The 99,425-nt window shown below is 72.1% G+C and carries 88 protein-coding genes, 1 tRNA gene, 1 other RNA gene, 3 pseudogenes and 2 riboswitches; of the genes and pseudogenes, 29 read left to right on the top strand and 64 right to left on the bottom strand.

Annotated elements, in window-relative coordinates; translation table 11 throughout:
* Positions 1 to 35 precede the first annotated feature (35 nt).
* The 6 genes from alc to ACWD12_RS22395 form a co-directional block, all read right to left on the bottom strand.
* A complete protein-coding gene (alc, locus tag ACWD12_RS22420) occupies positions 36 to 1,118 on the bottom strand; it encodes an allantoicase (protein WP_450100996.1) in 1,083 nt (360 codons plus the stop codon).
* Positions 1,119 to 1,215: 97 nt separating this feature from the next.
* Entirely contained in the window at positions 1,216 to 2,568 is a 1,353-nt protein-coding gene (allB, locus tag ACWD12_RS22415) for an allantoinase AllB (RefSeq protein WP_450100995.1), read from the bottom strand.
* On the bottom strand, positions 2,565 to 3,812 hold the full coding sequence (locus ACWD12_RS22410; RefSeq protein WP_450100994.1) for a glycerate kinase: 1,248 nt from the start codon (positions 3,810 to 3,812) through the stop codon (positions 2,565 to 2,567). The genes allB and ACWD12_RS22410 overlap by 4 nt, the downstream gene beginning before the upstream one ends.
* A gap of 383 nt (positions 3,813 to 4,195) precedes the next feature.
* Entirely contained in the window at positions 4,196 to 5,917 is a 1,722-nt protein-coding gene (gcl, locus tag ACWD12_RS22405; RefSeq protein WP_450100993.1) for a glyoxylate carboligase, read from the bottom strand.
* Positions 5,917 to 6,846, bottom strand: coding sequence for a 2-hydroxy-3-oxopropionate reductase (locus ACWD12_RS22400; RefSeq protein ID WP_450100992.1), 930 nt, complete (start codon positions 6,844 to 6,846; stop codon positions 5,917 to 5,919). The genes gcl and ACWD12_RS22400 overlap by 1 nt, the downstream gene beginning before the upstream one ends.
* Positions 6,843 to 7,685: a hydroxypyruvate isomerase family protein gene (locus ACWD12_RS22395; RefSeq protein ID WP_450100991.1), complete on the bottom strand. Its 843-nt coding sequence runs from the start codon at positions 7,683 to 7,685 to the stop codon at positions 6,843 to 6,845. The genes ACWD12_RS22400 and ACWD12_RS22395 overlap by 4 nt, the downstream gene beginning before the upstream one ends.
* Before the next feature lie 156 nt (positions 7,686 to 7,841).
* On the opposite strand from ACWD12_RS22395, the gene ACWD12_RS22390 reads away from it, so the two are divergent.
* The 7 genes from ACWD12_RS22390 to ACWD12_RS22360 all read left to right on the top strand — a co-directional run bounded on the left by ACWD12_RS22390 (position 7,842) and on the right by ACWD12_RS22360 (position 12,635).
* Positions 7,842 to 8,111 carry a thiamine-binding protein gene (locus ACWD12_RS22390; protein ID WP_450100990.1) on the top strand — a complete coding sequence of 90 codons (270 nt, stop codon included), beginning with the start codon at positions 7,842 to 7,844 and terminating at the stop codon, positions 8,109 to 8,111.
* Positions 8,108 to 8,473: a helix-turn-helix domain-containing protein gene (locus ACWD12_RS22385; RefSeq protein ID WP_358363524.1), complete on the top strand. Its 366-nt coding sequence runs from the start codon at positions 8,108 to 8,110 to the stop codon at positions 8,471 to 8,473. The genes ACWD12_RS22390 and ACWD12_RS22385 overlap by 4 nt, the downstream gene beginning before the upstream one ends.
* Positions 8,474 to 8,664: 191 nt before the next feature.
* Positions 8,665 to 9,204: a 2-oxo-4-hydroxy-4-carboxy-5-ureidoimidazoline decarboxylase gene (gene uraD / locus ACWD12_RS22380; RefSeq protein WP_450100989.1), complete on the top strand. Its 540-nt coding sequence runs from the start codon at positions 8,665 to 8,667 to the stop codon at positions 9,202 to 9,204.
* Positions 9,201 to 9,551: a hydroxyisourate hydrolase gene (gene uraH, locus ACWD12_RS22375; protein WP_358363527.1), complete on the top strand. Its 351-nt coding sequence runs from the start codon at positions 9,201 to 9,203 to the stop codon at positions 9,549 to 9,551. The genes uraD and uraH overlap by 4 nt, the downstream gene beginning before the upstream one ends.
* A 4-nt stretch (positions 9,552 to 9,555) precedes the next feature.
* Entirely contained in the window at positions 9,556 to 10,467 is a 912-nt protein-coding gene (gene pucL / locus ACWD12_RS22370) for a factor-independent urate hydroxylase (protein ID WP_358363528.1), read from the top strand.
* A gap of 14 nt (positions 10,468 to 10,481) precedes the next feature.
* Complete coding sequence (locus ACWD12_RS22365; RefSeq protein ID WP_450100988.1) at positions 10,482 to 11,861, top strand: 8-oxoguanine deaminase; 1,380 nt, start codon at positions 10,482 to 10,484, stop codon at positions 11,859 to 11,861.
* Positions 11,862 to 12,140: 279 nt separating this feature from the next.
* Positions 12,141 to 12,635, top strand: coding sequence for a hypothetical protein (locus ACWD12_RS22360; RefSeq protein WP_450100987.1), 495 nt, complete (start codon positions 12,141 to 12,143; stop codon positions 12,633 to 12,635).
* A 193-nt stretch (positions 12,636 to 12,828) separates the two neighbouring features.
* On the opposite strand, the gene ACWD12_RS22355 is transcribed toward ACWD12_RS22360, so the two are convergent.
* The 3 genes from ACWD12_RS22355 to ACWD12_RS22345 all read right to left on the bottom strand — a co-directional run bounded on the left by ACWD12_RS22355 (position 12,829) and on the right by ACWD12_RS22345 (position 16,491).
* Positions 12,829 to 13,218 carry an allophanate hydrolase-related protein gene (locus tag ACWD12_RS22355; RefSeq protein WP_358363533.1) on the bottom strand — a complete coding sequence of 130 codons (390 nt, stop codon included), beginning with the start codon at positions 13,216 to 13,218 and terminating at the stop codon, positions 12,829 to 12,831.
* 168 nt (positions 13,219 to 13,386) lie between these two features.
* The gene (gene aceB, locus ACWD12_RS22350) at positions 13,387 to 14,991 is read right to left on the bottom strand and encodes a malate synthase A (protein WP_450100986.1); all 1,605 of its coding nucleotides are present in this window, start codon (positions 14,989 to 14,991) and stop codon (positions 13,387 to 13,389) included.
* A 120-nt stretch (positions 14,992 to 15,111) separates the two neighbouring features.
* Positions 15,112 to 16,491, bottom strand: coding sequence for a malic enzyme-like NAD(P)-binding protein (locus ACWD12_RS22345; protein ID WP_450100985.1), 1,380 nt, complete (start codon positions 16,489 to 16,491; stop codon positions 15,112 to 15,114).
* A 155-nt stretch (positions 16,492 to 16,646) separates the two neighbouring features.
* Between ACWD12_RS22345 and ACWD12_RS22340 the strand changes: the two genes are divergently transcribed.
* Positions 16,647 to 17,423 carry an IclR family transcriptional regulator gene (locus ACWD12_RS22340; protein ID WP_450100984.1) on the top strand — a complete coding sequence of 259 codons (777 nt, stop codon included), beginning with the start codon at positions 16,647 to 16,649 and terminating at the stop codon, positions 17,421 to 17,423.
* 124 nt (positions 17,424 to 17,547) lie between these two features.
* Here ACWD12_RS22340 and ACWD12_RS22335 read toward each other — a convergent pair whose 3' ends face one another.
* Positions 17,548 to 18,147 carry a nucleotidyltransferase family protein gene (locus ACWD12_RS22335; protein ID WP_450100983.1) on the bottom strand — a complete coding sequence of 200 codons (600 nt, stop codon included), beginning with the start codon at positions 18,145 to 18,147 and terminating at the stop codon, positions 17,548 to 17,550.
* A gap of 360 nt (positions 18,148 to 18,507) precedes the next feature.
* Here ACWD12_RS22335 and ACWD12_RS22330 point away from each other — a divergent pair, with 360 nt between their 5' ends.
* Both ACWD12_RS22330 and ACWD12_RS22325 read left to right on the top strand, forming a co-directional pair.
* Positions 18,508 to 20,343, top strand: coding sequence for an ABC transporter ATP-binding protein (locus ACWD12_RS22330; protein ID WP_450100982.1), 1,836 nt, complete (start codon positions 18,508 to 18,510; stop codon positions 20,341 to 20,343).
* A 221-nt stretch (positions 20,344 to 20,564) separates the two neighbouring features.
* Positions 20,565 to 22,430, top strand: a complete 1,866-nt coding sequence (locus tag ACWD12_RS22325) for an ABC transporter ATP-binding protein (protein ID WP_450101118.1) — start codon at positions 20,565 to 20,567, stop codon at positions 22,428 to 22,430.
* A 23-nt stretch (positions 22,431 to 22,453) separates the two neighbouring features.
* On the opposite strand, the gene ACWD12_RS22320 is transcribed toward ACWD12_RS22325, so the two are convergent.
* Positions 22,454 to 23,545 (bottom strand): LLM class flavin-dependent oxidoreductase, encoded by a 1,092-nt coding sequence (locus tag ACWD12_RS22320; RefSeq protein WP_450100981.1) that lies wholly within the window; start codon positions 23,543 to 23,545, stop codon positions 22,454 to 22,456.
* A 197-nt stretch (positions 23,546 to 23,742) separates the two neighbouring features.
* Between ACWD12_RS22320 and ACWD12_RS22315 the strand changes: the two genes are divergently transcribed.
* Entirely contained in the window at positions 23,743 to 24,204 is a 462-nt protein-coding gene (locus ACWD12_RS22315) for a Fur family transcriptional regulator (RefSeq protein ID WP_450100980.1), read from the top strand.
* Positions 24,205 to 24,324: 120 nt separating this feature from the next.
* Here ACWD12_RS22315 and ACWD12_RS22310 read toward each other — a convergent pair whose 3' ends face one another.
* The 7 genes and pseudogenes from ACWD12_RS22310 to ACWD12_RS22280 all read right to left on the bottom strand — a co-directional run bounded on the left by ACWD12_RS22310 (position 24,325) and on the right by ACWD12_RS22280 (position 29,552).
* The gene (locus tag ACWD12_RS22310; protein ID WP_358352580.1) at positions 24,325 to 24,975 is read right to left on the bottom strand and encodes an RICIN domain-containing protein; all 651 of its coding nucleotides are present in this window, start codon (positions 24,973 to 24,975) and stop codon (positions 24,325 to 24,327) included.
* Positions 24,976 to 25,086: 111 nt separating this feature from the next.
* Positions 25,087 to 25,413, bottom strand: coding sequence for a DMT family transporter (locus ACWD12_RS22305; RefSeq protein WP_450100979.1), 327 nt, complete (start codon positions 25,411 to 25,413; stop codon positions 25,087 to 25,089).
* Positions 25,414 to 25,427: 14 nt separating this feature from the next.
* Positions 25,428 to 25,494, bottom strand: a riboswitch (guanidine-III (ykkC-III) riboswitch).
* Positions 25,495 to 25,629: 135 nt separating this feature from the next.
* On the bottom strand, positions 25,630 to 25,932 hold the full coding sequence (locus ACWD12_RS22300; protein WP_235057120.1) for a GroES family chaperonin: 303 nt from the start codon (positions 25,930 to 25,932) through the stop codon (positions 25,630 to 25,632).
* A gap of 179 nt (positions 25,933 to 26,111) precedes the next feature.
* Positions 26,112 to 26,525 (bottom strand): DUF3618 domain-containing protein, encoded by a 414-nt coding sequence (locus ACWD12_RS22295; protein WP_358352577.1) that lies wholly within the window; start codon positions 26,523 to 26,525, stop codon positions 26,112 to 26,114.
* A 106-nt stretch (positions 26,526 to 26,631) separates the two neighbouring features.
* A complete protein-coding gene (locus tag ACWD12_RS22290) occupies positions 26,632 to 27,627 on the bottom strand; it encodes an energy-coupling factor ABC transporter ATP-binding protein (RefSeq protein ID WP_450100978.1) in 996 nt (331 codons plus the stop codon).
* Between the two features lie 11 nt (positions 27,628 to 27,638).
* Entirely contained in the window at positions 27,639 to 28,406 is a 768-nt protein-coding gene (cbiQ, locus tag ACWD12_RS22285) for a cobalt ECF transporter T component CbiQ (RefSeq protein ID WP_450100977.1), read from the bottom strand.
* 31 nt (positions 28,407 to 28,437) lie between these two features.
* A pseudogene (locus ACWD12_RS22280) lies at positions 28,438 to 29,552 on the bottom strand (energy-coupling factor ABC transporter permease).
* Between the two features lie 215 nt (positions 29,553 to 29,767).
* On the opposite strand from ACWD12_RS22280, the gene bcp reads away from it, so the two are divergent.
* The 3 genes from bcp to ACWD12_RS22265 all read left to right on the top strand — a co-directional run bounded on the left by bcp (position 29,768) and on the right by ACWD12_RS22265 (position 31,621).
* On the top strand, positions 29,768 to 30,241 hold the full coding sequence (bcp, locus tag ACWD12_RS22275) for a thioredoxin-dependent thiol peroxidase (protein WP_450100976.1): 474 nt from the start codon (positions 29,768 to 29,770) through the stop codon (positions 30,239 to 30,241).
* 156 nt (positions 30,242 to 30,397) lie between these two features.
* On the top strand, positions 30,398 to 31,261 hold the full coding sequence (locus tag ACWD12_RS22270; RefSeq protein ID WP_450100975.1) for an HNH endonuclease: 864 nt from the start codon (positions 30,398 to 30,400) through the stop codon (positions 31,259 to 31,261).
* Between the two features lie 275 nt (positions 31,262 to 31,536).
* A tRNA-Leu gene (locus ACWD12_RS22265) sits at positions 31,537 to 31,621 on the top strand.
* A 51-nt stretch (positions 31,622 to 31,672) separates the two neighbouring features.
* Here ACWD12_RS22265 and ACWD12_RS22260 read toward each other — a convergent pair.
* From ACWD12_RS22260 to clpS, 12 genes are all read right to left on the bottom strand, one after another.
* Positions 31,673 to 33,352, bottom strand: coding sequence for a molybdopterin-dependent oxidoreductase (locus ACWD12_RS22260; protein WP_450100974.1), 1,680 nt, complete (start codon positions 33,350 to 33,352; stop codon positions 31,673 to 31,675).
* A 94-nt stretch (positions 33,353 to 33,446) separates the two neighbouring features.
* Entirely contained in the window at positions 33,447 to 34,058 is a 612-nt protein-coding gene (gene rdgB, locus ACWD12_RS22255) for an RdgB/HAM1 family non-canonical purine NTP pyrophosphatase (RefSeq protein ID WP_358352566.1), read from the bottom strand.
* Between the two features lie 212 nt (positions 34,059 to 34,270).
* Positions 34,271 to 34,669, bottom strand: a complete 399-nt coding sequence (locus tag ACWD12_RS22250) for a hypothetical protein (protein ID WP_358352564.1) — start codon at positions 34,667 to 34,669, stop codon at positions 34,271 to 34,273.
* A gap of 188 nt (positions 34,670 to 34,857) precedes the next feature.
* Complete coding sequence (gene rph, locus ACWD12_RS22245) at positions 34,858 to 35,592, bottom strand: ribonuclease PH (protein WP_450100973.1); 735 nt, start codon at positions 35,590 to 35,592, stop codon at positions 34,858 to 34,860.
* A gap of 107 nt (positions 35,593 to 35,699) precedes the next feature.
* The gene (locus ACWD12_RS22240; protein ID WP_450100972.1) at positions 35,700 to 36,446 is read right to left on the bottom strand and encodes an MBL fold metallo-hydrolase; all 747 of its coding nucleotides are present in this window, start codon (positions 36,444 to 36,446) and stop codon (positions 35,700 to 35,702) included.
* The gene (gene murI / locus ACWD12_RS22235; RefSeq protein ID WP_450100971.1) at positions 36,443 to 37,255 is read right to left on the bottom strand and encodes a glutamate racemase; all 813 of its coding nucleotides are present in this window, start codon (positions 37,253 to 37,255) and stop codon (positions 36,443 to 36,445) included. Before murI ends, ACWD12_RS22240 begins: the two co-directional genes overlap by 4 nt.
* Before the next feature lie 154 nt (positions 37,256 to 37,409).
* Entirely contained in the window at positions 37,410 to 38,360 is a 951-nt protein-coding gene (locus ACWD12_RS22230) for a PLP-dependent cysteine synthase family protein (protein WP_358352556.1), read from the bottom strand.
* Position 38,361: 1 nt separating this feature from the next.
* Positions 38,362 to 38,640: a MoaD family protein gene (locus ACWD12_RS22225; protein WP_358352554.1), complete on the bottom strand. Its 279-nt coding sequence runs from the start codon at positions 38,638 to 38,640 to the stop codon at positions 38,362 to 38,364.
* Between the two features lie 124 nt (positions 38,641 to 38,764).
* Positions 38,765 to 38,875, bottom strand: coding sequence for a putative leader peptide (locus tag ACWD12_RS22220; RefSeq protein WP_358352595.1), 111 nt, complete (start codon positions 38,873 to 38,875; stop codon positions 38,765 to 38,767).
* A 164-nt stretch (positions 38,876 to 39,039) separates the two neighbouring features.
* Positions 39,040 to 39,465, bottom strand: a complete 426-nt coding sequence (locus tag ACWD12_RS22215; protein WP_358352552.1) for a M67 family metallopeptidase — start codon at positions 39,463 to 39,465, stop codon at positions 39,040 to 39,042.
* A gap of 26 nt (positions 39,466 to 39,491) precedes the next feature.
* Positions 39,492 to 40,091, bottom strand: a complete 600-nt coding sequence (locus tag ACWD12_RS22210) for a DUF2017 domain-containing protein (RefSeq protein ID WP_450100970.1) — start codon at positions 40,089 to 40,091, stop codon at positions 39,492 to 39,494.
* Positions 40,092 to 40,111: 20 nt separating this feature from the next.
* Positions 40,112 to 40,402, bottom strand: a complete 291-nt coding sequence (gene clpS, locus ACWD12_RS22205; RefSeq protein ID WP_358352548.1) for an ATP-dependent Clp protease adapter ClpS — start codon at positions 40,400 to 40,402, stop codon at positions 40,112 to 40,114.
* A 117-nt stretch (positions 40,403 to 40,519) separates the two neighbouring features.
* On the opposite strand from clpS, the gene ACWD12_RS22200 reads away from it, so the two are divergent.
* Positions 40,520 to 41,914 carry a nicotinate phosphoribosyltransferase gene (locus ACWD12_RS22200; RefSeq protein WP_450100969.1) on the top strand — a complete coding sequence of 465 codons (1,395 nt, stop codon included), beginning with the start codon at positions 40,520 to 40,522 and terminating at the stop codon, positions 41,912 to 41,914.
* 22 nt (positions 41,915 to 41,936) lie between these two features.
* Positions 41,937 to 42,566, top strand: a complete 630-nt coding sequence (locus ACWD12_RS22195; protein ID WP_450100968.1) for an isochorismatase family protein — start codon at positions 41,937 to 41,939, stop codon at positions 42,564 to 42,566.
* A 54-nt stretch (positions 42,567 to 42,620) separates the two neighbouring features.
* On the opposite strand, the gene ACWD12_RS22190 is transcribed toward ACWD12_RS22195, so the two are convergent.
* A complete protein-coding gene (locus tag ACWD12_RS22190; RefSeq protein ID WP_450100967.1) occupies positions 42,621 to 44,570 on the bottom strand; it encodes an immune inhibitor A domain-containing protein in 1,950 nt (649 codons plus the stop codon).
* Positions 44,571 to 44,693: 123 nt separating this feature from the next.
* On the opposite strand from ACWD12_RS22190, the gene ACWD12_RS22185 reads away from it, so the two are divergent.
* On the top strand, positions 44,694 to 44,939 hold the full coding sequence (locus ACWD12_RS22185) for a hypothetical protein (protein WP_358352544.1): 246 nt from the start codon (positions 44,694 to 44,696) through the stop codon (positions 44,937 to 44,939).
* 112 nt (positions 44,940 to 45,051) lie between these two features.
* Here ACWD12_RS22185 and ACWD12_RS22180 read toward each other — a convergent pair whose 3' ends face one another.
* The 5 genes from ACWD12_RS22180 to hppD all read right to left on the bottom strand — a co-directional run bounded on the left by ACWD12_RS22180 (position 45,052) and on the right by hppD (position 50,216).
* Entirely contained in the window at positions 45,052 to 45,762 is a 711-nt protein-coding gene (locus ACWD12_RS22180; protein WP_450100966.1) for an RDD family protein, read from the bottom strand.
* A 68-nt stretch (positions 45,763 to 45,830) separates the two neighbouring features.
* A complete protein-coding gene (locus ACWD12_RS22175; protein WP_450100965.1) occupies positions 45,831 to 46,766 on the bottom strand; it encodes an RDD family protein in 936 nt (311 codons plus the stop codon).
* Positions 46,767 to 46,826: 60 nt separating this feature from the next.
* The gene (locus ACWD12_RS22170; protein WP_450100964.1) at positions 46,827 to 47,423 is read right to left on the bottom strand and encodes a DUF4240 domain-containing protein; all 597 of its coding nucleotides are present in this window, start codon (positions 47,421 to 47,423) and stop codon (positions 46,827 to 46,829) included.
* 64 nt (positions 47,424 to 47,487) lie between these two features.
* Positions 47,488 to 48,885, bottom strand: a complete 1,398-nt coding sequence (locus ACWD12_RS22165) for an FAD-binding oxidoreductase (protein ID WP_358352537.1) — start codon at positions 48,883 to 48,885, stop codon at positions 47,488 to 47,490.
* A 197-nt stretch (positions 48,886 to 49,082) separates the two neighbouring features.
* Positions 49,083 to 50,216: a 4-hydroxyphenylpyruvate dioxygenase gene (hppD, locus tag ACWD12_RS22160; RefSeq protein WP_450100963.1), complete on the bottom strand. Its 1,134-nt coding sequence runs from the start codon at positions 50,214 to 50,216 to the stop codon at positions 49,083 to 49,085.
* A 218-nt stretch (positions 50,217 to 50,434) separates the two neighbouring features.
* Here hppD and ACWD12_RS22155 point away from each other — a divergent pair, with 218 nt between their 5' ends.
* On the top strand, positions 50,435 to 50,905 hold the full coding sequence (locus ACWD12_RS22155) for an Lrp/AsnC family transcriptional regulator (protein ID WP_450100962.1): 471 nt from the start codon (positions 50,435 to 50,437) through the stop codon (positions 50,903 to 50,905).
* Between the two features lie 69 nt (positions 50,906 to 50,974).
* Here ACWD12_RS22155 and ACWD12_RS22150 read toward each other — a convergent pair whose 3' ends face one another.
* The 3 genes from ACWD12_RS22150 to ACWD12_RS22140 form a co-directional block, all read right to left on the bottom strand.
* Positions 50,975 to 51,742: a S16 family serine protease gene (locus tag ACWD12_RS22150; protein WP_450100961.1), complete on the bottom strand. Its 768-nt coding sequence runs from the start codon at positions 51,740 to 51,742 to the stop codon at positions 50,975 to 50,977.
* A 7-nt stretch (positions 51,743 to 51,749) separates the two neighbouring features.
* The gene (locus tag ACWD12_RS22145) at positions 51,750 to 52,463 is read right to left on the bottom strand and encodes an IclR family transcriptional regulator (RefSeq protein WP_358352529.1); all 714 of its coding nucleotides are present in this window, start codon (positions 52,461 to 52,463) and stop codon (positions 51,750 to 51,752) included.
* 734 nt (positions 52,464 to 53,197) lie between these two features.
* Positions 53,198 to 54,982 carry a DEAD/DEAH box helicase gene (locus ACWD12_RS22140; protein WP_358352527.1) on the bottom strand — a complete coding sequence of 595 codons (1,785 nt, stop codon included), beginning with the start codon at positions 54,980 to 54,982 and terminating at the stop codon, positions 53,198 to 53,200.
* Positions 54,983 to 55,345: 363 nt separating this feature from the next.
* Between ACWD12_RS22140 and ACWD12_RS22135 the strand changes: the two genes are divergently transcribed.
* The gene (locus ACWD12_RS22135) at positions 55,346 to 55,756 is read left to right on the top strand and encodes a hypothetical protein (protein WP_450100960.1); all 411 of its coding nucleotides are present in this window, start codon (positions 55,346 to 55,348) and stop codon (positions 55,754 to 55,756) included.
* 134 nt (positions 55,757 to 55,890) lie between these two features.
* Here ACWD12_RS22135 and ACWD12_RS22130 read toward each other — a convergent pair whose 3' ends face one another.
* Both ACWD12_RS22130 and ACWD12_RS22125 read right to left on the bottom strand, forming a co-directional pair.
* Positions 55,891 to 57,366, bottom strand: a complete 1,476-nt coding sequence (locus ACWD12_RS22130) for an MFS transporter (RefSeq protein ID WP_450100959.1) — start codon at positions 57,364 to 57,366, stop codon at positions 55,891 to 55,893.
* Positions 57,367 to 57,513: 147 nt separating this feature from the next.
* A complete protein-coding gene (locus tag ACWD12_RS22125) occupies positions 57,514 to 58,176 on the bottom strand; it encodes a DUF4097 family beta strand repeat-containing protein (protein WP_450100958.1) in 663 nt (220 codons plus the stop codon).
* Positions 58,177 to 58,425: 249 nt separating this feature from the next.
* Between ACWD12_RS22125 and ACWD12_RS22120 the strand changes: the two genes are divergently transcribed.
* On the top strand, positions 58,426 to 59,160 hold the full coding sequence (locus ACWD12_RS22120) for a helix-turn-helix domain-containing protein (protein WP_450100957.1): 735 nt from the start codon (positions 58,426 to 58,428) through the stop codon (positions 59,158 to 59,160).
* An 18-nt stretch (positions 59,161 to 59,178) separates the two neighbouring features.
* Here ACWD12_RS22120 and ACWD12_RS22115 read toward each other — a convergent pair.
* A pseudogene (locus ACWD12_RS22115) lies at positions 59,179 to 60,003 on the bottom strand (MBL fold metallo-hydrolase); the annotation flags it as partial.
* A 41-nt stretch (positions 60,004 to 60,044) separates the two neighbouring features.
* Here ACWD12_RS22115 and ACWD12_RS22110 point away from each other — a divergent pair.
* Entirely contained in the window at positions 60,045 to 60,341 is a 297-nt protein-coding gene (locus ACWD12_RS22110; RefSeq protein ID WP_450100956.1) for a hypothetical protein, read from the top strand.
* Between the two features lie 112 nt (positions 60,342 to 60,453).
* Here the strand turns inward: ACWD12_RS22110 and ACWD12_RS22105 are convergent, their stop codons facing one another.
* The 5 genes from ACWD12_RS22105 to ACWD12_RS22085 form a co-directional block, all read right to left on the bottom strand.
* Entirely contained in the window at positions 60,454 to 62,643 is a 2,190-nt protein-coding gene (locus tag ACWD12_RS22105; RefSeq protein ID WP_450100955.1) for a xanthine dehydrogenase family protein molybdopterin-binding subunit, read from the bottom strand.
* Positions 62,644 to 62,647: 4 nt separating this feature from the next.
* Entirely contained in the window at positions 62,648 to 63,922 is a 1,275-nt protein-coding gene (locus ACWD12_RS22100; protein WP_450100954.1) for a (2Fe-2S)-binding protein, read from the bottom strand.
* Between the two features lie 165 nt (positions 63,923 to 64,087).
* Positions 64,088 to 64,903 carry an FAD binding domain-containing protein gene (locus ACWD12_RS22095; RefSeq protein ID WP_450101117.1) on the bottom strand — a complete coding sequence of 272 codons (816 nt, stop codon included), beginning with the start codon at positions 64,901 to 64,903 and terminating at the stop codon, positions 64,088 to 64,090.
* 316 nt (positions 64,904 to 65,219) lie between these two features.
* Positions 65,220 to 65,510, bottom strand: coding sequence for a DUF3039 domain-containing protein (locus ACWD12_RS22090; RefSeq protein WP_358352507.1), 291 nt, complete (start codon positions 65,508 to 65,510; stop codon positions 65,220 to 65,222).
* A gap of 177 nt (positions 65,511 to 65,687) precedes the next feature.
* Positions 65,688 to 66,245, bottom strand: coding sequence for a YqgE/AlgH family protein (locus ACWD12_RS22085; RefSeq protein WP_358352505.1), 558 nt, complete (start codon positions 66,243 to 66,245; stop codon positions 65,688 to 65,690).
* 276 nt (positions 66,246 to 66,521) lie between these two features.
* Here ACWD12_RS22085 and murA point away from each other — a divergent pair, with 276 nt between their 5' ends.
* Entirely contained in the window at positions 66,522 to 67,865 is a 1,344-nt protein-coding gene (gene murA, locus ACWD12_RS22080) for a UDP-N-acetylglucosamine 1-carboxyvinyltransferase (RefSeq protein ID WP_358352503.1), read from the top strand.
* A 333-nt stretch (positions 67,866 to 68,198) separates the two neighbouring features.
* Here the strand turns inward: murA and ACWD12_RS22075 are convergent, their stop codons facing one another.
* On the bottom strand, positions 68,199 to 68,480 hold the full coding sequence (locus ACWD12_RS22075) for an HU family DNA-binding protein (RefSeq protein WP_235057057.1): 282 nt from the start codon (positions 68,478 to 68,480) through the stop codon (positions 68,199 to 68,201).
* Positions 68,481 to 68,808: 328 nt separating this feature from the next.
* Positions 68,809 to 70,218 carry an NAD-dependent malic enzyme gene (locus ACWD12_RS22070; protein WP_358352501.1) on the bottom strand — a complete coding sequence of 470 codons (1,410 nt, stop codon included), beginning with the start codon at positions 70,216 to 70,218 and terminating at the stop codon, positions 68,809 to 68,811.
* A 594-nt stretch (positions 70,219 to 70,812) separates the two neighbouring features.
* Here ACWD12_RS22070 and ACWD12_RS22065 point away from each other — a divergent pair.
* Genes ACWD12_RS22065 through ACWD12_RS22055 form a run of 3 tightly spaced genes read left to right on the top strand, consistent with a single transcriptional unit; the run spans position 70,813 to position 73,333 of the window.
* The gene (locus ACWD12_RS22065; protein ID WP_450100953.1) at positions 70,813 to 72,072 is read left to right on the top strand and encodes an AGE family epimerase/isomerase; all 1,260 of its coding nucleotides are present in this window, start codon (positions 70,813 to 70,815) and stop codon (positions 72,070 to 72,072) included.
* A complete protein-coding gene (locus ACWD12_RS22060; RefSeq protein ID WP_450100952.1) occupies positions 72,069 to 73,094 on the top strand; it encodes a carbohydrate kinase family protein in 1,026 nt (341 codons plus the stop codon). The genes ACWD12_RS22065 and ACWD12_RS22060 overlap by 4 nt, the downstream gene beginning before the upstream one ends.
* A gap of 14 nt (positions 73,095 to 73,108) precedes the next feature.
* Positions 73,109 to 73,333, top strand: a complete 225-nt coding sequence (locus ACWD12_RS22055; RefSeq protein WP_450100951.1) for a KTSC domain-containing protein — start codon at positions 73,109 to 73,111, stop codon at positions 73,331 to 73,333.
* 155 nt (positions 73,334 to 73,488) lie between these two features.
* On the opposite strand, the gene ssrA is transcribed toward ACWD12_RS22055, so the two are convergent.
* The 6 genes from ssrA to ftsE form a co-directional block, all read right to left on the bottom strand.
* Positions 73,489 to 73,856: a transfer-messenger RNA gene (gene ssrA, locus ACWD12_RS22050) on the bottom strand.
* A 180-nt stretch (positions 73,857 to 74,036) separates the two neighbouring features.
* Positions 74,037 to 74,549 (bottom strand): SsrA-binding protein SmpB, encoded by a 513-nt coding sequence (gene smpB, locus ACWD12_RS22045; RefSeq protein WP_358352494.1) that lies wholly within the window; start codon positions 74,547 to 74,549, stop codon positions 74,037 to 74,039.
* Between the two features lie 149 nt (positions 74,550 to 74,698).
* Positions 74,699 to 75,886: a S41 family peptidase gene (locus ACWD12_RS22040; protein WP_450100950.1), complete on the bottom strand. Its 1,188-nt coding sequence runs from the start codon at positions 75,884 to 75,886 to the stop codon at positions 74,699 to 74,701.
* A gap of 83 nt (positions 75,887 to 75,969) precedes the next feature.
* Positions 75,970 to 77,229 carry a peptidoglycan DD-metalloendopeptidase family protein gene (locus tag ACWD12_RS22035; protein WP_450100949.1) on the bottom strand — a complete coding sequence of 420 codons (1,260 nt, stop codon included), beginning with the start codon at positions 77,227 to 77,229 and terminating at the stop codon, positions 75,970 to 75,972.
* A gap of 192 nt (positions 77,230 to 77,421) precedes the next feature.
* Positions 77,422 to 78,336: a permease-like cell division protein FtsX gene (gene ftsX, locus ACWD12_RS22030; protein WP_358352488.1), complete on the bottom strand. Its 915-nt coding sequence runs from the start codon at positions 78,334 to 78,336 to the stop codon at positions 77,422 to 77,424.
* Positions 78,337 to 78,497: 161 nt separating this feature from the next.
* Entirely contained in the window at positions 78,498 to 79,187 is a 690-nt protein-coding gene (ftsE, locus tag ACWD12_RS22025; RefSeq protein ID WP_450100948.1) for a cell division ATP-binding protein FtsE, read from the bottom strand.
* 333 nt (positions 79,188 to 79,520) lie between these two features.
* On the opposite strand from ftsE, the gene ACWD12_RS22020 reads away from it, so the two are divergent.
* Positions 79,521 to 79,709, top strand: a complete 189-nt coding sequence (locus ACWD12_RS22020) for a hypothetical protein (protein ID WP_358352484.1) — start codon at positions 79,521 to 79,523, stop codon at positions 79,707 to 79,709.
* Between the two features lie 176 nt (positions 79,710 to 79,885).
* On the opposite strand, the gene ACWD12_RS22015 is transcribed toward ACWD12_RS22020, so the two are convergent.
* From ACWD12_RS22015 to ACWD12_RS22000, 4 genes and pseudogenes are all read right to left on the bottom strand, one after another.
* Entirely contained in the window at positions 79,886 to 80,617 is a 732-nt protein-coding gene (locus ACWD12_RS22015; protein WP_450100947.1) for a hypothetical protein, read from the bottom strand.
* Positions 80,618 to 80,893: 276 nt separating this feature from the next.
* Positions 80,894 to 82,006: a peptide chain release factor 2 gene (gene prfB, locus ACWD12_RS22010; RefSeq protein ID WP_450100946.1), complete on the bottom strand. Its 1,113-nt coding sequence runs from the start codon at positions 82,004 to 82,006 to the stop codon at positions 80,894 to 80,896.
* A 1,059-nt stretch (positions 82,007 to 83,065) separates the two neighbouring features.
* Positions 83,066 to 84,241 (bottom strand): annotated as a pseudogene (locus ACWD12_RS22005) (protein kinase domain-containing protein); the annotation flags it as partial.
* Positions 84,242 to 84,424: 183 nt separating this feature from the next.
* Complete coding sequence (locus tag ACWD12_RS22000; RefSeq protein ID WP_450100945.1) at positions 84,425 to 86,059, bottom strand: serine/threonine-protein kinase; 1,635 nt, start codon at positions 86,057 to 86,059, stop codon at positions 84,425 to 84,427.
* Between the two features lie 284 nt (positions 86,060 to 86,343).
* On the opposite strand from ACWD12_RS22000, the gene ACWD12_RS21995 reads away from it, so the two are divergent.
* Positions 86,344 to 88,986 carry an FHA domain-containing protein gene (locus tag ACWD12_RS21995; RefSeq protein WP_450100944.1) on the top strand — a complete coding sequence of 881 codons (2,643 nt, stop codon included), beginning with the start codon at positions 86,344 to 86,346 and terminating at the stop codon, positions 88,984 to 88,986.
* A gap of 27 nt (positions 88,987 to 89,013) precedes the next feature.
* On the opposite strand, the gene ACWD12_RS21990 is transcribed toward ACWD12_RS21995, so the two are convergent.
* The gene (locus tag ACWD12_RS21990) at positions 89,014 to 90,306 is read right to left on the bottom strand and encodes a serine hydroxymethyltransferase (protein ID WP_450100943.1); all 1,293 of its coding nucleotides are present in this window, start codon (positions 90,304 to 90,306) and stop codon (positions 89,014 to 89,016) included.
* 87 nt (positions 90,307 to 90,393) lie between these two features.
* A riboswitch (ZMP/ZTP riboswitch) is annotated at positions 90,394 to 90,485 on the bottom strand.
* A 236-nt stretch (positions 90,486 to 90,721) separates the two neighbouring features.
* On the opposite strand from ACWD12_RS21990, the gene ACWD12_RS21985 reads away from it, so the two are divergent.
* Positions 90,722 to 91,153, top strand: coding sequence for a hypothetical protein (locus ACWD12_RS21985; protein WP_450100942.1), 432 nt, complete (start codon positions 90,722 to 90,724; stop codon positions 91,151 to 91,153).
* Positions 91,154 to 91,163: 10 nt separating this feature from the next.
* Here the strand turns inward: ACWD12_RS21985 and ACWD12_RS21980 are convergent, their stop codons facing one another.
* The 3 genes from ACWD12_RS21980 to ACWD12_RS21970 form a co-directional block, all read right to left on the bottom strand.
* Positions 91,164 to 92,207, bottom strand: a complete 1,044-nt coding sequence (locus ACWD12_RS21980) for an LppU/SCO3897 family protein (RefSeq protein ID WP_450100941.1) — start codon at positions 92,205 to 92,207, stop codon at positions 91,164 to 91,166.
* Positions 92,208 to 92,513: 306 nt separating this feature from the next.
* The gene (locus ACWD12_RS21975; protein ID WP_358352471.1) at positions 92,514 to 97,394 is read right to left on the bottom strand and encodes an NAD-glutamate dehydrogenase; all 4,881 of its coding nucleotides are present in this window, start codon (positions 97,392 to 97,394) and stop codon (positions 92,514 to 92,516) included.
* Between the two features lie 331 nt (positions 97,395 to 97,725).
* Entirely contained in the window at positions 97,726 to 97,998 is a 273-nt protein-coding gene (locus tag ACWD12_RS21970) for an isoamylase early set domain-containing protein (protein WP_358352469.1), read from the bottom strand.
* Between the two features lie 219 nt (positions 97,999 to 98,217).
* On the opposite strand from ACWD12_RS21970, the gene ACWD12_RS21965 reads away from it, so the two are divergent.
* Positions 98,218 to 98,784 carry a DJ-1/PfpI family protein gene (locus tag ACWD12_RS21965; protein WP_358352467.1) on the top strand — a complete coding sequence of 189 codons (567 nt, stop codon included), beginning with the start codon at positions 98,218 to 98,220 and terminating at the stop codon, positions 98,782 to 98,784.
* 177 nt (positions 98,785 to 98,961) lie between these two features.
* On the opposite strand, the gene ACWD12_RS21960 is transcribed toward ACWD12_RS21965, so the two are convergent.
* The coding region (locus tag ACWD12_RS21960; RefSeq protein ID WP_450100940.1) for an aldehyde dehydrogenase family protein at positions 98,962 to 99,425 on the bottom strand (464 nt) is incomplete at its 5' end.

Below are 99,425 nucleotides of genomic sequence, written 5' to 3'. Positions count from 1 at the left end.
CGCGGGTCGCGCCGGGGCAACCTGGTCGCGGGTCGCTAGGCGGACGACTCGGCTGCCCGGCATCGCAGTTCGGCGAGGCCTTCCGCGGTGACGCGGCCGAGGAGCCGCAAGCGGGCGACACCGCCGTCCGGGTAGACCTCGATGCGCACGTGGCGGGCGGCCCGCTCGGGCGCCACCCGGAACCGGTGCCGGGTGTCCGGCTGTACGCGCGTCGGCGGCAGTAGCTCCCACCAGCCGGACTCGTCGGCCGGGTCGCCGTCGGTCGCCACGAGGCGGATCCAGCCGGGGGCGTTGCCCTTGTAGTGGTCGGTGTCGATCTCGACGGCCGAGAGCAACGCCGGGCCGGCGAGGCGCAGGCGCACCCAGTCGTGCCCGTCGTCGCGGCGGCGCCGAGTCTCCCAGCCCTCGCCCATCACGCGCGAGCGCCCGGGGGCGTTCATGTTGTGCGGCGAGGAGAAGTACCGGTCGCTGGCCGCCTCGGCGACACCCCCGAACTCGGCGGCGAGCAGGTCGAGCGTGAGGCCGTCGAGGTAGTCGGCGTCGGGGACGACCTCACCGTGCACGCGCAGCCGGGCGACGCCCCCGTCGGGGAAGATGTTGAGGCGTACGTGCGAGAACCGGCGCCGCTCCGCGACGTCGAACCGGTGCGCGGTGTCGCCCTTGAGGGGGCTGCGCGGCACGATCTCGGTCCACTCGACGTCGGCGGCGAGCACCTCGTCCAGCGACGGGTGGCCGGGCAGGTACGCGGCCTCCACCGACGCGAACGGCGGGTAGTTGCCGGTGAAGTGCGCGGTGTCGACGACGACGCCGCTGACGACGCCGGCGGCGCCGAGGCGTACCACCGCCCAGTCGTGGTCGCCGGGGTGGACGTGCGGCTCCTCGGCACTGGCGCCGCGGCGCCGACGGGTCTCCCAGCCGTCCATGATCTGGCCCTTGGGGCCGAACGTGTGCGGTTGGAAGACGGGCGTCTCGGCGAGGAGGAGGTTCTCCTTGTCGGCGAACCACTCGTCGTTGGCGGCGATCACGCCGGCGCCCAGGGGGCGTCCGGCGAGGTTCACCAGATCGGCGAAGTCCGAGGTGGCGTCCACGGACAGGGCAGGCTTGGACTCTTCGGGCATGCGGAACTCCGGTCTCGTGCGGGGGCGCTGACGAAGGTTCAGAAACCGGTGAGCGGGGGCGGCGCGTGGCCGCGGAGGCGGCGTTCGGCGGGGCCGATCACGACGCGTCCCGCTCCAGCAGTTCGCCCGCGGGCGGACCGTCGAGGTCGACCGGCACGCCGCGCAGCCAGGTGGTGCGGACCACGCCGGTGAGTTCGCGGCCGGCGTACGGTGTGACCGGGTTGCGGTGGTGCAGGCCGGCCGGGTCGACGACGAACGCGGCCTCGGCGTCGAAGGCGAACAGGTCCGCGTCGCGGCCCGGCGCGATGAGGCCCTTGCGGCGCAGTCCCGCGAACCGCGCGGGACCGGTCGCCATCCAGCCCACGACGTCGGCGAGGCTGTGCCCGCGGCGCCGCGCCTCGGTCCATATGGCCGGAAGTCCCAGTTGCAGGGAGGCGATTCCGCCCCAGGCGAGGGCGAAGTCGCCCTCCTCCAGCCGCTTGAGGTCGACGGTGCACGGCGAGTGGTCCGAGACGACCGCGACGAAGTCCCCGTCGCGCAGCCCGACCCACAGGAGGTCGCGGTTGGACTCGGAGCGGATCGGCGGGCAGCACTTGAAGGCGGTGTCTCCCTCGGGGACCTGCTCGGCGGCGAGCGTGAGGTAGTGCGGGCAGGTCTCGGCGCTCGCCCGGATGCCGTCGGCGCGCGCCTTGGCCAGCAGCGGCAGCACCTCCGCCGAGGACACGTGGAGCACATGGACGCGCGCCCCGGTCTCCCGTGCGGCGTCCAGCAGTTCGGTGACCGCGACGGCCTCCGCGGCGTCCGGGCGCGAGGCGAGGAAGTCGGCGTACGCCCGCCCGGCCCGCTGCGGCGCCGCGTCCAGGACCTCCGGCGCCTCCGCGTGGATGATCGCCAGTGCGTCGAGGCGGGCCAGTTCCGCGAGCGACTCGTCGAGTTGCTCGCGCGTCAGGTGCGGGAACTCGTCGACGCCCGAGGGCGACAGGAAGCTCTTGAAGCCGAACACGCCGGCCCGGTACAGCGGTTCCAGGTCGTTGAGGTTGCCGGGCACCGCGCCGCCCCAGAAGCCGACGTCGACGTACACCCGGCCGCGGGCCGAATCCTGCTTGGCGTGCAGCGCGTTGACCGTCGTGGTGGGTGGAATGGAGTTGAGCGGCATGTCGATGAGCGTGGTCACGCCGCCCGCCGCCGCGGCGCGGGTCGCGCTGGGAAAGCCCTCCCACGCGGTACGCCCGGGCTCGTTGATGTGCACGTGGGTGTCCACGAGACCCGGCAGCAGCGCCAGTTCGCCCAGGTCTTCCACGGGCGAGCCGGTCACCGAGCCGTACGGGGCGACGTCGGTGATCCGCCCACCCGCGATGACCACGTCGGCGGCGACCTCGCCCTTCGGGGTGACGACGCGCCGGGAGCGCAGCACGCGTGAGGCGCTCCGCGTAGAGGAAGTGGTGGTCACCGGGCGGCCTCCTTGTGCACGACTGCCGTGAGTTCTTTTGCCAGCAGGGCGCCCGCCTCCTCGGCGTAGCGCGCGGCGTCGGCCAGCGCGTCACCGCCGGAGGCGAGGTCTTCGAGTGCGTACGCCCGGACGATCCCGGCCGTCTGGAGCTGAGTCGGCGTCAGCTCCAGACGGCCGCACACCGCCACGACCGGCACCCCGGCACGGGCGGCGGCCGCGGCGACACCCGCGGGCGCCTTGCCGTGCAGGGTCTGCGGATCGAGGCGGCCTTCCCCGGTGACGACGAGCGCGGCTCCGGCCAGGACCGCGTCGAAGCCGAGGAGTTCGAGGAGGAGTTCGATGCCGGGGCGCAGGGTCGCGCCGAGGAACGCCAGGGCGCCGAAGCCCACGCCGCCGGCGGCGCCCGCGCCGGGCAGGTCGGCGACCTCGCGGCGGCCCTCGACATCGGCGGAAGTCGCAGCGGAAGACGCGGTGGCCGGCGCAGCGGAAGAGGCGGTGGCCGGCGCAGCGGTAGGCGCGGCGACGTCGCGGCGTACGATCTCCGCCCAGCGCGCGAGCCCGGCCTCCAACACCGTCACGTCCTCCGGCCCCGCGCCCTTCTGCGGTCCGTAGACCGCCGCGGCACCCTTGGGTCCGAGCAGCGGGTTGTCCACGTCGGACGCGATGACCACCTCGATGCCGCCGGGGCGGTCGGCGTACCGGCGCAGCAGGTCGGCGGCCTCGACGCGGTCCAGGGAGCGGAGCGCGGCCCCGCCGGGCGGCAGCTCGACGCCGTGCGCGTCGAGCAACCGCCCGCCGAGGGCCTGCACCATGCCGGCGCCGCCGTCGGTGCAGGCGCTCCCTCCGAGACCGAGGACGATGCGACGCGCCCCCACGCGCACCGCCTCGGCGATCAACTGGCCGACGCCGTAGCTGCTCGCGGTCAGCGGCGCCGGCTCTCCGGCGGGGAGCAGGACGAGTCCGGACGCCTCGGCGAGTTCGACCACGGCTGTGGTGCCCCGTACGGCGAAGGACGCGTCCACGGCGCGTCCGGTCGGCCCCGCCACGCGGGTCCGCACCCGGCGGAACCCGGCGGCGACCACCGCGTCGACCGTGCCGTCGCCGCCGTCGGCCACCGGGAGGCGGCGTACGTCGGCGTCCGGCAGGACCCGCAGGATCCCGTCGGCGATGTGTCCGGCGGCTTCGGCCGCGGTGAGCGTGCCCTTGAACTTGTCGGGGGCGACGACGATCGTCGGGGCTGCCACGGCTTGCTCCTTTCCGGATGTCGCAGACGCTATGCGGGTCGGCGGCCGCGGGAAATCGTGTGATCACACGACCGCATGGGACGGACGGGCGGTCCGATTCGGATGGTCGGACATGGATATTCGGGACACTAGGCCACGAAGGGTTGTTCCACCCGGCGGCACGGCCGCGACACCGGATCAGGTGCCGCCGGGTGGGGTCGGTGGGAGGGGGTGCCGCCCGGTCCGGTCGGTGTGACCGGGCGGCACCCCCGGAGACGGGGCCTGGTGGGAAGACGGTCCAGGGTCGGCACCGGGCGGCCCCGCCGGTCTGCGGGCCGAGGAAGTCGGCCGCTGGTGCGGTGGCCGGGCCCGGTGCGCGTGCCCGGACCCGGCCACCGGTCCGGTCAGCCCCGCGGCAGCGGCTCGAACTCGCGGACCGCGTCGATCGCCGGGCCGTGCGGCGTGTTCGCCTCGCGCTCGATCATGATCTCCACGAGCACCGGGCGGGAGGTGGCCTGCGCCTCCTTGCGCGCCCACTCCAGCGACTCGCGGATCTCGCCGGGCTCGAAGACACGGCGGCCGGAGCAGCCGTACGCCTCCATGATCTTGACGTTGTCGGTGCCGTAGTCGTCGTAGTGGATGTCCACCTGGTAGTTCATCTCGTACGGCAGCGACGCCTGGCGGATCAGGCCCAGGTACTCGTTGTTGAGCATGATGATGACGAACGGCACGTTGTACTGCGCCGCCACCGCCAGCTCCTCGACGAGGTACTGGAAGCCGTAGTCGCCGACGATGCCGACGACCTCGGCGTTGGGGTCGCTGTTCTTGAGCGCCTTCTTGACCCCGATCGCCGCCGGGATCTCCCAGCCGAGCGGGCCGGCCTGGCCGCAGATCTGGTAGCGGCGCGGCAGGTACGCCTTCTGGTGCTGGCCGCCCCAGATCTGGTAGAGCCCGATCGCGGTGACGAAGTACGTGTTGGCGTCGAAGACCTCGTTGATCTCCTTGTACGCCCGCGGCGCCTTCACCGGCACGCTGTCGAAGTCCTCGCGGCGCGTCAGCGTCGAGCGCAGTTCCTGGACCCGGGCGACCCACGCACCGGCCTCGCGGCGCAGCCCGCGGTCCCGCGCGACCTCCAGGATCGCCCGGAGGAACAGTCGGGTGTCCGACACGATGCCCAGGTCGGGCTGGAAGACCTTGCCGATCTGGGTCGGTTCGATGTCCACGTGGATGAACTTGCGTTCGCCGCGGTACACGTCCAGCGAGCCGGTGTGCCGGTCGCCGAAGCGTGCGCCGAGGGCGAGCACGAGGTCGGACTCCAGGAACGACGCGTTGCCGTAGCGTTGCGAGGTCTGGATGCCGGTCATGCCGCTGTAGAGCGCGTGGTTCTCGTCGATCGAGCCCTTGCCCATTAGCGTGACCTGCACGGGGATCTGCAACAGCTCGGCCAGCTCGACCAGTTCCTCGTGCGCCTCGCCGATGATGACGCCGCCGCCGGAGAGCAGCAGCGGGCGTTCGGCGGCGAGCAGCATGTCGAGGGCGGCCTCGACGCGCGGCAGGTGCGGGTGCACCTCGGCCACCGGAAGCGGGGCGTCCAACTCGGGGTCCCACAGGATCTTCTGCTGCTGGACGTCCAGCGGCAGGTCGATCAGGACCGGGCCCGGACGGCCCGAGCGGGCGATGCGGAACGCCTCGCGGAAGATCCAGGGGGCCTGCGCGGCCTCCTTGACCTGCACGGCCCACTTGGTGACCGGCTTGGCGATCTCCACGATGTCGACCGCCTGGAACGCTTCCTGGTGCAGTTTGGAGGAGACGGCCTGGCCGGTGATGCAGACGATCGGGATCGAGTCGGCGATCGCGGTGTACAGGCCGGTGATCATGTTGGTGCCGGCCGGGCCCGAAGTGCCGATGGCGACACCGACGTTGCCGTTGGTACGCGCCCAACCGTCGGCCATGTGCGTCGCGCCCTCTTCGTGGCGGACGATCAGGTGCTCGATCGTGCCGTCGTCCTCAAGGGCCTTGTACAGCGGCAGGATCGCGGCGCCGGGACATCCGAACGCGGTGTCCACACCCTCCGACTTGAGGACGTGGACGACGGCGTCCATCACGGGCATCAGACTAGGAGCCATCAGTTGCCACCCTTCCCGTTGCTCGAACCACCGTTGTCGGCAGGGCCGTTGAGCCGTTCAAGAGCCAGCAGCAGCCCGCTGTGGTCGAGGTCGCCGCCGCCCTGGGCGCGCAGCGCGGCGACCAGCGTGGTGGCCAGCGCGCCGAACGGCAGCACCAGGCCGAGTTCGCGGGCGGCGTCCGAGACGATGCCCATGTCCTTGTGGTGCAGGTCGATGCGGAAGCCCGGCTTGAACCGGCGGGCGCGCATCGAGTCGCCCTTGCGGGCCATGACGGTGCTGCCGGCCAGGCCGCCGCCGAGGACCTTGAGTCCGGCCTCGGTGTCGACACCCGCGCGCTCCAGGAACAGCAGCGCCTCGGCGACGAGTTGGATGTTGCCGGCCACGATGAGCTGGTTGGCGGCCTTGACCGTCTGACCGGCGCCGTACGGGCCGACGTGCACGATCGTCTTGCCGAGCGCCTCGAAAAGCGGCAGCGCCGCCGCGAAGTCCGCCGCCTCGCCGCCGACCATGATGGACAGGACGGCCTCGACCGCCCCCGCCTCGCCGCCGGACACCGGCGCGTCGAGGACCCGAAGTCCCTGCGCGCTCCCGGCCTTTCCGACCGCGATGGAGGTGCTGGGCTTGATCGAGCTCATGTCGATCACGAGGGTGCCGGGGCGCACGTTGTCGAGGACGCCGCCCTCGCCGAACATGACCTCCTCGACCTGCGGGTCGGCCGGGACCATCGTGATGACGGCGTCGGCGTCGCGCACGGCGTCGGCGATCGAGGCGGCGCCCTTGCCGCCCGCCTCGACGAGCTTGTCGATCGGCGGCTGGGTCAGGTTGAAGCCGGTGACGTCGTACCCGGCCTTGACCAGGTTGGCAGCCATCGGCGAGCCCATGATGCCAAGGCCGATGAAGCCTATTTTGCTGATCTTCGGTGTGCTCATGCGTTTCCCCTCCCGGAGCGGTTCTCGCGCGGCAGCCAGCCGAAGCTGTCGGCGCTGGGGCCGCCCACGGGCTTGTATTCGAGGCCGATGCGGCCGTCGTAGCCGGCCGCGGCGAGGCGGCCGAACAGGTCGTCGAAGTCGAGTCCGCCGGTGCCGGGCTGTCCGCGCCCGGGGCTGTCGGCGATCTGCACGTGGCCGACGCGGTCCGCGTACGCGGCGATCACGGCCGGCAGGTCCTCGCCCATCGTGGCGAGGTGGTACAGGTCGAGCAGGAAGCGCGTGTTGCCGAGGCCCGTCGCGGCGTTGACCGCGTCGACCACCTCGACGGCGGCCTTCGCGGAGTCGAGCTGGTAGCGCGGGTTCTCCACGGCGTTGACCGCCTCGACCAGCACGACCGCGCCCTCGCGGTGCGCGGCCCGGGCCGCCGACGCCAGGTTCTCCAGCGCGAGTTCGGCCTGTACGGCGGGGTCCAGGCCGTCGACGCGGTTGCCGTACAGCGCGTTCAGCGCGCGGCATCCGACGCGGGCCGCGAACCCGACCGCCACGTCGATGTTGGCGCGGAAGCGGTCGGAGTCGGCGGGCCGCGACAGCAGCCCGCGGTCGCCGCCGGGCATGTCGCCGGCGTCGAAGTTGAGGCCGACCAGCGAGACGCCCGCGTCGGCGAGCGCGCGCTCCAGCGCGTCGAGCTCCGCATCGGCCGGAGTCGGCCCGTCGAACGGCCACCACAGCTCGACCTCGGTGAAGCCGGCCTCGGCTGCGGCCCTCGGCCGCTCCAGCAGGGGCAGCTCGGTGAACAGGATCGAAAGGTTGACATCGAAGCGCGGGAGTCCGGCGCTCACGGTCATCACCTCTTCCACGGATCGAACGGGTGAATTCCACGATGCGGAAGCAAGATTCTGCTTAACGGAATGATGGCACGCGCCTTCAACAGTTTGTCAATCCCGCGGGGTGAGCAATCCTGGATTAGTCGACAGGCACGCCCTAGGGTTCAGGCCGTGCGATTGAAGATGGAGTTCACCACCGAACCGTTCGAAATGCCGGACTTCCCGCCGCATGCCGTCACGGCGCGGCGCATCGTCGACGAAGCGGGGCTGGAGGTCGAGGTCGGGCCGTTCGGCACCAGCGCCGTGGGCGACGCGGAGACCGTGCTCGCGGTCGTCGACCGGCTCTTCCGGGACACCTTCGCGGTCGGCGCCACGCGCATCTCCGTGCAGGTCACGGCGGTTCCGGGCGGCACCGCGGAACAGGCGGAGGACATCCGATGACCGAGCCGGCACACCCCCTCGTCGACGCGGTCAAGCCGCTCGTCGACGCGCTCGGTGCGGACTTCGTGGCGACCGGAGAGGCCCGGGCGGAGGACGTCGTCCTGCACTGGGAGGGCGATCCGGTGGTCGCCGTACGCCTGCCGCACCTGGGCGCCGCGCTCGACCGCCTGCTGGCCGAAATGGTGCGCCAGTTCGGCGGACCGCTGGCCGAACTCGGCCGCGAGGACAAGCAGCGCGTGGTCCGCGTGCTGGAGGAGCGCGGCGCGTTCACCATCCGGCACGGCGTCGAGTCGGTCGCGGCGGCGCTCGGCGTCAGCCGCTTCACGGTCTACAACTACCTGAACCGCGAGCAGTCCCAGTAGGACCGGGCGCAGCGCGCGGGACCCGGCCGGTTGTCGACCGTGCGAACCTCCAAGACCCGGCGTTCGCCCACCCGACTGATCCACTTCAACAAACTGTTGACGGCACGTCACGTGCCGACCTACGGTTCACGCTGAGCGCGGTTCCGATGATCCGGACGCGATGACTCCGTTCCCCGTCCAGGAGGTCCGGCGTGGCCGATCCACCGGAAACCCCATCCGACCAGCACCTTCCCGTACCCGCCGGGGCCGGGCTCGGGCGGCTCAACGCCGCCGGGCCCGGCGACGCGCTGAAGCTCCTCGGCGAGGTGTGCGCCAGCCGCGCGTGGATCGACACGGTCGCGGCCCGGCGCCCGTACCGCGACACCGACGAACTGTTCGCGGCCTCCGACCTCGCGATGGCGGGGCTCACCACCGCCGATCTCGACGAGGCCATGGCCGGACACGCGGTCATCGGCAAGCCCCGTGCGGGCGACGCCACTTCGGAGCGCGAGCAGGCCGGCGTACGCGGCGCGGACGGCGACCTGCTCGCCGAACTCGCGGACGCCAACCGTGAGTACTTCGACCGATTCGGCCACGTGTTCCTCATCTGCGCCACCGGCAAGGGCGCCGCCGAGATGCTCGCCGCACTGCGCGGGCGCCTCGGCAACGACGCGGCCGCCGAGCGGGAGATCGCCCGCGAGGAACTGCGCAAGATCAACCGCATTCGTCTGGAAAAGCTGGTGCTGGCATGACCGCCGTCTCGACCCACATCCTCGACACCAGCGCCGGGGACCCGGCGCCGGACGTCCCCGTCGAACTCGCCGTCCGCGCCGAGGACGGCGCCTGGCGGGTGCTCGGCACGTCGCGGACCGACTCCGACGGCCGCTGCCCCGACCTTCCCCAGGTGTCCCCCGACGACCCCGCGGCCTCCGCCACGGTCCGGCTGCGCTTCGACGTCGCCGCGTACCGTGCCGCCCGCGGCGAGGACGCCTTCTTCCCCGAGGTCCAGGTGGTGTTCACCACCGACCCGGCGCGCCCCCACTATCACGTCCCGCTGCTGCTCAACCCGTACGGATACTCCGTTTACCGAGGGAGCTAGACCGATGCCGATGGTGCTAGGCCAGAACCAGTACGGAAAGGCGGAGAACCGGATCGTCCGGGTTCGCCGCGACGGCACTCGGCACGAGGTCAAGGACCTCAACGTGAGCGTCGCCCTGTCCGGCGACCTCGCCGACACGCACCTGACCGGCGGCAACGCCGCGGTGCTGCCGACCGACACCACCAAGAACACCGTCTACGCCTTCGCGCAGGAGCACGGCATCACGTCCGCGGAGGACTTCGCGGTGCTGCTCGCCCGGCACTTCGTGGACTCGCAGCCCACCATCCACCGCGCGCGCATCCGCGTCGAGGAGTACGGCTGGAACCGCATCACCACCGCCGACTCCCGCAACCGCTTCATCGGCGCCGACGAGGTGCGGCACTCCTTCGTCCGCGACGGCGGCGAGGTACGCACCACCGAAGTCGGCTACGACGGCGAGCGGTTCCAGATCATCTCCGGGCTCACCGGCCTGGTGGTCATGAACACCACCGCCTCCGAGTTCTGGGGCTACATCAAGGACCGCTACACCACGCTCAAGGAGGCGTACGACCGCATCCTCGCCACCGAGGTCAACGCGCGCTGGCGCTTCTCGTGGAGCGGCGACGAGCTCGCCCCGGTCAACTTCGAGCGCTCCTACGCACAGGTCAAGCGGCACCTGCTCGAGTCGTTCGCGGAGACCTACTCCTACTCGCTCCAGCAGACGCTGTTCGCGATGGGCAACCGGGTGCTCAACAACCGCCCGGAGATCGACGAGATCCGGCTGTCGCTGCCCAACAAGCACCACTTTTTGGTGGACCTGGAGCCGTTCGGGCAGAAGAACGACAACGAGGTCTACTTCGCCGCGGACCGGCCGTACGGCCTGATCGAGGGCACCGTGCACCGTGAGGGCGTCGAACCGGTCATCCCCGTCGACTGAGAGGCGGACGCGTCGTGAGCACCGAACCCGCGCAGCGCATCGTCATCGAGAACGCCGTCATCGCAACCGTCGACGCCGACGACACCGAGTACACCTCGGGCCACGTCGTCGTCGCCGGCAACCGCATCGAGTCGGTGGGGGCCGGAGCCGCGCCCGAAGTCGCCGGTACGGTACGCCGCGTCGACGCCTCCGGCCACCTGGTCACCCCCGGGCTCGTCAACACGCACCACCACTTCTACCAGTGGATCACCCGGGGCCTGGCGCAGAACTCGATCCTGTTCGACTGGCTCGTCGAGCTGTACCCGACGTGGGCGAAGATCGACGACGAACTGTGCCACGCCGCCGCGCAGGGGTCGGCGGCCGCGCTGCTCAAGTCGGGCTGCACGACCGCGATGGACCACGCGTACGTCTTCCCGCGCGATGCCGGGGACATCCTCGGCGCCGAGATCGCCGCGGTCGCCGAGCTGGGCATGCGCTTCCAGCCCACGCGCGGGTCGATGGACCGCAGCCGCAAGGACGGCGGGCTCCCGCCGGACAACGCGGTCGAGGACACCGACGAGGCCCTCGCCGCCACCGAGGCGGCCATCGACCGGTGGCACGACCCGTCGTTCGACTCGATGCTGCGCATCACCGCGGCGCCCTGCTCGCCGTTCTCGGTGTCGACCGAACTCATGCTCGAGGCAGCGGTGTTGGCCCGGCGCAAGGGCGTACGCCTGCACACCCACGGCTCGGAGACGGTCGAGGAGGAGAAGTTCTGCAAGGAGTTGTTCGGCATGGGGCCGACCGACTACTTCGAGTCGGTCGGCTGGCTCGGCGACGACGTGTGGATGGCCCACTCGGTGCACATGAACGACTCCGACGTGGCCAAGTTCGCCGAGACCGGCACGGGCGTCGCGACGTGCCCGTCGTCGAACGCCCGCCTGGCGGCCGGGGTGGCCCGCGTACCCGACCTGCTGCGCGCCGGAGTGCCGGTCGGGCTCGGCGTGGACGGCACGGCGTCCAACGAGTCCGGCGAACTCGGCACGGAGCTGCGGAACTTGCTGCTGTTCAGCCGCGTCAAGTGGGGCGCGGACGCGCTGACCGCGCGGCAGGCCCTGCGGGTCGGCACGATCGGCGGCGCGCGCGTACTCGGCCGCGAGGCGGAGATCGGCAGCATCGAGCCCGGCAAGCTGGCCGACCTCGCACTGTGGAAGATGGACGGCGTCCTGCACGCCGGCATCGCCGACAAGGTCGCGGCGCTGGTCCTGGGCGCCGCCGCCCCGCTCTCGCTGCTGCTGGTCAACGGCGTCCCGGTGGTCGAGGACGGCCGGCTCACGCGGGTCGACGAGGAAACCATCGCCCGCAACGTCGAGGCCGCCTCCGCGACGCTGGCCCGCCGCGCGGGACTGGCCTGAATCCGCAGGCGACACAGCCCACGGCCCTGCCGGAGCGACCAAGCTCCGACAGGGCCGTCGCCGCGCATGCGCACGGCACACCAGAGAATCTGAGTACGCGCACTCATGTACGGCGCGCACACGCTCGGAAACATGGCGCTACGCAGACGTTCGTCGCCGCCCGCCGCAAGAGGGTTCTCCCTCCGAACTCCCCATCGGAGCAAGAGAACCGGCGGACGGCGAAATCCGCCCGGATGCTCGCGCCCCTTTTCCCGTGCCGTGAGAGGAGTGCCCGAAGCGATGGTGCCTTCCGAGTCCCCGCCGCGCTTCCGCGACGACCTGTCCACGATCTACGACTTCATGGACGAGATCCTGATCCGCTGCCCCAAGTGCGAGGCGCTGGCGCGCGTGGTGGCGTACCCGCGCCGCGAGGTGCTGTCGCCGTTCCAGTCGCGACGCCTGGTCTGCGCCGACTGCGGCCACACTCGCGACAAAGACTCCGGCGTCTACTCGATGCCGAACTCGCAGGCCACGCACATGTACGACCCGTACTTCTACCTGCCGCTGTGGTTGCAGACCAGCACGCGGCACGGCCTGCTGTGGGCCTACAACCTCAACCACCTGGCGCTGATCCGGCGTTACGTGGCCGCCGAACTGCGCGAGGACGCGTGGACCGAGGAGGGCATCCGCATGACGCTGGTCTCCCGGCTGCCCGCGTGGATCACCGCGTCGGGCAACCGCGCCGAGGTGCTGCGCCTGATCGCCCGCCTGGAGACGACCGTCGAGGGCGGCTGACAGACGCCGCGGCCGTCCACCACCAACCCGGCCGCGGAACGCAAGACGCCGGTGTCCCGCACTCCTCCCCGAGTGCGGGACACCGGTGTTGGCGGTCCGGGCCGCGGCAGCAGCGGCGGCTGCCGCGGAAGCAGTGGCTGCCGTGGCAGCAGTGACAGCCGCGGCGGCCGTGGCGGCCGTGGCCGCCGGAGGGTCAGCTCTCTCGGCCGAGGGTCTTCAGGTAGTTGCGCCAGCCGCCGAACTCGGTGATCTCCTTGTGCTTCCCGGTCTCCAGCTCGCCGACCCGCAGGACCATCGAGAACGACGCGGAGCCGTCCTCCAGCTTGATGATGCCGAACTCCAGCTCGGCCGGCTCGGTGGGCAGGAGTTCGTCGCGCAGCACCTCTTCGGGGACCTCGTACACCTCGCCCTCGATCTGGGTGTCCACGCTCGGGTCGGGGAGCAGACCGGGGCAGCGGTCGCCGATCGAGAAGAAGCGGTGGCCGGGGGCGGTGCGGGTCTTCATGACCAGCGGCGCGCCCTTGAGGTGGTGGTGGAAGGGGCCGCCTTCCATCGCCTGGCCGTTGAGGAACATGCGAGCCATGCGGACTCCTGGGTTCTGGTGCGGATCCGACGGGAGGTCGGAAGATCCGGATGGTTCGGAAGAGTTCGAAGGAGGGTGCGGAACGACCGGGGGCGTCTCGACGGGACGCGCCCCCGCGACCGTCGGGACCCCGCCCGGTCGTTCCGCGTTCGTGGTGCCCGGCGCGCCTCAGTCGAGGAGGGCGTAGCCGGGCAGGGTGAGGAAGTCGGGGAAGTCGTCGGCGAGGGCGACCTGCAGGAACAGGTCGCGGGCCGCCGTCCAGCGGCCGGCCTCGAAGGCCGTGTCGCCCAACTCCTCCCGCAGGTGCCCGAGTTCCTCGGTGAGGTGGCGGCGCACCAGCTCGGCGGTGACCTTCTCGCCGGTGTCCGCGAGCACCACGCCGTTGTTGACCCACTGCCACACCTGCGAGCGGGAGATCTCGGCGGTCGCGACGTCCTCCATGAGGCCGAACACCCCGACCGCGCCGTGGCCGCGCAGCCACGCCTCCAGGTAGCGCAGGCCGACGCCGACCGCGTTGTGCAGGCCGACCGAGGTCGTCCCGCCGCCCGCCGAGGCGACGTCGAGGAGCTGGTCCGTGGTCACCTCGACCTCGTCGCGCAGCCGGTCGAGCTGGGCCGGGCGGTCGCCGAGCACCGCGTCGAACGCCTCGCGGCAGACCGGCACCAGGTCCGGGTGCGCGACCCACGACCCGTCGAAGCCGTCGCCGGCCTCGCGGTCCTTGTCGTCCCGGACCTTCGCCAGCGCGGCGGCGTTGGCGGCGGCGTCACGCCGCGACGGGATGACGGCCGACATACCGCCTATGGCGTACGCGCCGCGCCGGTGGCAGGTCTTGACGAGCAGTTCGGTGTACGCCCGCATGAACGGAGCCGTCATCGTCACCGAGTTGCGGTCCGGCAGGACGAACGCCTCGCCCGCGTCCCGGAAGTTCTTCACGATGGAGAACAGGTAGTCCCATCGCCCGGCGTTCAAGCCCGAGGCGTGGTCCCGAAGTTCGTACAGGATCTCGTCCATCTCGAACGCCGCGGTGATGGTCTCGATGAGCACCGTCGCGCGGATCGTGCCGCGCGGGATGCCGAGCACGTCCTGCGCGTGGTTGAACACGTCGTTCCACAGCCGCGCCTCGAGGTGGCTCTCGGTCTTCGGCAGGTAGAAGTACGGGCCGGAGCCGCGCGCGAGCAGGCGTACCGCGTTGTGGAAGAAGTACAGGCCGAAGTCGAACAGCGCACCCGCGACCGGGGTCCCGTCGACCAGCACGTGGCGCTCGTCGAGGTGCCAGCCGCGCGGCCGCATGACCACGGTGGCCAGCTCGTCGTCCGGCTTGAGGGTGTAAGACTTGCCCTCGGCGGTCGTGAAGTCCACCCGCCGCTCGTACGCGTCGACCAGGTTGCGTTGGTGCGCGACGACGTTGTGCCAGGTCGGCGCGGAGGCGTCCTCGAAGTCCGCGAGCCACACCTTGGCCCCGGAATTGAGGGCGTTGATGGTCATCTTGCGGTCCGCGGGACCGGTGATCTCCACCCGCCGGTCGCGCAGCTTGGGCGGCGCGGCGGCCACCCGCCACTCGGACTCGCGGACGCCGCGGGTCTCGGGCAGGAAGTCCAGGCGGCCGGTGCGGGCGATCTCGGCGCGCTTCTCCTGCCGCTTGGCGAGGAGTTCGGTGCGGCGGCCGCCGAAGCGGCGCTGCAGGTCCGCGACGAAGCGCAGCGCCTCGGTGGTCAGGATCTCCTCCCCGCGCGGCACGGGGCCGCCGGTCACGGTGACGACCGGTGCGGTCATGTGACACTCCTCTGTTCTCCACTGGGCGGAAAGGACGGTGCCGGTCCGGGTGGCCGACCGAGGGGACGGAACCCGGTCGGCGGCGGGCCGCGACGAATCGATGGTGACCCGGATCGCGGCTCAGGCACAGGCGGCGCGCACGGCGCCGGCCACCGCGCCCGCCACTTCGGGATCGAACACACTCGGCACGATGAAACCCGCGTTGAGCTGTTCGGGCGCCACCCGGTCGGCGATCGCGCCGGCCGCGGCGCGCAGCATGTCGTCGGTGACGGCCGAGGCTCCCGCGTCCAGCAGGCCGCGGAAGATGCCCGGGAAGGCCAGCACGTTGTTGATCTGGTTGGGCAGGTCGCTACGCCCGGTGGCGACCACGGCGGCGTGCCGGGCGGCCGCGGCGGGGTCGACCTCGGGGTCGGGGTTGGACAGTGCGAAGACGACCGCCCGTTCGGCCATCGCGGCGATGTCGGAGCCGGTCAGGAGGTTGGGGGCGGAGACGCCGATGAACACGTCGGCGCCGACCACGGCCTGCGCGAGGGTCCCGAAGAACCCTTCGGAGTTGGTGTTGTCGGCCACCCACTGCCGGTCCGCGTCCAAGCCCTCCTGCGCGCGGTGCACCGTGCCGTTGCGGCCGCACGCGATGATCTCGCGGGGGCCGAGCGGCAGCAGCAGCCGGATGATCGCGTTGCCGGCCGCGCCGACGCCGGACAGGACGATGCGGCAGTCGCGGATGTCCTTGCCGACGACCTTGAGCGCGTTGTGCAGCGCGGCGAGGACGACGACGGCGGTGCCGTGCTGGTCGTCGTGGAAGACCGGGATGTCGAGGCGTTCGCGCAGGCGCCGCTCGATCTCGAAGCAGCGCGGTGCGGAGATGTCCTCCAGGTTGACCCCGCCGTACACCGGCGCCAGCAGCTCGACGGTGCGTACGATCTCGTCGACGTCCTGGCTGTCGATGCACACCGGCCACGCGTCCACGCCCGCGAACTGCTTGAAGAGGGCGGCTTTGCCCTCCATCACGGGCAGTGCGGCGGCGGGGCCGATGTCGCCGAGGCCGAGCACCGCCGAGCCGTCGGTCACCACGGCGACGGTGTTGCGCTTGACCGTCAGGCGGCGCGCGTCCTCCGGGTTCTCGGCGATCGCGGTGCACACGCGGGCGACGCCGGGGGTGTACGCGCGGGACAGGTCGTCACGGTGCCGCAGCTGCACCTTGGGGACGACCTCCAGCTTGCCGCCGAGGTGCATCAGGAACGTGCGGTCGCTGACCTTGTGCACAGTGACGCCCGGGACGTCGCCGAGCGCCTTGGCGACCGCGTCGGCGTGCGGGCCGTCGACGGTGTCGCAGGTCAGGTCCACCATGATGCGGTCGGGCCCCGAGTCGACCACGTCGAGGGCGGTGAGCACCGCGCCGGCCTCGCCGACACGTGTCGTGAGCAGGCCCGCGACGCCGATCGAGACGGGCGCCTCGACGCGCAGGGTGATGGAGCAGCCAGGGCTTGGGGCCGACATCGGTGTCCTCGTTCCTCGTTCCCGGTCGCGGCGAGTTCTGTAGAGTGGAGATTAGTTTCTGACATACGGAATTTCAACAAGTTGTTGAGAAGTCCTCGGGTTGCATCGGGCCACATCCGGACGAGGACGCGGCACCGGCATGTGGAGGAGTCAGGATGGCCGAGCGGGCACCCGGGGGCGTGCAGTCCCTGGAACGGGCATTCGACCTGCTCGAGGTCCTCGCCGACGCGGGCGGCGTACTGGGCCTGAGCGACCTCGCGGCCCGGTCCGGCCTGCCGATGCCGACCATCCACCGATTGGTCCGGACCCTCGTGCGCCTGGGCTACCTGCGCCAGGACGCCTCGCGCCGCTACACCCTCGGACCGCGGCTGATCCGGCTCGGCGAGACCGCGGGGCGCCTGCTCGGCTCGTGGGCCCGGCCGTACCTCGCCGAACTGATGGAGTCCACCGGCGAGACCGCGAACCTCGCGGTGCTGGAGTCCGGCGAGGTCGTGTACGTCGGCCAGGTGCCGTCCCGGCACTCGATGCGGATGTTCACCGAGGTCGGGCGGCGCGTCCAGCCGCACTGCACGGCCGTCGGCAAGGCCCTGCTCGCGCAACTTCCCGAGGAGCAGGCCGCCCGTACGCTCGGGCCCGGGCCGCTGACCGCGCACACCTCCTACACCGTCACCGAACCCGCGGAGCTGCTGCGGCAGTTCGCCGCGATCCGGGAGCGCGGCTACGCGGTCGACGACCAGGAGCAGGAACTCGGCGTGCGCTGCATCGCCGTCGTCGTCCCCGGCGCCCCTACCGCCACCGCACTGTCCGTCTCCGGACCCGAGGGCCGCATCCGGGCCATCGACGAGAAGGAACTCGTGGCCACCGCCCAGGAGATCGCCGCCCGACTCGGCGCGGCCCTCGGCGGCGCGTCGGAAGCGGGTGACGAGGGGTAGCGCGGGGCAGGGCAGGTAGGGAAGGTAGGGCGAACGGGCGGGCAGGGCGGGTAGGCCGACGACCGGCGGGCAGGACAGGGCGGGTAGGCCGAACGGGCGGCGCCAGGGCCGCCCGCAGCGCAGGTCAGCCGAGGCGGCCGAGGTCCTCCGGGGTGTCGACGTCGTAGGCCTCGGCGACATCCCCGCACTCAACGAGCCGCAGCGACGCCGCATGCGCGGCCAGGAACCCCCGCGCCCCGGCGTCGCCCTGGGCCTCTGCCGCGATATCCCGCCACCACCGAGACGCGAACAGCACCGGGTGCCCGCGCCGACCGTCGTACGAGGCGGCCGCCAACTCGGCCCCGCGGACCAGGTGTTCCTCGACCAGCCGGGCCACGGCCGCGCCCCCCGCACCGGGCATGTCCACCAGCGCGACGACCGCCGCGGACGCGTCCTTCGGCAACGCGGCCAGCCCCGCGCGTAGCGACGAGCCCATGCCCGTCTCCCACTCCGTGTTGCGCACCACCCGGGCGGTCCCCAGGTCCGCGTCGGCGAGCACCTGGTCGGCGGCAGCACCGAGGACCACCACGACCTCCGCGCAACCGCCGTCCCACAGCAAGCGCAGACCGTGCTCCACCAGCGGCCGCCCGTGGAACGGCAGCAGTGCCTTGGGCCGCCCGCCGAGACGGGACCCGCCGCCGGCGGCCAGCAACAGGCCCGCAACGGGCCGCGGTCCGGTGGCCATCAGGTGCAATACCTCCAACTCGATTTGATCCCCGGGCGATACCGCGCAGTTCTGGCCCGGAAAGCACGACACCGCCCGCCCCCACGCGCCCGCCCGGTGAGCACGACACCGCCCAGCTCGCGCAACGCCCCGCCCGCCCCCACGCGCCCTGCCTTCCCTTCCCTTCCCTTCCCTTCCTACCTCGGGAACGATCTACGCGACCGGAAGGTCCGGGCCACGGCCTCCAACCACGCGAAACGACGAAGACCTACCGCCCCCCGACCACACGTTCGCCCCCGACCACGCCCCGCCCCGTCGTACCGACAGCAGGCCGGAAAAACCAGATGACCGCTCCCGGCGACCGACGTACCGTCGGGGATCATGGCCGATCCCACGCCCACGACGCCGACCGGGTCCACAAGACCCAAGAAGTCGACCGTCGCCAGTCTCATGCGGCTGCGCCCGTATGTCCGTCCGGTGCGCGGCCGCCTGGTCGGCAGTGCCCTTACCGCGCTCCTGTCGACCACCACCGGCCTGATGATCCCCCTGGTCGTCGCCCGCGTCGTCGACGGCCCGGTGGCGGACCGCGACACCGGCGCGCTGTGGCCGTGGGTCCTGCTCCTCCTCGCCCTCGGCGTCCTGGAGGCGTTCTTCTACTGGGCCCGCCGCATGCTGACCCACCGCTCGCTCCCCCGCGTCGAGGAGACGATGCGGAACGCGCTCTACGAGCACCTCCAGACCCGCCCGGTCTCCTTCCACGACAAGTGGCAGTCCGGCCAACTCCTCTCCCGCGCCTCGCGCGACCTCGGCCAACTCCGCCAATTCCTGTCGTTCGTCGTCATCTTCCTCTTCGTCAACGCCGCGACGTTCGTGGTCGGATCGGTCCTGCTCTTCACCGTCAACCCGGTCCTCGCGCTGATCGTGACCGCCGTGGCGGTCCCCGTCATGTTCCTCAGCCACCTCTTCGAGAAGCGCTACGCCGTCGTCACCCGCCGCGCCCAGGACCAGGCCGGCGACGTCGCCACGGTGATGGAGGAGTCGGTCCTCGGCATCCGCGTCCTCAAAGCGTTCGGCCGCAATCGCGCCATGGACCACAAGTACGCCGCCCTCACCCGCGAACTGCGCCGCACCGAGACGGAGAAGGCCCGACTCGTCGGCATCATCTGGGGGGTCCTGGTGGCCGTCCCCGAGCTGATGGTCGCCGCCGCCCTCGCGGTCGGCGTGCTCCAGGTCGCGGACGGCGCCACGACGACCGGTGAACTGGTCGCCTTCTTCGCCATCGTCATGTACCTGCGCTGGCCGATCGAGTCGTTCGGATGGCTGCTCGCCGCCACCACCGACGCCGCCGCCGCGGCCGACCGCTACTTCGAGGTCATGGACGCCGGCGGCGAGATCCCCGAACGGGAGCGCCCGATCGACCCCGTCCGGGTCACCGGCGCCCTCGCGTTCGAGAACGTGCGCTTCCGCTTCCCCGACGGCCCGTCGGACGCCCCGGAGCTGCTGCGCGGCGTCGACCTTGCGGTCCGCCCCGGCGAGACCATCGCCCTGGTCGGCCCCACCGGATGCGGCAAGTCGACCCTCACCGCCCTGGTCCCGCGCCTGTACGACGTGACCGGCGGCCGCATCGCCCTCGACGGCGTCGACCTGCGCGACCTCCCCGTCGAACGCCTGCGCCGGATCGTGTCGGTCGCGTTCGAGGAACCCGTGCTGTTCTCCATGAGCGTGCGGGAGAACGTCCTGCTCGGTTTCCCCGAAGGCACCGACGAGGACGTCGAGCGCGCACTCCGCGTCGCCCAGGCCGAGTTCGTCCACGACCTGCCGTGGGGGCTCGACACCCGTATCGGCGAAGAAGGCCTCGACCTCTCCGGCGGTCAGCGCCAACGCCTGGCACTGGCACGGGCGGTGGTCTCACGCCCGGCCGTCCTGGTCCTCGACGACCCGCTGTCGGCACTCGACGTGCACACCGAGGCCCAGGTCGAACGCGCATTGCGCGCCGTCCTGGCCACCACCACCGCCCTCGTCGTCGCGCACCGCCCCAGCACCGTGCAACTCGCCGACCGGGTGGCGGTCCTGGACGCCGGACGCATCGCCGCGGTCGGCACGCACGACCAGCTCCTCCAGCGCAGCGCCGCGTACCGGCACCTGATGGCCGCCGACACGCCGCGGTTGCGCGCCGGGCGGGAGCACCACCGAACACCGGCCCAGGAGGCAGTGTGACCCCCGACTCCCCGGGCCCCGACTCGCCGGGCCCCGACTCGCCCGGCCCCGAGCTTCCTGGCCCCGGCTCCCCCGGCCAGGACTCCCCCGGCCTCGGCTCCCCCAGCCCCGACGTCCCCAGCCCCGACTCCCCAGGCCCCGGCCACGAGCACAGCCGCAGCCACACACCGGGCCGCAAGCGCGACCACACCCACGGCCACGAGCGCCACCCCGCCGACCCGATGGCGTGGCGCGGCGTCAGCTCCCGTCCCTCCGACGGCGAGGCCGACGCCGAGGGCTCCGGCCTGCCGCTCGCCGACCTCGGCAAGCCCCGCCGCGGTGACGCCCGCCGGCTCCTCGCCTCGCTGCTGGCGCCGCACCGCGGCACCCTGGTCGTCGCGGCGCTCGTCAGCCTGCTGTCGCAGGCCGCGATGGTGGCCGGACCGCTCCTGATCGGCCTGGCCATCGACCGCGCGGTGCCGGACGCCGTCGCCGGGGACCACGGCACCCTCGTGTGGATCGCCGTCGCCTACGCCGCCTGCGGACTAGTCACCGCGGGCAGCCAGTTCGCCTTCCAGGTGGTGGCCGCCCGGGCCGGGCAGGGCGTGCTGCTCGAACTGCGCGCCCGCATCTTCGGCCACGCGCAGCGCCTCAGCCTCGACTTTCACGAGCGGTACACCTCGGGCCGCATCGTGTCGCGTGCCACCAGCGACGTCGACGCCGTCCAGGAACTGGTCGAGGACGGACTCGACGGACTGACCACGGCGGTACTGACGTTCTGGGTCTCGCTGGGATTCCTGTTCGTGCTGGACGTCCCGCTGGCGCTGCTCGTGATGTCCGGTCTCGTGCCGCTGTCCGTGGCCACGGTCTGGTACGCGCGGCGCTCGGCCCGGGCGTACCGCGGCACCCGCACCACCAGCGCGGCCATGACCACGCAGTACATCGAGACCCTCAACGGCATCCGCGCCGTCCAGGCGTTCCGGCGCGAGCCGCGCAACGCCGGGATCTTCCGCGTCCTCAACCGCCGCTACACCGAGGTCAACACCGAAACCCTGGTGCTGTTCGCCTGGTTCGCCCCGGCGCTCATGCTCATCGGCAACCTGACCCTGGTCGGGGCACTGGCCGTGGGCGCCTACCGGGTCGCCGACGGCGGTCTCGAACTGGGCGTGCTCGCCGCGATCGCGCTCTACGTCCGGCGCATGTACGAACCGCTGGACGACCTGGCCCTCGCCCTCAACACCTACCAGACGGCCGCCGCCGGCCTGGAGAAGATCGCCGGGCTCCTGGCGCACGAGCCGGGCGTCGCCGAACCGGCGAAGCCCGGGTCGCTGCCCGAGCGTTCCGGCAAGGGGCGTGAAGTCACCTTCGACGGCGTCCGGTTCGGCTACCAGGACGGCGTGACCGTGTTGCCCCGGATCGACCTGACGATCCCGCGCGGCCAGACGGTCGCGCTGGTGGGCGAGACGGGCGCGGGCAAGTCGACGGTGGCCAAGCTGCTCGCCCGGTTCTACGACCCGACCACCGGCGCGGTGCGCCTGGACGGCGTGGACCTGCGGGAGTTGACGACACCTCAGCTACGCGGCGAACTGACGATGATCACCCAGGAGTCGTTCCTGTTCAGCGGATCCGTCGCGGACAACATCGCGATCGGGCGCCCGGACGCGACCCGCGAGCAGATCGAGGAGGCCACCCGGGCCCTGGGCGCCTACGAGTTCATCGCGGCACTGCCCGACGGCTTCGACACGGACGTCCGCAAACGCGGCGCCCGGCTGTCCGCGGGGCAGCGCCAACTCGTGGCGTTCGCACGGGCGTTGCTCGCCGACCCGGCGGTGCTGATCCTCGACGAGGCGACCTCGTCCCTCGACATCCCGGGCGAACGGGCCGTGCAGCGCGCCCTCGCGACCGTCCTGGAGGGGCGGACCGCGGTGATCATCGCGCACCGCCTGTCGACCGTCGAGATCGCCGACCGCGTGCTCGTCGTCCACGACGGCCGGATCGTCGAGGACGGCACACCGGACGACCTCGTGGCGGGCGTCGGTGACGACGCTGCCGGCGGCGAAGGGCGCTTCGGCGCCCTCCACCGGGCGTGGCGCGAGTCGCTCGTCTGAGCCCGACGCCCGACTGCCCGGCCTCACACGCCGGGCAACCCCCACTCGCGGGCGATGATCTCGTACGACGCCAGGCGCGCCGCGTGCCCGTGCACGTTGCTGACCACCATCAGCTCGTCGACCGCCGTCCGCTCCACGAGGTCGTGCAGCCCGCGTCGCACCGCGTCGGCGTCGCCGATCACGTGCTGCCGCTGGTACGACTCGACGAAGTCGCGCTCGGCGGGCGACCACGGGTACTCCTCGGCCTCCTCCGGACTCGGCTGGAGACCCGGGCGCCCGCTGCGCAGCCGCAGCATGCCGAGCGCCTGCGCCCGCCCGAGCCGCTCCGCCTCCTCCGCGGTGCCGGCCGCGATCACCCCGGCGGCGATCATCGCGTACGGCTCCTTCAGGTCCTCCGACGGCTGGAAGTGCTCCCGGTACAGCGCCAGCGCGGGCAGCGTGTGCTCGCCGCTGAAGTGGTGCGCGAACGCGAACGGCAGGCCCAGGATGCCGGCGAGCTGCGCGCTGTAGCCGCTCGACCCGAGCAGCCAGATCGGCGCCCGCGCCGCGTCCCGCTCGCCGCCCGGCTCGATGCCGGACGCCGGGCCGGGCACCGCATGAATCCGCGAGTACGGGTGCCCCTCGCGGAACGACCCGGTCAGGAACCCGATCAGCTCCCCGAGTTGCTGCGGGAAGTCGTCCACCGACAGCGCCTCCGCGCTGCGCCGCAGCGCCCTCGCGGTGTGCTGGTCGGTGCCCGGCGCGCGCCCGAGGCCGATGTCGATGCGCCCGGGGTGCAGCGCCTGGAGCGTGCCGAACTGCTCCGCGACCACCAGGGGGGCGTGGTTGGGCAGCATGACGCCGCCGGACCCGAGTCGCAGCGTGGTGGTGTGTGCGGCGAGGTGTGCGAGCAGGACCGGCGGCGAGGAACTCGCGATACCGGGCATGTTGTGGTGCTCGGCCACCCAGAAACGGTGGTAGCCCCACTGCTCGGCGCGCCGCGCGAGCTCGGTGGTGGTGTGGAGCGCCTCGGTCGCGGTGTAGCCGGTTCCGACCGGGGCGACGTCCAGCACGGACAGCGGTATCGACGGTGTCGAGGCATGAGAAGGCACGTCAAGGGGCAACGTGACCAGCATGCGTGTTGTTCCGGCCGGCGTATGGACCTTCCGGATCTGGGCGGCGGCGGAAGCATCACGGGAACCACGGGACCGAAACTCCGGGAGAGACCTTCCGGAAGAGTTCCAACCTGGCAAATCCCCTCAGATTTGAACCCGACAGCTCTGATCAAGCGCGTTCTCTTGAACTAGTCCAGAATGTTCCTATATTGGAAGACATGGCCGGGACGTCCCGCGAGGACATACCCCATCAGCTGCGCGAGGCGGGGCTGAGGGTCACCGCCGCGCGTGCCACGATCCTGGACCTGATCCGGAGTCGGCCGCACAGCGACGCGGAGTCACTGGCGCGCGCCGCGCGCAGCCGGCTCGGCAGCGTCTCGACCCAGGCGGTGTACGACACACTCCACGCGCTCGTCCGCGCGGGCCTCGCCCGGCGGATCGTGCCCGCCGACCATCCGGCCCGTTTCGAAGCGCGCACCGGGGACAACCATCACCACATCGTGTGCCGGGGCTGCGGCGCCGTCGAGGACGTGGACTGCGTCGTCGGCGCGGCGCCCTGCCTGACTCCCGACCAGACGCACGGCTACGACCTGGACGAAGCCGAGGTCACCTTCTGGGGACGCTGCCCGGACTGCCGCGCTTCGGCCGCCGGTCCAGGGACTCCGTCCCGGAAAGAGTGAAAGTCTCCCAGTCGGCCGGCAGCAACGGCCCGCTTCCGATGCTGGACCACTATGTGATCCAGAAGACGGGCCAGTGCTACCGACAATGGGTGCCCGAGCACGTCGTCCACGCCAAGTCCGTCAGCGGGCCTGCGTAAACGTCCAGACCGCACCGCTCGCGGCCGGGACCAGGCCCAACCCCTGCTGCCCCCGCACCTGCTCGCCGATCCCCAGCGCCTGGCCGCCGCGGTTCACCAGCACGAAGCCCTTGCCACGCGGCTGCGCCTGCCACTGCTGGCGCTCCTCGCCGCACTTGTCCTGCACCGCGTGGCCGCCTCCCATGTCGAGGCACTTGTTGCTCACGCGCGAGACCAGGTAGACGTACCCGCCGCCGGCATCGTGCACGGTCCACTGCTGGTTCGTCTTGTCGGGGCTGGACGCGAAGACGATGACGGGGGTGTTGTCGCCCTTGTCGCCCCCGTACACGTCCATCGCCCGGCCGCCGACCGTCAGGACGTACGTCGTCCCGGACTTGAGCGTCGGCGGCTTGGACGTCGTCGGCGACTTGCTCGGGCTCGCACTCGTGGACGGCGCGGCCGAGGACGGCGGGGCACTCGACGACGCCCCGGACAGCGGGGACGGCCCAGGCGTCGTGGACGTCGTCGGCGACACCGCCGCGGCGGGCGACTTGTCGTCGCCCCCACCGCCCAGCACCCCGAAAACCGCGCCGAAGAGCAGGCCCACCAGCGCGGTGGCCACCAGCGCGACGACCACTGTTCGGCGAGACACCATGTCCGCTCGACTCCCCTCACGGGCCGCCCGTCGACGGCCCCTCAGGGCGGCCATCCTGGCAGAAACGCGCCCCGCCGGTGAGTGGCGGGGCGCGTTGCGGGCGGAGCGGGGTCAGTGGCTCGAGCCACCGGTGAACTTCAGGCCGACGATCGCGACGACCATCAGGCTCAGGAAGAACAGCCTTGCGGCGGTGGCCGGTTCACCCAGAACGGCGATACCCAGCAGGCCGGAGCCCACCGCACCGATGCCGACCCAGACGCCGTACGCCGTGCCGATCGGCAGCGTCTTGGCCGCCATCGACAGCAGCACCATGCTCCCGGCGATGCCGAGTACGGTCAGAACACTGGGGACGAGCTTGGTGAAGCCCTCGGTGTACTTGAGGCCGATCGCCCAGCCGACCTCGAGGAGGCCGGCAATACCGAGAAGAACCCACGCCATGACAACGCACCTCACACGCGTCGTCGTCGTGGCCCGGTACGTCGCACCTCGTCGGGGGCGGGACCACGGAACGGTCCGGCCGCCTCCAGCTTCTCAAACGGCCCGCGGGGGGCAAAACCGGGGCGCGGTGAGGTTCGTCACCGCGGGATCACGGCTCGCCGATCGCGGCTCGGAGACCGCCGCTGACAGATTGACCGCGGTCCGCGGGTGCGCGGCTCAGAGGTACAGGCCGGTCGCCTCACCGGAGGCCTCGACGCGCTCGGCCGCCACCGCGTGGAGGTCGCGCTCGCGCAGTAGCACGTACGCCACCCCGCGCACCTCGACCTCGGCACGCTCCTCGGGGTCGTACAGCACCCGGTCGCCCGGCTCGACGGTGCGCACGTTCTGGCCCACCGCGATCACCTCGGCCCACGCGAGCCGCTTGCCGACCTGCGCGGTGGCCGGGATCAGGATGCCGCCGCTGGAACGGCGGTCGCCTTCCCCCGCGTCCTGACGCACCAGGACACGGTCGTGCAGCATGCGGATGGGCAGCTTCTCGCCGAGGCCGGCGGCGGTGCTGTCCGAGGAACGGGAGGCGGAAGTCTGGGACGCGTCGGAACTCACGCATGAAAAGTACCCGCCCGAGCGCCCGAGTGTGACACCAGGGCGCGATCGGATCCGGACAGCCGCCCGGATCCGCCTCGCCTACCGGCCGGTTCCTACTTCTTCTTCTTGCCGCCGCCGCGCCGCTTCAGCAGCGCCACCAGCACGACCAGCCCGACCACGCCGCCCGCGATCGGCGCGATGCGCTCCATACGCGGGGCGCCCGTGTCCGAGTCGACGAACTGCGCCCGGACCTTCTCCGAGGTACGCCGCGCGACGTTCGCCGGCTTGACCCGGTCCACCAGCTCGTCCAGCGTCGCCGCGAGGTTCGTCCGCGCGCGCTCGATGTCCGCCTCGATCTCCTGCGGGCTGCGCGGCGCGGCGTTCACCTCCGCCCCGGCCGAACCGTTGACCGGCTCCACCCGGGTCTTCTCCGCCTGGACCGTCACCTGGCGTCCCAGAGCCGCCCGGCCGGCCCGCTCCAAATCCGCCGCAGAACGCTCCGGCCCGCCGTGCCCGTTCTCGCCCACAGCCCGTCCTCTCGCTTCCGCTGCCGCACCACCGATCACGCCCTCTTCCGCGTGTGCCCCCAAGTCAAGCAGGTATCCGGACCGGGACGCGGCATCCGGGTGGTTCTCAGCCGTGTTCGCCCCCGCAGGCCGGCCCGGGTCCGGGGCGCCCCCAAGGACCTCCCCGGGCGTCGTGCGGCGCGCAGTGGTCGCAGTCCGGGCGGGCGTAGCCGTACGGCAGCTCCAGCCGGTGCGCGTCCATCAGCTCGCGGTCCGCCAGCAGTTCGCGCGTGGGCCCGTCGGCCGCGATCACCCCGCCGGACAGGACGAGCGAGCGGGGGCACAGCTCCAGCGCGTACGGCAGGTCGTGGGTGACCATGAGCACCGTCACATCCAACCCGTCCAGGATCTCCGCCAGCTCGCGGCGGCTCGCCGGGTCCAGGTTGGACGACGGCTCGTCCAGCACCAGGATCTCCGGCCGCATCGCGAGCACCGTCGCCACCGCCACGCGGCGGCGCTGGCCGAAGCTCAGGTGGTGCGGGGGCCGGTCGGCGTACCGCGCCATGCCGACCCGGTCGAGCGCCTCGGCCACGCGCTCGTCCAGCTCCGCACCGCGCAGCCCCAGGTTGGCGGGGCCGAAGGCGACGTCCTCGCGCACCGACGGCATGAAGAGCTGGTCGTCCGGGTCCTGGAAGACGATGCCGACCCGGCGGCGGATCTCCCGCAGGTTGCGCTTCGCCACCTCCAGACCCGCGACGCGCACGGTGCCGCGTCCGGTGCCGGTGGCCGCCGACAGAATGCCGTTCAGGTGCAGCACAAGGGTGGTCTTGCCCGCGCCGTTGGGCCCGAGCAGCGCCACCCGCTCGCCGCGCTCGACCCGCATGTCGACGCCGAAGAGCGCCTGGTGCCCGTCCGGGTAGGCGAAGGCCAGGCCCTCGACCTCCAGCGACGCGGGTACGCCGGGCGCGGCCTGGCCCGGCACGCCGCTCCGCGCGGCCGTCCCGGTGGTCGTCCCCGTGGTCGTCCCGGTGGCGGCCTCCGCAGTTGCCCCGGCCGCCGCCTCCGCAGCGGTCGCGGCGGTCACGGCGCCCGTTCCGGCCTCGGTCCCCGTCGTCTCACCCATGGCGCCCATCCTCACCCACCGGCCAGCCACGCCGCCGCGCAGGCCAGCACGGCGGCCAGCGGCAGCGCCGACGCGGCGGCCCACTGCCGTCCGGACGCCTGGGCCTCCACGATGCGCGGCATCGTGCCCTCATAGCCCCGGCTGAGCATCGCGAGGTGCACGCGCTCGCCGCGCTCGTAGGAGCGGATGAACAGCGCGCCGGCCGACTTCGCGACCACCGGCAGCTGCCGTACGTCGCGCGCCACGAAGCCGCGCGACTCGCGCGCCACCCGCATCCGGCCCATCTCGCCGCTGATGACGTCCATGTACCGCAGCATGAACTGCATGATCTGCACGAGGAGTTGCGGCATGCGCAGCCGCTCCATGCCGAGCAGCAGGTCACGCAGCGGCGTGGTGGCCGCGAGCAGGATCGACGCGACCACCCCCAGCGTGCCCTTCGCGAGGATGTTCCAGGCGCCGAGCAGGCCGCTGTGGCTCACCGTCAGCCCCAGGAACTCCGTCTTGGGGCCGGTCGCCAGGAACGGCAGCGCGAGCGCGAACGCCACGAACGGCACCTCGACGACGACGCGGCGCAGCACGTACCCCACCGGGACGCGGCCGACCGCGGCGACGGCGGCGAGCAGCAGCGCGTACACGCCGAACGCCCAGAACCGCTCCCGCGGCGTCGCCACGACCGCGAACACGAACAGCACCACCGCCACCAACTTGCAGTGCGGCGGCAACCGGTGCAGCGGCGAGTCGCCCGCCCGGTACAGGTTGTGCGCGTGCCCGGCGCCCATCAGCGCGCCGCCCCCGGCCGGGGCAGCGGCGTCACGAACCGTCGGCGGCGGCGCCGACCCGCGGCTCACCCGCCGCGGCGTCCGGGCCCCGGCCCTCACCCGCCCCGCCCGCCGCACCGCGGCGCTTGACGATCCAGAAGACGCCGCTGCCCACGACCAGCGTCCCGGCGACCCCGAGAACTCCCGCCAGACCGCCGGAGATCCGCTCGTTGTCGACGCCCTCGACCGCATAGTCGGCCAGCGGGCCGTCGGCGAGCGCGTGGTCCTCGACCTTGGTGTCCATGCCCTTGTCACCGGCGACCTTCTCCAGGCCGTCCGGGTGCGCGCTCGCGTAGAAGCTCACGATGCCTGCGAGGACGAGCGCGACGACCGCGCCGGCGATGAGCAGCGTGCGCATACGAATCTTCGCCATATCCCTGACCTCTTCCCGGACCGGTCTCAAGCCTGCTGCGCGGCGGGGGCGGACTCCTGCGCACCCGTGCGGAGTTCGAGCGGGCGGGCAAGGCCGCGCGCGCCGTACACGAGGTCGGGGCGCACCGCGAGCACGCTCGAAATCGTCGCGGCCGTGATCAGCGCCTCGCCGATGCCGATCAGCACGTGCACGCCGATCATCGCGCCAGCCACCTTCGAGATGGGTACGTCGGTCGTGCCGCCGATCGCGTACACCAGCGTGAACACCGCGGCGCACACCGGCACCGAGACGAGCGCGGCGACGAACGACGCGGCCCCCAGCGACCGCCGCGTGCGCGGCAGCACCCCGGCCAGCAGCCGGAACAGGCCGTAGCCGACCACGGCCGTGGTGATGCCCATGACCGTGATGTTCACGCCCAGCGCGCTGAGCCCGCCGTCCGCGAAGAACACCGCCTGCATCAGCAGCACCACCGACATGCACAGCACACCGGTGTACGGCCCGACCAGGATCGCCGCGAGCGTGCCGCCGAGCAGGTGCCCGCTGGTCCCGGACGCGACCGGGAAGTTCAGCATCTGCACCGCGAAGATGAACGCCGCGACCAGCCCCGCCAGCGGCGCGGTCCGCTCGTCCAGCTCACGCCGAGCACCACGCAGCGACACCGCGACCCCGGCGGCGGCGACCACCCCCGCAGCCACCGACACAGGGGCATTGATGAACCCATCGGGTACGTGCATGGGGACCTCCTCCGAACGAACACATGGCCTCTGGCCGACCGCCGAGCCGTCCGATTTTATGAGGAGCGGTCGCACCTGCAACAGATGCGCAATTGGCGACGCTCGGCACATCGTGTTTGCCGTGATTCGGAGCCGGACCTAGCGTGGCCGGGTCAGGCCCCCGCGTATCCGAGAAACCACGGCCGAGAACCGGCCGCGACAGAGAGAGGCCCCCGGTGAGCGAACGACTCCAGGCCGGCGACACCGCCCCCGCCTTCACCCTCAAGAACGCCGACGGCGACGACGTCTCCCTGTCCGGCCACAAGGGCCGCAAGGTGATCGTCTACTTCTACCCGGCCGCCCTCACCCCCGGCTGCACCAAGCAGGCCTGCGACTTCACCGACAACCTCGCCGCCCTCGCCGACGCCGGCTACGACGTGCTCGGCATCTCCCCGGACAAGCCCGAGAAGCTCGGCAAGTTCCGCGAGAAGGAGTCGCTGAAGGTCACCCTGCTCTCCGACCCGGACAAGTCGACCCTGGAGGCCTACGGCGCCTTCGGCGAGAAGACGATGTACGGCAAGAAGGTCACCGGGGTGATCCGCTCGACCTTCGTCGTCGACGAGGACGGCAAGATCGAGCACGCCTGGTACAACGTCCGCGCCACGGGCCACGTCGCCAAGCTCCTCAAGGACCTCAAGATCGCCGCATGACCCCCGGGCGTCACGGGCCGGGGTCCGGCCGGATCCCGACCCGTGACACCCGGTCAGAAAATAATGCGATCAGACCCCGAAACCCGCACACCTGTTCGTCGTTGACCATCCCGAGGGGCACCCGTCACCACGCCTCTACGGGGAGGACGCACCACGATGGCCAAGTTCTACAAGTACCCGCCCGAAAGGCTGGCCGAGCTGGCCGCCGAGTCCCGCAGCGTCAACGAGATTCTGCGCAAGCTGGGCCTGCCGATCCTCGGTGGCAACCACACGCACATCAGCCGCCAGCTCAAGCAATTCGGGATTGACACAAGCCACTTCACCCACCTCGGCAAGCAGGATCACCGGCGCAGTTACACCCGCGAGACCCTGCGGGACGCGGCCGCCCGCAGCCGCAACATCGCGGAGATGCTCGTCAACCTGGGCTCGCCCTCCTACCCGAGAGCGGCTCGGTACATCGAATTCCGCTGCTGGAACCTCGGAGTGGACCTGAGCCACTTCGAGGAAAGGGCAGGGCGAGCGGGGCGAACCCACCAAGTCATCGACCCCGCCGCGCTGCGGGAGGCCGTGGCCGAGGCGCCGTCGATTGCGGCCGTCCAGCGCGCGCTGGAACTCCCTCGCGGGGCAAGCGGCTACCGCCTGGTCCGTCGATGGTCCGCGGAACATGGGGTCGACCTCAGCCGGCTGCCAGGCCAAGCGCACAACCGCGGGAAGAAGGCGCCGCGACTCCGCGCCGCCGACATCCTGCGCCATGAGCCCGAGCGCGCCAAGCGCCAGCGAGTCCATCTGCTCCGCCGAGCTTTGACCGAGATCGGACGCGCATGCCGGTGCGCGACGTGCGGCATCGAGACCTGGAACGGGGCGCCGATCATCCTCGAAGTCGATCATGTCAACGGCGACTGGCGGGACAACCGCCCGGAGAATCTGCGCTACCTGTGCCCCAACTGCCATAGCCAGACCGACACTTTCTGCGGCCGCAACCGTGCACCCGCGCAACACATAGCGGCCGCGATGCACTAGCGCTGCGGCCGGGAAGGTTTGCCGGTTCCCGGGGTTCGGTGCCGTGCCGCCGGGCCTGGCGGCCCTCCCGAGCACGGCGCGGGCCCGAAGCTCGTACTCGGTCGTACTCGCGAGGGTCTGCAACGCGGCGAGGTGCGGTGCCGGGCGCCGGGAACCGGTGAACCTTTCCGGGTCGCAGCACTAGCAGCGCCGGCCGACATCGCGGCTAGGATTGGCTCGTCCACCTCCGCACCAGGATCCGGAGAAATTTCCCTGATCGTGGGGTTGACAATTCCGCGGCCGTGGTGTAATCAGGCAGCCACGCTGGGTTTAGGTCCCAGTGCGTTGACGCGCGTGTGGGTTCGAATCCCACCGGCCGCACACTTCAACCGAAGGGCGGTCACCCGAGTCGGGTGGCCGCCCTTCGGGGTGTCAGGTGACGGTCAGGGCGATGGTGTGCCAGCCGGTCGCGCCGTCGGGGGCCACGCTTGTCTCCGTTTCGGTCTGGACCTCGCCCGTCTTGTCGGTGGCGCGGACGCGGATGCGGTGGGGGCCGGGGCGCGGGGCGTCCCAGTACCAGACGAACTGGCGCCAGGTGTCCACGGAGTCCTCCGCCGCGAGGTCCGCCTTCTGCCACGGCTCGTCGTCGATCTGGACCTCGACGGCGGCGATGCCCTTGTGCTGGGCCCAGGCGACGCCCGCGACGGGGATGCGGCCGCGGGGGGTCTTGGCCATGTTCTTCGGGGTGTCGATGCGGGACTGCGTCTTGATCGGGCCCTGTGCGGCCCAGCCCCGCGGGACCCAGTACGCGTCGTAGTCGGCGAAGCGGGTGGCTTCTATCTCGACGATCCACTTGCAGGCGGAGACGTAGCCGTACAGGCCGGGGACGACCATGCGGACCGGGAACCCGTGCTTTATCGGGAGCGGTTCGCCGTTCATGCCGATGGCGAGCATCGCGTCCCGGCCGTCCATGACGACGGCGGTCGGGGTGCCGATCGTCATGCCGTCGGAGGAGCGGCTGACGAGCTGGTCGGCGTCCGGGCGCACGCCCGCTTCGCGGAGCAGGTCGGCCAGCGGTACGCCGAGCCACTTGGCGGTGCCGATGTAGGGGCCGCCCACGTCGTTGGAGACACAGCACAGCGTGATGTGCCGCTCGATGGTCGGCCGGGCGGCCAGCGTCGCGAAGTCGATCTCGATTTCCCGGTCGACCATGCCGTGGATGCGCAACTTCCAGTCCTCGGCGCGGATTTCGGGGACGACCAGGGCGGTGTCGACGCGGTAGAAGTCCTTGGTCGGCGTCATGTGCGGACTCAGCCCGGGGATGCCCAGTTCGGTGCCGAGCGGTTGTGCGGGGGCGGGCGCGGCCGGGGCCGGGAGGACCACCGCGTTGCGGGAGCCGCTGACGTCGAAGCGGATGTCCTGGAGCCAGCGTCCGATGCCGGCGAGCAGGGCGGCGGCGCCGGCCGTGCCGAGGATGAGGGTGCGGCGGGCGGGTCCGGCCGAGTCGGCGGGTCGGGACAGGGGGACGGGGGCGGCGGGTGCGTCGGCCGGTGGCGCGGGCGTCGCCTCGGCGGGGCCGGGCGCCGCGGACGCCGTCGGGCCGGCCGCGGCGAGTCGGCGCACCAAGTCGTCATACGTCTCGGGGGGTTCGCGCCGTACCAGGCCCGGTCGGGTGAGCAGGGTGAGCGTCGCCGCGCCGACCGCCACGGCGACGAGGGCGGGGATGACGTCGGTGCCTTTGTCGGCCGGGCGGGACACCGCGGCGGCGACGATGAGGACGCCGAGCAGGCCGACGCCGGCCAGGCCCGCCCACAGCCGTCGGCGGGCCACGACGCCGAGCAGGGCCGAGAAGACCAAGAGGAGCGCTCCGACGGAGAGTTGCAGCACGAGCTTGTCGTTCGTGCCGAACTCGCGGATCGCGTACTCCTTGAGTCCGCGCGGCGTGCGGTCGATGGCGGACTGGCCGACCGTGACCAGCGGTGCGGCTTCCCGGCGTACGAAGGCCGCCGCGAACTCCGACGCGGCGACCGCGGCCGCGCCGGCGAGCACACCGCAGAAGGCGGCGGGCCCGTGCACGGTCAGCACCCGCCGGACGGCCGGTGACAGGGGCACGGCGACTACTCCTCACAGTCGTGGTGCCCACATCATCACCCCGCGCGACGCGGAAAGCCCGTGCCGTGCCCTTACCGATTCGTGAACGGCCGCTTCACGACCGGTCGGTGACCAGTTCCGTGACGATGGGCACCAGGGCCCGGAACGCCTTGCCGCGGTGGCTGACGGCGTTCTTCTCGTCCGGGGTCAGCTCGGCGGTGGTACGGCTGTCGCCGTCGACCTGGAGGATCGGGTCGTAGCCGAAGCCGCCGGTGCCGCGCGGTGCGAAGGTGAGGGTGCCGTTGAGGCGGCCCTCGACGACGCGCTCGGTGCCGTCCGGCAGGGCGAGGGCCGCGGCGCACGCGAAGTACGCGGCGCGGTGCTCGACGGCGATGTCGGAGACCTGCGCGAGCAGGAGTTCGAGGTTGGCGCGGTCGTCGCCGTGGGTGCCGGACCAGCGGGCGGAGAAGATGCCCGGCATGCCGTTGAGCGCCTCGACGCACAGGCCGGAGTCGTCGGCGACCGCCGGGAGGCCGGTGGCGCGGGCCACGGCGTGCGCCTTGAGCAGGGCGTTCGCGGCGAACGTCAGGCCCGTCTCCGGGACGTCGGGGACGTCGGGGAACGCGTCGACGCCGACGAGTTCCACGGCGAGCCCGGCGTCCTTGAGGATCTGCTGGAGCTCGGTGACCTTGTGGGTGTTGCGGGTGGCGAGAACAAGACGGCTCATGGACCGCAAGCCTACGCAAATGCGCCGGGTGCCTCCGCCGCATTTCCCGGCGGGTGGACCGGAACAGGGGCGGAGAGCGGGACCGGCAGCCGGACGGCGGCGCCGGAACGGCCGGGGGCCGGTACGGGGCGCCGTGCGGCGCTCCGTACCGGCCCTGGGTACCGGCCTGGCTGCCGGGTCTGCGGCCGACCCGGACGCGGGTCGGTGCGGGATCAGCTGGTGCAGGCGTCGCCGATGGTCTTGGCGCTGGTCTTCAGCACCGAGACCGCGTCGATGGACGGGGTCTCGTTGTTGGCGATCTGCTGGCTCAGCTGGGTGACCTGGGCGGTCATCTCGGTGATGGCGTCCTTGACGTCCTGCGAGTCGACGTCGCCGGCCGCCTTGTTGAGGGTCTTGGTGATGTTCTCGAGCGATTCGGCGGCGGCGTCGGGGTCGTTGATGACGCTCTGCAGGTTCGAGACGTCGTTGGCCAACTGGGTGCCGAGCTGGATGCAGTCGATCGCCTTCTGCGCCTCAGAGCACGCGGTGGCCGTGAACAGGGCGGCGGCGAGGGCGACGGCGGCGACGCTCGTACGCACGGCGCGGTGGGCACGGAACATGATGCTCCTCATATGCGTGAAGATATGCGGGAAGATATGCCTGACTGGTGATCAGAAGGTAGCGGAGTCCGGCGTTCTGCGTCCGTGGCGGTGGCCGTTTCACACCCTCCCGGTTGCAGCCTCGTGACACTGGCAACCGGGGCGTTATCCGCGGGCCTGGTCGTGTCGGTCAGGTCCGGACAATTCCGGCCCGTATCCGCTCAGTCGGCGGTTTCCTCCAGCGCGATCTGCTGGAGCAGCGCGAGTTCGGCGCAGCCCGCCGCGCCCAGGTCCAGCAGCCGGTTGAGCAGGTCGCGGTCGAAGGGCTCGCCTTCGGCGGTGCCCTGCACCTCGACGAAGCGTCCGTCGCCGGTGCAGACGATGTTCATGTCGGTCTCGGCGCGCACGTCTTCCTCGTACGGGAGATCGAGCATCGGGATGCCGTCGATGATGCCGACGCTGACCGCGGCGACCGTCCCGGTCAGCGGCTCGGACTTGGCCTTCACGAGCTTGTTGCGGCGGCCCCAGGCGACGGCGTCGGCGAGGGCGACGTACGCGCCGGTGATGGCGGCCGTGCGTGTGCCGCCGTCCGCCTGCAGCACGTCGCAGTCGAGCTGGATGGTGGTCTCGCCGAGTGCCTTGTAGTCGATGACCGCGCGCAGCGAGCGGCCGATCAGCCGGGAGATCTCGTGGGTGCGGCCGCCGATGCGGCCCTTGACCGACTCGCGGTCGCTGCGCGAGTGGGTGGCGCGCGGCAGCATCGAGTATTCGGCGGTGACCCAGCCGAGTCCGCTGCCCTTGCGCCAGCGCGGGACGCCTTCGGTGACGGACGCGGCGACCAGCACGCGTGTGCGGCCGAATTCGACGAGGACGGAGCCCTCGGCGTGGTCGAGCCATCCGCGGTGGAAGGCGATCGGGCGAAGCTGTTCGGGGGTACGGCCGTCTGCTCGTGACATGCCCTCAGCCTAGGCCGTGGCCTTGCCGGGTCCGGCCCGAAGGTCCGGCCGCTCGGGGGCTGCCGGCGACGCGGCCCGATCGTGCGCCGCGCCGGCCCACGGCCGCGTCACACCTCGTAGACGGCCCCGGGTCGGGCGAGGTCGGCGGTGCCGGAGTACGCCTTGCGGGCGTCCGCGAGGTTGTGCTCGCCGTCCGTCCACTCCGGGATGTGGGTGAGCACCAGCCGCCTGGCGCCCGCCCGTTCGGCGTGCTCGCCGGCCTCGCGGCCGTTCAGGTGCACGTCGGGGTAGGTGTCGCGGCCGTCGACGAACGAGGCCTCGCACAGCAGCAGTTCGGTGTCGCGGGCGAGTTCGACGAGGGTGTCGCTGTCGCCGGTGTCGCCGGAGTAGACGAGGTTGGTGCCGTCGGCCTCGATGCGGTACGCGAAGGACTCGACGGGGTGGTTGACGTGTCCGGCGGTGAACCGGAACGGCCCGATCTCGAAGACGCCGGGGCGGACGTCGTGGAAGGAGAACGCCTCGGTGAGGCCGGGTTCCCCGGCTATGTCGTACGCGCGCGAGAGCCGGGCCGCGGTCCCCTCCGGCCCCCAGACCGGCAGCAGCGGCAGGCGGCCCTCGGGGTGGTAGTTGCGGTACACGAAGTAGGCGCACAGGTCGAGGCAGTGGTCCGCGTGCAGGTGGGACAGGACCACGGCGTCGATCGCGCCGAGGTCGGTGTGGTGCTGGAGGCTGCCGAGGGCGCCGCTGCCGAGGTCCAGGAGCACGCGTACGCCGTCCGCCTCGACGAGGTAGCACGAGCACGGCGAGTCGGGGGCCGGATAACTGCCCGCGCATCCGACGACGGTGAGTTTCATACGGTCGCCCCCAGGGCGTCTACGTGGGTGAGTTCCGGGCCCAGGAACCGTCGGCCGATCTCCCGGAACTGGGCGGGGTTGCCGGTGGTCAGGAAGCGGTGTTCGGGCTCGGGGAGGTCGGGGTCGCGCATGAGCCGGTTCGCGGCCAGGACCTTGTAGACGTCCTTGGCCGTTTCCTCGCTGCTGGTGATCAGGGTGACGTTCTCGCCCATGACATAGCTGATGACACCGGTGAGCAGCGGGTAGTGCGTGCAGCCGAGGATGAGGGTGTCGACCTCGGCCTCGGTGAGCGGGTCCAGGTACTCGTGTGCGGCTTTGAGGAGTTCGTCGCCGCCGGTGGTGCCGGCTTCCACGAACTCCACGAAGCGGGGGCACGCCTGGGAGGTGACGGTGATGTGCGGGGCGGCGGCGAAGGCGTCCTCGTAGGCCATGGACTGCTTGGTCGCCGCGGTGCTGATGACGCCGACCCGGCCGTTGCGGGTGGCCGCGGCGGCGCGGCGGGTGGCCGGGTGGATCACCTCGATGACGGGCAGTCGGTAGCGCTCGCGGGCGTCGCGCAGCATCGCGGCGCTGGCGCTGTTGCAGGCGATGACGAGGGCTTTGACGCCCTGGTCGACGAGGCGGTCGAGGCATTCGAGGGCGTACGCGCGGACCTCTGCGATGGGCCGCGGGCCGTAGGGCTGCCGGGCGGTGTCGCCGAGGTAGAGGATCGGCTCGTGGGGCAGTTGGTCGAGCACCGCGCGCGCGACGGTCAGCCCCCCGAAGGAGCTGTCGAAGATGCCGATGGGTGCGTCGCTCAGATCTGCCACATACAGGAGGGTACGTTCCGCCCGGCCCGTTCTCCGGAGGGCTCACCCCCGCTGTGTCGGGAATCACCCGGGGCCCGTACGCGGACGGCGTACGGGCCCGGTGGCGTACCCCGGAGGCGTGCCGGGTGCCGGCCCTCGCGGGTCCCGGCTGCGCTCAGGCCCAGAGCTGGCCGTGCAGGCGCTCGATGGCCTCTTCGGTGGTCGCGGCGGTGTAGATGCCGGTGGACAGGTATTTCCACCCGCCGTCGGCGATGACAAAGGCGATGTCCGCGCGCTCCCCCGCCTTGACGGCCTTGCGGGCGACGCCGAGTGCGGCGTGCAGCGCGGCGCCGGTGGAGACGCCCGCGAAGATGCCCTCGTGTTCGAGGAGTTCGCGGGTGCGCCGGACCGCGTCCGTGGAGCCGACCGAGAAGCGGGTGGTGAGCACGTCGCCGTCGTACAGCTCGGGGATGAAGCCCTCGTCGAGGTTGCGCAGGCCGTAGACGACGTCGTCGTAGCGCGGCTCGGCGGCGACGATCTGCACGCCGGGGACCTTCTCGCGCAGGTAGCGGCCGACGCCCATGAGGGTGCCGGTGGTGCCGAGGCCCGCCACGAAGTGGGTGATCGTCGGCAGGTCCTCCAGCAGCTCGGGGCCGGTGGTGGTGTAGTGCGCGTCCGGGTTCGCGGGGTTGCCGTACTGGTAGAGCATGACCCAGTCGGGGTGCTCGGCGGCCAGTTCCTTGGCGACGCGCACGGCGGTGTTGGAGCCGCCCGCGGCGGGCGAGGAGATGATCTCGGCGCCCCACATGCGCAGCAGTTCGCGGCGTTCGTCGGAGGTGTTCTCCGGCATCACGCAGACGATCTTGTAGCCCTTGAGGCGGGCGGCCATCGCCAGCGAGATGCCGGTGTTGCCGCTGGTGGGCTCCAGGATGGTGCAGCCGGGGGTGAGCAGGCCGTCGCGTTCGGCGGCCTCGATCATGTGCAGCGCCGGGCGGTCCTTGACGGAGCCGGTGGGGTTGCGGTCCTCCAGCTTGGCCCAGATGCGGACCTCGGGCGACGGCGACAGACGCGGCAGGCCGACCAGCGGGGTGCGGCCGACCGCGTCGATCAGCGAGTCGTAGCGCATGTCAGGCGCCGCCGGCCACGGCGGGGAGGATCGTGACGGTGTCGCCGTCGTCGAGCGTGGAGGAGATGCCGTCGATGAAGCGGATGTCCTCGTCGTTGAGGTAGACGTTGACGAAGCGCCGCAGGGTCCCGTCCTCCTCGACGAGGCGGTTGCGGATGCCGGCGTGCCGGGATTCCAGGTCGTTGATCAGCTCGTCGATGGACTTGCCGGATCCCTCGACGGCCTTCGCGCCGCCGGTGTAGTCGCGGAGGATGGTCGGGATGCGGACCTCGATGGCCATGGGGCGCTCCAAGAATGCGGGTACGTGAGTGCAGGCAAGGGGTCGCTCCGGCACGGCCGGATGCGCGACGGGCTGGGGGCTGCCGGTGCGGGCCGGTCGCGGGTTGCGCGGGCGGCGGCCTGGGTCAGCCCGGTGGCAGGGCGCGACAGAGTGCGCTGGACAGTCGGCCTAGGTCGACGTGCAGGCGCGCGACCAAGAGCGTGCCGGGGGCGGTGCCCGGGCCCGTGGTCGTCATGTCCATGCCTGCGTAACGCATATCGTCATGCTAGCCATTCCGCTGCGGCCGTTCCGAGGGTGGCTCGTATGTTGGAACGCACTGTTTCGCATGTCGAGACGTCACGTGGTGACAAATTGTGGCCAATCCCCCACATGCTGCCAATCGGCCGCGGCGGGCGGCGCTCAGTACGCGTCGACGAACCTGACGTCTTCCTCGGTGATCTCGCCGTCCACGATCCGGAACGAGCGGAACTCGTAGGGCCCGTCGTGGTTGCCCGTCTCGCGCGTGGAGACCAGCACGTAGTGGGCGAACGGCTCGGAGGCGTACGACACGTCCGTGCGCGACGGGTACGCCTCGGTCGCGGTATGCGAGTGGTAGATGACCACCGGCACCTCGTCGCGGTCGTCCATCTCGCGGTACAGCGCCAGCAGGTCGCCCGAGTCGAACTCGTAGAACGTGGGCGAGCGGGCCGCGTTGAGCATCGGGATGAAGCGCTCGGGGCGGTCGGTGCCCTCGGGTCCGGCGACGACGCCGCACGCCTCGTCGGGGTGGTCGGCGCGGGCGTGCGCGACGATCTGGTCGCGCAGTTCGGTGGTGATCGTCAGCATGCGTCGAGGGTACGCACGCGGGCGCGTCACGGCGTCAGCGACTCCACCAGCGACTCCTGGAGCATGCCGAGCCAGTGGTAGACCGCGAGCATCGCGAGCCGCGGGTCGTCCGGCTCCAGGCTCTCGGCGAAGGCGTCCAGGTCCTCGGTCACCCCGAGGTTGGTGCCCAGTGCGAGCCGCAGGTCGTTGAGGGCGCCGAGCCACGCCTGCGCGTGCCGCTCGTCCAGGACCATGTGCCCTTCGGCGCCGGACGCGGCGATGTCGGCGCGTACCGTGCGGGCGTTGTCGCACTTGCGCAGCCGCAGGTCGTTCTCGGTGTAGCGGCGGAACTCCGAGGCGGCGTCCGGGTCGTCGCGGTACGCGTCGGGCAGCAGCCGGGCCAGCACCGGGTCGTCGGGCGCGGCCCGCGGGGCGGCCTCGGCCTCGCCGCCGTCCAGGCCGCTCCAGTCCAGGCCGTCGAGCCCCAGCTCGCGGGCGAGCTGGTCGCCTTCGGGCTCGCCGGGCCCCGCCTTGGGCTCGACCAGTTCGATCACCTGGCGGCAGAGGTCGGCCAGCAGTTGGCCGTGCAGCTCGTCGAGGACGATCTCGGGTCGGCCCGTGCGCCCGCGTACGAAATGGCCGTTCACTGCTCAGGTTCTCCCGGTGGTCACTTGTCGTGCTGGACGGTCGCCCAAAGGCCGTACCCGTGCATGGCGTTGACGTCGCGCTCCATCTCCTCGCGGGTGCCCGAGGAGACGACGGCACGGCCTTTGTTGTGCACGTCGAGCATGAGCTTCTCGGCCTTCTTCTTGGTGTAGCCGAAGTAGCTCTGGAAGACATACGTCACGTACGACATGAGGTTGATGGGGTCGTTCCACACAATGCAGACCCAAGGTGTGTCGGGAAGGACCTCCTCGTCCGACTCCGGCTTCTCGACCTCGACGGGCGCGACACTCATGGGCCCCATGCTCCCATCAGCGGTTGGCCGTGGCGAACGTGCCCCGCGGGACCTCCGGCGGCGAAACGCCGCCGACTAATCGTCAGTCTGACGAGTAGTGGTGCTATGCTCGCTCGTATGAACGCGATGGGGAATGCCGCGACAACAGCGGGGACGACTCCGGGGGCAGCTGCGGGGACAACTGCGGGCACCGCCCGGGCCGCCGGTGGCGCCGGCACCGGCGGCACCGCGCTGCTCACCGACCACTACGAGCTGACCATGGTCGAGGCCGCGCTGCGCAGCGGCGCGGCGCACCGGCACTCGGTGTTCGAGGTCTTCGCCCGGCGCCTGCCCGAAGGCCGCCGCTACGGCGTGGTGGCCGGGACCGGCCGCCTCCTCGACGCCGTCGAGGCGTTCCGGTTCGACGACGAGACGCTCGCCTACCTCGCCGAGAACCAGGTGGTGGGGCAGGCGACCCTCGACTGGCTGGCCGACTACCGCTTCCGCGGGAACCTGTACGGCTACCCGGAAGGCGAGTGCTGGTTCCCCGGCTCGCCGATCCTCGTCGTGGAGGGCACCTTCGCCGAGGCCGTGCTGCTGGAGACACTGATCCTGTCGGTGCTCAACCACGACTGCGCGGTGGCCGCGGCGGCGTCCCGGATGACCTCCGCGTCCGCCGGGCGGCCGTGCATCGAGATGGGGTCCCGGCGCACGCACGAGGAGGCGGCGGTGGCCGCGGCGCGGGCGGCGTACATCGCCGGGTTCGCCAGCACGTCCAACCTGCGGGCCGGGCAGGCGTACGGGATCCCGACCGTGGGCACGAGCGCGCACTCCTTCACGCTGCTGCACGACGGCGAGCGCGACGCCTTCGCGGCCCAGATCGCGGCGCTGGGCAAGGACACCACGCTGCTGGTCGACACGTACGACGTGGCGGAGGCGGTCCGCACCGCGGTCGAGCTGGCCGGGCCCGAACTGGGCGCGGTGCGCCTGGACTCCGGCGACCTGCTGCTGCTCGCCCACCGGGTGCGCCGCCAGCTCGACGACCTCGGCGCCGCCAAGACGCGCATCGTGGTGACCAGCGACCTCGACGAGTACGCGATCGCCGCGTTGCGTGCGGCGCCGGTGGACGCGTACGGCGTGGGCACGCAGTTGGTGACCGGCAGCGGCCACCCGACCGCGTCCCTCGTCTACAAGCTGGTCGCCCGCGCCGCCTCCGACGAGCCGGACGCGCCGCTGGTGGCGGTGGCCAAGAAGTCCCCGGGCAAGCCGAGCCACGGCGGGCGGAAGACGGCGCTGCGCGCGTACGACGCGGACGGCGTCGCCGAGGCCGAGGTGCTGCGCACCGGCGAGACCGGGCCGGTCGGCCCGGAGCTGCGCGAACTGCTCGTGCCGCTGGTCCTCGGCGGCGAGACCGTGGGCCGCGAGCCGCTCGCCGAGGCGCGTGAGCGGCACGAGCGCTCCCGCGCGGAACTGCCGCTGTCCGCGACGCAATTGTCCCGCGGCGAGCCGGTCCTGCCGACCATCTACGAGTGATCTCCCGAGAGGAGCCCGCACCATGACCCGCGCACTGATCGTCGTCGACGTGCAGAACGACTTCTGCGAAGGCGGCAGCCTCGCCGTCGGCGGCGGCGCCGGGGTCGCCGAGGCGATCCGCGACCATGTCGCGCACGACGCGGCCGAGCAGCCACCGGACCCGGCGCACGTGCCGGGCGGCGCGACGGCGTACGCGCACGTGGTGGCGACCCGGGACCACCACGTCGACCCGGGCGCGCACTTCTCGGACTCCCCCGACTACGTGGGCAGTTGGCCGGTGCACTGCGTGGCGGGCACGCCGGGCGCGGCGTTCCACCCGGCGTTCGCCCCCGCCGTCGAGCGGGGCGAGGTCGAGGAGGTTTTCTCCAAGGGCGCCCACGCGGCGGCGTACAGCGGCTTCGAGGGCGCGGCCGACGACGGCTCGTCGCTCGCGGACTGGCTGCGGGCGCGCGGGGTCACGGACGTCGACGTCGTCGGCATCGCGACGGACCACTGCGTGCGGGCGACCGCGCTGGACGCCGCCCGCGAGGGGTTCGGGACGCGCGTGCTGCTGGCGATGACGGCAGGCGTCGCGGCCCCGACGACGCGGCGGGCCGTGGACGAAATGCGCGACGCGGGAATCGAGTTGGTGGGACATCCTGTCGTCGCGTGAGCGGACGGGCGCGTGAGCGGACGGCGGGGCGCGGCGGCCGCGGGCCGGGGCCGGTCAGCTCGGTTTGACGGTGACACGGACCGCTTCGCCGGTGCGGGCCTTGCCCTCGACTTCGACGCGCACCCCGGCGGCCGCCACCTTGACCCCGGCCAGGGGTGCGCGCGAGGACCAATAGGCCGTGGACCGGTCGTCGAAGGCGGGCGTGCCGGGGCGGGCGCCGAGCGTCGTACGCCGGCCGGACGAGCCGATCAGCACGGGGTCGGTCCGCTCCTCGGCGGCGGTGAAGGGCGCGTCGAAGGTGGCCAGGCGACCACGCGCGGGCGTACCGCCGTCGACCATGAGCGGATCGGGGTGGGCGTCGACGGGCAGGATCAGGCCCTGCCCGGGGTGGTCGGCGACGTCGTTGTCGGCGTAGGAGGCGTCCCAGAGCCACACCATGACGCCGGAGCCGTACGGGAAGTGGCTGGAGCCTTCGGTCCCGGCCTGGCCGTCGTAGGGGCCGGTACGCAGGACGGCGTCGGTGCCGGCGTACTGCCGGTTCTCGACGACGTACCAGCGCGGTTTCGTACTGCCCTTGCGGGCGGGCAGCGGGATCAGGACGGCCTGCGGATCGCCGGTGGACTGGAGCGGCGCCAGCATCGTCGTGGTGGCGGTCTTGGGGTCGGCGATCATCCAGTCGAGCCAGCCCAGTTGCAGGCGGTCCCAGGCGGACAGCGAGCCGGGCGAGTTGCCGACGCCGCCCGTGCCGCCGTCGCCCAGGTAGCCGCCCAGGCCCATGAGGGACCAGAAGCCGACCGGGGAGCCGCTGAGTGCGTCGCGCCGGTCGTAGAGGTCCGGGAGACCCAGATCGTGGCCGAACTCGTGGGCGATGACGCCCAGTCCGCCGTTCTCGGCCTGGAGGGTGTAGTCGCCGGCCCACATGCCGGTGCCGCCGACCCGGGTGCCGCCCGCGAGGTTGCCGGGCGGGCCGGTCCGTCCGGCCTGGTCGCCGTACGCGTACCAGCGGTGCGACCACAGGGCGTCGGCGCCCTGCGCTCCGCCGCCCGCGGCCTCGTCCACGCCGGCCTTCACGATCTCCAGGTGGTCGATGTAGCCGTCCGGTTCGTCGAACACCCCGTCGCGGTCGTGGTCGTCGCGGTCCCAGAGGTCGAAGGGCGCGAGTGCGTCGGAGATCTGACGGGTGGACAGGCCGTGGGCGGAGAGACTGCCGGCCCACTCGTTCATGGCGTCGCGGACCAGGTCCCACGCGTTGGTGCAGACCTGGGAGCCGCAGTTGTTGTTGCCGTAGCGGGCCTCGTTCCACGGCACGCGCACCCAGTCGGTGACGTTGCCGTCGATCTCCATGCGGCCGGAGGACTGGGCGCGGTAGTGCGTGGCGAGTGAGGGCCCGTGCGAGCCGTCGCCGAAGAAGATCTCGTGGAAGTACCCGCGGTCGAACGTCGGGTGCCAGACGGTCGTGGTGTCGAGGCTGCGGTCCGGTTCCGGAATCGTGGCGTGCCGCGGTCCGGGCAGGCCGCCGGGCGCCGGTTCGCTGCCGGGCTGTTCCGGGTCGGTGCCGGGCTGTTCGGGGGGCGCGGCCGCCCCGCCGCCCTGGTCGGCGGCCCGGGCGACGCGGTCGCCGAACTCGACCAGGATCACGAACACCCGGGCGTGCGAGGGCGGTCGGAGTTGGACTTTCGGACCCTTCGGGAGCTCGACGACATCGGGCGCGCTGTGCGGTCCCCTGCCGAGGCTCTGGGACGCGGTCACGACGGAGGAGACGGCCGCGTCGCGCTGTGTGCGGCGGGACTCGGCGAAGGGGCCGGGCAGGTCGTCGCCCAGCGCGGGGGCACGGGCGGGAGCGGGAGCGGGGCTCTCCGCCGAGCCGGCCGCCGTGGCGGCGCCCGGGCCCTGTCCGGTACCCGCGAGAAGGCAGCAGGCCAGCCCCGCGACGGCCAGGGCGGCGGCCGGGCGCACCCCTCGGTGCGTCCTTCCGTTCCCCGGGAGATTGCTCAAGTCACCCATGGCAGCTCCGTGTTCGCGGTGTTCGCCGACAGCTTCCGGTGGGAACGCCTACGGGGGACGGAGTACCGTGGCCCGAGGACCCGGGCCATGAGGCCCCGGCCAAGGCGGGGAGGTGGGCCGGCCGTGAACCGACTCGACATCACCCATCTGTCGTTTGGAGCGCTGGTCGCAGTCACCGCGACCGCGTTGTTCCTCGTGCTCTCCGGAACCCGGTCTCCGGGCGGCGCCGCGGTCGCGGCACTGCTCGGGGTCGTGCTCGGGACGGCGACTGTCCTGCATCTGACCCGGGCTCCGGTCCGGTCGAGGGCAGTGCGCCGCAGGAGCCACGGGACGGGATCGGGCCGTACGCCGTCGGACCGCCGGCGTTAGGGCTCTGTCGCGTCCCCCGGGGCCCGAAGCCGCCCGAGGGAGCCACCAGGGAAAGGCGCGGTGCCGGGCCACGTTGGGAGTGGCCCGGCACACCCGCGTTCGGGGCCGCACGTCAGACGCGGATCACTGTGGTCTTCGCGGCCTTGTCGTGCAGGCACTGCTGCCACGGCTGGTCCCACAGGTGCCACAGGCAGTTCACCACGAAGAAGACGATGCCGGCGCACGGCACGACGAGCGGCAGCGCGAACACGCCCGCTCGCGTCCAGGCCGGCGAACCCTGGACGGGGCCGCCGTCGGCGACCCGGACCACGCGGATCTTGGTCGCCATCTTGCCGAGCGTCTGGCCGTTGTTGTTGAGCATGAAGCCCTCGTACAGGAAGTACAGGACCGTGGCCACGGCGCCCGCCCCGGCCTGCTTGCCGAAGTCGACGTCGTCGGGGTCGGTGCCGACGAACGCGAGGCCGATCGCGCAGCTGAAGGCGAGGTACACCAGCAGATCGACGAGGCGCGCGAGGAAGCGGCGTCCGCTGCCCGCGAGCACGGGGCCGGCGTTGAAGCCGGTGTCGTAGCCGCCAGGCGGAGGCGGCATCTGGCCGTACGGCGGCTGCCCGTACGTGCCGCCCGGAGGCTGCTCGCCCGGCGGTCGGCCGTACGGCGGCTGCTGCCCGGGCGGCTCCTGGCCGTACGGCGGCTGCCCCGGCCGGTCCTGGCCCGCGCCCTGCCCGAACGGGTCCTGGCCGGCCGGATCCTGGCCGGCGGGATCCTGGCCGGCGGGATCCTTCCGGAAGGAGTCCGGGGGCTCCGGGGGTTCGCTGGTGCTCATGGCGACCAGTAGAAGCGATGGTTAGTACGTTTTTGTGCAAATAGCCCATTTGAGGGCATGGCGCGTCGTCACCGGCGCGCCCGGCGCCGCCCGCCCGCGGTGGCGGCACTCGCCGCGCGGCCGCGCGCCGCACCGTTGCCCGCCGCGCCGCGTGAGGCGCCGCGTGAACCGCCGGCCGGGCCGCTCGGGCCGCCGCCCGAGGCCGCCGCGCGTCGCTCGCTCTCCCCGCCCACGAACGTGCGGGCCGCCTGGTCGTGCCACATCCGCCGCGCGGGCGCGTCCAGCGCGCCGCGCACCAGGCCCACGACGCCCACCAGGAGCAGTCCCGGGACCACGAACACGAGCCACCGCACCGTGGACTGACGGAACGTCGGCGGGGCGTGCGTACCCACGTCCGCGACACGCAGCCCGAACACCCGTTTGCCGAGCGAACGGCCCCAGCGCCAGGTGGGGAGCACCTCGTACAGGAACATCGCGGCCAGCACGGCCCCCAGGACGCCCAGCGCGGCGGCCGTGGTGGTGCCGTCGACCAGCCACACGGTCTCGGTGCGGCCCTCGTAGCGCACCCGGTCCATCTTGTCCCGCACGTGCTCGACGGCCGGCGGGACCATGACGGCCGCGACCCCGGCGCCGACGCCGAGGGGCACGACCAGATCCACGAGCCGCGCGAGGAACCTGCGGGACAGGACCGCGGGCCGCCAGCGGGGCTGCGGGAACAACTCCTGCCGGGGCGGGGGGATGAACGGCACGTCGCCGTGGGCCGGTCCGCTCTGCGGTCCGCCGGCCGGGCGTGCGGCCTCCTCCGGCGCCAGGTGGTCGAACGGCACCGACTCGGCCGCGATGACCTCGCCCTGGATGATTCGACCGTGCGCCTGCTCGAAGTCGGCGCTCGGCCGGCTCGATTCCGGATCCCAGGCCGCACCGTCCCAATAGCGCACGTATCCGTCGTGCTCGGGATCGGGATACCAGCCCGCGACCGGTATCGAGGAGTGAGGCGTCGCCATGGCCCAGCATCTTGCCGCACGCCCGCTCCCCCGCGCACGGCAACAACCCCGGCCCGGCGCTCAACCACGCACGAACAACGCAGCGAGGCGAGGCGATCTGCGGCGCATCTCGTCGTCGTCGAAGCGGAAGTACTCGCCCATGGAGTCGTCGCCCACGTCGCCCACGTCGCCCCCGGCCTCGGCGGCGCCCGCACCGGCGCCCGCCTCCTCCTCGTGGCGCTCCAGTGCGGCGTGGAAACCGTCCAGGTCGCCGGTGACCCGTTCGTACGCCACGGCGGCGGCGTAGCCGACCTCCTCCTGCGCGAACACCTCTTCGAGGAGTGCGCCCGACCGCTCGGCCGCGTCGGGGTGGCCGGCGAGACAGTCCGGATCGGCGGCGGCCCGTTCGTACCAGGTGCGGCCTGCGGCGATCAGCCCGGCGCGGAAGTCGACGAAGCCGTCGTCGGAGCAGCCGCCGAAGATCAGGTACGCCGCGGCCCACATGTCCCAGCGGTAGACCGCGTCGTGGGCCTCGTCGTAGCGCACCCCGTACGCCAGGATCTCCGGTACGGACAGCTCCGAGAGCCGGTCCACGAGCACCTCGTGCACCGGCACGCCGCTCTCGCGCGCCGCCGTGCGGGCGTCCTCGACGATGGCCCAGAACCGATCGATGTCCATGAGCCCGCACTGTGCCAGGCGCCTCCGGCGCCCGCGGCGGCGACGCTCCGAAGCTGACGAACCGTCAGGAAGCGATGACCTTGCCCGGGTTGAGGATGCCCAGGGGGTCGAAGGCGGCTTTGACGGCCTGGTGGACGCGTACCCCCACCGGGCCCAGTTCGCGGGCGAGCCAGTCGCGCTTCAGGGAACCGACGCCGTGTTCGCCGGTGATGGTCCCGCCCAGCGCGAGACCGAGGCCCATGATCGCGCCGAACGCGGCGGACGCGCGTTCCGCGGCGGCCGGGTCGGCGGCGTCGAAGATCACGATGGGGTGGGTGTTGCCGTCGCCCGCGTGCGCGCACACACCGATGACGGTGTCGTGCTCCTCGGCGATCCGGGCGACGCCGTCCAGCATGTCGGCCAGGCGCGAGCGCGGCACCGCGACGTCGTCGATCATGCCGGTGCCGAGCCGTTCCAACGCCGGGAGGGCGAGGCGGCGGGCGGCCAGGAACATCGCCGACTGCTCGGCGTCGTCGGCGGCCAGCACCTCGAACGCGCCGGCCTCCTCGCACAGCCGTCCGATGGCGGCGAGTTCGGGGCCGGGGTCGGGCGTGTCCACGGCGACCATCAGCAGCGCCGCGGTCTGCGCCGGCAGGCCCATGTTGGCCAGGTCGTTGACGGCCCGCACCGTGGTCGCGTCCATCAGCTCCATGAGCGACGGGACGTGCCCCGCGGCGGTGACGGCCGCGACCGCGCGCCCCACGGCGGCGGTGCTGTCGAACTGCGCGACGAGGGCGAGCGCGGGCGGCGGGGTGGGGCGGAGCGCGAGGGTCGCGCGTACGACCACCCCGAGGGTGCCCTCGGCGCCCACGAACAGGCGTGTCAGGTCGTATCCGGCGACGCCCTTCGCGGTACGCCGCCCCGTGCGCAGCAGTTCGCCGTCGGCGAGGACGACGTCGAGGCCGAGGACGTACTCGGCGGTCACGCCGTACTTGACGCAGCACAGGCCGCCCGCCCCCGTGCCGATGTTCCCGCCGATCGTGCAGGTCTCCCAGCTCGACGGGTCGGGCGGGTACGTCAGCCCGAACTCCCCCGCGGCCTTGGACAGATCGGCGTTGACGACGCCGGGTTCGACGACCGCGACCCGGTCCACCGGGTCGATCTCCAGGATGCGGTCCATCCGGACCAGCGACAGCAGGATGCAGCCGTCGACCGCGTTGGCCCCGCCCGACAGGCCGGTGCGGGCGCCCTGCGGCACAACGGGTACGCGCAGCCGCGTGGCGACCCGCATCACATGCTGCACCTGCTCGACCGTCTCGGCCAGCACCACCGCCGCGGGACGTCCGGCGGCGCACAGATTCGCCATGTCGTGCGCGTACGAGGCCGCCACGTCGGGGTCGGTGACCAGCACTCCGTCCGGCAACCCGTCCCGCAACGCGGCGATCGTGTCCTCGGGACCGCGCATATCCGCCACCTCCGCCATAACCGCAGGGTAGCGCCGGGACACGGCAGGTGCCGGGGACGCCCGGGGCCGGGACACCTGCGTTCGAGCCCTGTGTTCGAGCCCTGTGTTCAAGCCCCGCGAGCGGGACCTGCGAACGGAGCCTGCGGACGGCGTACGCGAAGAGACCGGCCGCTCGGGCGACGAACGGCCGGTCTCCTGACGGGAACTACGCGGGATCAGAGGTTGCCGCGCTTCTCCTGCTCGCGCTCGATGGCCTCGAACAGCGCCTTGAAGTTGCCCAGCCCGAAGCCCTGCGAGCCGTGCCGCTCGATGATCTCGAAGAACACCGTCGGGCGGTCCTGCACCGGCTTGGTGAAGATCTGCAGCAGGTAGCCGTCCTCGTCGCGGTCCGCGAGGATCTTCAGGTCGCGCAGCGTGTCGACGGGCACATGGGTCTCGCCGACCCACTCGCCGAGGGTGTCGTAGTACGTGTCGGGCGTCGCCAGGAACTCCACCCCCGCGTCGCGCATCGCGCTCACCGTGGCCACGATGTCGTCGGTGGCCAGGGCGATGTGCTGGACGCCGGGCCCGCCGTAGAACTCCAGGTACTCGTCGATCTGCGACTTCTTCTTCGCGACCGCGGGCTCGTTGATCGGGAACTTGACCTTGCGCGTGCCGTCGGCGACGACCTTGGACATGAGCGCGGAGTACTCGGTGGCGATGTCGTCGCCGACGAACTCGCGCATGTTCGTGAAGCCCATGACCTGGTGGTAGAACTCCACCCACTCGTTCATCCGGCCGAGTTCGACGTTGCCGACGCAGTGGTCGATGCCGGTGATCCACGGCTTGTCGGGGGCGGGGGCGAGCGGCCCGCGCGCGGTGTATCCGGGAAGGTACGGGCCGGCGTAGTCGTGCCGGTCGACCAGCGAGTGGCGGGTGACGCCGTACGTCGCGATCGCCGACCGCACCACCGTGCCGTTGTCGTCGCGCAGTTCGACCGGCTCCTCGACGCCGGTCCCGCCGTGGCCGGTGGCGAAGGCGTACGCGGCCCGCGCGTCCGGCACCGCGATCGCGAGGTCGACGACGCCGTCGCCGTGCTCGGCGACGTGCCGGGCCAGATCGGTGTCGGGGTGCAGCGGCGCGGTGACGACGAAGCGCGCGTCACCGGACTCCAGGACGTACGAGACGCTGTCGCGGTTGCCGGTCTCCGGTCCCGAGTAGGCGACGCAGCGGAACCCGAAGGCGGTCGAGTACCAGTGGGCCGCCTGGCGCGCGTTGCCGACGGCGAAGACGACCGCGTCCATCCCGAGCACGGGGAAAGGGTCCTGAGCGGTGTTCCCGGCCTCGGCGCGGTGCAGCATCTCGGTCATGACGACTCCCGGGTCGATCGGGTGAACAGGTTCGGTCGGACAGGTGCGGGGCACGTACGCACGGGCGCACGCCGTCGGCGAGACGGACCGTGCCTCTCCTTGCAGCGTCTCCCCACCTGGCAAGTTGCGCAACAGGTGACGATTTCGCTGGGCAATATGTACAGTCAGACTGGGGAGTCGGCGGGATTTCTGTACACCCTGACCAGAGGGAGGGGACTGTGGCCATCGACGGCCTCGACGCCGCGCTGATCCGGTTGCTCGACGAGGAGCCCCGCATCGGCGTCCTGGAGTGCTCGCGGCGGCTCGGCGTCGCGCGCGGCACCGTGCAGGCGCGCCTCGACCGGCTGCACGCCCGCGGGGTGGTGCGCGGCTTCGGGCCGCACCTGGACCCGGCGGCGCTGGGGTACGCCGTGACGGCGTTCGCGACGCTGGAGATCCGGCAGGGCCGGGGGCCCGACGTCCGCGCATACCTCGCGTCGATCCCGGAAGTGCTGGAGCTGCACACGATCACCGGGCGCGGCGACATGCTGTGCCGGCTGGTCGCCCGGTCGAACGCCGACCTGCAGCGGGTGATCGACCACGTGGTGGAGTTCGAGGGCATCCTGCGCGCGTCGACGGCCATCGCGCTGGAGAACCCGGTGCCCTACCGGGTACTGCCGTTGGTCGAGGCCGCGGTCACGGAGGACTGACGGCGCGCGGCCGGAGCCGTCGGGCTGCCCGGGGCCTGGGCCGGACAGGGCACCCGCAGGGCCCGGTCCTCAGCAGGACGGGACCTTGCCACCCGCCTGAAAGGCCATCAGGGCGTCGACCGCGCCGTTCAGGGTCTCGACCGGGATGAGCCGCAGGCCTCCGGGGGCGACCTCCTTGGCCTTGTCGCACTCCTGCTTCGGCAGCAGGAACGCGACCGCGCCGTCGCGCTTGGCGGCCTTCGTCTTCAGCTCGACGCCGCCGATGGGCCCGACCTTGCCGGCGTCGTCGATGGTGCCGGTCCCCGCGATGATCCTGCCGCCGGTGAGGTTCTGCGTGCCGAGCTGGTCGACGATGCCGAGCGAGAACATCAGGCCCGCGCTGGGTCCGCCCACGTCCGCGAGGTTGAGCTTGACCTTGACCTGGTTCGGGTCGAGGCCCAGATGGTTCAGCGCGGCGATGGCGGCGTGGTCCTGGGACTCGACCATCTCCTTCGTGTTGTCGGCGATGATCTCCTTCTTCGACTTGCCCTCGGCGTAGACCGACTTCTTGGGCACCACGGCCTCGTCGTCGTCGAACCACGCGTCGAACAGGTCGGAGAGGTACAGCTTTTCGTCCGGGTCGGTGGCCCGGATGGTGACCAGCAGCAGCTTGCCGTCGGTCGGCTGCGGCGTCGCGCCCTCGATCTGGATCACCGGCACCCCGTTGTCGGTGCCGAGGGTGTCGGCCGTGTCGCCGGGGATGACCAGCGTGTACGGCAGCGGTACGGCAAAGCTGAACACGCCGAGGATCACGACGAGCAGGACCGACAGGACGAGGTTGCGCTTGGAACGGGCCACCCGGAGATTAAATCAGCGCGCTCTCGTCCGGCACCGCCTCCTCCTCGCGGGGCGCCGGCACCTTGGGGCCGCCGCCCAGCGTCTCGGCCAGTTCGAGGGCCGCCTCGGCGACCCGCGGGCCGAACCGCTCGCTGTCCAACTCGCTGAAGGACAGCACTCCGACGCTCGCCTCGACCCCGGCCAGCGCGGGCACCGCCGCGGCGATGCCGGGGGCCGACCGGTGGCCGTCGCCGGGCACGTGCACGTACGGCACGGCCGGGTCGAGTCCGGCGCGCACCCGGCGCGCGGTGAGGATCGCCAGGCCGGCCGCACCCTGTTCGAGGGGGTGGCGCGAGCCCACGCGGTACGCCACGTGGTAGTCGGTCCAAGTCGGCTCGGCGACCGCGACGGCCAGCGCGTCGAGGCCGTCCACGATGGTCAGGTGCGCGGTCGCGCCGGTCTCCTCGGCGAGACGGCGCAGGCACGGCACGGCGGCGTCGCGCACCAACGGGTGTGCGCGCCGTGCGAGTTGCAGTGCCCCGAGGCCCAGTCGCGTACGCCCCCCGGCGTCGCGGCGTATCAGGCCGTGCTGTTCGAGCGTCGCGAGTATGCGGTACACGACGGTACGGTTGACACCGAGCGCCGCCGAGATCTCGGGCACGGTGAGCCCTTCGGGGGCGTCGGCCAGTTGTGCGAGGACCTTGAGTCCCCGGTCCAGGGTCTGTGATGTCTCCGCGGCCACGAGAAGCCTCCCTTGCACGCGTGCTCTGCATTCCCGGGATTACCAAATCCCCGGGTCCCCACCGGCGCGACTCCGGGCGCGGCCTGGTGGCGGACGCCGGGGTCACGATGCTGTTGCGCGGCGCCAGGTCGTGGTTGCGCGGACAACTCGTCTACCGCCCTCGGCCAGGGCAGGTTCGGGCGGTATGTCGGCTGCCTGGGGCTCTTGTCCCTGGCGCGGCCGTCGTCAATCACGGTAATTCGGGGTCAGCCCCCAGGTAAGCGAGTTTCCGGAATGTGGACGGATTCTCAGCGAGATCTCAGTGTCAAAGAGCCTCAAAGCTGGGCAAAGGTCGCAGTTTCTTGCGAGGTGACACGTGCGACACGAGAAGTTGATCTCATGATGTGGACGACCGGACGTCCGAATGGCACGCGTACCGTCCGGTAGGCGGAGCCGTTGCACCGATTCAACGCGCGTGGACTGCGCGAAGCGTCCCGCGTTTCAAGATCGTTTGCAAGATTCCCCGTGTGAACCCCCTATTACAAAACGATCTTTCGCAAACTCGTGGAAAGTCGCGAAGGAAGCCTGCAAAAGGGGTGGCTCACGCAACATGCGGATCCGGTCGACGCCGTGCGCGATGCCCGCGGACGGCGTCCGCGGGTCGTCGCCCGACCGCGGCGTGGTGTGCCACGCGTGTCGCACCACGTGTCGGCACACCATGTCAGCAGCCGATGTCAGCGCGCAATGGCGACGCGTCACCGCGACGATGTGGCCCACTGCTGGATCTTCGAGATCCGGTCCTGCAACTGCCCCGCCGACGCCTGCGCGGTCGGCGGGCCCCCGCACACCCGGCGCAGCTCGTTGTGGATGACGCCGTGCGGCTGCCCGCTGCGATGGTGCCAAGCCGCCACGAGGGTGTTCAGCTCCTTGCGGAGACCGGACAACTGACGGTGCGTCACGACGGGACGCTGGGCCGCCGTCTTCTCCGAGAGGTCGGCCTCCTCGTCCGGCTTCTTCCGGCTGCGCGCGAGCTGCCGCGCCTGCCGGTTCTGCAGCAGCATCTGCACCTGGTCCGGCTCCAGCAGGCCCGGGATGCCGAGGTACTCCTCTTCCTCCTCGCTGCCCGTGTGCGCCTGGAGGCCGAACTCGTTGCCGTCGTACAGCACCCGGTCGAACCGGGCCTCGCTCTCCAGCGCCTCGAAGGAGAACTGCTCCTGCTCGCCGGGCGTGTCCTTCTCCTGGTTCGCCTCCGCGAGCAGCGCGTCCTCGGCGTCGTAGAGGCCTTCCTCGGCCTTCTTCTGCCGGTCGAGCACGTGGTCGCGCTCGACCTCCATCTCGTTCGCGTGCTGGAGCAGCGTCGGGACGGACGGCAGGAAGACGGACGCCACCTCGCCGCGCCGCCGGGCGCGTACGAAACGGCCGACCGCCTGCGCGAAGAACAGCGGCGTCGAGATCGTGGTGGCGAACACCCCGACCGCGAGGCGCGGTACGTCGACGCCCTCGGAGACCATGCGCACCGCGACCATCCAGCGGGAGTCGTCCGCGCTGAAGTCCTCGATCTTCTTGGAGGCGCCGGTGTCGTCGGACAGCACGACGGTCGCGCCGTGCCCGGAGATCTCACGGATCATCTTCGCGTACGCGCGGGCCGACTCGTGGTCGGTCGCGATGACGAGCGCCCCCGCGTCCGGCACGGATTTGCGTACCTCGGTCAGGCGTTTGTCGGCGGCCCGCAGCACCTGCGGCATCCACGACCCGTGCGGGTCGAGCGCGGTCCGCCAGGCCTGGTTGATGGCGTCCTTGGTCATCGGCTCGCCGAGGCTGGCGGCCACCTCGTCGCCGGACTTCGTACGCCAGCGCATCTCGCCCGAGTAGGACATGAAGATGACCGGCCGCACGACGTGGTCCGCGAGGGCGTGGCCGTAGCCGTACGTGTAGTCCGCGGCGCTGCGCCGGATGCCGTCCGAGCCCTCGATGTAGCTGACGAACGGAATCGGGTTGGTGTCCGAGCGGAAGGGCGTACCGGTGAGGGCGAGGCGGCGGGTGGCCGGCTCGAACGCCTCGAACACCGCGTCGCCCCACGACTTGCTGTCGCCCGCGTGGTGGATCTCGTCCAGGATCACCAGCGTCTTGCGGTTCTCCACCCGGCGGCGGTGCAGCATCGGGTGCACGCCGACGCCCGCGTACGTCACCGCGACGCCGTGGTACTCGCGGTTGGCCGGCCCGGAACTGCCGGAGTAGTTCGGGTCGATCCGGATCCCTATGCGGGCCGCCGCCTCCGCCCACTGCTTCTTCAGGTGCTCGGTCGGCGCGACGATCGTGAGCTGTTGGACTATGTGGCGGTCCAGGAGCTCGGAGGCGATCCGCAGCGCGAACGTCGTCTTGCCGGCGCCGGGCGTCGCCACCGCGAGGAAGTCGCGGGGCTGCCGCTCCAGGTAGGTGTCCAACGCCCCCTGCTGCCAGGCACGCAGCTTGCCGGCGGTGCCCCAGGGAGCACGCGCGGGGAAGGCCGGGGACAGATGCGACGCGGCTGAAGTACTCACTGCGGGAGATGCGCTCCGGGCATGCGGGGGCCGCGCTCCGGACGGCTTCCGGAGGCGTCCCGGGGGACGGGCGGGAACGGCTCAGGCTACCCGAGCGCATGAGCCGTCCGGGGCAGCGACGCGGTTGGCAGTGGGGGTATTTGGTCAGCTTTTAGGGTGGTTTGGAATGGCTTTTCGCGTGCCGGAGAGCACCCTCCGGACTCCCGCGCGCCGGTGGCCGCCGCTGTTTGGATCACGCTCACGGACCTGAGCAAGAAGTTCGACGTGGTGTGGGTGTCCAACGCCGAGTTCGAGCACATCCTCGACGCCTACGCCAAGACGCTACGGTCCTGACAAGGACTCCCGGGAAGGACGGCGGCATACGTGTCCATGTGGTTGCACCTCGCCAAGGTCGACGCCGCGGTCGCGGCGGATGTGCGGTCGAATCCGGACCTCGTCGACGACCTTCTGGACGGCGCCCATCCGGCGGACGAGACGCACGGTGAGGACTACCGGGCCGTCGACCAGATCGCCGAGGGCCGTGCGGACGTCGAGGAGGGCGCCGCGGATTGGCGCGAGGCCTATCCCTGGCTGGGCAAGGCGACCGGCGAAGGCGGCGGCGAGATCGACGGCACCGACTTCGGCTACGGGCCCGCGTTCCTGCTCGACGCCGACGAGGTCCGGCAGGTCGCGGACGGACTCGCCGCCGAAGGCTGGTCCCGCTTCCTGGAGTTGGGGCCGTTCTACGCGAAGGCGGCGGCCGAGGGGAAGTGCGTCGTCGGCGCCCTGGTCTGAGCCGGCCGAGGGCCCGCCGCCCGTGGCAGGCCCTGGCGTACCGCCGCGCGCCGCGCCCTTGTTCGGTTGCCCGACCGTTGCGGGTCGAGTCGGTGCGACGGCTGATGCCTCGGGTCCGGTGGACCGCGACGGGGTCAGCCGGTCCTCCGGGGGCCGCGGAGCCCGGGGTGACGGGGTGGCCGGGGGTCCGCCGCCGAGCGGGGCCGGCGTACGCGCGGGGCTATGAGCGAGCCCAGCAGGGCTATGCCGAGCATGACGGCGAAGATGAGCGTGAACACGTCCGCGTCGCGGCCCTCGCTCTCGTGGAGTGCGGCGAACAGTGCGCCGCCGAGCGACAACAGCGTCACCGTGCCGAGCGCGTCCGAGACCTGCAGGGCCGCCGAGTTGCCGCCGGCCTCCTCGGGTGCGGACAGTTCCAGCGTGAGCGTGCTCATCGCCGACATCGCCATGCCCATGCCCATGCCGCCCAGGAACCACGCGGGCAGCACCGCGTACGCCGTCACTCCCGGCACGAGTGCCAGCGCGGCCCCGCCGATCGCGCACGCGACCAGGACGAAGCCGACCGCCACGAGGTAGGGCCGCCGCCGCGTCGAGGTGCGGCCCTGGAGCCACGAGCCCAGCGCCCACGACAACGCCCCCGTGGTGAGGGTGAGTCCGGCCTTCGTCGGGGAGAAGCCGTGCTCGCTCACCAGCATGAGCGGCACGAACGACTCGACGGTGAAGAACGTCCCCGCGATGATGCCGCGCGACAGGATCACCGTCGGCAGCCCGCGCCGGGCACGCAGCGTGCCTTTCGGCAGGAGCCGCGGCACGGTCGGCACCATGCACGCGAAACCCGCGAGCAGCACGACCACGCCTGCCACGGTGAGGTGTTGCCCGCCGTACTGCACGAGGCCGGTCCCGAGTGCCGCGCCCGCCGCCGCGCCGATCAGCCGGCGGTCGATGCGCGGTCCCGCGTCGCCGGAGGCTATATCGGCCGCGATCTCGGCCTGGACACGGCGCAGTTGCGGCACGATCGCCAGCATCGGCAACACGACGAGCGCGGGGATCGCGAGGAACACCCAGCGCCAGTGCAGGTGGTCGGTCACCGCACCCGACACCGGCGGTCCGACGATCGACGGCAGCACCCACGCCGAGGCGAACGCGGAGAACACCTTGGGGCGCAGGGAGTCGGGGTACGCGCGGCCCACGACGACGTACAGCGCGACGATCACCAGCCCGCCGCCGAGCCCCTGCACCGCGCGCCCGAGGACGAACGGCCACATCGACTGGGCGGCCCCGGACAGCACGAGCCCGACCGCGAACGCCGCGATCCCGCCCAGCAACGGCACCCGCGGCCCGCGTGTGTCGCACCACTGGCCGGAGAACACCATGGCCGGCAGGCTCGTCGTGTAGTACGCGGAGAAGGCGAGGCCGTAGAGCGCGGTGCCGTCGAGATCGTCCACCGCGACCGGCATGGCCGTGCCAACGGCCATGGCCTCGAAAGCGATGAGCAGGATCACCGAGACGATCCCCAGGGTCAGCGCCCGGTACGGCCGCCGCATCACCGAGGCAGGCAGGCCGGTATCGGCGGTGTCCGGGGATATCTCCCCCTTGTCCAGGGTCGTCACCGGGACAGCCTAAGTGGCCCTGCCGACCTCGCCGTCCCGCGCCGACCCCGGCTCGTGCGTCCGTCCCCTCCGGGAAGGGCCGGGAACGACGGAGGGACCGCGCTGCCGCCCGGAGCGGCGTGGCGCGGTCCCCTCGGGGCCGACGGTTCAGAGGCTGCGGGCGGTGATGTCGCCCTGCATGGTGGTGGCGCGGATGTCGAGTCCGATGGTGCCGTCGTTCTTGAGGCTGTTGTCGATGCGGCCGTACGAGGTGCGTGCGTCCAGCGAGCCCGAGACGCCCGCGGCGGCGACGACGGTGATGTCGCCGGACTGGGTGCCGAGCACGACGGTGCCGCGGCCGGCCTCGGCGACGGTGATGTCGCCCCGGGTGGTGCTGACGTCGGCGTCGCCGGTCAGCCGGCCGATCTCCACGTCGCCGTCGACGGCGGCGAGCCGGACGCCGGCGGCCTCGTCGATCTTGATCTGCCGGTACGCGCCCTCGACGGTGACGTCGCCCAGACGGCCGACGGCCCGCAACTCGCTTGCCGCCGCCTTCATTTCGATGCGGGAGCCGGCGGGCAGCCGCACGGTCACCTCGATCGCGCCCGACGGCCCGACGTACTGGTTCTTGACCGGGACGTCGATCCGCAGGACGCCGTCGGCGTAGTCGACCGCGGTCTGCTCCGCGGCCTTGGTGTCGCGGCTCTTCGACGCGCTGAACGGCCGGATCTCGACGGTGGTGTCGGCGCGGTCGGCGGCGATGACCTGGATGCGCCCGGCGGGGACGTTCAGGACGGCGGCGATCGGGGCGGGGGTGGCGAAGGTGTTCATCGTGGGCTCCTTGTCGGCGGGTCCCGTTGTCGGCGGGTCCGGCTCGTTGTTTCGAACAATGGAAAAGCTACGTTGCATTCGCACTCGCGGCAACACACGCATTGCAAGAGAACCACGTTATGGCAGGTCACATGGCTCAATTCGTTGCATCGAACCTGACGATAACGCAACACTCATCCATAGTTTCGTTGCAATAGAATGCGCCCGAACGCTACGCTGCGGACCACAAAACGCACCCAGGAGGCCGTAATGCCGGGAGGCAGACTCACCCAGCCGGAGCGCCGGCAGATCGCGCAGGGCCTGGCCGACGGCCTTGCGTACGCCGAGATCGCCAGGGGGTTGGGGCGTCCGACCTCGACGGTCACCCGGGAGGTGATGCGCAACGGCGGCCCCACCGCATACCGCGCGGACCTGGCCCACCGCGCCACCGAACGCCGCGCCCACCGCCGCAAGCCCGCCGGCGCGCAGGGCGGGCAGGAGGCACCGCAGCCGTACGGGCGCGACCCGGACGCGGTGCGCGACTACGAGGAGCGGTTCACCACCGTGATGATGCAGTCCGGCCTGCCCGGGACGATGGCCCGCGTGCTGACCTGCCTCGTCACCGCCGACACCGGCAGCCTGACCGCGGCCGACCTGGTGCGCCGCCTCCAGGTCAGCCCCGCCACGATCTCGAAGTCGATCGCGTTCCTGGAGAGCCAGACCCTGGTACGCCGGGAGCGCGGCGACGGCCGCCGCGAACGCTACGTCGTCGACGACGACGTCTGGTATCAGTCGATGCTCGCGAGCGTCCGCTCCCTGACGCAGCAGGTCGAGATCGCCAAGGAGGGGGCCGGCGTCCTCGGCCCCGCCACGCCGGCCGGCGCCCGCCTGGAGAACATCGCCCGCTTCCTCGACTTCGTCGCCGAAAGCCTCGCCCGCGCCGCCGACCAGGCCCGCGAAGTCCTCAACACCAAACCCGCCTTCCGCCCCTCCGGCCAGGACTGACGGAAGACACCCCGCCCGTCACGCAACCGGATGCGTCTCCTCCCGCATGGCAACAGCCTGGGAAGTCGCCTCCGCCGCACGGGCATTGGCATTCGGGGCCGCGGAGGCTTCGGGGGTGGTGGTCAGGGGGCGCCACCAGGGGGTGCCGGGCAGGTGGGTGGTGGTGGGTTCGAAGGGCTCGCCGGGGCGGGGGATTGCCACGGAGGTGCCGGTATTTGCGGCTGCTTCGACGGTGCCTTCGGCGGGCTCCGCCCAGGGGTGCATGGCGAGGTTGAAGGTGCCCCAGTGGATCGGCATCATCACGCCGTCGGGCCGGCCGCCTTGCAGGTCGAGGTGCGCCCGCAGGCCCTCGGCGGGGGTCATGTGGATGTCGGGCCAGTACTCGCTGTACGCCCCCACCTGGATCATCGTGGCGTCGAACGGCCCGTGCCGCTCGCCGATTTCGCGGAATCCCGGGAAGTACCCGGTGTCGCCGCTGTGGTAGATCCGGTGCCGCGGGCCGGCCACCGCCCACGAAGCCCACAGCGTGTGCTGCTTGTTGCGCAGGCCGCGGCCGCAGAAGTGCCGTGCGGGGGTGGCGGTCAGCTCGATGCCGGCGACGGTGGCCGACTCGTTCCAGTCGAGTTCGCGGAGCCGGTCCGGGGCCACGCCCCAGCGCTCCAGATGCGCCCCGATCCCCAGCGGCACCGCGAACACCGTGTCGGTACGCGCCAGTCGCCGGATCGTGGGCAGGTCGAGGTGGTCGTAGTGGTCGTGCGAAATGACGACGACGTCGACCGGTCCGAGGTCGTCGAGCGGCACCGGAACCGGGTGCAGCCGCTTGGGTCCGACCAGCGACGACGGCCGACCTGATCAGCTCGCAGGCGGCGGTGCTGGAGCGGAACGTGTCCGCAGAGGTCGCCGCCACCTACAAGCACAGCACGATCGCGAACGTCGGCATCCTGGTCCGGATTCTGGGCACGCACCTGCCGGAACTCGGCGAGGAGGACACCTTCCAGTTCGGCGCCGCCACGGTCCTGGTGGCCGGCTCCGTGTGGACGCACGCGCATCCGTCCGCGGCGATGCTCGCCGCCTACGAGGCGGACCCCGAACTCGCCGCGATACGCCTCGACTTCACCGACACGATGCGGGGCGCGCTCGAAGTCTTCCTGCGCGGACTACTGGCCCGCGCCGCGGACTGACCGGCAACGGACCGACCGTCAACGGGTTGACCGGCACGGAATGCGGACTTGCCGCGAACTTGCCGCGGGCCGACGCCCCGAGCCGAGCTCGTACGGGAACCAAGCGCCGCACTCAGCGCGCCGCGACCGCCTTCGGGGTCAGGGGCAGGCTGGGCAGTTCGAGGCCGGTGGCGTCGCGGACCGCGGCCGCCAGCGCGGCCGGGACCGGGACCACGGCTGCGTCGGCAATCCCCTTGGCCCCCAAGGGAGTTCCCGGCTGCGGCTCCTCGTGCCACGCCGCGACAGTCACCGGCGGGATGTCCAGCGGTCCCGGGAGCGCCCACGCGACCGGCCCGTGCAGGCGCGCCGCCGCGAGATCCTCGGTGAGGGCCAGACCGATCCCGAGGGCGACCGCACCCTCGATGCGGGACAGCGCCTGGACGCGGTCGAGGACGCGGCCCGCGTCGTACGCCCCGGTCACGTCCACCACCTGCACAGCGCCCGTCTCCGGGTCGACATCGGCGACGATCCGGCACGCGGCGAAGGCCACCGCCGGGTACGCGTCCCCCTGCCCCGCGTCGTCGAGCGGCTCGGTGTGCCGCGCCCGGGTGGCGCCCGCGGTCGCGGCGACCTCGCGGCCCTCGGTCATGACGGAGGCGGGCAGGTCGACCAGGCCGTCGTAGGACACGATCCGTCCGTCGCGGATGTCGAGGAGCGCCGCCGTCATGCCGTACCGCGCGGCGATCGGGGCCAGCAGCCCCGCCCGGATCTCCCGGGCGGCCTGGTCCACCGCGCCCGCGGTGAGCATGGTGTGGCGGCCGAGGCCCGCCGGTCCCGCGCTGGGCAGGGCGGTGCCGGCCGGGAGCACGATCGCGTCCGGGATGCCGAGGACGTCCTCGACGATCTGCCGGACCAGGTACGTGAAGCCCTGCCCGACCTCGACCGCCGCGCACGTGACGGTGACGACGCCGTGGTCCAGGCGGACCGTCGCCGTCGACGACTCGTCGGCGCCTTCGATGCCAAGCAGCGGGACCAGGCCGACGGCATGCCCGACGCCGCGCCGCAGGCCCGGTGCCGGCTGTGCGGACGGCTGCGGCGCGAGCGCGACGGCACGGAGCAACTCCCCTGCCGGGGCCGGTCCGTCGAGGATCTGGCCGGTCGTCAGCATGGTGCCTTCGCTGAGCGCGTTGCGCAGGCGAAGCTCGACCGGGTCCATGCCGAGCGCGTCCGCGAGGCGGTCCATCTGCGCCTCGTAGGCGAAGCAGACCTGGGTCGCCCCCGGGCCGCGCATGGTTCCGGCGGGCGGGTTGTTGGTGCGTACCGCCCACACGTCGACGGCGGCGTGCGGCACCATGTACGGCCCCGTCGCGCAGCCCGCGAGACGGCCGACGACCTCGGGGGACGTCGTCGCGTACGCCCCTCCGTCCAGCAGGATTTGCGCTTCGACGGACAGCAACCGCCCTGTGCGGTCCGCCCGATGGGTGTACTTCAGGCGCGCGGCGTGCCGATGGCCCCCGCCCGTGAGCGCATCCGCGCGCTCCACAACGGACTTGACGGGGTGTCCGGTACGCGCGGCGAGCCACGCGACGACCGACAGCAGTCCGATGTCCTCACGCGTGCCGGCCGAACCGCCCACACCCGTCGGCATCAGCCGCAGCGTGCCCGGCGCGAACCCGATGCACTGGGCGACTTGGTCGCGGTCGCCGTGCGGCCACTGCGTGGCGACGTGGAGTTCGATGCCCCCGTCGGCGCACGGCAGCGCGAGCGCGGCGTCGGTGGCGGGGTTGGCCTGGTCCTGCGCGCCGATGTCGTACAGGCCCTCGACCACGACCTCGTCGACGGGCGAGCCGTCGGGCCGGCGCTGCACGGGACGGCCGTGGCGCAGCGCGATGTGCCGGAAGACGTTGCCGTCCGGGTGCAGCGGCGCGCTGGCGAACGCGTGCTCGGGGTCCAGGCGGGCGTCGAGCGGCTCGTAGTCGACGTGCACGGCCTCGGCGGCGAGCTTGGCGGCGTGCGGGGTCTCGGCGGCCACCGCCGCGACCGCCTCGCCCGCGAACCGCACGACGTCGGACGCCAACACCGGGCGGTCCGCGACGACGGGCCCGTGGTACGACTCGGGCGGCAGGTCGGCGGCGGTCAGGACGGCGCGTACTCCGGGCACCGCGAACGCGGCCGAGGTGTCGAGGCCGACGATGCGCGCGGACGGGTACGGCGACCGCACCAGCACGCACCACAACATGCCCGGCGCCCACAGGTCGGCGGTGTAGGAGAACCGGCCCCGGGCCTTGTCGTTGGCGTCGGGCCGCTCGACGGTGTCGGTCACGGCGTCACCTCGCGGGCGGGGCGGTCGGCCCGGAGCCAGCGCCCGGTGGGAAGCCGGGGATACGCACGATCCCGGTCGACGTGGTGAACTCGCTGCCCTGCGGTGCGATCGCGTAGCTGCCCGTGGCAGTGGCGGAGGCCCCTTCGGTTCGGTCCGGTCCGGCAACCGCGGCTCCAACCCCCGTACTTGCCACGCCTGCGCTGCCGACGCCTGTGCTCCCGGTGCCTGTACTCCCGGTGCCTGCGCTGCCGGCCGCCGCGCTTTCGGAGCCGGCGGGCTCGAACAGCGATGCGCCGGTTGCGCCGGGTTCGCCGGAGGCGACCGCGCACACGGCCGCGACCATGCGGTTCGGGCCCGCGCAGCGGCAAGGGTGCCCGGCGAGAGCGCGGCGTACGGTCGCTTCGTCCGGGTTCGGAATGCGCGCCAGGAGCGCGTGCGCGCTGACCACGACGCCCGGTACGCAGAACCCGCACTGCACGGCACCGTGCGCGATCAGCGCCTGCCGGACGGCAGTTGGCATGCCGTGGTCGGCGAGGCCCTCGACGGTGGTGACCTCGCGGTCGCCCATCGTCGCGCCCGGCAGCATGCAGGACACCGCGGGCGCGCCGTCGACAAGCACCGTGCAGGTGCCGCAAACCCCTTGCCCGCACCCGTCCTTGGCGCCCGGCAGGCCGAGACGCTCGCGCAGTACGTACAGCAGGCTCTCGCCGAGCCATGCCCCGTCGACCACGTGCATGGCGCCGTTGACGCGCAGCGTGTAGGAAACGAGCGGGCCGCCCGGGGAGCCGAACGGGTCGACGCCGCCGATCGGCGCCGTCGAGGACGCCCCGCCCGGCGCACCGAACGGCGTGCCGGGGTCGGCGGGGTACCCGGGATGGCCGCCGAGTGCGGCCGGGTTGAGTACGCCTGCCATGTGCAGGGGCCGCGGGGGGATCACTGGCGCAACGCCTGCGTCGTCCACGCGGAGGGCCGGGTCGTATTGCCCCGGCGGCGGCTCCGGTCGCGGCGCGGGGAAGCCGATCGGCAGGGACGGTTCCGCGCCAGGCGCCGCAGGTGCCACGGACGTGCCGACGTGGCCGCCGTCCGGGGCGGGCGACGGCGGCAACGTTCCGGTCGCGGCTCCGCCCACGGCGCCGCCCGGGTACGCGTGGTCACCGAAGTGCCCGCCCGCGAAGTCTCCGGCGGCCTCCGCCGCGCCGCCCGGCATCAGGCCGTCGACCGCATGTGCGAACGAGGGGATGTCGGAGGGTGACCCGCCGGGTGCCGGGATCCGGGTCATGCGATCGCCTCCCGGCCGCACCAGCCGGAGCCCGAGGCGCGCCGGTCCGGCCGTCCTTGCCCGTCCATCAGGTCCCCTCCCCTGCCCTTGGCTCTGCCTTGCCGCTCGCCGACCGCGTGTCGCCCGTTGCGTGTCGCCCGTCGCGCGTCGTCGGTTGCCTACTGCTCACGCCGAGAACGCCCGCTCGGCCGCGCGCTTGGCCAGCGTCGCGACGACGCGCGCCTGGAAGGCCCGGTTCGAGCGCGACCCCTCGCGGGGCGCCATCTCGTCCGCGACCAGCGCGCCGAAGCGAGCCGGCGCGGACGGGTCGGTCAGGCGTCCGGTCCCGGGGTCCACCCGTTCGGCAAGCCATTCCTCGGCGCGCGCCACACGTTGCGCGCCAGGGCGTATGCCGCCGACCGCGCAGCGTACGCTCCGCGCGCCCGGGTCCGCGACCAGCGCCAGCGTCGTGTGGAAGCCCTGCGCGGTACGGGCCTTGAGAAACTCCTGCGGCCCGTGCAGAACGGGTACGCGTACGCCGGTGATCAGCTCCCCCGGACGCAACTGCGCCGCGGGCTCGCCGTCGCACACGAATTCCCGCACCCCGCCCGGCGACCGCACCACTACGGCCGCGTCCAGGGCGGCCAGCACCGGCACCGCGTCGGCCTCGCGCGAGCGCGACGCGAGGTTGCCGCCCAGCGTGCCCATCATGCGGATCTGCGGCGTCCCCACCTGCCGCGCGGCGGTGGCGAGGGCCGGGACCAGGGCCGCGAGGTCCGGGCCCGCGAGCCGGGCCCAGGTGACGCCGGCGCCGATGACGGAGCTGCGGCCCTCGTACTGCCACAGCCGCATCTCAGCGATGCCCGCCAGCCCGATCAGGGCATGCGGGCGCATCAGACCGGCGTTGACGCGCGGCATCAGGTCGGTTCCGCCGGCCACCGGCAGGGCGGCGGGCTCGCGGGCCATGGCGTCCACGGCCTCGTCGAGCGAGTGCGGCAGCATGATCGCTTCGTTCACAGCGGGACAACGCTACTGCGCCGAGCGGGTGACGCGCGGGCGACTTCGTTCAGCCCGCACCCGAAAGGCCCGGCAGCGCGGCCCAGGACGGCTTTCGCGGCTGCCTGCGACACACCCGGACACGCACGCGGACACGGCGCGGCCGTACGCGCGGACCTCTGCTCAGGCCTGTGCGCGGACCCTGTACGCAGCCCTTGTGCGCGGACCTACGCGCGTACCGGCCGACATGCCGACAACCGGCATGCAGACAAGAAGCGCCGGAGCCGCATGGCACCGGCGCTCTCGTACGACTGCGGAGCGGCTACTTGTCGCCGCCCTTGTCCCCGCCGCCGGTGCCCATGGTCTCGTAGATCTCCTTGCACATGGGGCACACGGGGTACTTCTTCGGGTCGCGGCCCGGCACCCACACCTTCCCGCACAGCGCGATCACGGGAGTGCCGGAGACGGCGCTCTCCATGATCTTGTCCTTCTGGACGTAGTGCGCGAAGCGCTCGTGGTCGCCGTCGCCGTGGGAGACCTGGGGGGTCTCCTCGATGAGCGTCCCCGTGCCCGTTCCGCGCTCGGGCTCGGGATAGTCCTGCGGAGTGGTCATAGGTCCGATTCTAAGCGGGCCACACGTTCGGCCCCGCCCCGCCCGTGAGGCGCCCCCGCGGATACGGCGGAAGGCCAGTACGAGACGCCGCGCAAGGCACCGCACCGGCCGTCGTACACGCCGTCACCGAACGTTGTCGGCCAACACCGGCCGTCACGGACCGCGTCACGGGTCACGTCAGTTGAGCGACGGGTCCTCGGGATAGGTGGCGACCATCGCCAGCTCACCCCGCTGCCGCCGGAGCACCGCGCGCCACAGCCGCTCCGGGTCGGGGCTGAAGGCGTCGCCGGGCTCCGAGTCGACGACGTACCAGGCGCCGTCGGTCAGCTCGGACTCCAACTGGCCGGGCCCCCAGCCGGAGTAGCCGGCGAAGATCCGCATCGCCCCGAACTCGGTGGCGATCAGCTCGGGCGGCGCGTCCAGGTCGACCATGCCGAGGGCGCCGAAGACGCGGCGCCACCCGACGGGCTCGCCGCCGCCCGGGACCGAGGCGATGGCCAGCGCGGAGTCCATCGCGACCGGGCCGCCCTGGAAGACCACCGCGGGCGCGGTGACCGCCTTGGACCAGCTCAGCAGCACATCGTGCACGTCCACGGGTGTGGGGCGGTTGAGGACGACGCCGTGCGCGCCCTCGTCGTCGTGATCGAGCACCAGCACCACGCACCGGTCGAAGTTCGGATCGGTCAGCGCGGGGGTCGCCACGAGCAGGCGTCCGGTGAGCGAGACCTCGGTCATGGGCTCATGATCCTGCATCCCGGCGAAAGTGTCCGGGTCTCACCCGGATCGACCGCCGACACGGCCGACACACCCGCCCGCGCGACCGTCCATCCGTCCGTTCCGCCCGCGCCGCGCCCGGCGTCCGCTGCCCCCAGCTTCGGCATCGCGCCCCCTCGTTCCCGGCCCTGCCAAGATCCTGTGCCCGCCCGCGAGCCGGACAATGCACGTCGGAGCGCATCGAGCGCGTACCGTTGTTCGCTGTTGCCCGTGGCCCCGTCCAGGAACGCGAGATTCATGCAAGACGACGTACTGTTCGTTCACGGTGGTTCCCCCCTAGAGGGCGAAGTCCGCGTCAAGGGCGCCAAGAACCTGGTGCCCAAGGCGATGGTCGCGGCGCTTCTCGGCGAGGAGCCCAGCCGCCTGCGCTCTGTGCCGGGCATTCGGGACGTGCACATCGTGCGCGGCCTCCTGCAACTCCACGGTGTCGCGGTGTACGAGGGCGACGAGGCGGACGAACTGGTCATGGACCCGTCGTCGGTCGAGCTGGCCAACGTCGCCGACATCGACGCGCACGCGGGTTCCAGCCGCATCCCGATTCTGCTGTGCGGCCCGCTGCTGCACCGCATCGGCCGCGCGTTCATCCCCGACCTCGGCGGCTGCCGCATCGGCGACCGGCCGATCGACTTCCACCTCAACGTGCTGCGCGAGTTCGGCGCGACCGTCGACAAGCGGCCCGAGGGGCTGTACCTGGAGGCGCCGCACGGGCTGCACGGCGCGAAGATCGAACTGCCGTACCCGAGCGTCGGCACCACCGAGCAGGTGCTGCTGACCGCCGTACGCGCCGAAGGCACCACCGAGCTGCGCAACGCGGCCGTGGAGCCGGAGATCATAGACCTCATCTGCGTGCTCCAGAAGATGGGCGCGATCATCTCGGTGGCCACCGACCGGGTGATCAGGATCACCGGTGTGGAGCGGCTGGGCGGCTACACCCACCGCGCGCTGCCGGACCGCCTGGAGGGCGCCTCGTGGGCCTGTGCGGCCCTCGCCACCGGCGGCGACGTATTCGTACGCGGCGCGCGGCAGTTGGACATGATGACGTTCCTGAACGTCTTCCGGCAGGTCGGCGGCGCGTTCCAGGTCGAGGACGACGGCATCCGGTTCTGGCACCCGGGCGGCCGGCTGCGCGCCATCGCCTTGGAGACGGACGTGCACCCCGGCTTCCAGACCGACTGGCAGCAGCCGCTGGTGGTGGCGCTGACCCAGGCGAGCGGGCTGTCGATCGTGCACGAGACGGTGTACGAGAGCCGTCTCGGATTCACCTCGGCGCTCAACCAGATGGGTGCCACGATCCAGCTCTACAGCGAGTGCCTGGGCGGTACGCCGTGCCGGTTCGGGCAGCGCAACTTCCAGCACTCGGCGGTCATCTCGGGTCCGTCGAAGCTGCACGGAGCCGACCTGGTGATCCCCGATCTGCGCGGCGGGTTCTCGTACCTCATCGCGGCACTGGCCGCCGAGGGCACCTCGCGCGTGCACGGCATCGACCTGATCAACCGAGGCTACGAGGGCTTCCACGCGAAGCTGGACGCGCTCGGCGCGCGCGTGGAACTCCCGCGGGGAGAACGGCAGGGCGTCGCGTAGCGGACCCGATTCACCTACGCCGAAGGGCGGTTCCCCGCGGGGAACCGCCCTTCGGCGTGCACTGCCGTGCGCGCGGCACGTCGTGCCCGGCGCCATGACGCCGTGTGCCTCGCGTTGTGCGCTCCGTGCGTGGCGCCGGCCTCGGAGGACCTGTGCGCTCCCGTGCGGCCCGGACGACCGGGGCCGACTCGTACGAGCCGCTCCCGGGCGTCCGGCGGTCCGGTACGGACCGGCACACGGGGTCCCGTGCCTGGACAGACGCCACGGCCCGCCGCGGACCGTGCACGGCGCCCTGCGGCGCCGTGTCGGACCCGCGGAGGGGTCACGTGCGGGTCACTTGCCCTTGGCGGCTTCCTTGAGCTTCGAACCCGCGGAGACCTTGACGCTGTAACCGGCCGGGATCTCGATCGGCTCGCCGGTCTGCGGGTTGCGCGCGGTGCGCGCCGAGCGGTGGGTCCGCTCGAAGCTGAGGAAGCCGGGGATCGTGATCTTCTCGTCGCCCTTGCTGACGATCTCACCGACCACCTCGGCGAAGGCGTTCAGCACGGCGTCCGCGTCCTTGCGCGTGACGTCGGCCCGCTCCGCGAGGGCGGCCACCAGCTCACTGCGGTTCATGTGTATCTCCCGTGGTCTTTCCAACTCGCTGTTCTTGCCCCGGGGACGAATCCTGCACGTATCCGGGCCCGGAACCTAATCAGGGACACGCCGAATCACGCGGAAAGCCCCGCGATTTGGCCGTTCGCGGCAGATTTCACGTCCGAAACGACCTCGAACGCACCTGCCACACCCCGACCATACGACCAGCATCACGTACGCTCGTCACACCGCCCCCGGCGCGGCGAGGGTGGATTCCGCAGCCGAACGGTCGGTTTTCACCGTACCGACAAGGCGGTTGGCCCAGTGCCGCGGACCGCGCGCGGATCACTCACGGGTCACTCGCGGACTACTTCGCGGTCTCCGCCTGACGGTCCGCCAGCACCGCGTCGCGCACCGCCGCGGCGACGACGTTCGACACCTCGGGGTGGAACACACTCGGCACGATGTAGCTCGCGTTGAGCTCGTCGTCCGTCACCACCGACGCGAGCGCACGCGCCGCGGCGATGAGCATGTCCGTCGTGATGTGCCGGCTCTGCGCGTCGACGAGGCCGCGGAACACGCCCGGAAAAACCAGCACGTTGTTGATCTGGTTGGGGAAGTCGCTGCGCCCGGACGCGACAACCGCCGCGTGCTCCTGCGCGACCGCCGGGTAGATCTCCGGCTCGGGGTTGGCGAGTGCGAAGACGATCGCGTCGTCAGCCATCCGCGCGACGTCACCGGCGTCGATGACGTTCGGCGCGGACACACCCACGAACACGTCCGCGCCGACCACCGCCTCCTTCAAAGTCCCGGTCAGACCTTGCGAGTTGGTGTGCTCGGCGACCCAACGCAGGTCCTCGCCCAGATCGTCGCGGCCGGTGTGCACGACACCGTGCACGTCCGCCACGACGACGTGCGCGACGCCGGCCGCCATGAGCAGCTTGAGGATCGCGGTGCCGGCCGCGCCCGCACCCGACATCACCACGCGCACGTCGCCGATCTTCTTGCCCACCACGCGCAGCGCGTTCGTGAGCGCGGCGAGCACGACGATCGCGGTGCCGTGCTGGTCGTCGTGGAAAACCGGGATGTCCAGCGTCTCGCGCAGCCGCCGCTCGATCTCGAAGCAGCGCGGCGCGGAGATGTCCTCCAGGTTGATGCCGGCGAACCCGGGCGCCATCACCTGCACGGCGCGCACGATCTCGTCCGGGTCCTGGGTGTCGAGGCAGATCGGCCACGCGTCGATGCCGGCGAAGCGCTTGAACAGCGCCGCCTTGCCCTCCATGACCGGCAGCGCCGCCTTCGGGCCGATGTTGCCCAGGCCGAGCACCGCGGAGCCGTCGGTCACGACCGCGACGGTGTTGCGCTTGATGGTGAGGCGGCGCGCGTCCTCGGGGTTCTCCGCGATCGCGAGGCACACGCGGGCGACGCCCGGCGTGTAGATCATCGACAGGTCGTCGCGGTTGCGGATCGGGTGCTTCGCCTGCATCTCGATCTTGCCGCCGAGGTGCATCAGGAAGGTACGGTCCGACACCTTGCCGAGAGTCACGCCGTCGATCGCACGCAGCGCCTCGACGAGCGCGTCCGCGTGGTCCGTCGAGGACGCGGCAATCGTCACGTCGACCCTGAGACGGTCGTGCCCGGACGCGGTGACGTCCAGGCCGGTCACCGAACCACCGGCGGATTCCACGGCGTTGGTGAGCTGGCTGACCGCCCGGCCCCCGGCCGGGACCTCAAGGCGGGCGGTGATCGAGTACGAAGCGCTCGGCGCTGCGGGCATGAAGGTGTCTCCTCAACGAGTGCGGTGCCATGGCACGGCACCGCAGACGATCGTCTCACTTCGCGGACCGGCACGACGACCGGCCGGTTCACCGCACCGAGAGTGCGGCCTATGTGCACCGTGCGTGCACCCCGCGTACAGGCGGTGCCTGCCCCCCGACGACCCGTGCGGACCGCCCGTGGAACCACGTCGAGCACCGTGTCGAACGCTGTGTCGAGCACCGTGTCGAACGCCCGTGTCGAACACGGTGTCGAAGCCACCCGAAGGCACGCCGAACCCGTGTCGCACCCGCGACGCGCGCCTCGCCCGGGCGGCGGAATATGCGCGGCTACCCTGCCGCCGGAGCCCCGCAAACTGTGATCCGCATCCTTCTTCCGCACGCCGCGAGGTCGGTTACTCTGTTCATGGCACCGGCTCGATCCAAGCCCCCGGGCCCAACCATTAGTCCCTACGAGGGACCACTTGCCGAGAGGCGAGCATTGGCGGGTCGGTGTCGTAGGCGTAGGAACCGGCGGTCCCTCGGGGCCGCCGGTTCGCATTTCCCGGCGCGTTACGTCCCTCTCCGACGGGGTGCCCGGTGGGACGATGGTGGCGATGAACGCCTCACACCACGGCTCGCGCGACGGCTCCTGGGTCGCCCTGGCCACGCACCGCGACTGGCTGGACGCCGAGGCCGGGCGCCTGCTCCGCTTCGGGGCGGCGGCGCGCGATCCGCGCGGCGGGTTCGCCTGGCTCGACGGCGACGGCGTCCCCGACCCCGCCCGCGGCGTGCAGTTGTGGATCACCACGCGCATGGCACACGTGTTCGCCCTCGCGCACCTGCGCGGCGTACCGGGCGCGGGTCCGCTCGCCGACCACGGCCTCGCGGCGTTGAGCGGGCCGCTGCGCGACGCGGAGCTCGGAGGGTGGTATCCGGCCATCCCGGTCGGCGACGGGCCGCAGGAGGGCCGCAAAGAGGCGTACGGGCACGCCTTTGTGCTCCTCGCCGCGTCGAGCCTCGCACTCGCCGGCCGCCCCGGCGCGAAGGGGCTCCTCGCCGAAGCCGCGGCCGTGTTCGAGCGGCGCTTCTGGGACGACGAGCGCGGTTGGGTGCGCGAGTCGTTCGACCGGGCGTGGACCGAGCCGGAGGCGTACCTAGGGGCCAACGCCAACATGCACGCCGTCGAGGCGTTCCTCGCGGCCGCCGACGCGACCGGTGACGGGGTGTGGCGTACCCGGGCGCTGCGCATCGCGGAGTTCTTCGTGCACCAGGTCGCGCGGGCGCAGTGGTGGCGGGTGCCGGAGCACTTCGCGCCGAACGGGCGCATCCTGCCCGACTACAACGAGGACGCGAAGGACGACGCGTTCCGGCCGTACGGCACGACCCCCGGCCACTCGCTGGAATGGGCCCGCCTGCTGCTCAGCCTGGAGGCGGCGCTGCCCGACCCGCCCGACTGGCTCGCGGACGCCGCGCGGTGGCTGTTCGTCGTCGCGGTCGGCGCCGCGTGGAACCGCGACGGGCGGCCGGGGTTCGTGTACACGATCGACGGCGAAGGGCGGCCCGTCGTGCGCGAACGCATGCACTGGGTGGTCGCGGAGGCGATCGCGGCCGCGGCGGCGCTGCACCGCCGGACCGGCGATCTGGTGTACGAGCACTGGTACCGGGTGTGGTGGGACTACGCCGCGGAACACATCGTCGATACCCGCCACGGGAGTTGGCACCACGAGTTGGACCCGGGGAACCAGCCGTCGTCGACCGTGTGGTCCGGGAAGCCGGACATCTACCACGCGTATCAGGCCACGCTGCTCCCGCAGTTGGGGCTCGCCCCCACCGCGGCGGCGGCGCTGCGCGCACGGCTGGACGGCGCCTCGTGAGCACGGGTGCGGCTGCGACGGCCGGCGCGGGTACGGGCGCGGGCGCGGGCGACGGGCCGGCCACCCTCGCGGTCGCGGGCGAGAACGTCGTCGACCTGGTCCCGGTCGACGGAACCCCCGACTCCTACCGGGCACTTGTCGGCGGCAGCCCGGCCAACATCGCGATCGCGGCGGCACGGCTGGGGACTTCGGCGGCGCTCGTCGCACGGATCGGCGCCGACGCGTTCGGCCGCCGCGTACGCGAGCGCCTGGCCGCCGGCGGCGTCTCGCCGCGCTACCTCGTCGACGCCTCGGAGCCGTCCAGCCTCGCGGTCGTGTCCTTCGACGAACACCGGCGCGCATCCTACGACTTCTGGTTCACCGGCACGGCCGACGGGCAGTGGACGGGCGCGGAACTCCCCGACCCGCTCGGCGCGGACGTCCGCGCGCTGCACGTCGGCTCGGTCGCGCTGCACCTCGACCCGGGCGGTGCGGCGCTGCTGCGCATGGTGCTGCGCGAGCACGCGCGCGGCGCGGTGACGCTGACGCTGGATCCGAACGTACGCCCGGACATCTCCGGCGACCTGGCCGCGGTACGCCGCCGCCTTGAGGCCCTCGTCCCGCTCTGCGACGTCGTCAAGGCCAGCGACGAGGACATGCTGCACCTCTACCCCGATCTCGACCCGGTCGAGGCGGCACGCCTGTGGCGGGACTCGGGGCCGGCCCTGGTCGTCGTCACGCAGGGCGCGGACGGCGCCACAGCGGTGATGGAGCACCAGGCGATCGCGGTGGCCGCCCCCGAGGTCGAGGTCGCCGACACCGTCGGCGCGGGCGACGCGTTCATGGGCGCGCTGCTGCACGCCCTGGACACGCGCGGCCTGCTGGGCGGGGACCGCGTGGGGGCGCTGCGCACGGTCACGCCGGACGATCTGCGGCGGATCACCGAGTACGCGGCAGCGGCCGCCGCGTACACCTGCACCCGGGAGGGCGCCGACCCGCCGACCGCGGCGGAACTGGACGCGTGGCGGGAAAGCCTGGCCTGACCGAGGCTGGACGCATGCGCCGCATCCGGGTCCGTTCGTCCAGCCTTGCCGCCGTCGGCTACGACGAAGCCGGGCGGCTCCTGGAGGTCGAGTACAGAAACGGGGCGGTGTACCAGTACTTCGCCGTTCCGCCGGCAGTGCATCTCGCGCTCATGGCCGCGCCCAGCCTGGGGCGCCACATGAACGCGTACGTGAAGCCGGTGTTCCGCTGCCGAAGGGTGCGTGCGGCGTCCGCGTGAGCGGGGGCGGCGAGCGCGACGTGTGCCACGGGGACGGTGCGTGCCACGGGGCACGGCCTCACCCGCGGCGCCCACCGCGCCAACCGCCCACCGCGCCCCGGGGGAACGACGAAGGCCCGGCACACGTGGCGTGTGCCGGGCCTTCGTCGCAAAAGGGGTGGAGGTGGCGGGAATTGAACCCGCGTCCTGAAGTGCGAGACCAGAGCTTCTCCGAGCGCAGTCCGCTGTGCTTTTCTCGGCCCCGGCAATCACGCGGACAAGTTGCCGACGGGCCCAGTTACTGTTTGATTTTCCGCATTACCCCGTAACCGGGCAGTGCGGTGGAGTCCCCTTGATTATGCCAGGATCCGGGACGGGGACGCGCCCGGTCTGACACCTTCGAAACTCGCTCAGGCGGCGAGGGCGAAGGAATCGCGCTTGTTATCGGCGATTATTGGTTTCGGCATGTGGTTAACGAGATCATTGCCGCTTCCTCGGCTCGCTTCCTCTGCTCCGACATCTCCAGTCGAAACCGATCACCCCCTGTTGAGTTTTCAAGCGGCGGTCAAACTGTCGCTCGACGGTCGCGCGGGCGTACTGCCTGAGCCCGGCGGCCGGTGTCATCGTACGGAACAACCCCGGCGGCGGTCCACTTCATTCCCCCGCGTCGGCGCGGGACCCCGGAACGGTGCGGCGACCAGGTCCGTGCAAACGACGACGGGTGTCACTGCGTCTGGCGCCGGATGGCGGCGCTCATCGCCCGCTGCGCCTCGCGCTGGCCCTGCTTCTCGATGAGCGTCTGGCGCTTGTCGTAGAGCTTCTTGCCGCGAGCGAGCGCCAGTTCGACCTTCACCCGGCCGTCCTCGTTGAAGTAGATGCTCAGCGGGACCAGCGTGGTGCCGGAGTCGTTGAGCTTGTTCTCCAGCTTGGCGATCTCGTCGCGGTGCAGCAGGAGCTTCCGCGGCCGGCGCGGCGCGGAATTGTTCCAGGTGGCCTCCAGATATTCGGGGATGTGCGCGTTACGCATCCACACCTCGTGGTTGTCGACGGTCGCGAATCCGTCGACGAGCGAGGCCCGGCCCTGCCGCAACGACTTCACCTCGGGCCCGGTCAGCACCACGCCGCACTCGATGGTGTCGTCGATGTGGTAGTCGTGCCGCGCCTTCTTGTTCTGCGCGATCATCTTGCGCTTGGGGGCCGCCTGCGCCTTCTTCGACTTGGTCGGCTTCCCAGGCATCTGAACGATGGTTGGTCTCTTCGCCATGGTCTCCGCATTGTCGCCCATCGGACGGCCCGCGATCCACGGGGTTGCGCGTCGGCGACGCGGCGCGGGTGGCGCAACCCGGGTGGCGCGGCCCAGGTCGGCGCGGGGCCGGTCGGCGCGGTTCAGCTGCCGCGTGCCTCGGCGAGGTCGGCGAGGACCTCGCGGGCCCGGGCGTCGGCGGCCTCGGACGGCGCCGGGATGTCCGGGGCCACCCCGCGGCCCTCGACGCTGCGGCCGTCCGGCGAGTACCAGCCGCCCACGGTCAGTTCGAGGACGCCGCCGTCGGCCAGGACGGTGGGGGCCTGCACCGAGCCCTTGCCGTACGTCGTCGACCCCACCACGACCGCCCGGCCGCGGTCCCGCAGCGCGGCGGCGACCACCTCCGCGGCGCTCGCGCTGCCGCCGTCCACCAGCACGACGACCGGGGTGGCGGTGTCGCCGGGCGGGGCGGCGGCACCCAGCTCGCGGCGTACGCCCGAACCGTCGTCGTAGCCGACCACCGGCCCGGGGCGCAGGAACGCGGAGGCGACGGAGGCGGCCTCGTCGATCAGGCCTCCGGGGTTGCCGCGCAGGTCGAGCAGCACTCCGGCGGGCTTCGCGGCCAGTGCGGTGCGCACCTGGTCGGCGGTGCCGCGCCCGAACCCGGCGACGCGGATCCGGACCAGGCCGTCCACCGGGACAGGGGTGTCGGCCGCGTCGAGCGGCTCGACCCTGACGTCCGCGCCGGTGAGCAGCTCGCGCGTGACGACGACGTCCCGCGGAGGCCCGCCGGAGGCGACGGTGAGGGCGACGGTCGTCCCGACCGGACCGCGCAGCCGGGCGACCACTCCGGCGACCCCCAACTCGGCGGCGGGGACGGAGTCGACGGCCGCGAGCGTGTCCCCCGCGACCAGCCCGGCGCGGTTCGCGGGGCCGCCGGGGGTGACGTACGTGATGTGCACCGCGCCCTCGGCCTGACGGACGGTCAGCCCGACGCCGGGGAAGGTGCCGTCGACGCGCTCGCGGTGGTCCGCGGCGGTGCCGGGCGGGTAGTACGCGGCCCAGCGGTCGTCCAGCACGGCGAGCAGGCCCTGCGCGTGGTCGGCGTCGAGGTCGGCGCCGTCGAGTGCGCCGCCGGCGGGTGCCCCTCGCGGCGCCTGCGTCGGCTGCTGCGTCGGCGGTAACTGCTGGGGTACGCGCGGACGTGCCTCGGCGGGGCGCGGGCCGGGAATGCCCACGCCGTCCCAGGCGCCCGTCGCCGCGCCGGTCGTGAGGGCAGCGCCGAAGGCCAGGGCGAGAGCGGCCCTGCGGCGTACCCGACCGGACGTCATGTCGGGAGCATAAAGCAGCGCAAGACGACGCAAGGTCAGCCTGTGGATATGTGGATGATGCCTGTGTGCCGCTCAGGTACGTGTCACAACCAGGTGAGCGGATCGGCGAACTCGCCGTCCACCAGGACCTCGAAGTGCAGGTGCGCGCCGGTCGAATAGCCGGTGTTGCCGACCAGCCCGACCGTGCCGCCGCGGCGCAGGCGTTCGCCCTCGGCCACGTCGACGCGCGAGAGATGGTTGTAGGTCGTGGTCAGTGCGACGCCGCCGACCCGGCCGTGCGAGACCACGACGCGGTAGCCGTACGCCGGGTTGTAGCCGGCGGCGATCACCGTGCCCTCGCGTGCCGCGCGTACCGGGGTGCCCTCGGCCGCGCCGAAGTCGGTGCCGCTGTGCAGCTTCACGTACTCGAGGATCGGGTGGAAGCGCATCCCGAAGCCCGAGGTCACGTCCGCGTCGACCGGATAGGACAGTGCGCCGCTCTGGCCGCGGCCCAGCCCGCCGACGCCGCCGGTGGCGGCGCGCGACGGCGACGGCGCGTTGAACCGGTTGACGAGCTCGGTGAGCCGGCGCTGTTCGACCACCAGCGCCTGGTACCGCTGCTGGTCGGCGGCTTTCTCGGCCTGGGCCGTGGCCAGGGCGCCGCGGCGCTGTTCGACCAGGCGTTCGACGGCGGCGTTAGCGGCTACGGCCTCCTTTTCGAGCGCGGTCACCTTGGCCAGTTGTGCGGCCGCGGCCTCCTGCTCGCTGCGGACCCGGTCGCGCGCGCGGGCGAGTTCCTTCTGCTGCCCGTCGGTCTCGCGGTGCACCTGGCCGAGCCGGTCGAGCGTCTCCTCGTCGGCGCGCAGCACCGAACGGAAGCCCTCCAGCCGGCCGATGAGCTGCGCGGGCGTCTCGGCCTTCATGATCACCGAGAGCTGGGTCAGCGATCCCTGCTGGTACGCGCGCCGCGCCACGCGCCCGAGTTCCTCGCGCATCTCGGTCATCGCCGACTCGATGTCGCGCAACTGCGCCTGCGCGCGGGCCTCGTCCTCGACGGCGATTTCCAGGCGCCGCCGGGTGTCGGTGTCCTGCACGCGCGCGGCGTCCAGCTTGCGGCGGGCCTCGGCCAGCGCGGCCTGGGCGGCCGGCATGCGGGTATTGGCCTCGGCGTACGCGGTCTCCGCCGCGGCCAGGCGGCTCGCCGACCCGTCGAGGTCCGCGCGGACGTCGCGCACCTGCGCGTCGACGCGCTTCTTGTCGTCGCGCGGGTCGTCGTCGGCGTGCGCGGTGCCCCAGCCGATGGCCGCCGCGGTGGCGGCGACCAGGGCGAGGAGGCCGAGCCGCCGACTGTGCGTGGGGCGCATGGGCGTCGCCTCCTGCCTGCGGGACCGGCGGCCGGTCGGACGACCGGCCGTTCAGACAACCTCGGTCCCACAGGTATCAGGCGTTACGGCCCAAGTACGCCATATAACCCACTTTTCACTTGATATGGCACTCGTACGGCCTACCGCGGCGCCGCCGGACGAGGCCACGCGCACCGCGGCGGGCGAACACCGTCAGACCTTCAGGTACTTCCGCAGCGTGAAGAACGACGCGATGGCCGACATGCCGACCCCGAGGATGAACAGCCACGGGAACACCGCGACCACCGAGTCGAAGCCGATGAGCTGCTGGCTGAGCAGCTCGATCGCGTCGGCCAGGCCCTTCTTGATGCCGAAGTAGTAGCCCAGCGTCAGGAGTCCGGATGCGACCAGGGCGCCGGCGAGCCCGGCGACCGCGGACTCCAGGATGAACGGGCCCTGGATGTAGAAGTTCGACGCACCGACCAGGCGCATGATGCCGGTCTCGCGGCGGCGGCTGAACGCCGACACGCGCGCCGTGTTGACGATCAGCAGGACCGCCACGACCAGCATGAACGCCATGATCCCGTAGGCCGCGTACTGGGCACTGCGCAGCAGGTCGAAGAACGGCTTCAGCAGGCTCTTCTGGTCCTGCACGTCATGCACGCCGGACCGGTTGCTGAACGCGCTGGAGATGATCTCGAACTTCGTCGGGTCGTGCAGCTTGACGCGGAAGGACTCCGGGAGTTGGTCGGGCGTGAGGGTGTCGCCCAGCGCCGAGTCCTTGTTCTGCTCCTTGAAGTGCTTGAACGCGTCCTGCTTGCTCTCGTAGTAGATCGTCTTGACCTCGGGCATCTTGTCGAGGTCGGCCTTGATGGCATCGCGATCGACGTTCGTGACCTCGCCGTTGGCGCAACCGTCCTTCTTGGGGTCGGACTTGTTGCACAGGAAGATCGAGACCTCGACCCGGTCGTACCAGTAGTCCTTCATGGAGTTCGCCTGGGAGCTCACCAGAAGGCCGGCCCCGAACAGCGTCAGGGACAGCGCCACACTGACGACGACCGCGATCGTCATGGTCAGGTTTCGGCGGAGACCGATGCCGATCTCTTTCAGCACGAACTGGGCGCGCATGATGTCCTAAGTCGTTCGGGGCGCCCGTCGCGCGGACGCCGGGTGCCGAGGTCGTGTGCCGGATCGGGGTGCCAGGTCGTGAACCCGTCCGTGAACGGGATCGTGAACCGGATCGCAACCAGGTCGCGGACCGGGCCGGGTGCCGGGCCGTGGGCGCCGGGTCAGTGCTGGTAGCCGTAGACGCCGCGCGACTGGTCGCGGACGAGGTGGCCCTGCTCCAGCTCGATGACGCGCTTGCGCATCTGGTCGACGATCGCCTGGTCGTGGGTGGCCATCACGATCGTCGTGCCGGTCCGGTTGATCCGGTCGAGCAGCTTCATGATGCCGACGCTGTTCTGCGGGTCGAGGTTGCCGGTCGGCTCGTCCGCGATCAGGATCATCGGCCGGTTGACGAACGCGCGCGCGATCGCGACGCGCTGCTGCTCGCCACCGGACAGCTCGCCCGGCATGCGGTCCTCCTTGCCGGCGAGGCCGACCAGGTCGAGGACCTCCGGGACCACCTTGCGGATCGTGCCCTGCGGCTTGCCGATGACCTCGAGCGCGAACGCGACGTTCTCCCGGACGGTCTTGTTCGGCAGCAGCCGGAAGTCCTGGAACACCGTGCCCATCTGGCGGCGCAGTGCGGGCACCTTCCAATTGGACAGCCTCCCGAGGTCCTTGCCGGCCACGAAGATGTTGCCCGTGGACGGCCGCTCCTCCTTGAGGACCAGGCGCAGGAACGTCGACTTCCCGGAGCCGGACGAACCGACCAGGAAGACGAACTCGCCCTTCTCGACCTCGAGCGAGACGTCCTGCAGCGCAGGCCGCGGCTGCTTGGCGTAGGTCTTGGTGACGTTGTCGAATCGGATCACGGTTGCATCACAGCGCGCCATCCTAGGGGGCAAGGGCGTCGTACGGGGGCAGAGCAGGTGAAGGGTGCTCCACCGCTCGGGAGGGCCGTCAAGGCCCGGGCGGTCACGCCCCGCGGTACGGATCGTGTCCGTGGCCCGGGCCGTGGCTCGTGCGTCCCAGGGACCGTACCGCCACCGCGGCCGGGCGCGAAGGCCAGGGGCGGTACGTCATGGGACGTGGCCATCCCAGGAGTGTAAGCGGCACAGTGGAAGGCGGTGGGAACTTCCCGGGGCCTCGAAAGCGTTACAGCAGACGACCAGGCCGGTCGGGCCCGCAGGGCCGAGGAGGACGTTATGACGTGGGAGCACCTCGTGTGCGCCAACTGCTCCGGCCCCGTGAGCGAGGGCCGGTGCTCGGTATGCCGTGCCTCCCGCCAGCGCCTGGCCGACGAGCGGGGCCCCCAGATCTCCCCGACGCTGCTCGCCGTGCTCGCGGCGGTCGTGATCGTGGCGGCGCTGCTGGTGCAGCGCTTCGCGGGCTGAGCGCAGCGTCCGGCACGGGCCCGCGCGACTGCGGCGGGCTGGGCGCCCGGTACCGCGCACAACGGTTCGAACGGCGGTACGCACCGTACGACGGACGACGTGACAGGTGAGGGCCCCGGAGCAGTCCCCGGGGCCCTCACCTTTTGTGCTGTCACAGATTGTCCGGCCTCACGAGGTCACGCGGTCGCGGTTCCCGCGCCGCGCCGGTTCAGCCGGCCCGGCAGGACCGTGAAGGCGAATCCGCCCGCGGCCATCGCCGAACCGCCGACCACCACGAACGCGAGGTTCGCACCCTGGCCCGTGTTCGCGAGCTCGGTGCCGGCGCCCGCCGTGGTACCGGTCGAACCGGCCGCCGCCGCACCCGCGCTCGGCGTCGAGCCGCCGCCGTAGTTGCGCTGCGGTCCTCCGCCGCCCTCACCGGAGGGCGCGGAGGGGCTCTTGGCCGCGGTGCCGCAGTCGACGCCGCCGCGTGCGATGTCGCACTGCTGACCCGGGGTCGTGGCAGGCGGGCTCGCGGGCGGCGTGGTCGACGGCGGCGTGGTGGCCGGCGGGCCCGTGACCGGCGGCGTCGTGCCGGTCGCGGGCGGCTGCGACGAGGTGGTGCCCGTCGCGGGCGACGTGGTCGACGGCGTCCCGGAGGACGGCTCGTCGTCCTTGCCACCCCCGTTGTTGTTCCTGCCGTCCTCGGCCGTCGTCTCGGTCCCCGTGTCCGGTACCGGCAGGAGGCCCTCCTGCTCCGGCGACCCGCTCGCCGACGGCCCGATGCCCAGGTCGAGTTCGCAACCCGAGGCGAAGGGGTTCGTCGCGCACCGGTCCGGCTCCTCCGCGGCCGCCATGCCCGCGACCGCGAGCGAGGCGCCCGCGACGAAGACAACTGCCGCGGCTATGCGAGCCGTTCGGGCGCGCATTGTGTTCGTCACTCCTGCAACCCCCAGCTGATCTTTCTTCCCGTCCGGCGGTCAAGCCTTGCCAGGAGCCTTGCCAGGCGTCAATGACGATCTGCGTGGGGTTGCCGGGTGATATCCCTTTTCGCCTTAAGTTTCGCTCAAGAATTGAGGGAGTTGAGGAGGGATTCCGGGCGCCGGGTGGGTATAGCGAATCGGGCGAATCACGCAACTGCCAGGTAGGCAGGCAGCGTGGCGCGATGCCGTCGGGCGGATCCGCCCGTTACCGCCGGGCTCCGACTACGCGCTCGCCGTCTGCTGCTGCTTGCGCCAGCGGATGCCCGCCTCGATGAACCCGTCGATGTCGCCGTCGAGCACCGACTGCGGGTTGCCGACCTCGAACTCGGTCCGCAGGTCCTTGACCATCTGGTACGGGTGCAGGACGTACGAGCGCATCTGGTTGCCCCAGGACGATCCGTCGCCCTTGAGCGCGTCCATCTTCGCCCGGTCCTCCTGACGCTGCTTCTCCAGCAGCTTGGCCTGGAGGACGGCCATCGCGGTCGCCTTGTTCTGGATCTGCGAGCGCTCGTTCTGGCAGGAGACGACGATGCCGGTGGGCAGGTGGGTCAGGCGCACCGCGGAGTCGGTGGTGTTGACGCCCTGGCCGCCGGGGCCCGAGGAGCGGTACACGTCGACGCGCAGCTCCGACTCGTCGATGTCGACGTGGTCGGTCTGCTCGACGACCGGCAGCACCTCGACACCCGCGAACGAGGTCTGGCGGCGGCCCTGGTTGTCGAACGGCGAGATGCGCACGAGGCGGTGCGTGCCCTGCTCGACGGAGAGCGTGCCGTACGCGTACGGCGACTTCACCGCGAAGGTGGCGGACTTGATGCCCGCCTCTTCCGCGTACGAGGTGTCGTAGACCTCGGTCGAGTAGTTGTGGCGCTCGGCCCAGCGTGTGTACATGCGCAGCAGCATCTCGGCGAAGTCCGCGGCGTCGACGCCGCCCGCCTCGGCGCGGATGGTCACCAGCGCCTCGCGGGCGTCGTACTCGCCCGACAGCAGCGTGCGCACCTCGAGCTCGTCGACGGTCTTGCGGATCGCGGTGAGCTCGCCTTCGGCCTCGGTACGCGTGTCCGCGTCGTCCTCGGCCTCGGCCAGCTCGAAGAGAACCTGGACGTCGTCGATGCGGCGGCGGAGGTCCTCGACCTTCCGCAGCTCGCCCTGGAGGAACGACAGGCGGCTGGTGACCTTCTGCGCGCTCTCCGGGTCGTCCCACAGGTCGGGCGCCGCCGCCTGCTCGTTGAGCTCGGCGATGTCGGCCCGCATCTTGTCCAGGTCGAGGACCGCCTCGATCGACTCCATGGTGGATTCGACGGACTTCAGCTCTTCGGAAGGATCAATGGCAGCCACGCCCCCATCGTACTGGTCCACGCGTGTCCGCTTCGTCGGCGGATGCGGGCGGTGCGGCCGGGGCGTGCGGCGGGGGTCCCGCGGTCGGTGCCGCGGCGGTCACGCGGGGACGGCGACCTGCACGCGTCCGTTCTGCCCGCGGACGTACACGTCGACCCGCTCGGGAGTCGCCGCCACCGCGGCGACTCCGTCGGGGGCGGTGGCGTCCAGGGACACCGGCCGCCAAGCGTCGCCGAGGCTCACCGCGCCGACCAGGTGCCCGGCGCTGCCCTGCGGCTGCCCGGACGGCCCGGTCGGGGTCGCCGCGGACTCGCCCTGGCCTGCCTGGCCGCCCAGTTCGGGGACGACGACCGCCAGCCCGCCGTTCGGAGTCCACGCGGTGGCGGGCCGCCCGCCCGCGCCGAACGTGCCGACCCGCTGCGGCTCGCGCCAGTCGCCGGCCGCGAACGTCACCTGCAGCAGCGCGTGGTCGCCGGCGCGCACGACGAACGCCTCCATCGTGCCGGGCACGGACGCGGTCAGCGCCGGGGCCTGCTCGATGATCCCGGCCTTGTGGACCTTGGTGAAGCCGGTCCAGTTGGCGCCGGCGAGCGTCCCGTACATGAGCGCGTCGCCGGAGCGCACGACCACTTCGAGGCGGTCGCCGTTGCCGGTCGCCGCGGGGGCGCCGGTGATCCTGGTCCTGGTGTCGACCCGCATCCAGTCGCCCCAGCCGCCGTCCGCGAAGCTGCACCGGTAGAGCAGCCGGTCCGCGGCGCCGACCGCGAGCACGTCGACCCGGCCCGGGCCGGGCGCGGTCACGGCCAGGTCCTCCCCGGTCTTGAAGGCGGGGAGCTTCTGCCAGTCGCCGAACTTCGCGCCGTCGCCGGCCGAGTACCAGGGCTGGCCGGTGCCGTCACGCTGCACGACGTACGTCTGCGCGCCCGCGGGGCGGGCGGCGCCCGGGCCGCCGACGAGCGACACGGGTGCGGCGGGCAGTTGCGTCCACTTGTCCCACACCGGAACGCGCGCCGCCCGGTCGCCGGAGCCCGACGAGGCGGGCGGCGGCGGCACGGCCGCCGGTGCGGCAGCGGCGGGCGTCCCGGACGGCGAGACGGTCGAGCCGACCGGCTCCTGCTTCTTCGGGGCTTCGTCGTCCTTGCCGAACAACCACCAGCCGGTGCCGCCCGCGACCACCAGGACGAGGACGGTGCCGACCACGGCGGCGGTGCGGTTGCGGCGCTTGCGGTGCGTGCTGCGGCGCCGCGACGCGGCGATCGGCGGCGCGGCGAAGGTCGGGCGGGCGAGGTTGGTGTGCGTGTCGCGGGTCGCGTCGGGCTCGGCTCCGGACACCAGCGGCACGACGCCCGCGGGCAGCGGGGGCGGCGTCTCGCCGCGGTCGGGGTGGCCGCCTCCGTCGGGTGCCGGTACGTCGAAGCGCGGCAGCCCCGCGAGCGCGGGCTGTGCGGCGCGCAGCCGCTCGCCGACCTCGCGGGCCGTCAGACGGGCCGCCGGGGCCTTGGACAGGCAGGCGGCGAGGACTTCGGCGACCGGGGCGGGCAGGCCGGGGATGCCGGGGACCGGCTCGGTGACGTGGCGGCGCAGCACCGCGCCGGGGTGGCCGCCGCCGAACGGGGTCCAGCCGGTGAGGAGTTCGTACAGCACGGTGCCGAGCGCGTACACGTCGACGGCGGCGGTGGGCTGCAGGCCCTCGATGATCTCGGGTGCGAGGTAGTCCGGCGTTCCGATGATGCGGGTGGCCCGGGTGCGGCGCGGCGCGTCGACGAGGCGGGCGATGCCGAAGTCGGTGAGTTTTGCCCGGACTTGGCCGTGCGCGGTGTCCAACAGGACGTTCTCGGGCTTCACATCGCGGTGGATCACGCCCTCGGCGTGCGCGGCGGAGAGGCCTTCGGCGACGTCGGCGCACACGGCCGCGGCCAGGGCCGGGGTGAGGACGCGCTCCTTCTCCAGCCGGGTCCGCAGGTCGGGGCCGTCGACCAGGTCCATGACGAGGGCGAGGTCGGAGCCGTCCACGACGAGGTCGTGGATGCCGACGATGCCGGGGTGGTCGAGGCTGACCAGCGCGGTCCGCTCCTGGACGAAGCGCGCGACGAGCACCTCGTCGGACGCGAGGTCTTCGCGCAGCAGCTTGATGGCGACGGGACCCTCGGGTCCCTCGCCTGCCCAGACGGTGCCGCTGGCGCCGCGCCCGAGGACTTTCAGGGCGACGTACCGGCTGCCGATCCTGCGTGCCACTGCTGCTCCGTGTCCTTGGCATGCCTCGACTTCGGACTTCCGTGCCCGAAGGCTACCTGGCGCACACCTCGAACCAGCGTGGTGTGGCGGATCCGCGACCGGGTGTCGCACCGTCATGGAAGCGCTTTGTCGATCTTTGGGCGGCGCGCGACGGGCCCGCGGGGGCCTGCGGGGCACCGCCGTTCACGGGCTCGTGTCGGCGCCTCCGGTGCCACCGTTGCCGCCGCCGTTGCCACCGTCACCGCCGCCGTCGAAGAAGTCCTTGGCCTTCTCGTACCAGCCCTTTACCTCGCCGAAGACGTCGATCGCGTTGTTGACCCAGTCGCGCAGCGGGCTGAACCAGTAGATGGCGAACAGGATCGCCGCCATCACGACCAGCCGCATGAGGCAGCCGAGCGTGCACCCCACCCCGGGGATGCGCGACGGACGGAAGCCGCCCCTGCGCCGGGGCTCCCGCGGTTCCCGTGGCTCGCGCCGCCGGCGCGGCGGTTCGACCTCGGGCGGGCGCTGCGAATCGCGGCGCTGCGGGGGCGGCGGAGGCGGTTCGCGGCGCGGCGGCGGTTCAGGCGCACGGTACGGCGGCGGGGCGGCGGGAGGCCCGGCGGACGGACCGCCGCCCTGGCGGGCGTACCCCGGCTCGTCGCGATAAAGGGGCTGCTGCGGGTACCCGGGCGGCTGCGACGACGGGCGGTAGGGCGGGGGCACTTCGTCCATCACGCGCGTGCGGTCGGGCGCGGGCGGCTGCGGCGGACGTTGCGCGGGCGGCGGCGGGGGCGGCGCCGACGGCGGGCCGGGTACGCCGGAGCCCGAACGCGGCACCACGCGGGTGGGGTCGTCGGCACCCGGAGCACCGAGGCCGCCGGGGCCGCCGGGGCCGCCCGGTCCACCAGGTCCGCTGCCCGAGCCGAAGCCCGCGGCACCGGCCGCACCGCCGACCGCCGTCGCTCCCCCGATCGCCGCGGCGTCGAGCATGCGGCGCAGCGACCCGTCGTCGGCCCGGCTGCCCTGCAGCACCTCGGCGGCGTGCCGGAGCACGTTGCCGAGGCCCTGCGCGTCGGGGCGCCGCTCCGGCTGCTTGGACAGGCAGCGCTCGACCACGAGCCAATAGGCGTCGGGCATGTTCGCGGGCCGGGTCGGCGTTTCGGCGAGGTGCCGGTGCAGCAGCGCGATCGGGTTGGAGTCGGTGAACGGCGGGTGGCCCGCGACCAGCTCGTACAGCACGACGCCCGCGGCGTAGATGTCCACGGACGGGGTCAGCGGGCGGCCCTCGGCGGACTCGGGGGCGACGTAGCTGGGGGTGCCGACCAGTTCGTGGGTGCGTGTCAGCGCGGGCGACTCGGCGAGGCGCGCGATCCCGAAGTCGGTGAGCATCGGGTAGAGCGAGTCGCCGTTGCGGTTGAGCATGATGTTGGCGGGCTTGAGGTCGCGGTGGATCACGCCGTCCGCGTGTGTCACGTGCAGCGCGTCGCATACCTGGGCCATCGTCAGCGCCGCGGCGACGGGCGGCAGCGGGCCGTTGTCGCGCAGGTACGTGCGCAGGTCCGGTCCGTCGATGAGGTCCATGACCAGCGCGAGCAGCTCGCCTTCGACGACCAGGTCGCGCACGCGCACCAGGTTCGGGTGGCTGAGCCGCAGCAGCAGGGAGCGCTCGCGCAGGAAGCGCGTGACGACGTCGGGGTCGCCCGCGAGCTCCTCGCGCAGCACCTTGACCGCGACGACCTCGCCCGTGTCGCGGACTCGCGCGCGCCACACGGTGCCGCTGGCGCCCCGCCCGAGCGTCTCCTCGAGCAGGTACTTGCTTCCGACCGGCCGGTCCACTGCGCTCCCCAGACGTACTGACAGCTGTTCGCACACCTTAGGGCGCACGCAGGGGCCGGCACAGCGCCCCTCGCGGGTGGGGACGCAGCCGAGCCCGGAACCGGTTCATCACGCACAGTCCCACCGGTCGGCGGACGCGATGTGCCCCGCAAGATCATTCCCATCTGCGTTCAAGGAGTGCCATCCTCGTCGCGGATGCGAGGATGCGTACTGTGCACGTCGCATAACTCGTGCGGTTCACGCGCGGTACGCAGGCAACGCTGTGGCAGGGCGGACGGAGGAGCATGCAGATCCGGCTGACCGTGCTCGGGTCCCGTGGCGAGGGACCGGGGGCGGACGTGCTCGTCACCGCCCCCACCGGGACGACGTTCGGGGCCGTCGCGGGCGCGTTGCGGTCCACGTCGGGGACCGACGGGCAGCGGTTCTGGGTTGGCGACACGCGGCTTGCCGACAACACCCCGCTGGGCCGACCGCCGCTCGTGGACGGTGCGTTGGTGACCGTCGGGCGTCCCGGCCCCGCGTCGCCGGCCGTCGGATCTCCCGAACTGCGGGTCGTGGGCGGGCCGGACGCGGGCGGCGTGCATCTGCTGCGCCAGGGCACCGTACGCATCGGCCGCGCTCCCGAAGCCGAGATCCGGCTCGGCGACCCCGATCTGTCGCGCCTGCACGCGGAACTGACGATAACTCCCGGCGCGCGCGGCCACGTTCGCGTCGCCGACCTCGGTTCGACGAACGGCACCACGCTGGACGGCATGCCGGTCGGTGCCGAGGCGATGCGCCTGGAACCCGGCTCGCTGCTACGGCTCGGCGAGACGACCCTGACCGCGGTGCTGCCGCTGCCGTACGACCCGGATCCGCACGCCGCACCCGACGCCCCGCGTCCGGACGGCCTGGGCCACGTCGTCCTGCCCCGCCTGCCCCGGCAGCCCTCGCCGCCCGTCGAGCAGGTACGCGTCGACCTGCCGGACGAGCCCGCCGGCCGCAGACTCGGGCTCGCCGGCCGCCGGCGCGCGGTGGCCGCCGAGCGCGCCCGTCTGGAGGACCAGGCCCGGCTCGCGGTCGTCGAGGAGGTCCGCAGACGCCGCGCGCACAGCCCCGATCTCGCCGCGCTGCTCCTCGCCGCCCTCGACGCCGGTGCCGCGGAGAGCGGCAGACCCGCGGTCCCGGTCCGGATCTGGGAGCGGCACGGCGACCCGGCCGAACGCCTCGCGGTCCGCCTCGGCACCGGCGACATCCCCTCCGAGGTCTCGGTCACCTCCAGCGAGGGGGTGCGCAGGCTGACCGCGTACGCCGCACCGGTGACCGTCTCGCTGCGCGACTCCGTCCTGGGGCTGGCCGGTCCGCGGCCGAGGCTGCTCGGTCTGGCGCGTTCCGTGGTCGCCCAACTCGCCGCGCTGCACGGCCCGCACGAGCTGGAACTCGTGCTGCTGTGCGCGGATCCGGCGACCGCCGCCGACTGGGCGTGGCTGCGCTGGCTGCCCCAGCTCCGCCCGACCGACGGCCAGGACTGCCGCCTCCTGCTGGGCCTGAACCGCGACCAGGTCCTGGCCCGCACCGGCGAGTTGCTGGACCGCCTCGACCGCGACCGGGGCGGGCGCGGACGCCGCCGCACCGTCGTGGTCATGGACGGCGCGGGCACGCTCACCGCGCGGCCCGAACTCGTCCGGCTGCTCGCCGAGGGGCCCGCGGCGGGCGTCCATGCGCTGTGCCTGGACGACCGTGCCGAGGAACTGCCGTTGCAGTGCTCGGTGATCGGCCGGGTGGCCGGCGAGGTCGGCACGCGGCTGTCGCTGATCGGCCCGGGCCCGAACCGGATAGAGGACATCGTCGCCGACGCGGTCTCCCCCGCCTGGGCCGACCGGTTCGCCCGGGCGCTGGCCCCGTTGCGCGAGGCGGCCGCGCGTACCGTCTCGCCGCTGCCGGAGACCGTGCGCCTGCTCGACCTGCTCGGGTTCGACCTCATGACGCCGGCCAAGGTGCTCGGCTCGTGGCGCGAGGGGGGCCGCAGCCCGCGCGGCGTGCTCGGCGCGGATGTGCGTGGCGCGATCACCGTCGACCTCGACAACGATGGCCCGCACATGGTCATCGGCGGTACGGCGGGCTCCGGCAAAACCGAACTGCTCGCCGCGTTCGTGACGTCCCTCGCCGTCGCCAACCGCCCCGACCAGCTGGGCGTCGTCCTCGTACGCGGCACGCCGATCGACCCCCAGGAGGCACCCGACGGCATCGCCGCGTGCGCGGAACTCCCGCACACGATCGGCTACCTCGACGAGCCCGACGCCTCGCGCGCCGCCGACGCCGTCTCCGCCGTGCTGCACGAACTCGCGCGCCGTGAACACCTGTTGCGCGGCGACCGGTTCGCGTCGTACCGCGACGAGCACGGTTCCCCGCTGCCGCGCGTGCTCGTCGCGGTCGACGACATAGAGCGCCTGGCCGGGCGCTTCCCCGGGCTCGTGAAGGGCCTCGCCGACATCGTCCACCGCGGCGGCGCACTCGGCGTGCACCTCGCGGTCGCGACCGGCCAGCCCGCGCTGGCCGGGTCGATCGAGGCCACCGCCGAGGCCGAGCTGCGCGTCGCCTTGCGCACCGACGACGCGACCGCGTCCCACGCCCTCATCCACATCGACGACGCCGCGACGCTCGACGACGAGTACCCGGGCCGGGCCCTGATCCGCGGATCCGACGGCGCGGTGCACCCGTTCCAGGCGGGCCGTGTGACGGGCCGCATGCCGCGCACCGCGACGCTGCGCCCGACCGCCGTCCGCCAGGACTGGACCGACATGGGAGCGCCGCTTACGCGCCGCTCCACGGCCACCGCGGCGAGCGGGCGGCCACTCATCGGACCGACCGATCTCGCGCTGCTCGTCGGCACGTTGCGCCGCGCGGCCGACCAGCTTGGTGCGGCCCCGCTGCCCCGGCTCTGGTGAGCCGGGGCAGCGGCCGCGCCACCCGGGTCAGTCGACCGGCAGGCCCGGCGCCGGGTAGGCGGCGGTCAACTCGCGGACCTCGGCGCGTACTTGCTCCTCGACCCCGGTGCGGCCGGTGCGTACCGCGTCGACGATGCGGTCGATCCACGTGGCGACCAGGGGCATGTGCTCCTCGCCGATGCCGCGTGAGGTGAGCGCGGGGGTGCCGATGCGGATGCCGGAGGGGTCGAAGGGGCGGCGCGTGTCGTACGGAACGGCGTTGTGGTTGACGACGATGCCGGCGCGGTCGAGGGCCTTCGCGGCCGGCTTGCCCGGCACGCCGCGCGAGGTCAGGTCGACGAGCAGCAGGTGGGTGTCGGTGCCGCCGGAGACCAGGTCGAAGCCCCGGGCGGCCAGTTCCTCGCCCAGGCGGCGGGCGTTGGCGACCACCGCCCGGGCGTAGGCGCCGAATTCGGGCGTCGCGGCCTCGCGGAGCGCGACCGCGATCGCCGCCGTCGTGTGGTTGTGCGGACCGCCTTGCAGGCCCGGGAAGACCGCCTTGTCGACGGCCTTCGCATGCTCGGCGCCGCACAGGATCATCGCGCCGCGCGGGCCGCGCAGCGTCTTGTGGGTGGTCGTGGAGACGACGTCGGCGTGGCCGATCGGGGACGGGTGCACACCGGCGGCGACCAGGCCGGCGATGTGCGCGATGTCCGCGACCAAGACCGCACCGACCTCCCGGGCGATCTCCGCGAAGGCGGCGAAGTCGATGGCGCGCGGCACCGCCGTACCACCGCAGAAGATGAGTTTGGGGCGTTCGTGCAGGGCGATCGAGCGGACCTCGTCGAGGTCGATCCGGCCGGTGTCCCGGCGCACGCCGTACGAACTGGACCGGAACCACCGGCCGGTGGCCGACACGTCCCAGCCGTGCGTCAGGTGCCCGCCCATCGGCAGCGACATGCCGAGCACCGCGTCGCCGGGCTTCGCGAAGGCCAGGTAGAGGGCGAGGTTGGCGGGCGAACCGGAGTACGGCTGCACGTTGGCGTGCTCCGCGCGGAAGAGCGCCCGGGCGCGGGCGCAGGCCAACTCCTCGACGGGGTCCACGACCTGCTGGCCCTCGTAGTAGCGGCGGCCCGGGTAGCCCTCGGAGTACTTGTTGGTGAGCACCGTGCCGGTGGCCTCCAGCACGGCCGCGGAGACGTAGTTCTCGCTCGCGATCATCCGCAGCGTCTCGGTCTGGAGGCGCTCCTCGTCGCGGACGAGTGCGGCGATCTCGGGGTCGGTGGCGTGGAGCGCGGGCCGGCGCTGCCCGGACCGACCATCCGGGGACGGACTGGGCACGGACGGACTGTGCACGGACGTACGGGTGGTCGGGGATGCTTCGACGGATGCCACGGGCTTCCTCCCGGGTCGGCCTTCAGGTCGGGACCCGGGTGCCCAGGCGGACGGCACCGCGCGCAATCGCTCGCTGCCGCTTCCTCGTGGTCGGTTCCACGTCGACGCCAGTCGCGGCACGAACACGCTATTCCACCGGAGCCGGACACGGCCACCGACTTGGCCCACGATCGTTACAGATCCGCCACCATGGGGGGTCGCCGAGTCTGGCAAGGTCCATCAGGCGTAACGTGATTAACAAATAACACGGGGATTGCCCCAGTAAGACCGGTTGGAGAGGCTGCCTGGGGCGGGTAGGAAAGCGGGGGCACAAATGAGGGGCAGCCGCCGAACAGCGCTGCTGCGTACGCTTTATGCCGTATTGGCGGTAGAGGGGACCGCGCTGCTTCTCGGCGCGGGGACGCTGGGCGTCATGGCCGCCGCGGTTCGCCAGGAGGAGAGCGACCGGCTCTCCGGGCTCGACGGAATGCTGGCACTGACCGCGATTCTGTCCGCCGCGCTGGCCGCATTGTGCGCGGGGAGCATATTCGCGGTCCGCAGTACGCTCCGCCACGGGTACGGTGCGCTCGGCCGCGCCGCGACCCTCGGAGTGTTCCACCTGTGGGCGGCCATGCTCGTCGTCACGCTCAAGGGCCCGCTGTGGCTGCTCGCACCGACGGGGGTGCCCGCCGCGTTCTACCTGAGCGCGTGGTGGCTGCTGAAGGACCGCAGGCGCGACGACCTGCTCCTGCTGGAGAACGAGATCCCGGCGCCGCGCCGGCCCGAAGCGGCCGAGCGCGCGTCACGTCCCTGACACTCTGTCATCAACCGCTTCCGGCACGTTCATTCGGTGCCACGCACCACACGTCGGTACGGCCGTCTCGGTGGACCACCATCGGATCTGTGGCGCCCTGCACGACGGCGCAGGTCGTCGCGTCCGCAGCGCCCTTGAAGACCTCCAGGACGGTGTACTTCGCGGCACCGCTCGTGCAGTCCATCGGCTTGACGTCGGTGCCGCCCAGCGCCGCGATGCAGCTGCCTTCGCGGACGTCCGCGGGCTCCCCGTCGTAGAACGTCCAGCCCCAGTAGCCGAAGACGCCGAGGCAGGCGACCACGGCGAACGCCAGTAGTCGGCGCATCGGCCGTCCGAGGCGGACGCGCCCGCCGACGTCGTGGCCCGCTCGGCTCCCGCGCCCGTCCTCGCCCTCCCCGCGGCCCGCGACCTCCCTGCGCTCCCGGCGCGACGGGACGCTTGCGGGATCGTTGGCGCGCGGGACCAGCGCGCCGGACGGCCGCTCGTCGGCCACGGGGCGGCGAGGGTAGTACTGCTGACCCGCCGGGGGATTTGCCTGGTTTGTCGCGGACATCTCGCCCGGCCGCGGCCGATCCGCGTGCATGCCTCCGCCGTACGAAGGGGGTTGCCCGAACTGGTCGCCCTCGCCCCGGTATCCGTGGGCGCCGTAGTCGTACGGCTCGTACCGGTCCAACTGCTGGTACGGCGTCGGCGGCTCGTCGAAGTCGCCCGGTCCGTACTGCGGCGACCCGTAGTGCGCCTCGTACTGCGCGCCGTAGTGCGCCCCGTGGTCCGAGCCTCCGAACTCCGAACCACCGTATTCCGGGCGGCCGTACTCCGGACCGCCGTACTCGGGGGCGCCGTACTCGGGGGCGCCGTACTCGGGGGCGCCGTACTCCGGACCGCCGTACTCGGGGCCGGCGTAGGCGGGCCCAGCCGGGCCCGGCCCGGGGCCCTGGTCGTGCTCGAACGCGTACTCGCGTCCGTACTCCTGCTCGTACGACGGAGCTCCGTCGAGCCAAGCGGGCAGGTACGGGGTCGGTTGGACTTCGTCCGGTTCCGGTCGGTCGTGCATCCAAGCCTCCGAAACACGAACGGCGGCGGGCGAAACAGGGCCAGGTGCGAAAGGTACTGACGTACGGATGTGCTGACGTACCGGCGCACGTGTGACCGTACCGGTGTACGCCGACGTACGGACGTGCCCGCCAACCTTCGACTATTGACCCGCGTTCATCAAGGGATGACCAGCCGGAGACGACAGCGGGGCCGCAAGGAGAACACCTCCCTGCGGCCCCGCACAAGCCCAAGCCCGTCCGAACCGCCCGGTTCAGGCCGAACTTGACACTGCGTCAGATCACACTTGCGTCAGATCACACTTGCGTCAGTTCATGCTGCCGCTGCGCAGCAGGGTCCGGATCACGCGCATGGCGACCGAAAGCGTCGCCAGGTCGTACGTCTCCGCCTCCTGCAACTCCTCCAGCGTCGTCCGCGCCCGGTTGATCACCGACGCGTTCCGCTCCTCCCACGCCTTGAACCGCAGCTCCGGCGTGTCCTCCGGCCCGCCCGACGACAGCACGTCGAAGGTGAGGCCGGCCTGCGCCGCGTACAGGTCCTCGCGCAGCGACGCCCGGGCCATCGACTTCCAGCGGTCGTCGCGCGGCAGCTCGATGATGCGGTCCAGCATCATCGCGATCGGCAGCCGGTCGACCAGATCGAAGTACACCTCGGCGACCTCGATGACGCCGTGCCCGGAGTCGCGGGACACTTCGACGATGTCGAGCGCGGCGTACGCCGACGAGAACCCGGCCACCACCGTCGCCAGGTCGTGCGGCACCCCGGCGTCGGTGAACTCCTTGTAGAGGCCGTCCATCCACTCCAGGTCGCTGCCGCGCAGCAGCTTCGGCAGGTGCGCCGCGACGTCCGCGACGCCCTCGGAGAAGAACGCGATCTGCGCCGCGACGTCGATCTCCCGCCGGTTGCTGAGCATCCAGCGCGTGGAGCGCTCGACCAGCCGCCGCATGTGCAGCCGCATCCGGGTCTGGACCGCCGCCGGGACCTGGTTGTCCAGGGCCTTGATGCGCTCCAGGACGTCGTCCGCGCCGAAGATCTGACGCGCCGCCAGGTGTGCGCGGGCCACCTCGTGCGCCGAGGCGCCCGACTCCTCGCGCATGCGGAACATGAACGAGATGCCGGCCAGGTTCACCAGGTCGTTGACCACGCGCGTCGTGATGATCTCCCGGCGCAGCGCGTGGGCGTCGACCTGTGCCCCGAACCGCTCCTGCAGCGCGGTCGGGAAGTACCGGTGCAGTTCGCCGTTCAGGTACTCGTCGTCCGGCAGGGCGGAGGCCAGCAGGTCCTGGGCCAGCACGATCTTCGTGTACGCCAGGAGCACCGCCAGCTCCGGCTGCGTCAGCCCCACGCCCGCCTGCTGGCGGTCGCGCAGCTGGCGGTCGCTCGGCAGGAACTCGATGTCCCGGTCGAGCTGCCCGTCGCGCACCATCTTGCGCAGGTAGCGCATGTGCACGTGCAGCAGCGCCGGGGCCTGGGCGACCGCGTTGGCCAGCGCGTAATTCTGGTCGTAGTTGTTCTCCAGGACCAGGCGCCCGACCTCGTCGGTCATCTCGGCGAGCAACGTGTTGCGCTGCTTGCCGGTCATGTCCCCGGCCGAGACGACCTGGTTCAGCAGGATCTTGATGTTGACCTCGTGGTCCGAGGTGTCCACGCCCGCCGAGTTGTCGATCGCGTCCGTGTTGATCCGGCCACCGGCCAACGCGAACTCCACGCGCCCGAGCTGCGTGCAGCCCAGGTTGCCGCCCTCGCCGACCACCTTGACGCGCAGCGCGCCGCCGTCGACGCGGATCGCGTCGTTCGACTTGTCGCCCACGTCGGCGTTCGACTCCGACGACGCCTTGATGTACGTGCCGATGCCGCCGTTCCAGAACAGGTCGACCGGCGCCTGCAGGATCGCCTTCATCAGCTCGGCCGGCGCCAGGCGCGTCACCGACTCGGCCAGGCCCAGGCGTTCGCGCACCTGCCTGGTGATCTGCACCGACTTGGCGCTGCGCGGGAACACCCCGCCGCCCGCCGAGATCAGGTCCGGGTTGTAGTCCGCCCACGAGCTGCGGGGCAGGTCGAACAGGCGGCGGCGCTCGGCGTACGACACCGCCGCGTCCGGGTCGGGGTCCAGGAAGATGTGCCGGTGGTCGAACGCCGCGACCAGCCTGATGTGCTCCGACAGCAGCATGCCGTTGCCGAACACGTCGCCGGACATGTCGCCGATGCCCACGACCGTGAAGTCCTGGGTCTGCGTGTCGTGGCCCAGCTCGCGGAAGTGCCGCTTGACCGACTCCCACGCGCCGCGCGCGGTGATGCCCATGCCCTTGTGGTCGTAACCGGCCGAGCCGCCCGACGCGAACGCGTCGCCCAGCCAGAACCCGTATGCCCCGGCCACCTCGTTGGCGATGTCCGAGAACGTCGCGGTGCCCTTGTCGGCCGCGACCACCAGGTACGTGTCGTCGCCGTCGTGCCGCACCACCTGCGTAGGCGGCACGACCTCGCCCGCCACCAGGTTGTCGGTGATGTCCAGCAGGCCGGAGATGAAGGTCTTGTAGCAGGCGATGCCCTCGGCGAGCCACGCCTCGCGGTTGGCCTGCGGGTCGGGCAGGTGCTTGCACACGAACCCGCCCTTCGCGCCGACCGGCACGATGACCGTGTTCTTGACCATCTGCGCCTTGACCAGGCCCAGGATCTCGGTGCGGAAGTCCTCGCGCCGGTCGGACCAGCGCAGGCCGCCGCGCGCGACCGCGCCGAAGCGCAGGTGCACGCCCTCGACGCGCGGCGAGTACACGAAGATCTCGAACTTCGGTCGCGGCGCCGGGAGATCGGGGATCTGCTGCGGGTCGAACTTGAGCGAGACGTAGTCGTGCGCCTCGCCGTCGCTGCGGCGCTGGAAGAAGTTCGTGCGCAGCGTCGCGCCGACCATCGCCACGAAGGCCCGCAGGATGCGGTCCTCGTCCAGGCTCGCGACCTGGTCGAGCGCCCCCTCCAGCTCCTCCACCATGCCGTCCACCAGCTCGGTGCCGGCCTGCTGGTGACCCGGCGAGAAGCGGGCCTCGAAGAGGTTCACCAGGAGGCGCGCAATGTGCACGTTCCCAACGAGGGCGTCCTCGATGTAGTCCTGGCTGAAGGTGGAGCCGGCCTGGCGCAGGTACTTGGCGTACGCGCGCAGCACCATCGCCTGGCGCCAGTTCAGCCCGGCGCGCAGCACCAGGGCGTTGAAGCCGTCGGACTCGGCCTTGCCGGTCCACACGGCGGCGAACGCCTCCTGGAACAGCTGCTTGACCTCGTCGCCCGCTTCGAGCGTCGGGTCGTGGCGCAGCCCGAAGTCGTAGACCCACGCGATGCGGCCGTCGCTGCGGCGCAGCTCGTACGGCCGCTCGTCGACGACCTCGATGCCCATGCGCTGCAGGATCGGCAGCACCTCGGACAGCGACAGCGGGCCGCCGGTGCGGTAGATCTTGAAGCGCCGCTCGCCCGGCAGTGCTCCTATCGGCTGGTACAGGTTGAGGGTGAAGTCCGTGCCGGCGTCCCCCGGGTCCAGCGCCTCGATGCGGCGCAGGTCGGCGACCGCGGTGCGCGGGGTGAAGTCGGCCTTGTAGCCCTCGGCGAAGGCGTTCGCGTACGCCCGCGACAGCTCGGCGGCCGGCTCCTCGCCGCACTCGGCGACCAGCGCCTCGGCGAAGTCGTCGGCCCACGAGCGGGTCGCCGCGGCGAGCAGCTTCTCGATGTGCTCGACGTCCGGGTCGCCCAGCGACGAGCCGCGCGGCACCCGGACGGTGAAGTGCAGCCGGGCGAGCACCGACTCGGTGTTGCGGGCGGTGAAGTCGATGACCGAGCCGCCCAGCTCGCGCAGCAGGATGTCCTGCATCTTGAGGCGGATCTCGGTGGTGTAGCGGTCGCGCGGCAGGTAGACGAGGGCCGAGTAGAAGCGGCCGTACTCGTCCTTGCGCAGGAACAGCCGCAGGCGGCGGCGCTCTTGGAGGTACAGCACCGACAGGACGATGTCGTACAGCTCCGGCACCTGGATCTGGAACAGGTCGTCGCGCGGGTACGTCTCGAGGATCTGCAGCAGGTCGCGGCCGTCGTGGCTGGCCGCCGGGAACCCGGCCATCTCCAGCACCTGCTGCACCTTGCGGCGCACCACCGGGATGCGCGTGACGCTCTCGGTGTAGATGGACGACCCGAACAGGCCCAGGAAGCGGCGCTCGCCGACCACGTTGCCGTCCGCGTCGAACTTCTTGACGCCGATGTAGTCGAGGTACGACGGCCGGTGCACGGTGGACCGCGAGTTGGCCTTGGTCAGGATCAGCAGCTTCTTCTCCCGGGCCTTGGCACGGGCCTCCGGGGAGAGGCGGCTGAACGAGTTCGACAGGTCCTGGTCCGGGCGCAGCAGACCGAGGCCGGTGCCGGGGACCGCCCGCAGGCTGTCCTCGCCGTCCTCGACGACCAGGTCGTACTCGCGGTACCCGAGGAAGGTGAAGTGGTCCTCGGCGAGCCAGCGCAGCAGCTCCCAGGCCTCGCCGATCTCCTCACTGGGCAGCGCGGGGGGCTCGTCGGCCAGCTCGTCGGCGAGCCGCACCGCCGTCTCGCGCATCTTGGTCCAGTCCTCGACGGCCTCGCGCACGTCGTCCATGACCTGCTTGAGACCGGTCTCGATGACGCGGATGTCCTCCCGGTCGCTCTCCCGGTCGATCTCCACGTGCATCCACGACTCGACCACCGCGTCGTCGGGCACCGCGGCCGCGTCGGAGGTGTCCAGGATCTCCATGAGGTTGCCGGTGATGTCGCGCCGGACCACCAGCTGCGGGTGGATCACCACGTGGATGGCCCGGTCCTGGCGGGACAGTTCGTTGGTGACCGAGTCCACGAGGAACGACATGTCGTCCGTGACGATCTCGATGACGGTGTGGCCGGAGGCCCAGCCGTTCTCCTCGACCGTGGGGGTGTAGACCCGCACCTTCGCCGTGCCCTGCGGGCGGGACGCCGCCAGTCGGCAGTGCGAGATGGCCGCCCCGTACACGTCGACCGGGTCCCGTTCGACCAGGTCGTCGGGGGCGGTGTGCCGGTAGTAGCGGCGAAGCAGGACGTCCAGGTCGATGTGACCGGCTCCTTCGCCGCCTCCGTGCTGTGACGATGCCTGCCGGGCCGCCTCCGCCGCCCGGGCCAGCAGATTCGCTTTCGCCTCGTCCAGCTTGCTCTGCATGATGCCGTCGCTCCTGTCGCGCGCCGTTGCGTGACCGACTACTGCGTTGTCTGTTTTGCGAGTCTCCCCGAACGGCAGCGACGTAGCGCAGCGCCACGGCGGTTCCTTCCGGCGTCTTTGCCGGACCGGTTCCGGCCACCGGGACACCCTTGTCCAGGCGGCTCGGCCGTGAGGCCGTACGTTGCGGGCCGAGGGAAACCCACGCCCGCCAGGCTACCCGCGCCATCCCGCGGTGGTACGGGGGCCCCGGCCCCCGCACGGGCACAAGCTGTCAGCAATCCACCGGGCGCGACGACAATGCGTCAAACGGACACCGGCGGGGGCGGAGCGGTCAGACCGTGACGATGCCGTTCTGACCGTCGTGTTCGGCCGATTCGTCGTCGAACCAGACGCCGTTCTCCGCGAGGTAGCGGAACCGCACGGTCGCGCCGGGCTCCAGCGTCACCGCCACCGAGCGGGTGCCGTTGCTGCGCCGCACAAGCGTGTGCCGCCCGGGCTCCCAGTCGTTGAAATCGCCCACGACGCTCACCGGCCCCGCCGGGTCGTCCACAGGTAGGCAGAAAGTGATCCGCGTCGAGCCGTTGTCCCTGGCGCGCTTGATCACGTCGTTCCCCTCACTCCGGCCGCTGCGGCCTGTCCTCGGTGGTCACCCGGAATGCGCACAGCACAGCACATGCTCATGTCGTACTCGTGCCGAACGTATTGCAGGATTCCGCTCCCGTCACCCCCTGTCCACATCCGGTAGCCCATTGCCGATTTGCGGACGGCGGGGCACGGTGGACAGACGCCACCAGATCGGGGCGCACTCGGGGAGGCGATCGTCATGGCACGCAGGGTCCTGATCATCACCGGAGACGCGGCGGAGTCGCTCGAGGTGCTGTACCCGTACCAGCGGCTGCGCGAGGAGGGGTACGACGTGCACATCGCCGCACCCTCGCGCAAGAAACTGCAGTTCGTGGTGCACGACTTCGTGGACGGCTTCGACACGTTCACCGAGAAGCCCGGGTACACCTGGCCCGCGGACTTCGCCTTCGTCGAGGTGCGCCCGGAGAACTACGTCGCGCTGGTCGTCCCGGGCGGGCGGGCGCCCGAGTACATCCGCAACAACCCGGTCGTGCAGCGCCTCGTGCGGCACTTCTTCGAGAACGACAAGCCGGTGGCGCACCTGTGCCACGGGCCGCTGATCGCCGCGGCCGCCGGGGTCCTCGACGGGCGGCGTACGTCGGCCTACCCGGCGATCGCCCCGGACGTACGGGCCGCGGGCGGCACCTTCGTGGACGGCGAGGCGGTCGTCGACGGCACTCTGGTCTCCGGGCGCACCTGGGTCGACCACCCTGGCTGGATGCGCGAGTTCATGCAGGTCCTGCGCAGCAAGGCACCGGCGATCTGACCGGTCGGGGACGCAATCGGGGACACGGTCGGGGAACCGTTGTGCCTGCGGGCGCGGCGACTTGCGGGTAATTCGCCCGAACGGCCCAACGACCGAACTGACACGGCCACATGGCCACATGGCTAGTGGTGGTGTGGCGGTGTGGTGGTCTGCCCGTGCGCCTGTGCGGTCGGGCGGTCAGCCGCGGCCCTTGAAGGCGTCCTTCATGTCGTTGGCGAACTGCGAGACCTGGCCCATGACGCCCTTTTCCATGTGGGGGTAGTGGTAGTCGGTGGGTGGGACGAAGGTCTCCTTGATGGTGCGGGTGCTGGTCCACCGCATCAGGTTCTGCTTCGCGCCGGCCTTGTCGTTCGTCCCCGACCCCCGACTCCCACCGAACGGCTGCTGACCCACCACCGCACCGGTCGGCTTGTCATTGACGTAGAAGTTCCCCGCCGCGAACCGCAGGAACCCGGTCGCCTGCGCGATCGCCGCCCGGTCCCGCGCGATCACCGACCCCGTCAACGCATAACCCGCCACCGACTCCATCTGCGCGAGCATGCCCTCCCAGTCCGCGTCCTCGTACACGAACACCGCCAGGATCGGCCCGAAATACTCCTCGGTGAACACCTCGTCCGCCGGATCCGTACACACCACCACCG

The organism is Streptodolium elevatio, from assembly GCF_053592165.1.
Note: the sequence above shows the minus strand (reverse complement) of the source record. Positions and strands in the feature narration are given on the sequence as shown.

What these genes read in the sequence shown, in the direction of transcription:
- alc (WP_450100996.1), bottom strand. Translation starts at nt 1,118, where the DNA reads ATGCCCGAAGAGTCCAAGCCTGCCCTGTCCGTGGACGCCACCTCGGAC.
- gcl (WP_450100993.1), bottom strand. Translation starts at nt 5,917, where the DNA reads ATGGCTCCTAGTCTGATGCCCGTGATGGACGCCGTCGTCCACGTCCTC.
- ACWD12_RS22400 (WP_450100992.1), bottom strand. Translation starts at nt 6,846, where the DNA reads ATGAGCACACCGAAGATCAGCAAAATAGGCTTCATCGGCCTTGGCATC.
- ACWD12_RS22385 (WP_358363524.1), top strand. Translation starts at nt 8,108, where the DNA reads ATGACCGAGCCGGCACACCCCCTCGTCGACGCGGTCAAGCCGCTCGTC.
- uraH (WP_358363527.1), top strand. Translation starts at nt 9,201, where the DNA reads ATGACCGCCGTCTCGACCCACATCCTCGACACCAGCGCCGGGGACCCG.
- pucL (WP_358363528.1), top strand. Translation starts at nt 9,556, where the DNA reads ATGCCGATGGTGCTAGGCCAGAACCAGTACGGAAAGGCGGAGAACCGG.
- ACWD12_RS22360 (WP_450100987.1), top strand. Translation starts at nt 12,141, where the DNA reads ATGGTGCCTTCCGAGTCCCCGCCGCGCTTCCGCGACGACCTGTCCACG.
- ACWD12_RS22355 (WP_358363533.1), bottom strand. Translation starts at nt 13,218, where the DNA reads ATGGCTCGCATGTTCCTCAACGGCCAGGCGATGGAAGGCGGCCCCTTC.
- aceB (WP_450100986.1), bottom strand. Translation starts at nt 14,991, where the DNA reads ATGACCGCACCGGTCGTCACCGTGACCGGCGGCCCCGTGCCGCGCGGG.
- ACWD12_RS22345 (WP_450100985.1), bottom strand. Translation starts at nt 16,491, where the DNA reads ATGTCGGCCCCAAGCCCTGGCTGCTCCATCACCCTGCGCGTCGAGGCG.
- ACWD12_RS22340 (WP_450100984.1), top strand. Translation starts at nt 16,647, where the DNA reads ATGGCCGAGCGGGCACCCGGGGGCGTGCAGTCCCTGGAACGGGCATTC.
- ACWD12_RS22335 (WP_450100983.1), bottom strand. Translation starts at nt 18,147, where the DNA reads ATGGCCACCGGACCGCGGCCCGTTGCGGGCCTGTTGCTGGCCGCCGGC.
- ACWD12_RS22330 (WP_450100982.1), top strand. Translation starts at nt 18,508, where the DNA reads ATGGCCGATCCCACGCCCACGACGCCGACCGGGTCCACAAGACCCAAG.
- ACWD12_RS22325 (WP_450101118.1), top strand. Translation starts at nt 20,565, where the DNA reads ATGGCGTGGCGCGGCGTCAGCTCCCGTCCCTCCGACGGCGAGGCCGAC.
- ACWD12_RS22320 (WP_450100981.1), bottom strand. Translation starts at nt 23,545, where the DNA reads ATGCTGGTCACGTTGCCCCTTGACGTGCCTTCTCATGCCTCGACACCG.
- ACWD12_RS22315 (WP_450100980.1), top strand. Translation starts at nt 23,743, where the DNA reads ATGGCCGGGACGTCCCGCGAGGACATACCCCATCAGCTGCGCGAGGCG.
- ACWD12_RS22310 (WP_358352580.1), bottom strand. Translation starts at nt 24,975, where the DNA reads ATGGTGTCTCGCCGAACAGTGGTCGTCGCGCTGGTGGCCACCGCGCTG.
- ACWD12_RS22305 (WP_450100979.1), bottom strand. Translation starts at nt 25,413, where the DNA reads ATGGCGTGGGTTCTTCTCGGTATTGCCGGCCTCCTCGAGGTCGGCTGG.
- ACWD12_RS22300 (WP_235057120.1), bottom strand. Translation starts at nt 25,932, where the DNA reads ATGCTGCACGACCGTGTCCTGGTGCGTCAGGACGCGGGGGAAGGCGAC.
- ACWD12_RS22290 (WP_450100978.1), bottom strand. Translation starts at nt 27,627, where the DNA reads ATGGGTGAGACGACGGGGACCGAGGCCGGAACGGGCGCCGTGACCGCC.
- cbiQ (WP_450100977.1), bottom strand. Translation starts at nt 28,406, where the DNA reads ATGGGCGCCGGGCACGCGCACAACCTGTACCGGGCGGGCGACTCGCCG.
- ACWD12_RS22270 (WP_450100975.1), top strand. Translation starts at nt 30,398, where the DNA reads ATGGCCAAGTTCTACAAGTACCCGCCCGAAAGGCTGGCCGAGCTGGCC.
- rdgB (WP_358352566.1), bottom strand. Translation starts at nt 34,058, where the DNA reads ATGAGCCGTCTTGTTCTCGCCACCCGCAACACCCACAAGGTCACCGAG.
- ACWD12_RS22250 (WP_358352564.1), bottom strand. Translation starts at nt 34,669, where the DNA reads ATGAGGAGCATCATGTTCCGTGCCCACCGCGCCGTGCGTACGAGCGTC.
- rph (WP_450100973.1), bottom strand. Translation starts at nt 35,592, where the DNA reads ATGTCACGAGCAGACGGCCGTACCCCCGAACAGCTTCGCCCGATCGCC.
- ACWD12_RS22240 (WP_450100972.1), bottom strand. Translation starts at nt 36,446, where the DNA reads ATGAAACTCACCGTCGTCGGATGCGCGGGCAGTTATCCGGCCCCCGAC.
- ACWD12_RS22230 (WP_358352556.1), bottom strand. Translation starts at nt 38,360, where the DNA reads ATGCGCTACGACTCGCTGATCGACGCGGTCGGCCGCACCCCGCTGGTC.
- ACWD12_RS22225 (WP_358352554.1), bottom strand. Translation starts at nt 38,640, where the DNA reads ATGGCCATCGAGGTCCGCATCCCGACCATCCTCCGCGACTACACCGGC.
- ACWD12_RS22220 (WP_358352595.1), bottom strand. Translation starts at nt 38,875, where the DNA reads ATGACGACCACGGGCCCGGGCACCGCCCCCGGCACGCTCTTGGTCGCG.
- ACWD12_RS22215 (WP_358352552.1), bottom strand. Translation starts at nt 39,465, where the DNA reads ATGCTGACGATCACCACCGAACTGCGCGACCAGATCGTCGCGCACGCC.
- clpS (WP_358352548.1), bottom strand. Translation starts at nt 40,402, where the DNA reads ATGAGTGTCGCGCCCGTCGAGGTCGAGAAGCCGGAGTCGGACGAGGAG.
- ACWD12_RS22200 (WP_450100969.1), top strand. Translation starts at nt 40,520, where the DNA reads ATGAACGCGATGGGGAATGCCGCGACAACAGCGGGGACGACTCCGGGG.
- ACWD12_RS22195 (WP_450100968.1), top strand. Translation starts at nt 41,937, where the DNA reads ATGACCCGCGCACTGATCGTCGTCGACGTGCAGAACGACTTCTGCGAA.
- ACWD12_RS22190 (WP_450100967.1), bottom strand. Translation starts at nt 44,570, where the DNA reads ATGGGTGACTTGAGCAATCTCCCGGGGAACGGAAGGACGCACCGAGGG.
- ACWD12_RS22180 (WP_450100966.1), bottom strand. Translation starts at nt 45,762, where the DNA reads ATGAGCACCAGCGAACCCCCGGAGCCCCCGGACTCCTTCCGGAAGGAT.
- ACWD12_RS22175 (WP_450100965.1), bottom strand. Translation starts at nt 46,766, where the DNA reads ATGGCGACGCCTCACTCCTCGATACCGGTCGCGGGCTGGTATCCCGAT.
- ACWD12_RS22170 (WP_450100964.1), bottom strand. Translation starts at nt 47,423, where the DNA reads ATGGACATCGATCGGTTCTGGGCCATCGTCGAGGACGCCCGCACGGCG.
- ACWD12_RS22165 (WP_358352537.1), bottom strand. Translation starts at nt 48,885, where the DNA reads ATGGCGGAGGTGGCGGATATGCGCGGTCCCGAGGACACGATCGCCGCG.
- hppD (WP_450100963.1), bottom strand. Translation starts at nt 50,216, where the DNA reads ATGACCGAGATGCTGCACCGCGCCGAGGCCGGGAACACCGCTCAGGAC.
- ACWD12_RS22125 (WP_450100958.1), bottom strand. Translation starts at nt 58,176, where the DNA reads ATGAACACCTTCGCCACCCCCGCCCCGATCGCCGCCGTCCTGAACGTC.
- ACWD12_RS22120 (WP_450100957.1), top strand. Translation starts at nt 58,426, where the DNA reads ATGCCGGGAGGCAGACTCACCCAGCCGGAGCGCCGGCAGATCGCGCAG.
- ACWD12_RS22100 (WP_450100954.1), bottom strand. Translation starts at nt 63,922, where the DNA reads ATGACCCGGATCCCGGCACCCGGCGGGTCACCCTCCGACATCCCCTCG.
- ACWD12_RS22095 (WP_450101117.1), bottom strand. Translation starts at nt 64,903, where the DNA reads ATGCTGCCGCACTCGCTCGACGAGGCCGTGGACGCCATGGCCCGCGAG.
- ACWD12_RS22090 (WP_358352507.1), bottom strand. Translation starts at nt 65,510, where the DNA reads ATGACCACTCCGCAGGACTATCCCGAGCCCGAGCGCGGAACGGGCACG.
- ACWD12_RS22085 (WP_358352505.1), bottom strand. Translation starts at nt 66,245, where the DNA reads ATGACCGAGGTCTCGCTCACCGGACGCCTGCTCGTGGCGACCCCCGCG.
- murA (WP_358352503.1), top strand. Translation starts at nt 66,522, where the DNA reads ATGCAAGACGACGTACTGTTCGTTCACGGTGGTTCCCCCCTAGAGGGC.
- ACWD12_RS22075 (WP_235057057.1), bottom strand. Translation starts at nt 68,480, where the DNA reads ATGAACCGCAGTGAGCTGGTGGCCGCCCTCGCGGAGCGGGCCGACGTC.
- ACWD12_RS22070 (WP_358352501.1), bottom strand. Translation starts at nt 70,218, where the DNA reads ATGCCCGCAGCGCCGAGCGCTTCGTACTCGATCACCGCCCGCCTTGAG.
- ACWD12_RS22065 (WP_450100953.1), top strand. Translation starts at nt 70,813, where the DNA reads ATGAACGCCTCACACCACGGCTCGCGCGACGGCTCCTGGGTCGCCCTG.
- ACWD12_RS22055 (WP_450100951.1), top strand. Translation starts at nt 73,109, where the DNA reads ATGCGCCGCATCCGGGTCCGTTCGTCCAGCCTTGCCGCCGTCGGCTAC.
- smpB (WP_358352494.1), bottom strand. Translation starts at nt 74,549, where the DNA reads ATGCCTGGGAAGCCGACCAAGTCGAAGAAGGCGCAGGCGGCCCCCAAG.
- ACWD12_RS22040 (WP_450100950.1), bottom strand. Translation starts at nt 75,886, where the DNA reads ATGACGTCCGGTCGGGTACGCCGCAGGGCCGCTCTCGCCCTGGCCTTC.
- ACWD12_RS22035 (WP_450100949.1), bottom strand. Translation starts at nt 77,229, where the DNA reads ATGCGCCCCACGCACAGTCGGCGGCTCGGCCTCCTCGCCCTGGTCGCC.
- ftsX (WP_358352488.1), bottom strand. Translation starts at nt 78,336, where the DNA reads ATGCGCGCCCAGTTCGTGCTGAAAGAGATCGGCATCGGTCTCCGCCGA.
- ACWD12_RS22020 (WP_358352484.1), top strand. Translation starts at nt 79,521, where the DNA reads ATGACGTGGGAGCACCTCGTGTGCGCCAACTGCTCCGGCCCCGTGAGC.
- ACWD12_RS22015 (WP_450100947.1), bottom strand. Translation starts at nt 80,617, where the DNA reads ATGCGCGCCCGAACGGCTCGCATAGCCGCGGCAGTTGTCTTCGTCGCG.
- ACWD12_RS21995 (WP_450100944.1), top strand. Translation starts at nt 86,344, where the DNA reads ATGCAGATCCGGCTGACCGTGCTCGGGTCCCGTGGCGAGGGACCGGGG.
- ACWD12_RS21980 (WP_450100941.1), bottom strand. Translation starts at nt 92,207, where the DNA reads ATGCACGACCGACCGGAACCGGACGAAGTCCAACCGACCCCGTACCTG.
- ACWD12_RS21975 (WP_358352471.1), bottom strand. Translation starts at nt 97,394, where the DNA reads ATGCAGAGCAAGCTGGACGAGGCGAAAGCGAATCTGCTGGCCCGGGCG.
- ACWD12_RS21965 (WP_358352467.1), top strand. Translation starts at nt 98,218, where the DNA reads ATGGCACGCAGGGTCCTGATCATCACCGGAGACGCGGCGGAGTCGCTC.